We start from the raw sequence: 115343 nt of genomic DNA on the forward strand, positions 1-115343 counted from the left end.
GGCATCGGCCTGTTCGACGAGGGCGAACGGCTCGTGGACGCCAACGACGCGTTGTGCGACCTGCTCGGCATGGAGCTGGAACAGCTGCGCGGCATGACCGCGGAGCAGCTCACGCACCCCGAGGACACCTCGCCCGGCCTGCAGTGGGCCGCCGAGCGCACGCAGAAGATCCCGCAGCGCATCCTCGTCCGCCCCGACGGCGAGAAGGTGTACTGCGAGCTGCACATCGCGTTGTCCGTGCAGGACGACGGCCGCCGCTTCTGGCTGATCGTGTTCCTCGACATCACCGAACGCCGCCGCGCCGCCGAGGCCCTGCGCCACCAGGCCACCCACGACGAGCTGACCGGCCTGCCGAACCGCGCGCTGGTGAAGGAGATCCTCGGCCGGCTCCTGGACGGCCCCGGCCGGTCGAAGGTCGCCGTCTTCTTCTGCGACATCGACAACTTCAAGCGCGTCAACGACTCCCTCGGCCACGACGCCGGCGACGAGCTGCTGGTCGCCTTGGCGCGCAGGCTGGAGGGCGGCCTTCCGGACGGGTGCACGGCCGCGCGGTTGTCCGGCGACGAGTACGTGATCATCTGTGAGGACATCGACGCCGTGGGCGGTGTCGACGCACTGGCGACCCGCGTGGCGTCCCTGTTGCGGACCGCGGTCCCCGTGCACGGCCAGCTCGTCCGCGTGTCCGCCTCCATCGGCGCCGCGGTGCCGAACGGTTCCCGCGCGAACGGCGCGGACCTGCTGCGTTTCGCGGACGCGGCGATGTTCGAGGCCAAGCGCAACGGCGCCGGTCGCGTGTCCCTCGCCTCCGCCGCGCTGATCGCCTCCGCCGACCGCCAGGTGCACCTGGAGGGCCAGCTGCGCGAGGCGCTGCAGCACGACGGCCTCGCACTGCACTACCAGCCGGTCGTCGGCGTCGACGGCTCGGTCCTGACCGCCGAGGCCCTCGTCCGCTGGCCGCACCCCGACCGCGGCCTGCTGCCACCCGACGTGTTCCTGCCGGTCGCCGAACAGGGCGACCTGATGCGCGAGCTCGACCGCTGGGTGCTCCGCACCGCGCTGAAGGAGGCCGCGACCTGGCCCGCACCCGACGGCCGCCCGGTGTCGGTGGCCGTGAACCTCGCCGGCCTGGTGCCCGGTGACCCCGAGTTCGTCGACATCGTGTCGACCGCGATCCTCGAGTCCGGCGTGCCGTGGGACCGGGTCGTGCTGGAACTGGTCGAGACCGCACTGGTCGACCTGCCCTCGCGGGTCCGCCAGTCGATGGACGAGCTGGTGCAGCGCGGCGTCCAGTTCGCGGTGGACGACTTCGGCACCGGCTACTCGTCGCTGGCACGCCTGAAGGACCTGCCGGCCCAGATCATCAAGGTGGACCGCCGCTTCGTCTCCGGCGTGGGCAACGACTCCTCCGACTTCGCCGTCGCACGCGCGGTCGTCGACATGGCGCGGGCGATGGGGCGCAAGTGCGTGGCCGAGGGCGTGGAGACGGCGACGCAGTTCCACGTGCTGCGCGGGGTCGGGGTGGACGCGTACCAGGGGTGGCTGTTCTCCCGGCCGGTGCCGCCGAAGGAGTTCAGGGCGATACTGGCCCTCGGGCCCCTGCACATCCCCCGTGCGGGGTGAGCAGTTCCCTCACCTGCGTTTTTACAGTAACCCCCACCTAACGCGGGGTATACTGTAAATCGGAGGACAGCGGATGAGCTTGGTCGGATGGCTTTCGGTCGCCGAAGCGGCCCAACGGCTCGGGGTGTCCGCTGCGCAGGTCCGGGACCTGGTGGCAGCAGGACGGCTGAACGCCGTCAAACCCGGGCGCGACCTGCTGGTCGACGCTGACGCGGTCCACCGGCGGCTGCACGTCGAGAAGCCGCAGCGCGGACAACCGTGGTCGCCGCGGATCGCTTGGGCCGTGCTCGCTCACGCGTCAGGTGCGCACGTGGACTGGCTCTCCCCTTCGGAACTGGTTCGCGTGAAGCGCTATGCGCAACGACCCCTGAGCGACTGGCCCCGATTGCTGGCCAGGCGTGCGGACGTCCGCTGTGCGCGCATGCTGGCGAACGTTCTTCGTCGTGCCGAGGAGTTGCCGGGCGTCGCGATCGGCGGCGTCCGAGCCGCGAACCACCACGGGGCCGCGCTGGTCTCGGCGGACGAGCCGCACGCGGAGCTGCTGACCTCTGTCGAGGCGTTCGACGCGCTTGCGCGCATGAGGGGCAGCAGTTGGGATTCACCGAAGCCGAATGTGACTGTGCGTGTCCTTCCCGGAGGGCTGCCCCGGTCTGTTGAGGAGATGGTGTTCGGCGCGCCGTACGTGCCGAAATCCGTTGCCGCGGCGGATTTGCTGGACTTGGGCGACGAACGGTCACGTGGAGCTGCTCAGGAGCTGCTCACCCACATTCGGTAACGTTGCGCGATGATCTTCGCGCGTTGGCCTGATCTGCACGTCGCGGGAACGGCCGTGCTGCCCGAACTCGGCGACTCGACGCTGTGGCCGAGCCTGCTCGATCTGAGCGAGGCGCTGCCGGCGGACCACGTGATCATCGGCGGGGTGATGGTCTACCTGCACGGTGCAGTCCTGGGGCGTCAACCTGTCAGGGTCACCCGGGACGTGGACGTGCTCTTCGACGTGCAGTTGGTCCCGTCATGCCTGCGCGATGCCGTCGAGGTGTTGCAAGGCCTGGGATACCGGGTCGATCCGGCGAGCCCGGACGACTCGACGCACAGGTACATCGGTGCGAACGACGAACGCGTCGACGTTCTCGCGCCGGCCGGGGTCCGGCCACCACCCGACCTGACCACGACGCCGCCGGGGCGGACGATCGAGGTGTACGGCGGCCTTGCCGCGCTGCGCAACCGTGTCGCCGTGCGTGCCGAGTACCGAGGGCGGACGGGCGCCGTTGTGCTTCCGGACCTGGCCCGAGCCCTCTGTCTCAAGGTCGCCGCCTACGCGGGCGAGGCGCACCGGTCGCCCGCTGCGGCCTTCGGCTCCCGGCATCTGGAGGACCTGGCGTTCCTCACCTCGCTGGTGGACGACGCCGACGTGCTGCTGGAGCAGTTGGGTCCGCCTCCGGCGAACGGCCGTTTCGCACAGACCTCCGTGTTGGACGAACCGGAGCACCACGCATGGCGTGCCGTGGGCGACGACGCCGAGGACGCTCGGCTGACCTGGGACCTCCTGCGCCACGGTGACTAGCCCTCCGGCCGCTCCACGTACCGCGCGCTGGCCGACACCTCCGGCAGCAACGCCGCGATCCGGTGCTTCGGCAGGTCGATCAACCGCAGCTCCAGGTCCTCCGAGTCCGCCGCGGCGTTGTCGACGACCTCGGCCGCCTGCCGCTTGGTCAGCAGGCCCTGCGAGGCCGTGATCAGCGCCTCGCGCCAGACGTTGCGCAACTTGCCGTGCGCCTTCATCAGCACCTCGCGCACGACCCGGTCGCCGAGGGACAGCGAGCCGTGCAGGACCTGGTCGGCGACCACGATCGTGGTCTTGCCGTCCGGCTTGTTGCGCAGGAACTTGAGCGTGAAGCGGGTGCGCACGAGCGACTGCAGCTCCTGCTGGCCCGCCGCCGACGACACGGCCGGGTGGTTGTTCGGCACCAGGCAGGCCAGGCGGGCGGGGGAGGACGCCAGCAGCGTCCGCAGCAGCCACGGGCCGGGGTCCGCGGACAGGTCGACGGCCAGGGACGCCGCGCCCTTGCCGACCGGTTCGGCCCACCCGGCCGCGCGCGGCTTCGGGGGTGGGGAGGACTCGGGGCGGGGGGCCAGTTCGGACAGGGCGGCGAGGGCCTCGCGGGACGGGCCGGTGGACTCCACGGACTGCGCGCCGTGGGTGTAGATGCGGGTGCCGCCGGTCACCGCGCGGCGGCCAGTCGGGCGGCAGACGTACAGGTCGGCGGCCGAGCCGATGGCCTGGGCGCCGTCGAAGCGGTGGAACGCGGGCAGGATCGCCTCGAAGACGAGGCCGAGCTTCTGCAGTTCCTGCTGCACCTTCAGGCCCAGTGCCGGGGTGCGGTCGGAGAAGCCGTAGGCGAGCAGCACGCGGCCCGAAGCGATGTCGGACAAGGCCTCCACCGCGCGGCCGGCGAACAGGGCCATGCCCTCCGGCGTGTACGGCGGGTCGGAGAACACGAGGTCCGCCGACTCCAGCACGGACGCGGGCAGGCCGAAACGCATGTCGCAGTGCAAGGTTCTGATGGTGAGGCCGCGGTCGCGGGCGCGCGAGTCGATGAACTCCAGCAGGCGCTCGTCGAGGTCCACGACGGTGATGGACACCGCGGGGTTCACCGCGGCGACCGCCAGCGAGGTCAGGTCGTGGTCGCCCAGGCACAGCAGGTGCTTGCCCGCGAGGTCGTAGACCGAGTTCAGGTGCACGGCGCGGTGGAGTGCGGTCTCCGCGGTGGCCTGCACGTGGTCCAACGAGGACAACGGCGGTGGCACGTCGGCGATGTCGACGAGGATCTGGCGCAGCACGTCGGTGTGGTCGCGCACGCCGGCGACGGCGAACGCCTCGCGGTAGGCGGGGACCAGCTTCGGCGCGATGCGGTAACGATCACCTGAAGATTCGGCGTCGTCGCCGAGGGCTTTCAGCAGGTCCTGGACCGTGCGGCGGGGGACAGCGGGCAGGCGCACCAGCTCCGCCAGCGGGTGCCAGTCCTGGCTGAGCAGGGACAACACCTCGCGGAGCTTGCGCGCGTGCACGCCGCGGTCGGACAGCAGCGTGCGCACCTGGTCGATCGTCACAAGCGGTAAACCATACGGGCTGTCACATTCTGGAACGCTGTGCCGGGGTACGCCGAACGAGTTAAGGTCTCAGGGATCTGCATCCAGGGCGGTCCGAACCGGGGAGACCGTCACGACCGGAGGGATCCGAAGGGTGATCGAGTTCCGGGCCGTCACCAAGCGGTTCGAGGACGGGACCATCGCTGTCGATCAGCTCGACCTCGTGGTCGAGGCGGGCACCATCACGGTGTTCGTCGGTCCTTCCGGATGTGGCAAGACGACGTCGCTGCGCATGGTCAACCGCATGATCGACCCCACCTCGGGCACGATCCTGGTCGACGGCGAGGACGTGCTCGAGGTCGACCCGCCCACGTTGCGGCGCGGCATCGGCTACGTCATCCAGCAGGCCGGGCTGTTCCCGCACCGCACCGTCCTCGACAACGTCGCCACGGTGCCGCTGCTGTCCGGTTGGGACAGACGCAAGGCCCGCACGCGCGCCGCGGAGCTGCTGGAGATCGTCGGGCTGGACCCGAGCTTCGGCAAGCGGTACCCGGCGCAGCTCTCCGGCGGCCAGCAGCAGCGCGTCGGCGTCGCCCGCGCGCTCGCCGCCGACCCGCCGGTGCTGCTGATGGACGAGCCGTTCAGCGCCGTCGACCCGGTCGTGCGCGAGGACCTGCAGAACGAGCTGCTGCGGTTGCAGGCCGAGCTCGACAAGACCATCGTGTTCGTCACCCACGACATCGACGAGGCGCTCAAGCTCGGCGAACGGGTCGCCGTGTTCCAGACCGGCGGCCACCTGGCGCAGTACGCGCGGCCGGCCGAGCTGCTGAGCGCGCCCGCCAACGACTTCGTGGCGTCGTTCGTCGGCAGGGACCGCGGCTACCGCACCCTGACGTTCCTGCACGCGGACGTGCCCGTGCACCCCGTCGCCACCGCCAGGATCGGCGAACGCGTCACCGTCACCGACTGGACGCTCGCCGTCGACGAACAGAACAGGCCGAAGGGCTGGCTGTCCGGAGTGGACGGTGAGGTGCTGGTCAGCGAGGACCACCTCGTCTCCGGCGGGTCCCTCTACGACGGCGGCTCGTTGCGCGGCGCGCTCGACGCGGCGCTCAGCTCGCCGTCCGCGCTCGGCGTCACCGTCGACGGCTCCGGCGCGGTGATCGGCGTCGTGCGGGCCGACGACGTGATCAAGGCCCTCGCGAAGGCCCGCGCGGCGGGTGAGGTCCCCAAGTGAACTGGATTTTCGAGAACTGGGAGAAGTTCTGGGAAGTCACGGAGGTTCACGTCCGGCTCGCCCTCCTGCCGGTGGTGATCGGGTTCGTGCTCTCGATCCCGCTCGGGTGGTGGGCCAGCCGGTCGCAGCCGGCGCGCGCGGTGCTGTTCCCGCTCTCCAACATCCTGTTCACGATCCCGTCCATCGCGCTGATCGTGATCACGCCGGTGCTGCTCGGCGTGCAGATCCTCGACGAGATCAACGTCATCGTGCCGCTGGTGGTCTACACGGTGGCGCTGATGGTGCGCTCGGTCGCCGACGCGCTCGCCGCGGTGCCCGGCAACGTGGTGGCGGCGGCGAACGCGATGGGCTACCGGCCGTTGCGCCGGTTCCTCACCGTCGAGTTCCCGCTGGCGCTGCCGGTCACGGTGGCGGGCCTGCGGGTCGCGACGGTGTCGAACATCAGCATGGTCAGCGTCGGCGCGCTCGTCGGCCTCGGCGGGTACGGCCAGCTCTTCACCGAGGGCTACCAGAACGACCACACCGAGAAGGTCGTCGCGGGCCTCATCGGCACGGTGGTGCTGGCGGTGCTCGCGGACGGGGTGCTGCTGCTGGCCGGACGGCTGCTCACGCCGTGGGCACGGGTGGGGAGGTGAGCTGAGCGATGGGCTGGCTCTTCGACCCCGCGCACTGGAGCGGTGAGACCGGGATTCCGGTGCGGCTGCTGGAACACCTCGGGTTCACGTTCTTCACGCTGCTGATCGCGGCCGTGATCGCCGTGCCGCTCGGTGCGTTCGTCGGCCACACCGGCCGTGGCGGGTTCGTCGTCGTCGGGCTGTCGAACGCGCTGCGGGCGTTGCCGACGACGGCGGTGCTGATCCTCGTCGTGCTGTGGGCGGGGCTGGGCGACTTCCCCGTGTACGTCGCGCTGGTGCTGCTGGCGATCCCGCCGATCATGGCGGGCGCGTACGCGGGCATCCGCGCGGTGGACCCGGCGATCGTCGACGCCGCGCGCGGTGTCGGCATGCGCGAGTCGGGCGTGCTGCTGAAGGTGGAGATCCCGAACGCTCTTCCCCTGATCTACGGCGGTTTCCGGGGCGCCGCGCTCCAGGTCGTCGCCACGGCCACCATCGCCGCCTACACCGGCGCGGGTGGTCTGGGCAGGTTCGTCTTCGACGGCCTCGCCCTCCAGGAATTCGGTCAGATGCTCGCCGGCGCGGTGCTCGTCGCACTGCTCGCCGTCCTCGTCGACCTGGCGTTCGCCGGCCTGCAACGGCTGACGGTCTCGCCAGGGCTGCGTCCAGTGGGAACCGGAGGAAAGAAATGAAGCGCATCGCCACGGCTGTTGCTGCGGTCGTGCTCCTGTCGGCGTGCGGTGGTGACCCGTTGTCCGGCGGAGGTGGCAACAACCCGGCCCCGACGGACACGATCGTCGTGGGCTCCGGCAACTTCCCGGAGTCCCGCCTGCTCGCCGAGATCTACGCGGAAGCCCTGTCCGCCAAGGGCGTCAAGGTCTCCAAGAAGCTCAACATCGGCAACCGGGAGCTGTACTTCAAGGGCGTCCAGGACGGTTCCATCGACCTGATCCCCGAGTACACCGGCGTGTTGCTCAAGCACGTCAACAAGAACGCGACCGAGGTGGCCGCGGAAGAGGTCTACACGGCGCTGAAGAAGTCGCTGCCGCAGGGCCTGACCGTGCTGGACAAGTCCGCGGCCGAGGACAAGGACGCGGTCGTCGTCACCAAGCAGACCGCTGCCCAGTACAGCCTCAAGTCGATCGAGGACCTCGTCCCGTACTGCAAGGAGATGGTCTTCGGCGGCCCGCCGGAGTTCCAGACCCGTCCCGACGGCCTGCCCGGCCTGAAGGAGAAGTACAACTGCGAGTTCAAGTCCTTCAAGGCGCTCGACGTCGGCGGCCCGGTCACCGTCGCGGGCCTGAAGGACGGCACGGTGCAGGCCGCCGACCTCTTCACCACCGACACCGCCATCTCGGCCAACGAGTTCGTGGCGCTGGAGGACCCGAAGAGCGTGTTCGCGGCGCAGAACGTGCTGCCGCTGATCAACGAGAAGAAGGCGTCGGAGCAGGTCCGCGGGATTCTCAACGGCATCTCGAAGAAGCTCGACACGAAGACGCTGCTCGACCTGAACGCCAAGCTGGCGGCACCGGACAAGCCGGAGCCGGACAAGGTCGCGAAGGACTGGCTGGCCTCGGTCGGCCTCTGACGCTCTGCCTCTCGGGCGTCTGCAAGTACTACCAACAGCGTGTTGGTAGTACTTGCAGACGCCCTTGTCACGTGTGCGCCGCGTGACCGCCGATCCGCAGCGTCAGCTCCTCGGCGGCCTTGCGGACCTCCTTCGCCAGGTCCGGCCACGTCTGACCGCACGGCGTGTCGCACAGGTGGCGGAACGTCAGCGTGATCGCCGCGATCGGGCGCTCGCCGTGGTCGAACACCGGGGCCGCCACCGAGGCGAAGCCGGCCGTCACGAACCCGTCCTCGACCGCCCAGCCCTGCCGTCGTTCGACGGTCAGCAGCCGCCGCAGCGCCGGGAGGTTGTGCGGGCCGCGGCCGGTGCGGTCGACGAACGCCGCCACCGACGGGAACACCGCCCTGACCTGCGCCGGGGGCAGGTGGGCGAGCATCGCGCGGCCGGAGGCGGTCAGGTGGGCGGGCAGGCGGACGCCGACGTCGGAGACGATCGACTGGGGTTGCCGGGGCTGCTCGCGGACCAGGTACAGCGCCTCCGAGCCGTGCAGGACGCCCAGGTGGGCGACCTTCTCCATCCGGTCGGCGAGCTTGCGCAGCAACGGGCGCGCGAGCCGTTCCAGCGGGTCGTGGCGCAGGTAGGCGGAGCCGAGCTCGAACGACGCGACGCCCAGGCCGTACCGCTTCTCCTCGGGGAAGTGCGTCGCGAAACCGGCCTCGGTCAGCTCCGAGAGCAGGTGGTAGGTCGTTGACCTGGGCAGGTTGAGCTCACGCGCCACCGACGCCGCGGAGACCGGGCCCGGACGGCCGGCCAGCAGGCGCAGGACCGCGAGCCCTCGCCGCAACGCGGGAACATCACTGCTGCTGCCCACACCGGTGATTTTCCCACGTGATCCAGCCCACGCCGATCCGCCGTCAGTGCACACTCAACAGAACGGGCCGCGGGTGCGTTGGAGTGGTGTGACGGTTTTGAAGGGGGTCGGGATTGACACCGAGTTTCGATGACTTCGTGGCAGAACAGGTGACCCCGTTGCTGCGCTACGCCACCGTGCTCACGTGCGACCCACACCTGGCCCAGGACGTGGTCCAGGAAGTCCTGCTGCGCGCGCAGCAGAAGTGGGACCGCATCGGTTCAGTCGACCTCCCTCACGCCTACGTCAAGCGCATGGTGACCAACGAGTACCTCTCGTGGCGCAGACGCAGGGCCGCCAAGGACGTCGCCCTCTGCACGACCACCCTGGAGTCCGTCACACCGCCGGTCGGGGACACGACGCACCACTACGACGAGCGGGAAGCCATGTTGCAGCGGATCGCCAGGCTGCCCCGCAAGCAGCGGGCGGCCGTGGTGCTCCGCTACTACGAGAACTACGAGGACTCGGAGATCGCACAGATGCTCGGTTGTGCCGAGGGAACCGTGCGCAGCCACATCTCACGTGCGCTGGCCACACTCCGGATGGACCACACGCCGCAGCCCGCTGGTGTCGGGTTGCGGCTCGGGGAGGGCCTGTCGTGAACGACACCGAACAGCTGATCAAGGAGGCGCTCGGCCAGCTCGCCGAACGCACCCCGCACCCCGGACCGACGTTGAACGCGCTGCGCCGCAAGCGCAAAAGGCAGCGCAACGTCTTCCTCATCGCCACCGCCGGAGTCGCCGCCGTCGCGGTCCTGATCTTCACGGGACTCGTCGCGAGCGAGCGGTACACCCCGCCGAACCCGAACGACGCCGCCGCGGCGCTCGCGCAGGACGCCGGCAAGGGCGTTCCGTTCAAGTACGCACCGCACTGGCTGCCGGCCGGGTTCGTCGAGAGCCTCCGCGCCACGAACGCGGGGCCCACCAGGGTGTGGGGTCCCGCGGGCGCCGCGCCCTACGGCAACCCGGGCCTCGTGCTCAGGGTGCACGGCGAGATGCCGGACGTCCGCGGGTGGGACCTGACCCGTGTTCGCGGCCTGGAGGCCAGGGTGCAGGTCAGGGGTGACGCCGCCACCGTCGTCTGGCAGGCGCAGGACGTCCTGGACGTGTCCGTGACCGGGGTGGGCGACGCGCGGGAGATCGCCCTGCGCGTGGCCGAGTCGGTGCGGGCCGACGCCAAGATCACGCACGCGCCGCCGTTCAAGCTCGACGGCAGGTACGCCGAGGTCGTGCGCGGCACCGCACCGGACAGGTGGCACTCGTCGCTGGGCAGGAACTCGGTGTCCGTGCAGGTGGCGACGGACAAGCCGGAGCTGCCCGCGCCGAACGAACCGCTGACCGTGCGCGGCAAGCAGGGCGTGCGCAACGGCAACACCGTGGCGGTCCAGGACGGCGGCCTGTGGATCTCGGCGACGGCCGGCTCCTGGTCCGACGAGCTGGTCGAGCTGGTCAACGAGGTCGAGGTCGTCGAGCAGCCGGACACGGCCTGGATCGGCCGCGGCCTGTAGGCGTCTGGAGTCCCAGACACGATCGAGCGCTCCGGGGTCGCTGAGGCGGTCCCGGAGCGCTGTGATGTCTGCATGACACAACCGGTGGAGCTGGGTCCGAAGCCGCTGACCCTGGAGGACGTCCACGCCGTCGCCCGCGACGGTGCGCCGGTGGCGATCACCGAGGCGGCCCGCGAGGCGGTCAGCACGGCCCGCGGCCACATCGAGCAGCTCGCCACGGCCGAACGCCCCACCTACGGCGTCTCGACCGGGTTCGGCGCGCTCGCCGTCCGGCACATCCCGCCGGACCGCCGCGCCCAGCTGCAGCGTTCGCTGATCCGCTCGCACGCGGCCGGCTCCGGCCCCGAGGTGGAGCGCGAGGTCGTGCGGGCGCTGATGCTGCTGCGGCTGCGCACCCTCGCGACCGGCCACACCGGTGTCCGGCTGTCCACCGTCGACGCGATGGCCGGGATGCTGAACGCCGGCATCACGCCGGTGGTGCACGAGTTCGGCTCGCTGGGCTGTTCCGGCGACCTGGCGCCGCTGTCGGCGAGCGCGCTCGCGCTGATGGGCGAGGGCATGGTCCGCACCGCGGCCGGCGAGCTCGTCCCGGCCGCCGACGCGCTCAGGGCCGCGGGCATCGAGCCGGTGCAGCTGGCCGAGAAGGAAGGCCTCGCGCTCATCAACGGCACCGACGGCATGCTCGGCATGCTGTCGCTCGCGATCGCCGACCTGACCAGGCTGCTCGACGTCGCCGACCTCACCGCCGCGATGAGCGTCGAGGCCCTGCTCGGCACCGACCGCGTCTTCGAGCCGGAGCTGCACGCGCTGCGCCCGCACCCCGGTCAGAACCTCTCGGCGGCCAGGATGCTCGCGTTCCTGCGGGACTCCGAGATCGTCGCCTCGCACCGCGGCCCCGACTGCACCCGCGTGCAGGACGCGTACTCGCTGCGCTGCTCCCCGCAGGTGCACGGCGCCGCCCGCGACACCGTGGCGTACGCGGCGACGGTGGCCGACCGCGAGCTGTCGTCGGTCGTCGACAACCCGGTGGTGCTGGCCGACGGCCGGGTCGAGTCCAACGGCAACTTCCACGGCGCGCCCGTCGCGTACGTGCTGGACTTCCTCGCCATCCCGGTCGCGGACGTGGCCTCGATCGCCGAGCGCCGCACCGACCGCATGCTCGACGTCTCCCGCTCGCACGGCCTGCCGCCGTTCCTCGCAGACGACCCCGGTGTCGACTCGGGCCACATGATCGCCCAGTACACCCAGGCGGCGATCGTGTCCGAGCTCAAGCGCCTGGCCGTGCCCGCCTCCGTCGACTCCATCCCGTCGTCGGCGATGCAGGAGGACCACGTGTCGATGGGCTGGTCCGCCGCGCGCAAGCTGCGCAAGGCCGTGGACGGGCTCACGACCGTGCTGGCCGTCGAACTGCTCACCGCCGCGCGGGCCCTCGACCTGCGCGCGCCCCTCAAGCCCGCCCCCGCGACCGCCGCCGCCGTGGCGAAGCTGCGCGAGACCGTCCAGGGCCCCGGCCCCGACCGCCACCTCGCGCCCGAGATCGCCGCCGCCGAGGCCCTGATTCGAAGTGGAGCTCTGTGATGACCACCGTTCGCGCCGACCGCGGCACCGAACTGACCGCGAAGAGCTGGCCGACCGAGGCCGCACTGCGGATGTTCCACAACAACCTCGACCCCGACGTCGCCGAGCGCCCCGAGGACCTCGTGGTCTACGGCGGCACCGGCAAGGCGGCGCGCGACTGGCCGTCGTTCGAGGCGATCTCGCGTGAGCTGAGGAACCTGGAGGCCGACGAGACGCTGCTCGTGCAGTCCGGCCGCCCGGTCGGCGTCATGCGCACGCACGAGTGGGCGCCGCGGGTGCTCATCGCGAACTCGAACCTCGTGCCGGACTGGGCGAACTGGCCCGAGTTCCGCCGCCTGGAGGCCGAGGGCCTCACGATGTACGGGCAGATGACCGCCGGGTCGTGGATCTACATCGGCACCCAGGGCATCCTGCAGGGCACGTTCGAGACGTTCGCCGCCGTCGCCACCAAGCGCTTCAACGGCACGCTCAAGGGCACGCTGACCGTCACCGCGGGCCTCGGCGGCATGGGTGGCGCGCAGCCGCTCGCCGTGACGATGAACGAGGGCGTCGCGCTGTGCGTCGAGGTCGACCCGCACCGCGCCCAGCGCCGCCTGGAGACCCGCTACCTCGACGAGATCGCGGACGACCTGGACTCGGCGATCGAACGGGTGCTGGCCGCGAAGGCCGCCGGTGAGGCCGTGTCCGTCGGCGTCGTGGGCAACGCGGCGGAGGTCCTGCCCGAGCTGCTGCGCCGCGAGGTCCCCGTCGACATCGTCACGGACCAGACCTCGGCGCACGACCCGCTGGCGTACCTGCCGGTCGGCGTCCCGCTCGACGAGTGGCAGGACTACGCGGCCGCGAAGCCGGACGAGTTCACCGACCGCGCGCGCAAGTCGATGGCCGACCACGTCGAGGCCATGGTCGGGTTCCTCGACCGCGGCGCCGAGGTGTTCGACTACGGCAACTCGATCCGCGGTGAGGCGCAGCTCGGCGGCTACGACCGGGCGTTCGCGTTCCCCGGCTTCGTGCCCGCCTACATCCGGCCGCTGTTCTGCGAGGGCAAGGGCCCGTTCCGCTGGGCCGCGCTGTCCGGCGACCCGGCCGACATCGCGAAGACCGACAGGGCGATCCTGGAGCTGTTCCCGGAGAACGAGCAGCTGCACCGCTGGATCAAGATGGCCGGTGAGCGGGTCGAGTTCCAGGGCCTGCCCGCCCGCATCTGCTGGCTCGGCTACGGCGAACGGCACCTGGCGGGCCTCAAGTTCAACGAGATGGTCGCCTCCGGTGAGCTGTCCGCGCCGATCGTCATCGGCCGCGACCACCTCGACTGCGGCTCGGTCGCCTCGCCGTACCGCGAGACCGAGGCGATGGCCGACGGCTCCGACGCGATCGCCGACTGGCCGCTGCTGAACGCCCTGGTCAACACGGCCTCGGGTGCGACGTGGGTGTCGCTGCACCACGGTGGTGGCGTGGGCATCGGGCGGTCCATCCACGCCGGCCAGGTCACCGTCGCCGACGGCACCGAGCTGGCCGCGCAGAAGATCGAGCGCGTGCTGACCAACGACCCCGGCATGGGCGTCATCCGGCACGTGGACGCCGGGTACGACGAGGCGAAGACCGTGGCCGCGGACAAGGGCGTCCGCATCCCGATGATGCACAGTCCGGTGGAGGGTTGATGCTCGACCAGATCGCGGACGTCGGCAGGGACTCGAAGCGCGGCGGCTACTCGCGGCACGGGTACGACAAGCCCGAGCTGGAGCTGCGGCACTGGTTCGTGGAGCAGGCGGTCCGGCGCGGTCTCGGCGTGGAGACCGACCGGAACGGCAACCTGTGGGCGTGGTGGGGCGAGCCCGGCGACGACGCGCTCGTCACCGGCAGCCACCTCGACTCCGTGCCCGGTGGCGGCGCGTTCGACGGCCCGCTCGGCGTCACGTCGGCGCTGGAGGCCGTTGACCTGTTGCAGGCCAAGGGCTTCCAGCCCGCACGACCGTTCGCGATCGCGGTCTTCGCCGAGGAGGAGGGCGGCCGGTTCGGCGTCGCCTGCCTCGGCAGCAGGCTCCTGACCGGGGCCATCCCGCCCGGGAAGGCGCTGGCGCTCAAGGACCCGGACGGCGTCACGCTGGCCGAGGCCATGAAGGCGGCCGGCCACGACCCGGACCTGGTCGGGCGCGACGAACGGGCGTTGCGGCGCATCGGCCGGTTCGTCGAGCTGCACGTCGAACAGGGTCGCGGCCTCACCGTGCCGGTGGGCGTGGCCAGCAGCATCCTCGCGCACGGCCGGTGGCGCTTCACGTTCTCCGGCGAGGGCAACCACGCCGGGGCGACGTTGATCGAGGACCGACGCGACCCGATGCTCCCCGCGTCCCGGCTCGTCCTCGCCGCCAGGAAGGCGGCCAGGGGTGGCGGCCGTGCCACCGTGGGAAGGCTCGTCCCCAACCCCGGTGGCACCAACGTCATCGCGTCCACCGTGGACGTCTGGCTCGACGCGCGGGACAGCGACGACGCACGCACCCGCGCGATGGTCGCGGAGATCTCCGAGGCAGCCGGCCAGGCCGCTGAGGAGGAGGGCTGCGAGCTGCGGATCACCGAGGAGTCGTACGGCGACACGGTGCACTTCGACAGCGCGCTGCGGGACGACATCGCGGGTGCGCTCGGCGGCGTTCCGGCGTTGCCGACGGGGGCGGGCCACGACGCCGGCATCCTCGCCGCCCACGTGCCGACGGCGATGCTGTTCGTGCGCAACCCGACCGGCGTGAGCCACGCGCCGGAGGAGTTCGCCGAGCAGGCCGACGTCGACGAGGGCGTGCGCGCCCTCGCCGCCACGATCGAACACCTCGGGTCATGAACTTCTGGTGCGAGCGGGCCTGGTTGCCCGACGGCCTCGCGGACCGGGTGCTGATCAGGGTCGAGGACGGGAAGATCGCGAGTGTGTCCACCGTGGACACGATCCCGCTGGGCGTGCGCCGGTTGTACGGCGTCGTCGTGCCGGGCTTCGCGAACGCCCACTCGCACGCGTTCCACCGCGCGCTCCGGGGCCGTACGCACGACGGCGGCGGCACGTTCTGGACGTGGCGCGAGGGCATGTACGCGCTCGCGTCCAAGCTGACGCCGCAGTCCTACTACCGCCTGGCCCGCGCGGTCTACGCGGAGATGGCGCTCGCCGGGGTCTCGGCCGTCGGCGAGTTCCACTACGTGCACGACCGCTCGAACGAGTTCGGGTACGCGCTGCGGGAGGCCGCGGCGGACGCGGGCATCCGGCTCACCCTGCTCGACACCTGCTACCTCGCCGGCGGCATCGACCAGCCGGTCAACGAGGTGCAGCAGCGGTTCTCCGACGGCACCGCCGAGGCGTGGGCGAACCGCGTCGCGGAGCTGAAGGCCGACGACGTGATGCTGGTCGGTGCCGCGATCCACTCCGTGCGGGCCGTCCCGCGCGCGGAGCTTCCCGTGGTGGCGCAAGCGTTTCCGGACGCGCCGCTGCACGTGCACCTCTCCGAGCAGCCCGCGGAGAACGAGGCCTGCCTCGCGGCCTACGGCCTGACGCCGACCGCGTTGCTGGCCGAGGCGGGGGCGCTGGGCCCGCGCACCACCGCCGTGCACGCCACCCACCTCACGGCAGAGGACATCGCCACCCTGGGCGGCACCGGCACCGGCGCGTGCTTCTGCCCGACCACCGAGGCCGACCTGGCGGACGGCATCGGACCGGCCCGCGAGCTCGCCGACGCGGGCAGCCCGCTGTCGCTGGGCAGCGACCAGCACGCCGTCGTCGACCCGCTGCTCGAAACGCGGGCGCTGGAGCACGGCGAACGCCTCCGCACCGGGCAGCGCGGCCGGTTCTCGCCGGTCGAGCTGCGCGCCGCCGCCACCCGGCACTCGGCGCTCGGCCGCGACGGCGGGCGGATCGAACCGGGCGCGCCCTGCGACCTGGTGGCGATCAGCTGCTCGACCCCGCGCACCGCCGGGTCGTTGCCGGAGCAGGTGTTCCTGTCCGCGACGGCGTCCGACGTGGACACCGTGGTGGTCGGCGGCCGGGTGGTGGCCTCCGGTGGCGTGCACGAGACCCTGGGAGACGTCGGCCGGCTGCTGGCGTCCGCGATCGAGGAGCTGTGGGCATGAGCGTGTTGATCACCGGCATCGGTGAGCTCACCACGAACACCGACGACACCGGGGACGCGCTGGTCGTCGACGGCGACCGGATCGCGTGGGTCGGGTCCGCCGCGCACGCCCCCGCCGCCGACGTGAAGGTCGACGTCGAGGGCCGAGCGGTGCTGCCCGGCTGGGTCGACTCGCACACCCACCTGGTCTTCGCGGGCGACCGCACCGCCGAGTTCGGCGCGCGCATGGCCGGTCAGCCCTACACCGCGGGCGGCATCGCGGTCACCGTCGGCGCGACCCGCGGGGCGTCGGACCAGGAGCTGTCCGAGGGGGTGCGCCGGCACGTCGCCGAGGCGTTGCGGCAGGGCACCACGTTCCTGGAGACCAAGACCGGCTACGGCCTGAACGTCCGCGACGAGGTGCGGTCGGCCCGCATCGCCGCCGAGCACGTCGAGGAGGTCACGTTCCTCGGTGCCCACCTCGTCCCGCCCGGCGAGGACGCCGACACCTACGTCGACCTGGTGCGCGGCGAGATGCTCGACGCCGTGGCGCCGCTGGTGCGCTGGGCCGACGTGTTCTGCGAGAAGGGCGCGTTCGACCACGACCAGTCCAGGGCGGTGCTGCTCGCGGCACGGGAGAAGGGCCTCGGCCTGCGCGTGCACGGCAACCAGCTCGGCGAGGGCCCCGGCGTCCGGCTGGCCGTCGAGCTCGGCGCCGCCTCCGTCGACCACTGCACCTACCTGTCGGCCGCCGACGTCGACGCGCTGGCGTCGTCGGACACGGTCGCCACGCTGCTGCCGGCCTGCGACCTGTCCACCCGCCAGCCGCTGCCCCCGGCACGAGCCCTGCTCGACGCGGGCGCGACCGTGGCGCTGGCCAGCAACTGCAACCCCGGCTCGTCCTACACCTCGTCGATGGCGTTCTGCGTGGCGACCGCGGTGCTGCAGATGTTCCTGAGCATCGAGGAGGCCGTCCGCGCCGCCACGCTCGGCGGTGCGCTGGCCCTGCGCCGCGACGACGTAGGCGTGATCCGCGCCGGTGCCCGCGCCGACCTGCACGTGCTGGACGCGCCGTCGATCACCCACCTCGCCTACCGGCCCGGCGTGCCGCTCACGCACGCCGTCTGGAAGAACGGCGAACAGGTGATCTGGCACCGAACGAGATAGCGATCTTGTAACCCTCCGGGTGGGCCTACTGGCGCAGGGCCCGGCGGCCGTATGGTTCCACCCGTGGCGGATTTCGCGGACGCGCTGACCAGGGCCGTCGACGACAGCGGGCTCAGCCTCGAACGGATCCAGCACCACCTGGCCGCCCGCGGCATGCAGGTGAGCGTGTCGACGCTCAGCTACTGGCGCCGCGGCCGCAGCCGCCCGGAACGCCCCGAGTCGCTGAAGGTCGTCACGGCGCTGGAGGAGCTCCTCGGGCTGGCGGAGGGCCACCTCACCGACCGCCTCGGCGACAAGCGCCCCCGCGGCCGCTGGGTCGGGCAGGCGATGTCGCTGGAGGACATGTGGGACTCGCGGGCCACCGACCTCGGTGAGGTCATGGCGCGGATCGACCGCCTGCAACCCACCGCGTCGACCTACCTGACCGTGCGCGACCGGCAGGTGATCGGGCCGGACCGGCGTGAGGTCGAGATGCACTGCACCGGTGTCGTGCAGGCACTGGAGGACGGGGTCGACCGGTTCCTCGCGATCCAGCTGGCCGACGCCACCGACCTCGGTGTCGCGACGGTCGAGGCGGGTCCGCCGTGCCGGCTCGGGCGCGTGCGCAGCGACGACACCACCGGGTTCCTCGTCGCGGAGATCCTGTTCGACCGGATGCTGCGGGCGGGGGAGACCGCCCTGGTCGACTACACGGCCAAGATGCGGCCCGGCGCGGAGAGCGAGGTCTGCGACCGGCGGTTCCTGCGGCCGGTGGGCGACTACGTGCTGCAGATCGACTTCCACCCCGACGCCGTGCCCGCGCGGTGCTTCGAGTTCACCCGGCCCTCGCTGCACGAACCGGAGACCGCGGTGTCCGACCTGTGGATCGGGACCACCGCGTCCACCCACATCCACGTGCGCAACGCGAAGCCGGGCATCTACGGAGTGCGGTGGGAGTGGGACTAGTACCCACTCCCACCGCGAGGCGCCCCCGGTGGATCGACGCTCACGGCCGAGCCGCATTCGGCCGGAGCATCAAGGGCGCAGGATGGCCGTCGCCGGTGCAGGGAGTGACGACGACGGCATGTCTCACACCTTCAGCAGCAGGTTCGGCGAACCGGTCCTGGTGTCGGTGAGCTTGTTCGGCGTCGCCGCGCCGACCAGTGCGTTGCGCACCTGGGCGGGCGTCGCCGACGGGTTGGCGCTCAGGTACAGCGCCGCGGCACCCGCCACGTGCGGGGAGGCCATCGAGGTGCCGCCCATCGAGCGCGTGCCGGTGTCGCTGCTGTGCGACGCGGACACGATCTCGCTGCCCGGCGCCCAGATGTCCAGGCACCGGCCGTAGTTCGACGAGCCCGCCGACCAGATCGACCGCCGGTCGTTGCGGTCCGACGCACCCACGGTGATCGCCTCGGGGGTGCGGGCAGGGGTGAAGCCGCACGCGTCCTGGCCGCTGTTGCCGCCGGCGAGCACGTAGGTGGTGCCGGAGCTGATCGAGCGCCGCACCGCGTTCTCCAACGAGCTGTTCGTGCCGCTGCCACCGAGGCTCATGTTCACCACGGCCGGCTTCTTCGCGTTCTGCGTGACCCAGTCGATCGCGCGGATGATGCCGTCCCACGGGCCGCTGCCCGCGCAGTCGAGCACCCGCACGCCGACGAGCTTCACCTGCTTGGCAACACCGTAGGACTTGCCGCCGACGGTGCCCGCGACATGTGTTCCGTGGCCGTTGCAGTCCTGCGCCACTGAATCGTTGTCGATGAAGTCGTAACCGTCCGAGGCGCGGTTCTCGAAATCGACGTGCGTTTTGCGGATGCCGGTGTCGAGAATGTACGCCGTCACGTTCCCGGCGGTGTTCGGGTAGGTGTAGGAGCGGTTCAGCGGCAGGCTCGCCTGGTCGATCCGGTCGAGTCCCCAGGTCGGGTTGGCCTGGGTGCCCTGGATCGTCGCGAACGTGTTGCGCTCGACGAAGTCGACGGCGGGGTCGGCCGCCAGCCTGCGGGCCTGCTGCTCGGACAGACCGGCCACGGAGAAGCCGTTCAGCGCGGTCGTGAAGGTGTGCCGGACCGTGCCGCGGTAGCGGGAGGCCAGCGTCGCGGCAGGGGTGTGCGCGCCGTCCTTCAGCACCACGATGTAGCTGCCCTCGACGGCCTTCTCGCCGGCACCGGGCAGCACGGCCTGCTCAGCGACCGCGGTGGGCGCCCAGATCGCCGTGGAAGCGATGCCGAGTGCCGCCGCAACCGCCACACGACCTCGTTGTCGTGCCATTGGTTCCTCCTGGCAGGGAATGAACTTGGGGAACGTGACGAACTTAACCGCACCAACGGGTGAAATGGGAGGTTCGAAAATTCAGCCGGCAATACTGTCAAAACTGTGGCCGAGCTGTGGCGGCTGTGAAAGGCCGCGGCGGGCGCACCTGGAGCAGCTCCACGTGGCCAAGCACTGCCGGGAGGGGCAGGGTTGAGCCATGGACTACACGAACCTCGGCCGCAGCGGCCTCTCTGTCTCCCGCCTGTGCCTCGGCACCATGAACTTCGGCCCCGAGACGACCGAGGCCGACAGCCACGCGATCATGGACCGCGCCCACGAGCACGGCTTGAACTTCTTCGACACCGCCAACGTCTACGGCTGGAAGATGGGCGAGGGCGTCACCGAGCAGATCATCGGCCGGTGGTTCGCGCAGGGCGGTGGCCGGCGCGAGAAGACCGTCATCGCCACCAAGCTCTACGGCAGCATGGGCGAGTGGCCGAACGAGACGAAGCTGTCGGCGTTGAACATCCGCCGCGCCGCCGACGCCTCGTTGAAGCGCCTGCAGACCGACTACATCGACCTGTACCAGATGCACCACGTCGACCGGGACACGCCGTGGGACGAGATCTGGGAGGCCTTCTCGGTCCTGCGCCAGCAGGGCAAGGTCATCTACTTCGGCTCGTCGAACTTCGCCGGCTGGCACCTCGCCCAGGCGCAGGAGGCCGCGCGCACCCGCGGGTTCCTCGGCCTGGTGTCCGAGCAGTCGATCTACAACCTGATGACCCGCTGGATCGAGCTGGAGGTGCTGCCGGCCGCGCGCCACTACGGCCTCGGCGTCATCCCGTGGTCACCGCTGCACGGCGGCCTGCTCGGCGGCGTGCTGCGCAAGCAGCGCGAAGGCGGCGCCTCCCGCAGCGCCTCCGGCCGTTCCTCGGACGCGCTGGAGAAGCACCGCGACGCCATTGATGCCTACGAGAAGCTCTGCGCGGAGATCGGTGAGGACCCGGCGAACGTCGGTCTCGCGTGGCTGCTGCACCAGGAGGGCGTGACCGCGCCGATCATCGGCCCGCGCACCGGCGAGCAGCTCGACAGCTCACTGCGGGCGGCGGAGCTGAAGCTCGACGCGGACGTTCTCTCGAAGCTCGACGAACTCTTCCCCGCCCCCGCTCCCAACGGCTCCAAGCCGGCCCCCGAGGCCTACGCCTGGTAGCCACCCCCTGCTTGCTGAACGCACGCGGGGACCTTTCGTACTCTCTGAGGGTACGAAAGGTCCCCGCGTGCGTTCGCGGGAAGCGCGGGGACTAGTCCTCGAAGTCGTCGTCGCGCGCCAGGAACGTGGCGAAGCGCTCGATCGGCGTCTCGAAGTCGGGGTTGGCGTCGACGAACTCCCGCAGCTTGTCGGCGAGCCACGCGAACGTGACCTCCTCCTCGCCGCGCCGCTTCTCGAGCTCCTCGATGCCGCGATCGGTGTGGTACATGGCCTGAACTCCTGTGAGGGCTGGAAAAACGAGCCGCCGGACCCAGTCGGATCCGGCGGCTCGTTCGGGCGTACCCGGGTTTACTCGAACGCGCGGTTGATGATCTCGCGCTGCTCGACCTCGTGCACCTTGCTCGAACCGGCCGACGGCGCGGCCATCGGGCGGCGCGACACCCGCTTCACACCGGACAGGTGCGCGGGCAGCAGCTCCGGCAGGGCGAGACCGTAGAACGGCCACGCACCCTGGTTCGCCGGCTCCTCCTGCACCCAGCGGATGTCCTTCGCGTTCGGGTAGCTCTCCAGGGTCTCGGTCAGCTTGCGGGCCGGGACCGGGTAGAGCTGCTCGACGCGCACGATCGCCACGTCGCTCGCCGCGCGCTTCTCCCGCTCCGAGTGGAGCTCGTAGGAGATCTTGCCGCTGCACAGCAGGACCTTCGTGACCGCGTTGCGGTCCTTGACGGTCGGGTCGTCCATCACCGACTGGAAGCGGTCGTTGATGAACTCGTCCGTGCCGCTGACGGCCGCCTTGAGGCGCAGCATCGACTTCGGCGTGAAGACGATCAGCGGCCGGTCGACGCCGTCGAGGGCGTGGCGGCGCAGCAGGTGGAAGTAGTTCGCCGGCGTCGACGGCACCGCGACGGTCATGGAGCCCTCGGCGCACAGCTGCAGCCAGCGCTCGATGCGGCCCGACGTGTGGTCGGGGCCCTGGCCCTCGTGGCCGTGCGGCAGCAGGATCACGACGTCGGAACGCTGACCCCACTTGGCCTCACCGGACGAGATGAACTCGTCGATGATCGGCTGCGCGCCGTTGACGAAGTCGCCGAACTGCGCCTCCCACAGCACCAGCGCCTGCGGGTTCGCCACCGAGTAGCCGTACTCGAAGCCGACCGCCGCGAACTCCGACAGCACCGAGTCGTAGACCATGAACTTGCCCTGGTCCGGCGACAGGTTCTGCAGCGGCGTGTACTCCTCGCCGGTCTTGCGGTCGATCAGGGTCGCGTGGCGCTGCACGAACGTGCCGCGGCGCGAGTCTTGGCCCGCCAGGCGGACCTTGCGGCCCTCCAGGGCGAGCGAGCCGAACGCGAGCAGCTCCGCGAACGCCCAGTCGATGCCGCCCTCGCGCGCCATCTTGGCGCGGCGGTCGAGCACCGGCTTGACGCGGGCGTGCGGCGTGAAGCCCTCCGGGAGGTTCACGTGCGCGTCGGCGATGTGCTCCAGCACCTCACGGGTGATGCCCGTGGGCAGCTTCGCCGGGACCTGCTGCTCGGACTCGACCGACGGGCTCGCGACGATCGGGTGCTTCTCGAGCTCGCGGACCTCGTTGAAGACGTGCTCCAGCTGGCTGGAGAAGTCCTGCAGCGCCTTCTCGGCCTCCTCGACCGTGATGTCGCCGCGGCCGATCAGGGACTCGGTGTAGGTCTTGCGCACCGAGCGCTTCTGGTCGATCACGTCGTACATCGCCGGCTGGGTCATCGAGGGGTCGTCGCCCTCGTTGTGACCGCGGCGGCGGTAGCAGACCATGTCGATCACGACGTCCTTGCGGAACCGCTGGCGGTAGTCGACAGCGAGCTTCGCGACCCAGTAGCAGGCCTCGGGGTCGTCACCGTTCACGTGGAAGATCGGCGAGCCGATCATCTTCGCGACGTCGGTCGAGTACTTCGACGACCGCGAGTGCTCCGGCGCGGTGGTGAAGCCGACCTGGTTGTTCACGACGATGTGGACCGTGCCGCCGGTGCGGTAACCGCGCACCAGGGCCAGGTTCAGCGTCTCGGCCACGACGCCCTGACCGGCGAACGCCGCGTCACCGTGCATGGCGACCGGCAGCACCGGGAAGGTGTCGCCGCCGATGCCGATGAGGTCCTGCTTGGCGCGCACGATGCCTTCGAGCACCGGGTCGACCGCTTCGAGGTGCGACGGGTTCGCCGTCAGCGACACCTTGGTCTCGCCGTCGCCGAACATCCGGAAGTACTTGCCCTCGGCACCGAGGTGGTACTTCACGTCGCCGGAGCCGTGCGCCTGACCGGGGTCGAGGTTGCCCTCGAACTCGCGGAAGATCTGCGAGATCGGCTTGCCGACGATGTTCGCGAGGACGTTCAGGCGGCCGCGGTGCGGCATCGCGATGACGACCTCGTCGAGCTCGTGCTCGGCTGCCTTGTCCAGCACCGCGTCGAGCAGCGGGATGACGGTCTCGCCGCCCTCCAGCGAGAAGCGCTTCTGCCCGACGTACTTGGTCTGCAGGAACGTCTCGAACGCCTCAGCCGCGTTGAGCTTGCTGAGGATGTACTTCTGCACGGTGGCCGGGGGCTTCTCGTGCGGGACCTCGACGCGCTCCTGGATCCACTGCCGCTCCTCCGGCTCCAGGATGTGCATGTACTCGACGCCGACCGTGCGGCAGTACGAGTTGCGCAGCACACCGAGGATGTCGCGGAGCTTCATCCGCTCCTGACCGGCGAACCCGCCGACCGGGAACTCCCGGTCGAGGTCCCACAGCGTCAGGCCGTGGCTCAGGACGTCGAGGTCCTGGTGGCTGCGCTGGCGGTAGTTCAACGGGTCCGTGTCGGCCATCAGGTGGCCGCGGGTGCGGAACGCGTCGATCAGCTCGATCACGCGGGCGGTCTTGTCGACGGCGCCCTCGGGGATGTCGGCGACCCAGCGGATGGGCTCGTACGGCAGCCGCAGCGACGCGAAGATGTCGTCGTAGAAGCCGTCCTCGCCGAGCAGCAGCTGGTGGATCCGCTTGAGGAACTCACCGGACTCCGCACCCTGGATGATGCGGTGGTCGTAGGTGCTGGTCAGCGTGATGATCTTGCTGACGCCCATGTCGGTGAGCGCCTGCTCGCTGGTGCCCTGGAAGTGCGCGGGGTACTCCATCGCGCCGACGCCGACGATCGTGCCCTGACCCGCGGTCAGCCGCGGCACCGAGTGGTTCGTGCCGATCGTGCCGGGGTTGGTCAGCGAGATCGTGGTGCCGGAGAAGTCCTCCGACGTGAGCGACCCACCGCGGGCCTTGCGGATCAGGTCCTCGTAGGCCTGCCAGAACTGCGTGAACGTCATGTTCTCGCAGCCCTTGACCGAGGCGACGACCAGCGTGCGCTGCCCGTCCTTGCCGGGCAGGTCGATCGCCAGGCCGAAGTTCACGTGCTCCGGCGTGACGACGAACGGCTTGCCGTCCACCTCGGCGTAGTGGCGGTTCATGTTCGGGAACGCCTGCAGCGCCCGCACGACCGCGTAGCCGATGACGTGGGTGAAGGAGACCTTCCCGCCACGCGTCCGCTTCAGGTGGTTGTTGATGACGATGCGGTTGTCGGCCAGCAGCTTGGCGGGCACGGCACGCACGCTGGTCGCGGTCGGAACGGTGAGCGACAGCTCCATGTTCTTCGCGATGGCGGCGGCGGCACCGCGCAGCTGCTTCTGCTCGGGCTGCGCGCTCGGCGTGACCGGGGCGGCCTTCGCGGCCTGCTGCGGCGCCGGCTTGGCAGCCGCGGGCTTGGCGGCGGCGGGCTTCGCGGCGGCGGGCTTGGCGGCCGCCGGCTTCGCGGCCGCGGGCTGCGGCGCGGCCTTGACCTCTGCCTTGGGTGCGGCCTGGGCTTTGCCGGTGTCAGCGGCAGGTGGCGTCACGGTCGTGGTGGTCGTCGTGCCACCCGCGCTCGCCGAGGCGGCGTTCCCGTTCCCGCCCGATCGCTTGTAGTCGGCAAAGAAGTCATGCCATGCCGGGTCTACGGATGACGGGTCCGCGAGGAACTGCTCGTACATCTCCTCGACGAGCCACTCGTTCGGCCCGAACTGTGACGCAGGACTGCTGCTGGACACGGCTGGCGCTCGCCTCTATCCATCTCGCTCTTGGTGGTGACTCATGCGGTAGTCAGGTTAGTCCCCTCAGCGTGGCCCTTCACACGCTGGAGGCACCTGGCAAGGAGTGCTCTGTCACAGGATCGATCAGGACGGCCTTCACGTCACCCGCAGTTGAGCATCCCTTGAGGTGAAACTCGCTGTGAAGCATCCCATCGTGCTTTTCCACCGCGCTCCCGGACCGGGGACGGACACCGAACGCAGTGATCAGATCACGACGGGTACGACGACTTCGCTCAGAGGAATGATCCCGCTCTTCCGGTCAGCCGGCCGAACCGGTGATCGACTTGACCACGGCCTCGACGAACCGGTCCCTCGTCCGCTCAGGTACCCGGTCCAGCGACAGGTACGGGTTGAGGTCCTCCAGCTCGACCAGCAACAGCTCCCCGTCCCGCGTCCGGCACGCGTCGACCCGCTGAATGCCGTGCTCCAGCCCGTTCCACTCGACGAACCTCTCCGCGAACGCGAGGTCCGCACCGGTCGGCCGGTACTCGACCAGCTCCCAGCGCCGCGCGGGATCGGGTGCGTTCAACGCGTACTGGAACTCGCGGTCGACGTAATAGAACGACACCTCGTATTTGAAGTCGACCTTCGGTTGGATCAGCATGTCGCTCTCGTCCCGGATTTTCTCGCGCGGGACGATTTCCAGCCCGTGAGAATCCGCTCCCGCTTTCGGCTTCACGACGTACAGCTCCGCCTCCGGCAACCGCCCGACGTCCGCGACCCGCTCCACCGTGGGAATGACCGGGAACCCCAGCGCGGTCAGGTCGACCAGGTACTGCTTGCCCGCCATGTCGCCCTTGCCGGTGAGCGGGTTGTAGACGGTGATGCCACTCGCCAGTGCCGCCTCCCTGAACTCCCGGTACGCCTCCGGGTAGTCGATCACCGGCCCGCTGTTGCGCACGACCACGACGTCGAACCCGCCACCGCCGCGGATGAACGCGGCGGCGTCCCGGGGGTTGCACAGCGCGATGTCGAAGTGCTCGCGCAGGCGGGACGTCAGGTGGATGTCCTCGTCGCAGAACCGGCGGCCGCGGGCGGGGTAGGAGAGGTCGGTGACGTAGAGGACCTTGAGGCGACCGGGCACGGCGAGCTCCTGGGGGTGGGGGTGTTCGCTTTGTACGTGAGGACGGGGCCGATCACGAGGGTTTCGTGGGGGGCGCCACGGGTGGGGTTGGTGTTGTGGGGCGGGTGGCGGCCGGGGCGGAGATTGCCGCGGAGCGGCGATGGGCCCCGAACGCACGGTCCGTGGCTGTTCGACCTGGGTGCCGATGTGGTGGGCGACGTGCCTGGCCCGCATGCCGACGTGGCGGGTGACGCGTCTGGCCCCCGTGCCGATGTGGCGGGTGACGCGTCTGGCCCGCGTGCCGATGTGGCGGGTGACGTGCCCAGCCCGCGTGCCGGCACAGCGGGCGACGTGGCCGACCGCTGTGCCGACGTGGCAGAGAACGTGCCTGGCGCCAAGACGGCGGGCGACGTGCCCATTCGCGGTGCGAAGGCGCAAGCGAGCGCCTTGCGCGACCACCCCTCCCGAGGTGACCGGCAGCGTGTCCGGCTCAACCCGGTGTCGCCCGCAAACGGCACGCGCCCGCCTACCGCCGTGCGAAGGCGCGGGCGAGTGCCTGCGAGGCCGACCTCGCGGGCGAGCGGCAGCGTGTACGCGTTGGCCGCCCCAAGCGGCGGGCGGCGGGAGCAGGGGCGAGGGTCAGGGGGTTGAGGTGCCGTGGCGCCAGAGGCGGACGTAGGCGCCGTTGGCGGCCAGGAGGGTGTCGTGTGTGCCGACTTCGGCGACACGGCCTGCTTCCAGCACCACGATGCGGTCCGCGCGGGCCGCGGTGGCCAGGCGGTGGGCGACCACGAAGGTCGTGCGGGAGCCGGCCAGGTGGTCGCTGGCCGCGAGGACCGCGGACTCGGTGGCCGGGTCGAGGGCTGCGGTTGCCTCGTCCAGGAGCAGGAGGTCGGGGTGCACGAGCTCGGCGCGGGCGAGGGCGACCAGTTGGCGTTGGCCGGCGGACAGGCGGTTGCCGCGTTCGCCGACGGGCTGGTGGAAGCCCGAGGGGAGGGTGGCGACCATCGGCAGGGCGCCGACCGAGGTCACGGCCTGCTCGATCTCGTCGTGGGTGGCGGTCGGGCGGCCGTAGGCCACGTTCTCCGCCACGTCGCCGCCGAACAGGTGGGCTTCCTGCGGGACGACGCCGAGGCGTTGGCGGTAGGCCTGGAGGTCGTAGGTGCGGATGTCGACGCCATCGACCAGGACGGTGCCCGCGGTGGCGTCGTAGAAGCGGGCCACCAGCTTGACGAGGGTCGACTTGCCGGCGCCGGTCTCGCCGACCAGTGCCACGGTCTCGCCGGGGCGGACGTGCAGGGAGACGTCGGCGAGGGCCGGCTGGTCGGTGCCGGGGTAGGCGAAGGAGACGCCGCGCAGCTCCACCTCGCCGCGCAGGTGTGCCGGGACCGGCACCGGGGTCGCCGGTGGGGAGACGGTGGTCGGGGTGCGCAGCAGGTCGCCGATGCGGCGCAGGCCCACGCGGGCCTGCTGGTAGCCGTCGAAGACACCGGACAGCTGCTGCAACGGGCTGAAGAACATGCCGAGGTACAGCAGGAACGCCAGCAGCACGCCGGGGCTGAGGCTGCCGGTGGCGACGCGGTGGGCGCCGGCGGCGAGGGCGATGGCCTGGGCCACGCCGGACAGCATGGCGACGAACGGGAAGTACGTCGCGATGTACCGCTGCGCGCGCAGGCGGGTGCGGCGGTAGGCGTCGCTGCGTTCGGCGAAGGCCTCCGCGGAACGGCGTTCGCGGGTGTAGGCCTGGGCGACGCGCAGGCCGGAGACGTTCTCCTGCAGGTCGGCGTTGACGGCGCTCACGCGTTCGCGGGCCTCCGCGTAGGCCGCCGAGGACAGGCGCTGGAAGACGATCGTCGCGACCACCAGCAGCGGCAGCACGGCCAGCGCGATCAGGGCCAGCGACGGGTCGGTCACCACCAGGGCGACGGTCACGCCGACGACGGTCAGCAGGCTGATCACGGCGGTGACCAGGCCGGTCTGCAGGAACGTCGACAGGGCGTCCACGTCCGTCGTCATCCTGGTCATGATCCGGCCGGCCATCTCGCGCTCGTAGTAGTCGAGCCCGAGCCGCTGCAGGTGGGCGTAGCTGCGGACGCGCAGCAGGTACAGCAGCCGCTCGCCGAGCCGGGCGGCGAGCACGGTGCTGCCGGCCGTCGTCAGCCAGCCGGCCACCACGAGCCCCACGCCCAGTGCGACCGCGAGCCACAGCGACGACGTCTCGCCGCCCACCACACCGCCGTCCACGCCGAGCCGGACCAGCGCGGGCAGACCCATGCCGACCAGCGCGTCCAGCACCACCAGCGCGCCCACGCCGAACAACGCCCACCGCACCGGCCGCACCAGGCGGGCCAGCCGGAAGCCGGGGTCGGGTGTGGTCGGGTCCTCGGTCAGCACCGGTTCCTCGGTCGCGGGCGGCAACGCGCGCACCTGCGCCAGCAGCTCCGGCGTCGGCGGACCACCGGCCAGCGCGGACGCGGCGCCCCCGCCACCACCGCGGCGACCGGACAGCGCGGCGGCACCGGAGCCACCGGCCGGCCGGGCGTCCTCGACGAGGCGCTGGTCGAGCTCCTCCTGCGACACCTCCGGCCACAGGTCACCGGTGGGTGCCGGGGCCGCCGACTCGATCGCCTCACCGGGACCGGCCAGCAGGTCGCGGTACAGCGCGCACCGCTCGGTCAGCTCCTCGTGCGTGCCCACGTCGACCACCCGGCCCGCGTCCAGCACGGCGATCCGGTCGGCCAGCGAGAGCGTGGAACGGCGGTGCGCCACCAGCAACGTCGTGCGGGAGGCCGTGACCGACGCCAGCGTCGCGTGGATCGCGGCCTCGGTCGCGTTGTCCACCGCCGACGTCGCGTCGTCCAGCACCAGGATCCGCGGGTCCGACAGCAGCGCCCGCGCCAGCGCCACCCGCTGGCGCTGACCGCCGGACAACGTCAGCCCGCGTTCGCCGACCACCGTGTCGTACCCGTCCGGCAGCGCCTGGATGAAGTCGTGCGCCTCCGCGGCCTTCGCCGCCCGCTCGACCTCCTCGCGCGAGGCGTCGGGGCTGCCGTAGGCGATGTTCGAGAACACGCTGGAGGAGAACAGGAAGGCCTCCTCGAACACCACGCCCACCGCGCCGCGCAACGACTCCAGCCGCAACGTCCGCACGTCCGCGCCGCCCACCGCGACCGCACCCGAGTGCACGTCGTAGAACCGGGGCAGCAGCAGGGACACCGTCGACTTGCCCGACCCGGCGGTGCCGACCAGCGCCAGCGTCTCGCCCGGCTCCACCGAGATCGAGAAGTCCGTCAGCACCGGCTCACTGCGCGTGTAGCCGAACGTGACGCCCGAGAACGACACCCCGAGCGGACCCGGCGGCACCTCGTCGGGCCCGTCGGTGACGTCCGGCTGCGAGTCGATCAGCTCGTAGACCCGCTCCACGCCGGCCCGCGCGAGCTGCGCGGACACCACCAGGCTCGACAGCAGCCTGGTCGGTCCGACCAGGTTCGCCACGTACGCCGAGAACGCCAGGAACGTGCCCAGCGTGACCTGCCCGTGCAACGCGAGCCAGCCGCCCAGCCCGAGCACGCCGACCTGCCCCAGCAGCGGCAGCGCCGTGACGGTCGCCAGTGGCCGCGACGACAGCTTCGCGGCCCGCATCCGCTCGGCGAACAGCCACCGCGCGTGCTTCTCCAGCCGGGCGACCTCGCGCGCCTCCTGGCCGAAGCCCTTCACGACGCGCACGCCGGTGACGGTCTCCTCGACGTGCTGCGCGAGGTCGGCTGCGCGCTGCTGGGCCGACCAGGTGGCCGGGAACAGCGTGAGCCGGGTCCGCCCCGCCAGCCACGCCACCAGCGGCAGCACGACCAGCGCGACGATCGTGAGCGGCACCGACAGGTAGAGCATCGCGGCGAGCGCGGCCAGCGCGAACACGACGGTGCCCACCGCCAGCGGCACCATCATCAGCAGCGACTGCACCAGCTGCAGGTCGGTGATCGACCGGGACACGATCTGCCCGGTGCGCAGCTCGTCCTGCTTCGCGCCGTCCAGCCGCTGCACCGAGGAGAACACCGACCGCCGCAGGTCGTGCTGCACGTCGAGCGCCAGCCGTCCGCCGACGTAGCGCCGCACGAAGGCCGACGCGAACGTCAGCACCTCCAGCACGACCAGGGCGACGACCAGCATCACCAACCGGTCCGTGCGCCCCGCCGTCGAGTCGTCGACCGCGACCTTGAGCAGCAACGGCCCGGCCGCCTGCAGACCCACGCCGAGGACGGCGGCGACCACTGACAGCACCACCAGCCGCGGGTGCTGCCAACACGCCGCCACCAGTCGGCGGACCCAGCCCTGTTTCACACGGATGAGGCTACGGACCGGGTCTGACAATCGTGATAACCGCAGGTCAGGTGATGTCCTTGGACTGGGTCGCCGCCCAGCCGCCCGCGAAGACCACGCCGGCCCACGCCACGAACACCAGTCCCGACCACCACCAGTCGAGCGCGCCGGACGCACCCGCGATGGCGCGCAGCACGTCCTCGATCTCCGGCGGCACGACACCGGCCGTGGACAGGAAGAGGTCGACCGCGACCGACCCGGTCAACCCGTTGATCGACCCGTTCGGCAGGAACCCGATCACCGACGGCACCTCGAGGTAGGCGAGCACGAAGTGCAGCACGTTCTCGATCACCAGGAAGTACAGGATCAGGATCACGACCGAGCCCGCGACGTTCGGGATCAACGCCCCGACGCCGACGCCGAACATCGTCATCAGGATCGACGACAGCACGCAGACCAGCGTGAGCATCGCCCAGCCACCCGCGTCCGGCAGCTGTCCGGAGTTCGAGGTGAGCACCACGCCCAGCGCGATGAAGGCCATGATCGCGAGGCCGTAGATCGCGCCCCACAAGATGTAGACCAGCATCTTGGCCAGCATCGCCTGCATCCGCGACGGCGCGGTCAGGAACGTCGTGGTGATCGTCCGCCGCTGGATCTCACCGGACACCGCCAGCGCCCCGAAGATCAACGGGAAGATCGTCGACACGTTGATCGCCCGCGCGATGCCGAAGAGCGAGATCTTCCACTGGTCCGGCGTCACGCCGAGGAAGTCCGACACCTCGTCCACGTCCGACGACGACGCGAGGTCGACGAAGAACTGCCCGAGCAGACCGGTCGCGAGCCCCCAGCCCAGCGCCAGCACGGCGGTCGGGATCAGCAGCCCCCACCACAGCCCGGTCGTGGTCGTCTTGCGGAGCTCCGCCTGTACGAGGTTGCCCATCAGGCCCAACCACCCTGTTGCTGTTGCTGCTGCTGGTACGGCGCCGGCGCGTACCCGGCGTACTGGCCACTGGTGAGCTGGAAGAACAGCTGTTCGAGGTCGACCTGCTCCTCCTGGATGCCGTAGATCGACACGTTCGCCTGCAACGCCGTGTCCGCCACGTACTTGGCGTCCACACCGGACACCGCGAGCCGCCCGTCCGGCAGCTGCTCGACGTGCACGCCGGCCGTGCGCAGGGCGGTCGCCAGCGAGTTGACGTCCGACGGCTGCACGAGGACGCGCTTGCGCTGCGACTGCCGCAGCTGGTCCAGCGGGCCGTAGAACATCGTCTGCCCGCGCGAGATGATCACCACCTGGTCGACGGTCTGCTCGACCTCCGCCAGCAGGTGGCTGGAGATCAGCACCGTGCGCCCCATGCGCGCGTAGGACTGCAGGAACGTCCGCAGCCACGCGATGCCCTCGGGGTCCAGGCCGTTCGCGGGTTCGTCGAGCACGAGCACCTGCGGGTCGCCGAGCAGCGCGGTGGCCAGCGCCAGCCGCTGCTTCATGCCCAGCGAGAACCCGCCGACGTTGCGGTCCGCCGCGGACGCGAGGCCGACGAGTCCGAGGACCTGGTCGGCCTGCGCGTCCGGCACGCCGATCGCCGCCGCGTACACGCGCAGGTGGTTGCGGGCCGTGCGCGCCGGGTGGAAGCCCTGCGCCTCCAGCACCGCGCCCACCACGCGGCCGGGCTGGCCGAGCTGGTGGAACGGCCTGCCGTTGATCGTCGCGATGCCACTGGTCGGCTTCACCAGTCCCAGCAACATGCGCAGGGTCGTCGTCTTCCCCGCGCCGTTCGGGCCGAGGAAGCCCGTCACGCTGCCGGGTGACACGGTGAAGCTCAGGTTCTGCACCGCGGCGACCGAACCGAACTGCTTGGTCAGGTTCTGCACCGCGATGAGGCCGCTGCCGTCATGCATGCGGCCCATCCTGCCTGATGGTCAGTCGGGCAACGCGTGCTTTGGCCGCGACACGACCGGCGCGCGGTGCACCACCTGCGGTGCGTCGGTCAAGATCGGCAGCTCGGGCGTGGGCTCGGCGGGGGTCCGCGGGGGCACTTCGGCGATCGCACCGGATCGGGTGAACGGGTTGCGCAGCGGCCCGCGGCGTTCCCGGTGCGGCAGCCCCTCTCCGATCAGGTGCCGGTGTGCCGTGTTCCAGACCTGGCACGGCCAGCGCCGCCTCCACCGCAGCCGGCTCGGGCACGTCCGGCACCGGCCGTCCTCGTCGGGCTGGTGCAGTGTGAGCAGCAACCGCCAGCCGTCCGCCAGGCGGTGGATCTCGGTGCGGGCCAACGGGACCAGCGCCTCGGCCGCGCCCTGCTCGGCCACCTCCTCCAGCAGCGCCAACCGGTGTAGCACCGCGTCGCGCAGGACCTCGTCCATCACATCTTCGCCGAGGCCTGGTCGAGCAGGGAGCCGAGCCGGCGCGTCTGGGTGGCGGACATCACAGCGGCCTCGCCCGGCGGTGCGACCAGCAGAACCCGGTCGTTCTCCACCAGAACGGTCATCGACCTGTCTCGACCGAACGGGTCGTGGCAGTGGATCCAGCCCTGTGGTTCAGCCATGGAATCTCCCTTCGAGGGACACCCGACTCCTGCTTCATCGGCCGTCGGCCCTGCTCGGCGCACCGGCAGCGGGGGATTTCACTCGTTTGCCGGATGAGCGGGACACGGGCGGTGGTCTGGTCGAGGCAACTTTTGGGTCGCGTTTCGGCGGGGGTGCTGGGCGCCACCGCCGAAGAGCCGCTATATTTGGTCCCGGCGGCCCCGCTCCCAGTGACCCCCAGGCTGGTTGAGCGCGGCCGCCCTTTATTTTTCCCACTTCTTCCCTCTTGTTCAGAAAAACCCCCTTGCGCCCTGCGGTCTCGTACGCTGTAAGTTGCTCGTACACCGTAAGGGGGAGGTTTTCATGAGTGCGACCACGACAGAAACCGTCGGCGTGCAGCCACATCCGCAGCGCTGGGCCGTGCTCGGCGTGCTCTGCCTGTCCGTGATGGTCGTGGTGCTGGACAACACCGTGCTGAACGTGGCGATCCCGTCCATCTCCACCGGTCTGGGCGCGAGCACCGCCGACATCCAGTGGATGATCAACGCCTACTCGCTGGCGCTGGCGGGCCTGCTGCTCACGACCGGCTCGCTGAGCGACCGGTTCGGCCGCAAGCGGGCGTTGCTGGGAGGGCTGGCGCTGTTCGGCGCGGGCAGTGCCGTGGCGGCCTGCGCGGGCTCGTCCGAGGCGCTGATCGCGGCGCGGGGGTTCATGGGCGTCGGGGCGGCGTTGCTGATGCCCGGCACGCTGGCCGTGCTGATGCAGCTGTTCGACGAGGAGGAACGCCCGAAGGCCATCGGCATCTGGGCAGCGGTCACCAGCCTCGGCTTCGCGGCCGGTCCGGTGATCGGCGGCGCGCTGATCAAGCACTTCTGGTGGGGCTCGGTGTTCCTGATCAACGTGCCGGTGGCGCTGCTCGCGATCGCGGCGGTGGCGTTCCTGGTGCCGGAGTCGAAGGACCCGGCCGTGCGCAGGCCGGACGTGCTCGGCTCGGTCCTGTCGATCATCGGCATGGTCTCGCTGGTGTACGCGGTGATCTCGGTGCCGGAGAACGGGTTCGGCTCGCCGCAGTTCGGCGTGCCGCTCGCGCTGGGGCTGGTCGCGATGGCCGTGTTTGCGTGGTGGGAGCGGCGCACCACCGACCCGATGCTCGACCTCGGGTTCTTCGCCGACCGCCGGTTCACCGGTGCCGTGGCGTCGGGCGTGCTGGCGGCGTTCGGCATGGCCGGCTCGCTCTTCCTGCTGACGCAACACCTCCAGGGCGTGCTCGGCTACAGCCCGCTGGAGGCGGGCCTGCGCGTCGCGCCGATGGCGATCGCGTTGCTCGTCACCAGCAACACCCTCGGTCAGCTCGTGCTGAAACTGGGTGCCGCCAAGGCGATGCTGCTCGGCATGACGGTCGTCGCGGGCGGCGTGGTGCTGCTCTCGATCGGCACCACCTACCCGCCGACGCTGGCCGGGCTGGTGCTGATCGGCGTCGGTGTCGGTGTGGCCCAACCGGTTGCCGTCAACGCGCTGATGGGCGCGATCCCGCCGGAACGCGCCGGCATCGCCTCCGGCCTGTCGTCCACGCTGACCGAGCTGGGCTCGTCGTTCGGCATCGCGATCCTCGGCGCGCTGCTGTCCGCGCGGTTCGTCGCCGCGCTGCCCGACGGAGTGCCGGGACGGTCGCTGTCGGAGGCGCTGCACAGCGGCGCGGACCTGACCGTGGTGCGCGAGGCGTTCTCGTCGGGCATGAGCGTCAGCCTGGTGGCCGGCGCCGTGTCCGTGTTCCTGGGAGGTGTTGTGGCGAGCGTGCTGCTGCGGCGTGCCTAGTATCGAGCCGTGGACAGCGTGTGGTTCGGCAAACCCAGGCCGGCGAGCGGCCAGCACCTCGGCCTGAGCCGGGAGGCCATCGTCCGCAAGGCGATGGAGGTGCTGGACGAGCACGGCCTGGCGAAGCTGTCCATGCGCAAGCTCGCCGCCGAGCTGGGCGCGGCCCCGATGTCGCTGTACTGGCACGTGCCCACCAAGGACGCGCTCATCGAGCTGTGCCTCGACGAGATCTACGGCGAGTTCCCGCGCCCGGCCCCCGGCGCCGCGTGGGAACCCGCGCTGCGCGAGATGATGCACGCGTTCCGCCGTCTTGCGCTCGCACACCCGTGGTGGGTGCGCGGCATCGGCGAGTTCACCACCATCGGTCCCAACGCCGTCGCCATGGCCGACGCGATGCTCGAACCCATGCGGGCGGCCGGCCTGACGATGGTCCAGGCGTCGCAGGCGATGTCGGCGGTGTCGAGCTTCGTCGTCGGGTACACGACGGCGGAGGCGAACTTCCGCAGCCGCGGCGGCCACGACGAACCGCCACCGGACCTCGGCCGGATCGCGGACCTGTACCGGGAGAAGCACCCCCGCTACGTCGAGATGCTGGACCAGCAGGAGCTGTGGTCGCTGGAGGGGCAGTTCGAGTTCGGGCTGGACTGCGTGATCGACGGGGTCAAGGCGCGGGTGGCCGCGCTGCGGTGACCGCGAGGAGGCGCGCCCGTGAAAGGCGAAACCCCCGCAGCGTGCTCCGCGTGCGGGGGCTCCTCCATCCGACTGGCTCTCAGACCACGGACTCCAGCGGCGTGTGCACCAGGCCGGTCGCCTCGGCCACCGGGCCGTTGGTCAGCTGACCGGCGTGCGCGTTGAGGCCCAGGGCGAGCGAACGGTCGTCCTTCAGCGCCTTCTCCCAGCCCTTGCCGGCCAGCGCGACCGCGTAGGGCAGCGTCACGTTGGTGAGCGCGTAGGTGGAGGTGCGGGGGACGGCGCCGGGCATGTTGGCGACGCAGTAGAACACCGAGTTGTGGACCTCGTAGGTCGGCTCGGCGTGCGTGGTGGCGCGCGAGTCCTCGAAGCAGCCGCCCTGGTCGATGGCGATGTCGACGAGCACCGAACCCGGCTTCATCTCCGCGACCAGCGCGTTCGAGACGAGCTTCGGGGCCGCGGCACCCGGCACCAGGACGGCGCCGATGACCAGGTCGGCCTCGCGGACGGCCTGCTCGATCGCGAACGAGTTGGACGCGAGCGTGCGCAGGCGGCCCTGGAACTGGGCGTCGATCTGGCGCAGGCGGTCGACGTTGGTGTCGAGGATCTGCACGTCGGCGCCCATGCCGACGGCGATGGTGGCGGCGTTGACACCGGCCACACCGCCGCCGATCACGACAACGCGGGCCGGGGCGACACCGGGGACGCCGCCGGGCAGCACGCCGCGGCCACCGGAGGGCTTCATCAGGCTGAACGCGCCCACCTGCGGGGCGAGGCGGCCCGCGACCTCGGACATCGGGGCGAGCAGCGGCAGCGAGCGGTTCGGCAGCTGCACCGTCTCGTAGGCGATGGCCGTGGTGCCGGAGGCCAGCAGGGCCTCGGTCAGCGGCTTGTCGGCGGCGAGGTGCAGGTAGGTGAAGAGGGTCTGGCCGGAGCGCAGGCGGGGGTACTCCTCCGCGATCGGCTCCTTGACCTTGAGGACCAGGTCGCCCTCGGCCCAGACGTCGTCGGCGGTCGGGAGGACCTTCGCACCCGCGGCGAGGTACTCCTCGTCGGTGATCGCGGAGCCCAGACCGGCGCCCTGCTCGACGTACACGTCGTGGCCCCGGCTGGTCAGCTCGTGGGCCCCGGCCGGCGTGAGGGCGACGCGGTACTCGTGGTTCTTGATCTCGCGAGGAACGGCGATCCGCACGATGACTCCTCCGTTTCGGCTGGCTGCTATCTCACAATGTGGGGCAGCCGGGAGGTCATGTCACTGTGCGGGTTGCACTGTTCGGGACCAGGCCGGTTGTGCTGCTGGGACAAAGCGACCTGCGCCACGCCTGTACCGGTCCCGCGTTGACACCCGGTGGCGGGCCCACATAGCGTTCCCACCGGAACTGAATAACGGCCGCGGTGCCCCTGACGGGCACCAGAACCCGGGTGGGAGAGACCTCGACGAGCTGGTCGGGGCGCCGAAGGGGCAAGCTCCCGCACACTCTCAGGCAGCAAGACCACTCGGGGTAGGCAACTCTGCACGGCGGAGGGGGCGCACGTTTCCTGCCCGTCATCTGCCAGAGGAGTCGCCGTGGAGTTCCCCGAGAACCTGCTCTACACCGCCGAACACGAGTGGGTCGACTGGACGCCGGGCACCCAGGACCCGTTGACCTGCGGGATCACCGAGTACGCCGCGGACGCGCTGGGTGACATCGTCTTCGTCCAGCTCCCCGAGGTCGGGGCCGAGGTCGTCTCCAACCAGGTCTGCGGCGAGCTGGAGTCCACCAAGTCCGTCAGCGACCTGTTCTCCCCGGTCACCGGCGAGGTCCTCGAGGTCAACACCGCCGTCGTCGACGACCCGGCGATCATCAACACCGACCCGTACGGCGCCGGCTGGCTGTTCAAGGTGCGCGTGGACTCCGCGGAGGACCTGCTCACCGCGGCCAAGTACGCCGAGCTCACCTCGGACTGACCCGCTCGCACCCACCACGAAGGACTGATCAGTGGCGATCAGCGTTTTCGACCTGTTCTCCGTCGGCATCGGGCCGTCCAGCTCGCACACCGTCGGCCCGATGCGCGCCGCCGCCATGTTCGTCGAGAAGCTCGGTGCCCGCGCGTCCGAAGTGGACCGCGTGCACGTCGAGCTGTTCGGCTCGCTCGGCGCCACCGGGCACGGCCACGGCAGCCCCAAGGCCGTGTTCCTCGGCCTGGAGGGCAACCTCCCGGAGGAGGTGGACCCCGCGGCCGCCGCCCACCGCGTCGAGGAGATCGTCGCGAGTGGACGGCTGCGGCTCGGCGGCACGCACGAGATCGGCTTCGCGCACGACCGCGACCTCGTCATGCACCGCCGCAAGTCGCTCCCGTTGCACCCCAACGGCATGAGCTTCGAGGCGTTCCGCGGTGACGAGCCGGTCGAGCACGCCGTCTACTACTCGATCGGCGGCGGCTTCGTCGTCGACGAGAACGCGTCCGGCAGCGACCGCATCAAACCCGACTCGACCCCGCTGCCGCACCCGTTCCTGACCGGCGACGAGCTGCTCGCGCGCTGCCGAGAGACCGGCCTGTCGATCAGCGAGATCATGATGGCCAACGAGCTGTCGTGGCGCTCGGAGGAGGAGGTGCGGGCCGGGCTCCTGCACATCTGGCACGTGATGCAGGAGTGCGTCGAACGCGGCTGCACCGAGCAGGGCATCCTGCCCGGCGGTCTCAAGGTCCGCCGCCGCGCCGCCGAGATGCGCAAACGGCTGGAGGGCGAGCACTTCGTCACCGACCCGCTGCGCGTCATGGACTGGGTCACGCTCTTCGCGCTGGCCGTCAACGAGGAGAACGCGGCCGGCGGCCGGGTCGTCACCGCGCCGACGAACGGCGCGGCCGGCATCGTGCCCGCGGTCCTGCACTACTACACCAGGTTCGTGCCCGGTGCGAACGACGACGGCGTGGTGAGGTTCCTGCTCACCGCGGGCGCCATCGGCGTGCTGTTCAAGGAGAACGCCTCGATCTCCGGCGCCGAGGTCGGCTGCCAGGGCGAGGTCGGCTCCGCGTGCTCGATGGCCGCCGGTGGTCTCGCCGAGGTCCTCGGCGGCACCCCGGAGCAGGTCGAGAACGCCGCCGAGATCGCCATGGAGCACAACCTCGGCCTCACCTGCGACCCGATCGGCGGCCTGGTGCAGATCCCGTGCATCGAACGCAACGCCGTCGCGTCCGTCAAGGCGATCACCGCGGTGCGCATGGCGTTGCGCGGCGACGGCTCGCACTTCGTGTCGCTGGACAAGGTCATCAAGACCATGCGGGACACCGGCAAGGACATGTCGGTGAAGTACAAGGAGACGGCGCGCGGCGGTCTCGCCGTCAACGTCATCGAGTGCTGAGGCCGGTCAGGGCCTGGCGTCGTACCGGCGCTGGGCCTCGATCACGTCCGGCATCCGCGACTCCAGCAGCACGATCAACGCCATCAGCTTCTCCGCCGTCTCGCGCCCGAGCGGCGTGAGGCTGTAGTCGACCCGCGGCGGGTTCGTCGGCTGCGCGTCGCGGTGCACGAGCCCGTCGCGCTCCAGCGCGTGCAACGTCTGGGACAGCATCTTCTCGCTGACGCCGTCGACCCGGCGGCGCAGCTCGTTGAACCGCAGCGACCCGTCGACCAGCGCGCTCAGCGTCAGGCTGCCCCACCGGCCGGTGACGTGCTCCAGCGTGGGACGTGACGGGCACGCCTTCGCGAACACGGTGAACTCCATGTCCGCGAGGGTACCCCATTGCACTTACGAAAAGTTAGTGCTCGCTCGGACGGCAGGCCCGCACACAGCGCGTGTGCGGGCCTGCCTGCTCAGAACGGCCAGTCGGCGTCGCGCCCCGCCTCGATCAGCGGAACCGCGCGGAACGTCGCGTCCGTCAGGCCGCCGAACTCGTGCCGGTTCCCCGTGCCCGACGCGAACGCCCCCTGCCGGTACCCGCCCAGGTTGAACCCGTAGACCGGCACGTGCCGCGGCACGACGTCGTCGACCCCGGCACCGCCCGGCCCGGCGACCGTCTGCATGTCCGAGATGATGAACACCCGGTCGTGCCCTCGGTACGAGCTCTTCAGCGCACCGATGACGTCGGTGCCGTGCCCGACCTCACCGACCCTGCCCAGGAACCGGTCGACCTCGCTGATGACCGACGCCCCTCGCCGCAGCTCGTGGCGGAACACGCCGGTCGCGAACCCGTGGACGTCGACCTGCTCGCCCTTGGCCCCGAGCGCCACGCCGAACACGGCCGCGGCCTTGGCCGGCGTGACCTTCGAACGCGCCGAGTAGCCCGTGCAGGTCATCGACCCCGAGGTGTCGATCAGCACGAGCGACCGGCCCGGCAGCGCCGGCAGGTTGCCCAGCGACGCCTGCAGCGCCCGGTCGAGCGCGTGGCCCCAGCGCAGGCTCGGCGCCGCCTCGTACGCCGAGAGGAAGCGGAACGGGAACTGCCGCGACCGCGCCACCTGGCCGGGGTCGGCCAGCCGGGCCGCGACCTGCGCCGCGACCTCGTCCGACACGCCCGCCTCGTCAAAATTCCTGAGGTTGCGGATCGCGGCCATGAAACCCATCGACGGTGCCAGTGCCTCCCACACCTGCGCCGTCATCGGACCCTGCAACCACCCGGCCACCGACTCCCACGTCATCCCGGCCCGCCGCAGCACGTCCGCCGCGTCCGGTCGCCCGAACAACGCCCGGCGCTGCTCGACCGGCCACGCCATCAGCTCCCGCCGTGCCGCGACGGTCCGCAGCGACTCGGGCACGGTGACGTCCGGGTCGCGGCGGCGGTCGAGCACGTACTGGAACAGGTCGCCCTGCCAGGCCGCGCTCGGCGACGGGTGCACGAGGTTCAGCACGTCGGCCACGCGGAAACCGCGCGCCTCGCTGTCCCACTTGAGCACCGACCGCTCGTCGTAGAGCCGCCGCACCGCGTCCGCGATGCCGCGCTTGACGGGCTTCGGCACGGCCCGGCCGTGGACCGCGGTCCAGTAGGCCAGCAGCTCGCCCGGCTCGTCCGCGCGCTGCAGCACCGACGCCACGACCGCGCGGTTCGTCACGCCCGCGTCGGCACCGGCCTCGAGCCGCGCCTTCACGAACTCGGCGGCGCCGACCAGTGCCGCGGTCCGCATGTTCGCCTCGCCGCGCAGCCACGCCAGCATCCGCGCCGTCCACTCGGGATCCTGCAACGCCGCCGTGCGCACCAACTGCGCGTAGCGCTCGTCGCGGGTGCCGCCGCTCTCGTAGAACGTCTGCTCGCCGCCCATGTTCGACACGGCCAGCAGGAACAGCTCGCCCAGCGCGGTGCGCTCGTAGCCGACGCCGCCCTCGTGGGTGCGGCCGGACCGCTTCGACCCGATGGGGCTCTTCCCGAACGGACGCGCCTTCAGGACGTTGAACTTCGACATGGCTCTTCCCCCTCGGGAGGCGAGACGGGGGAGCGCACAGCGGACAGGAATCCGGCTGACGGGATTCGAACCCGCGACCGCCCCATTTGCGGTGAAAGGTTTCGCACCGGGTGCACGTACAGACAACCACGCCACGCCACCGAATTGTTCTCAGGAACTCGGTGGCGTGGCAGAAGGGTGGCCCGAGGTCAAGGCGCAGAAGGTGACTGCCCACCGGGGTGGGCGAAGAGCCGGACTGGCCGGCCTTCAGGAGTCGAACCTGAGATGCCGAAGTAACCCTCTGCTGCGCACCGGGCCTGACTACAGGAAACCACACCGCGCAAGCGGTTTACGGTGTTTTCACGAAACGCCGCAGGAGGTAGAACAACCCGGCGGTGGCCAGGAAACCGAATGCGCTGATCATGACGATCTGCTCGACGGTGTCCGCCCGCGACCCGGCGAAGACGTAGGCCGCGCAGATCGGGACGGTTCCCAGCAGGGTGGACGTCATGAAGGTCCCGAACGACACCCGCGACACCCCGGCCGACACGGACACCGTCTCCGCCATCATCGGGATTCCGCGTGCGACCCCGAAGAACCAGGGCCCGAACTGCCGTCCCCACCGCCGCATCTCCCGCAGCTCCTCGATGGTCACGACGCGCCGCACCAGCCACGGGCGTGCGAAGCGGCCCAGTGCGTAGCCCGCCGCGGAGGAGCCCAGGGAGCCCACGACCGCGAGCACCAGGCCGAACGGCAGGCCCAACGCGGTTCCGGCGAGGACGATGAGCGGAGTGGACGGCACGGGCAGGAGGACGTCGACGACGAGCAGGGCGAAGATCACGGCCGCGGCCCACACGGGGTCGATGCCGCGCACCCAGGTGACGACCCCCTCGAAGTCGATCAGGTTCAGCGCCTCGAACACGATCCAGCTCAGCAGCACGAAGCCGAGCACGACGAACGGTATCCACTTCCACCGCACGCCCGTCTCACAACTCATCGGGTGATGGTCGCCCACCGCGGTGCGCCGGACAATCCGCCAGTGGCGCGGGTTCAGCGACTGGAACCCGAACGTGTGTCGTCTCGACGCACCGGGTGCCGCTCCGGTGCTCAGCGCTCACGCCGTGGCTGGTGCACAAAGGACCTAGGCGCGGCGCGGGCGGAACACGGCCACGACGACGCGCAGGCCCAGCAGCACCGAGATGATCAGCAGGTTGTAGCCGAGCACCTGGTGGAGGCCCAGGTCCGGCACGACCTGCGGGCCGCCGCCGGCGCCGAGCAGCAGCACGGCCATCACGCCCGCGGTCGCGCCGAGGACGGTCAGCATCACCTGGTGCAGCAGGCCGGTCACGTAGGCGCGGTCGCGTTCGTCGGCGAACAGGCGCATCGACATGCTCAGGCGGCCCTGTTCCACGGCGCCGGTGATGCGGTCGACGCGCCGCGGCAGCCTGCGCAGCACGGGCAGGACGGCCTGCAGCTCCTCGGTGAGGGTGCGCTGGACCGACTCGGGGGTGAGGCGTTCGGAGATCTGCTCGGCGGCGAACGCGCGTGACTCCACGACGATGTCGAAACCGGGGGAGAGCACGCCGAGGGTGCCCTCCAGGGTCGCCAGGGCGCGGAACACGGCCGCGACCTCCGGCGGGATGCTCAGGCCGAAGCGGGACACGATCAGGAACAGGTCGCCGAACATCTCCACGTCCGGGCGCATGCCGGCGCCGAGGTGGCGGGCCATGAACTGGCCGAGCGAGCGTTCCAGGCGCTGTTCGTCGATGTCCTCCGGGCGGGAGGTCAGCTCCAGCACCGCGTCGGTGAGGCCGGCCGGGTCACCGCGGTCGATGGCGAGCAGCAGCCGTTGCAACGCCGAGCGCAGCGCCGAGTCGATGCGGCCGACCGAGCCGAAGTCGAGCAGGCCCAGGCGGCCGTCGGCGAGCAGCAGGACGTTGCCGGGGTGCGGGTCCGCGTGGAAGACGCCGTCGAGCACGACCTGGCGCAGCACGAACCGCAGCAACGTGCGCGCGAGGCCCTCGTCCGCCGCGGCACGGCGGACCGGCACGCCGTCGAGGCGGTCCATCACCAGCACGCGCTCGGTCGACAGGTGCACGTGCGGCAGGCCGACGGAGGCGTCCGCGACGGCGGAGACGGCCGCGATGTTGCGCGCCTCCACCCGGAAGTCCAGCTCCTCGCGCAACGCCACCGCGAACCCGTTCGCGAGGTCCCGCACGCCCAGCGCCGCACCCCACCGCGTGCGCTGCAACGTCTCGGCCAGCCGGCCCACGATGTCCAGGTCGCCCTCGGCGACCGCCCGCACGTCCGGGCGCTGCACCTTCACCACGACCTCGGCACCGGTCCTCAGCACCGCCCGGTGCACCTGCGCGATGGACGCCGCCGCCAGCGGTTCGGGATCGACCGAGGTGAACGCGTCCACGCCCACCTCGGCGTCGAGCACCGCGCGCACCGACTCCCAGGACGCGGCGGGCACCTCGTCCTGCAGCAGGCTGAGCTCGGCGACGAAGTCGGCGGGCAGCAGGTCGGAGCGGGTCGACAGCACCTGGCCGAGCTTCACGAACGTCACCCCGGCGTCCTGCAGCGCGAGCCGAAGCGACCGGGCGAGGCCGGTGTCGGTGCGTTCCCGGCCGCGCAGGTAGGGGCCGAGGCCGTGGCGGAACGCGATGGCGGTGATGCGCGAGTACCGGCGGGTGCGGGCGATCCGGCGGCGGAGCAGGCCCCACCACTCGGTGACCGGCGGGATCGAGCCGGTCGGCACCAGCACCTCGGCGAGCGCCAGCAGCCCGATCACGACGAGCAGCGACAGTCCGAGCTGGACGCTCACCAGCGCGGGCGAGGGCTCCGCGGTGGTGGTGCCGAAGAGGCCGGAGGCGATCGACATGGCCAGCAGGCACATGAGCGCGGTGCGGACCAGGCCGACGCGCAGGCCGAGGATGCGGCGCGCGGCCAGCGCCATTCCCAGCACCAGCAGCAGGAAGGTGGCCGGGAAGCCGACCGCGTAGACCAGGAAGTCCCCCATGCCCGCAGCCTAGGCTGAGCGAGCTGAACGCCACCGGTGCTCCAGCACGACGGCGGTGCGCTGGAACACCGGTGGCGCGGTCAGGGGGTCAGAAGTCGAAGACCTTGCCGGTGTGGGCGCGCACGGCGCACGGGTTCGAGTACACCTGCTGGAAGTCGATCCTCTTGCCGCGCCACTTGCCGCGCAGCATCGCCTTCGTCGGGTTCAGCTCCATCGTGCACATCGCGCCGGTGTCCTCCAGCCTGCGGAAGTCGCCGTCGACCGGCGTGAGCTGGTCGCACGCCTGCTGGGCGTGCTTGTGCAGCCCGCCGGCGGGGTCGCACTGCAGCTGCGTGGTGCTGAGGGCGCCCATCTCCGGCTGCACCGTCAGCACCAGGCCGGATGCGGGGAGGAAGGGCGCTGCCTGCGCGGTCGCGGGAACCAGGGGAACGGCGAGCGCGAGGCAGGCGAGCAGAAGTCGGGTCCTTGCCATGCCACCACCATGGCGTGGCGAGGACCCGGAACTCCATTCAACTCAGCGGTAACACCGGATCGTGTAAACCGCCCTCACGGCGTGCAACTAGACGCCCGCGAGCTCCGTCCCGGCGAGCGCGCCGGCGACCTGGTCACCGACCGCCGCCATGCCCTTGGCGTTCGGGTGAACGGGGAACGCGATGCTCGTCGGGATGATGCCCTCGACCCACTTGTCCCACGGAGCGGCGCACGTGTCGCGGCCCGCGCTGATGTCGTAGGGGTTCACGAACGTGGCACCGGCGGCCTGGGCCTGCGCGCCGAGCATGGCGTTGAGCTGCTGCTGCACGCCGTCGAGGTACGGCACGTCGCCGCGCGAGATCGGCACGACCGGCCAGCAGCCGCCGGAGGACGGCAGGATGCGCAGGTAGCCGACCACGACGACCTTCGCGGCGGGCGAGCGCTGCTTGATCCCGGCGAGCACGGCGGCCACCTCGGGGGCGGTCGCGGCGACGCGCTGGGCGAGCTGGTCGCCGTAGGTCGCCTTGCAGGGCGCGCCGTTCGGGTCGAGCACGCTCTTCGCGGCGCACGTGAGGATGATGTCGGAGAAGCCGATGTCGTTGCCGCCGATGGACACCGTGACGAGGTCGGTGGTGGCCTTGAGCGCGGAGAACTGCGGCACGGACTGGCCGGGGACGCCGGACTGCACGCCCAGCATGTCCTTCGTCTGCGCGCCACCGCAGGAGATGTCGGTGAAGCTCTCGACGTTCAGCCGCCGGGCCAGCACCGACGGGTAGTTCTGCGTGGACTTGAAGCAGCTGAGCGGGTCGAGCCGTTGCAGCGGGATGAACGGTCCGGAGACGAACGAGTCGCCCAGCGAGACGTACTCGCGGTACTGCGGCGCGGCGGAGGCCGCGGGCGCCAGGAACGCGGCGACCAGGGCGGTGAGCACGGAGACAACAGTCACTCGGCGCGTCATTGCTACCTCGTTACTGAACAGTAGGAACGTAGGACGAAGGGTGACCGGGCCATTGCGCACTGTCAATCCCTCCACCAGGCTGGAACGATGACGGGGGTACGCAGGGCAGCGTTCGCATCGGCGGTCGGCAACACGATCGAGCTGTACGACTTCCTCTTGTACGGCACGGCTTCCGCGCTCGTGTTCGACAAGGTCTTCTTCCCGCAGTTCGACCCGCGCATCGGCGTGCTGCTCGCCTTCGCCACGTTCGGCGCGGGCTTCCTCGCCCGGCCGCTGGGCGGCGCGGTGATCGGGCACCTCGGTGACCGCGTCGGGCGACGCTCGATGCTCGTGGTCACCCTCTCGGTGACAGGACTGTCGACGGCGTTGATCGGGCTGTTGCCGACCTACGCGCAGGTGGGCATTCTCGCGCCGTTGCTGCTCGTGCTGCTGCGTCTCGTGCAGGGCTTCTTCATGGGCGGTGAACAGGGCGGCGCGTCGCTGATGGCGGTCGAACACGCGCCGCCGGGCCGGTGGGGCTGGTACGGCAGCTGGGTGTTCATCGGGTCGCCGGCGGGTGTGCTGCTGGCGAACCTCGCGATGTACGCGTCGTCGAAGGCGTCCGGGACGGCGTTCCTGGAGTGGGGCTGGCGGTTGCCGTTCCTGTTCTCGGTCGTGCTGGTCGGGATCGGCCTGTACATCCGGCTGCGGGTGGCGGAGAGCCCGCGGTTCGAGCGCGCGGAGAAGTCGCGGCTGCCGATCGCCGAGGTGCTGCGGACGCGGTGGCGGGTCGTGCTGCTGGGCGCGGGCGTCAACCTGGGCTTCACGATCTTCATCTACCTGCTGAGCGTGTTCATGATCGGCTACGGCCGCACGGCGCTGAAGATCACGGCGGACGACCTGCTGGTGGCGACCGTGATCGGGTCGCTCGCGCAGGTGGTCGCGGTGCCGGCGTTCGCGCTGCTGTCGGACCGGATCGGCCGGCTGCCGGTGATGTTCGGCGGCGCGGTCTTCCAGGCCGCGTTCGCGTTCCCGCTGTTCTGGCTCACGGACGCGGGCTGGTTCACCTTCGCGATGGTGCTCGGGTTCATCGGCTCGGCGGCGTTGTTCGGCCCGTCGGCCGCCTACTTCGCCGAGCTGTTCCACACCCGCGTGCGCTACAGCGGTGTGGCGTTGAGCTTCCAGCTCGGTGCCGTGCTGGGCGGTGGTCTCGCGCCGCTGGTCGCGCAGTCGTTGCTGCGCACCGGGACCTGGGCGATCTCGCTCTACCTGGTCGCGGGCGCGGTGCTGTCCGGGGTGTGCCTGCTGGTGATCGGCTCAGCGCACGAGGCGGAGCCGGCGGGCGGCGAGACCGACGGAAAGCCGCTGGCCCCAGCCGAGGCGTAGCGCGTCGCTCTCGATGCCGTCGCCGAACGCCACCAGCCCGTCGGACTCGACGTCGACGTGCAGCGGCCCGTCGGTGATCTCGCCCTCGGTGTGCTCGACACCGGTGCCCGGCGACGGCCACGCCTCGCGCACGAACCACACGAGCCTGCGTTCGGTGGGGGTGGGGAGGGTGAGGGTGCTCCCGCGTTCGCGGTGGGCGGAGGAGCACCAGCCCGTGGCGCCGGTGCCGCTGCCGACGAGGATGCCCGACGAGGCCTGGCGCTCGCCGTGCACGCGGTAGCGGCTGGTCTGGTGGCCCGGGTGGCCGACGTAGACCTCGTTGAGCGCCAACAGGACCTGGCCGTCGTCCGACCGCGCCTCGACCATCGTGCGGTCCTCGGTGTTCCCGGTGCCGCGCAGGAGCTCCGCGGCGTCCTTCGGGGCGTGCGTGGCGAGCACGCCGCGGTCCGGGTTGATGCCGATCACGGGCTGGCCGTCGAGGTACTTCGCGACGTTCGCGACCAGCCCGTCCTGCCCGACGATGACGACTACGTCCTCGGGCGCGAACAGGAACCGCGACAGGTCTTCCCTCTCGACCACGCCGCGGCGCCAGTCCAGCGGGATCGCGGCGCTGACCTCTCCCAGCGCCCGCCGGGTCTGCTGGTCACGATCCACCACCTCGTCCAGGGTTCGGTTGCGGGACTTCAGGAAGAACTCGACCTGGCCCCGTGTGCCGTGTCGTGCCAGCAACTCTGTCAGCTCGGTGCGCCGGTGCACCACCACAATTCGGGGAGCGAGGCTCATCGCGCGAGCCGCTGCAGGATCGGCTGGATCAGGTCGGGGGTGAGGGTGATGCTGCCGATCTCGGGCAGGTTGCCGGCCAACTCCTTGGCGGCCAACGCGAACAGCGTCTCCTGCGGCACGTCGCGGTAGGCCTCCAGTCGCGCCTTCTCGCCGGCGGCCTCCGCCTCGGCGAGCTTGCGGATGCCCTCGGCCTTGACGTCGTCGGCGATCCGGGCGGCCCGCGCGTTGTCCTCCGCCTTCTTCAGCGCGTTGGCACCGCGCTGCACGACGAGCAGCTCCTCCCGCTTCGCGAGCTCGATCTGGTTCTGCAGCTCGTTCTCGCTGATCGCGCGCTCGCGCTCGACGGCCACCGCACGGCGCTGGTAGGTCGCCTTGTCCGCCTCCTGCTGCACCTGCTCGCGGACGGTGGTCTGCAGCGCCTTCTCCATGTCCGCGTCCGGCCGGATCGCCACGACGCGCACGTCGATGACCTCCAGGCCGATGTGGGCGGCGGTCAGGTTGGTGGCCACGGCCTGCTTGACGCGCTCCACGCCGGTGCGGATCGCGGTCTGCAGGTCGAGCGTGCCGAGGATCTTCAGCGCGTGCTGCTGGGTGCTCTCGGTGAGGGTGTTCGCGATCTGGCTCAACGGGTCCTGCCGCCAGGTGCCGGTGTCCGGGTCGATCGAGAAGTCGATGCGCGCGGTCGCCGTCTCCGGGTCGGTGCAGCGGTACGTGACGGTCAGCTGCACGGTCACGTCCTGGTAGTCCTGCGTGCGGGCGTGGAAGAGCATCGGCAGCTCGCGGTCGTCGACCGGGACCTCGCTCAGCACGGCGGTCCTGGGCCGGAACCAGAAGCTCAGCCCGGTGCCGTCGTGGACCAGCTCGCCGTTGCGGACGTGTCTGATGTGGACCGTCGGGGTGCCGCGCAGGTGGCGGAGTCCGGGGTAGCGGCTGATGTCGGCCATGGGTTCGTCTCCTTGTCGTCAATCTGACGATAACCCTATGCTCGCTGTCGTGTACACGCCAAGTGATTTCCCTCCCTTCGCCGTCACGGTCGACCTGGTGGTGCTGACCGTGCGGTCGGACGCGCTGTGCGCCCTGCTGGTGCGGCGGGGAGAGGCGCCGTTCCGGGGGCGGTGGGCGTTGCCGGGCGGGTTCGTGCGCGTGGCGGAGTCGGTGGACGCGGCGGCCGCGCGGGAGCTGCGGGAGGAGACCGGGGTGTCCGGGCTGCACCTGGAGCAGCTCGCGACCTACGGGGAACCCCGGCGAGATCCGCGGATGCGGGTGGTGTCCGTCGCCTACCTGGCACTCGCACCGGACCTGCCGGTGCCCGTCGCGGGAACGGACGCCGCCGCCGCGTCCTGGGTGCCGGTGGCGGAGGTGTCGTCGCTGGCGTTCGACCACGCGCGGATCTTGGGCGACGGGGTGGAACGGGCGCGGGCCAAGCTGGAGTACACGCCGCTGGGGACCGCGTTCTGCCCGGCCGAGTTCACGGTCGCCGAGCTGCGGCGGGTGTACGAGATCGTGTGGGGGGTGACGTTGGACCCGCGGAACTTCCACCGGAAGGTGACCGGGGTCCAGGGGATGCTGGAGGCGACGGGGGAGAGCACCGGGCGGGACGGGGGGAGGCCTGCGGCGTTGTTCCGGCGTGGGGTGGCGGAGGTGTTGTACCCGCCGTTGGTGCGGGGGTGAGCCGCGTCTTCGGCCGGGGGAACGGCTCGGCCTCCGCCCCCGGCTCAGAGGCGGACCGAGGTGCCCGTCGCCGCCGACTGCTTCGCGGCCTCGATGACCTCCAGGCCCGTCACGGCGTCGAGCGGCGACACGGGAGCGGTGCCGGCTGCGACGGCCGCGTAGAAGTCCTGGTACGCGCCGGGTTCCGTGCGGTGCGGGGTGCCGCCGAGCGTGCCCCACGCGGACTCCGGTTCCTCGCCCCAGCCGGGGCCGCCGGGGGTCTCGCCCGCCTTCAGGCGGTCCTCCTGGGGGTCCATGCCGTGCTTCACGTACGCGGCGTCGTGGCCGAGGACGCGGAAGCGCGGGCCGAGGTCCGCGGCGAGTGCGCTCATCCAGAGGTGCGAGTGGACGCCGCCCTCGTGGGTCAGTGCGAGGAACACGTCGTCGTCGGTGCGCGCGCCGGGGCGGACGGTCGCGATCTCCGCGTGGACCGAGGACGGGCGGCCGAACAGGGCCACGGACTGGTCGATCAGGTGGGTGCCCAGGTCGAAGAGGATGGAGCCGAGGTCGGCGGGGTCGCCGGACTCCTTCCAGGACGACTTGACCTCCGGGCGGTAGCGCTCGAAGCGCGACTCGAAGCGGTGCACCTTGCCGAGGGCGTCGGTGGCCAGCAGGGACTGGACGGTGCGGAAGTCGCCGTCCCAGCGGCGGTTGTGGAACGGGACCAGCAGCAGGCCGCGGGCCGCCGCGATGGAGGCCAGGGCGCGGGCCTCTGCCGCCGAGGCGGCGAAGGGCTTGTCGACGACCACGTTCAGGCCGTGGTCGAGGACCTGGCGGGCGTGGGTCGCGTGGAAGCGGTTCGGGGTGGTGATGACGACCAGGTCGAAGCCGCCGGACCACACCTCGTCGAGGGAGGACAGCACGCGGGTGGAGGGGTAGCGGGAGCGCACCTCGGACTGGCGGCGGGGGTTGGCGGTGACCACGGCCGAGAGCTCGAGACCGGGGGTCGTCGAGATGAACGGGGCGTGGAAGGCGGCCCCACCGAGTCCGTAGCCGACCAGAGCTGTGCGCATGTGATCAGAGTAAGCGGTCCCACCTGGTGGACGGGGTGTCCCTGCGGCTGTTCGGCCCCCTACGGTTTGCAACCATGACCGTGCTGCTCGTGAGCCGACGCCACGTGGACTACGTGCGCGTCACCAGCATGGCCTGTCGCAGCTCCCGTTGATCCCGACCCCCGTCAACACTCTTTCGGAGCACAGCCATGTCCTGGTCCTTTGAGACGACGCAGATCCACGCGGGCGCAGCGCCCGACCCGGCGACCGGTGCGCGCGCCACGCCGATCTACCAGACCACCTCCTACGTCTTCCGGGACACGCAGCACGGGGCGGACCTGTTCGCACTCGCTGAGCCCGGCAACATCTACACGCGCATCAACAACCCCACGCAGGACGTGCTGGAGCAGCGCGTCGCCGCGCTCGAAGGCGGGGTCGCGGCCGTCGCGTTCGCCTCGGGGCAGGCCGCGGAGACCGCCGCCATCCTCAACCTCGCCAAGGCCGGCGACCACCTCGTGTCCAGCGCGTCGCTCTACGGCGGCACGTACAACCTGTTCCGCTACACGCTGCCCAAGCTGGGCATCGAGGTGTCGTTCGTGCAGGACCCGGACGACCTCGACGAGTGGCGGGCGAAGGTCCAGCCGAACACCAAGCTGCTGTTCGGCGAGTCGCTGGCCAACCCGCGCAGCCACGTGCTCGACATCGAGGGCGTCGCCGCGGTCGCGCACGAGAACGGCATCCCGCTCGTCGTCGACAACACCGTGCCCACGCCGTACCTGCTCAAGCCGCTGGAGCACGGCGCCGACATCGTCGTCCACTCCGCGACCAAGTACCTCGGCGGGCACGGCACGGCCATCGCCGGCGTCGTGGTCGACGGCGGGAAGTTCGAGTACGGGCCGGAGAAGTTCCCCGACTTCCACGAGCCGGACCCCAGCTACCACGGTCTGCGGTACTGGCCGGCGCTCGGGCACGGCGCGTTCGCGGCGAAGCTGCGGGTGCAGGGGCTGCGCGACACCGGGGCGGCCATCGCCCCGCTGACGAGCTTCCTGGTGATCCAGGGCATCGAGACGCTGTCGCTGCGGGTCGAGCGGCACGTCCAGAACGCGCAAGCGCTTGCCGAGTGGCTGGAGGGGCGCGACGAGGTGGCGAAGGTCCACTACGCGGGCCTGCCGTCGTCGCCGTTCCACGCCAACGCGCAGAAGTACCTGCCCGGGGGTGCCGGCGCGGTGGTGAGCTTCGAGCTGCGCGGCGGCGTCGAGGCGGGCCGGGCGTTCGTGGACGGGACGTCGTTGTTCAGCCAGCTGGTCAACATCGGTGACGTGCGGTCGCTGATCGTGCACCCGGCCTCCACGACGCACAGCCAGCTCACGCCGGAGGAGCAGCTCGTCGCGGGCGTCACGCCGGGGCTGGTGCGGCTGAGCGTCGGACTGGAGGGCCTGGAGGACCTCAAGGCCGACCTGGAGGCGGGCTTCACCGCGGCGAAGTCCGAGTTGTAGTGGGCGGCTGGCGCTTCGGCGACCCGAACGGGCGGCGGAAGTGGTTCAGCCACACCGAACCGTTCGCCGGGTTGCCGGGTTTCCAGCTCGCGTACGAGACGTGGGGGACCTTGAACGCGGAGGCCTCCAACGCGGTGCTCGTGCTCCACGCCCTCACCGGTGACAGCCACGTCGCCGGGGGCGTGGAGCCGGGTCACCCCACGCCGGGCTGGTGGGACGCGCTCGTCGGTCCCGGGCCGCTGGACGGGTGCTTCGTGGTGGCGCCCAACGTGCTCGGCGGGTGCCAGGGCAGCACCGGGCCGTGGCAGCACCCGGTGTTCCCCTCGCTCACCATCCGCGACCAGGTCGCGGCGGAGGTGCTCCTGGCCGACGACCTGGGCATCGAGCGGTGGGCCGCGGTGCTCGGCGGGTCGATGGGCGGCATGCGGGCGGTCGAGTGGGCCGTGAGCGAGCCGGAGCGGGTGGAGTCGCTGCTCCTGCTGGCCACGACGGCGGCCGCGTCCGCGGAGCAGATCGCGCTCGCGTCGGCGCAGCTGCACGCGATCAGGGCCGACCCGCTGGAAGGTCTCGGTGTGGCACGGCGGATCGCGCACATCAGCTACCGCAGCGAGCAGGAGCTGCAGGCGCGGTTCGGCCGGCAGGTGCAGGAGGACGGCCGGTTCGAGGTCGAGTCCTATTTGGACCACCACGCGGCCAAGCTCGCCCGGCGGTTCGACGCCGCCAGCTACGTCACGCTCACCGAGGCGATGAACTCGCACGACGTGGGCCGCGACCGCGGTGGTGTGCGGGCCGCGCTGCGCAGGGTGACGGCGCGGACGCTGGTGGCCGGAGTGGACTCCGACCGGCTGTACCCGTTGGGGCAGCAGCAGGAGCTGGCGGCGGGCATCCCCGGCGCCGACGACCTGCGGGTGATCACCTCGCCGTACGGGCACGACGCGTTCCTGATCGAGAGCGAGCAGGTCGGGGCGCTGGTCAGCGAGCTGCTGCCCGCGCACTCAGGTAGTCGTTGAGCCGCGCGGAGGCGGCGAGCACCGCCAGCCCCCGCGCGGTCAGCCTGCGCCGCCAGTCGGCCAGCGCGGCGGTCAGCGTCTCGGTGCCGCCCGCCGTGCGGACCTGCTGCACCACCACCGCGATCCGCGCCAGCGGGTAGCCGCCGCGGCGCAGCAGGTGCGCCAGCTCGGCGTCGCGGACGTCGGCGGCGGAGAACACCCGGTAGCCGGTCGCCGCGCGTTCGGGCGCGAGGACACCCGCCTCCTCCCACGCCCGCAGCGTCGCCGGGGTGACGCCGAGCCGGCGCGCGAGCTCGCCGATCGAGTGCGGCACCACGACCGGTTCCACCTCGGTCAGGTCGGCGACCGCGCGGCTCACCGAGTCGAGCGTCTCGCGGTCGCGCAGCAGCCGGTGGTGGCCGCGGTCGATGGTCACCAGCATGTCTTCGACGGACCCGGCGTGCACCGCGTTCATGATCTGCCCCGCCACCGCGTGCCCGAACGCGGGTATCAGCGCGATGAACGCCCTCAACGCCGACGCGTGCACCTCGGTGTAGACGCGGTAACCGGACTCGGTGCGGTCGGCGGCCGGGATGAACCCGTCCCGCTCGTAGTTGCGCACCGCCTGCGTCGACAGGCCGTGTTCACGTGCTAGGTCGGCTGGACGCACGGTTGAGACTTTAACGCCTGCCTACAGCGACTATGGCGGAAAAGTCTCAACGGAGGTTTCAAAGATACGATTGAGCCACATGAGCCAGGACATCCGCGAGTTCCTCCACCCCTTCACCGAGCTCCTCGCCTTCGGCGAACCGACCCACCTCGAACACGCCCACACGTGGATCCGCAACGAGCTGTTCGAGCAGCTGGCCGCCGCGGGCTTCCGCTCGATCGCGCTGGAGACCTGCCGGGTCAGGGGCCTGCTGGTCGACGACTACGTCAAGGGCGGCCCCGGTGACCTCGACGCGGTGCTGGAGGAGGGCTTCAGCCACCGCTTCGGCCAGTGGCCCGCCAACCGCGAGCTGGTCGCCTGGATGCGCGAGTACAACCGGGACCGGCCGGCCGCCGAGCAGCTCGCGTTCCACGGCGCCGACTTCCAGACCGAGACCACCAGCGCGCCCAGCCCGCGCCCGTACCTCGAACACGCCCGCGACTACCTCGGCCTCGACGTCGACCTGAGCACCGACGACGAGAAGTGGAGCCGCGACGAGGCCGTCCTGGACGTGACGAAGTCACCCGGACAGTCCGAAGAGGCCGTCCGGTTCCGCGCGATCGGGCAGGAGATGCTTGCGCGGTTGCACGCCCGGCCGCGCGACGAGGGCTGGGAGCGGGCGGAGACCCACCTGAGCGCCGCGCTGAGCCTCCTGCGCTACCACCGGGAGTGCGCGGAGCCGAACCCGCTCGGCGTGCGCCTGAACCGCCTCTGCCAGCTGCGCGACGGCGTGATGGCCCGCAACCTGCTGGAGATCCGCCGGATCGAGGCGAGCCGCGGGCCGACGTTCGTGTTCATGCACAACGCCCACCTGCAACGCACGAACAGCTCGATGGAGATGGGCGGCGAGCGCATCGAGTGGTCCTCCGCCGGCGCGCTCGTCGCCCCGATCCTCGGCGACCAGTACACGGTCATCGCGGGCACCCTCGGCCGCAACGACAGCTTCGGGCTCGGTGAACCGGACGAAGGCACCTTCGAAGGGTCTCTGCAGGACCGTTTCACCACCTGGGGGCTCGCTGAGAAGCCGACCGGGACCGTGCGCACCGACACGAAGCTGGAGATGGGCTACTTCCCCGTCGACCAGCACCTGCTCGACGGGGTGGACGCCGTGCTGCACGTCAGGGCTGGTCGTCCAGTGACGCGGTGATCCAGGTCGCGACGGGCAGGTCGCGCGTCTCGCACTCGATCGCCAGCTTCAACGTCCACCGCAGGGCTTGCAGCACCACGGTCGCGAGCTCCTGCGGCTGGCCGTTGGCCAGGGCGATCTCGATCTGCTCGGAGGCCGCGTCCTGGTCGCCGTGCACCTCGGCCAGCAACGCGCGGATGGCCGTGCGGACCGGCGGGTCGGCGTCGTCGATCTGGACCTCACGGCCCTCCTCGTCGAAGACCTGCATCTTCACCGGTGTCGCGCCGCCGGAGCCGAGCGAACCGACCATCGAGCTGCACTCGGCGAACAGCAGCAGCACGAGCTCGCGGATCTCCTCGTTGCCCTCGGGCGACCCGCTGAGATAGCCGGTCACGAGGTCCACCGCCACAGCGTCCTCACCGGCCCTGGCAGCCGCCAGCGCCTCGCCGGCCACGGCGGTCAGCCGCGCCCAGCGATCCGGGTCCTGTGGTGGTCTCACAGGTACTGCCTACCGGCGGCCCAACACAATCGCAATGCCCCATCTTGATCAGAGTGCTACCGGGGTATGTCACTCCGCAGGTCAATGTGCGGATGAGGGCGTGCACCTAGTCTCGGGTGGTGTTCCGCACGTTGTACTGGACCCTGCTGGGCGTCGACCGCACCCGCGTGCTCGAACGGGCGCTGGGGCGGTTCCGCAAGCCGTTCCACGCCGCGCTGCTGGTCTACGCGCTGGTGTTCGCCATCGTCGGCTCCGCCCGGTTCGTCTCGCTGCAAGATCCGGACGGCTGGTGGCCGGCCCTGTTCGCGTCGGTGTTCCTGCCGTACGTGCTGCTGATCTGGTCGCCGCTCTACGCCTGGCGGGTGGCCGCCCTCGCGCTGTACCCGGTCGCCTCGCTGATCAGCTGGACCGGTGTCGCGGACTTCCAGTACTGGACCCTGCTGCCGCTGGTGGCGGGCGTGGCCGCGTTCTACTCGGGCGGGGTCACCCTGACCGCCACCGTGCTCACCATGGCGGTGGTCGGCTTCTCCGAGTCGCAGCACCACGACGCGATCATGGCCGTGCCGGTCATCACCGGCGTGATCTACCTGTTCGGCGCGCGCGGCCGGGTCGAGCGCGAGCTGGAGGAACAACGCGGCGAGAAGGCGGCGCTGGAGGAACGCGCGCGCATCGCGAGGGAGATGCACGACGTCGTGGCGCACCACATGTCGATGGTGGTCGTCCGGTGCGAGACCGCGCCCTACCGCCTGCCGGGGCTGAACGAGGCCGCGCAGAAGGAGTTCGAGGAGGTCGGGCAGGCCGCGCGGGAGGCCATCACCGACATGCAACGGCTGCTGGGCGTGCTCAGGGCGAACGGCGAGACGCCGGCGAAGGAGCCGCAGCCGGGCATCAGCCGCATCCCCGAGCTGGCACGGCCCGGTGACGAGGCCGAGGTCGACGTGGACGACGTGCCGGAGGCGGTCGGGCTGACCGCGTACCGGATCGTGCAGGAGGCGCTCACGAACGCGACCAGGCACGCGCCCGGTTCGAAGGCGTCCGTGCACGTCCACAAGAGAGATGGCCAGCTGGACGTGCTGGTGCGCAACACCGCGGGTGGACCGTCCAGGGGCGGTGGCAGCGGTCAGGGCCTGATAGGCATGCACGAGCGTGTGGCGGTGCATGGCGGCACGTTGACCGTGAAGTCGACCGAGGACGGCGGCTTCCTGGTGCGGGCGCGGATTCCGTTGGGGGACAAGTGATCAGGGTGGTCGTGGTGGACGACCAGGAGATGGTGCGCGAGGGGTTCTCGGCGCTGCTCGACGCTCAGGAGGACATCGAGGTGATCGGCTCGGCGGGCAACGGCGTGGAGGGCGTCGCGCTGGCCCGCCGCACGGAACCGGACGTCGTGCTGATGGACATCCGCATGCCCGAGATGGACGGTCTGCACGCCACCCGGCTCCTGATCGACGGCGGCAGCGAGTCCAAAGTGCTCGTGCTGACCACGTTCGACCTCGACGACTACGTGTACGAGGCGTTGCAGTCCGGTGCGAGCGGGTTCCTGCTCAAGCACGCGCCCGCCCGTGAGCTGCTGAACGCCGTGCGCGTCGTGGCCGCCGGTGAGGCGCTGCTGGCGCCCTCGATCACGAAACGCCTGATCGAGGACTTCGTGAAGGCCCGCCGCAGCGAACGCGTCCGGCCTGCGCAGCTCGCGGCGCTCACCGAGCGCGAGACCGAGATCCTCGTGCTGGTCGCGCAGGGCCTGTCCAACGCCGAGATCGCCGCGAACCTCGTGCTGGCCGAGCAGACGGTCAAGACGCACGTGAGCCGGGTGCTCACGAAACTCGGTCTGCGCGACCGGGCGCAGGCGGTCATCGCGGCCTACGAGAGCGGGCTCGTGGTACCGGGGTAGCACCGGAGAACAGCACGTCAGCGTGATGATCACGGGCGGGTCGCCTCCCTAGCTTTCCGGTCATGCGCCGAACCCTGCTGGTCCTCGTGCTGATCGTGCTGCCGTCCGTCGCGCCGTCGATGGGCGAGTGGCGCTCCGACGCCGCGCGCCGGGTCGCCGTCGTCGGCGACCTGAGCACCGCCCGCGACGTCGTGGTCATCGTTCCGGGGTCCGACGTGGACGTCGACCGGTTCGACCGGACCGTCGGCAAGAACGCCACCGACCTGTACGAGGCCGTGGGCCGCGACGACCTCGCGGTGATCGCCTGGCTCGGCTACGCGACGCCGCAGGGCCTCGGCGTGGACGCGGCGACCGGCCGGCTCGCCAGAGCGGGTGCGGCGGCACTCGTCGACTTCGTGCGCGCGTTGCAGACCAACGCGCGCATCCGCATCTTCGGCCACAGCTACGGCTCGGTGGTCGTCGCACTCGCGGCACCCGAGCTCGACGTCGCCGACATCGTGTTCAACGGCAGCCCCGGCGTGCGGGCGGCGTCGGTCGCCGACCTGCGGACGAAGGCCAAGGTGTGGGCGCTGCGCAACGCCGGTGACTGGGCGCGGTTCATCCCCGGCCTGCGGCTGTTCGACCTCGGGCACGGCACCGACCCGGTGTCGGCCCGCTTCGGCGCCACCGTGCTGCGGTTCCCCGGCGGCACCCACGCGAGCTACTACGAACCGGGCACCGACACGCTGGCCGCGCTGGCCCGCATCGCCGTGGGGGAGCAGCCGTGACCAGGAACGTCCTCGTGGGCACCGCGTTGTGCGCGGTCGTGGCGGGCCATTGGCTCACGACCACCCTGGTCGACACGCCGGCCGGGATGGTGCCGGGCCCGCAGCGGCCGTTCTGGTTCGGCCTGGTGCTGAACGCCTTGGTGCTGCCGGTGGTCGTGGCCGGTGCGGCCGTGCCGGTGCGGCGGCTGGTGGGGCAGGTGCTGGTGCTGCTCGGCTGCTGGGCGGCCGTCCTCTTCGGACTCGTGCTGCGCGGGGTCGACCAGGGCACCGCCTGCAACGTCGCCGTCCTGGTGGTGGAGCCGCTGTGGTTCGTCGGCGCCTACCTGGTCGTGAAACCGTTGCTGCGCAAGCAGGTTCCGCGTGATGACTGGCTGGGCCGCACCGCGCTCGGCGTCCTGCTGGTGCACCAGAGCGCGCTCGTCACGGTGTCGCTGGTGTTCAGCGCGTGGGGACCGCTGCCGGGACTGCAGCAGGAACCAGGTCCGGGCTGGGTGTGGCAGCGGCTGCTGTGGCTGCCGGTGTGCGCGGCCGTGACCTGGGGATGGCTGCGAGCACTGCGCACCCGATCGCCACGGCGTGCAGCACCACGACCTGCGGCGCCGGCTGCAACGCCAGCAGTGGTGGCACACACGCCAGTGCCGTGAGCAGCCACGGCAACCGGGTGTCGCAGCTGCCGGTGCGGGCGGTGTGGATCAGGTACCAGCCGAGCAGCAGGTGCAGGACGTTCTGCAGCGGGTCGACCGGCAGCAGCACCAGCACCCCGGCGCCGAGGAACCCGGCCACGACGAACCCGAGCACCCCGAGTGTCCCGAAGCTCACGCCCAGCGCCGTGGCGAGCCGGGTCCGGTGCGACTCGTGCGCGAGCCGCGGGAACCGGACCCCCTTGCGCTCGAACCGGTGGAACAGCAACGTCAGCGGCAGCAACAGCCCCGCGAACCAGCTCGGCGCCGCCGTGAGGCCGAGCAGTCCCACGACCGCGCCGACCCCGGCCAGGTACGCCAGGTAGACGGTCATCGGCGCCCGCCGCGCGAAGCTCACGACGTGCCAGGCCCGGCCCTCGAGCCACGCCGACACGTGCCCGCGGGCCAGCAGCGCGAGGCAGACCTGCGCGACCCCGAGCACCAGCGTCGACCGCGGGTAGTCGCTGAAGAACACCAGCGCCGGCAGGGTGACCGCGCCCAGCGCCGCGAGCACCTTGCGCGGGATGCGCTGCACCGTGCCGTCGGCGTAGAAGAACCCGGCCTGCTGCATCAGCAGCGCGCCGACGACCAGGTTCGCGTACCCGCCGGTCCGCCAGTCCGTGGACGTGCGCGCGACCTCGACCGCCAGCGTGAGCAGCGCGAGGACGACCGGCGTGGCGCGGCGGTGGTGGCGGTGCAGCCAGGCCGCGGCCGGTGTCGCCGCCACCGCGAGCAGGTAGACCCCGAGGAACCACAACGGGTGCGTGATCAGCCGGCTGTACGCGTCGACCCGGACGTCCAGCAGGTTCAGCGCGGTGAACAGCACCACCCACAGCAGCACGAACCCGAGCACCGGCCGCAGCAGCCACGACGTCCGGCTCGACACCCAGCACCCGAACCCGCCCTGGTGGGCCTGCCAGCTGCGCAGGTTCGCGTGCCCGCCCGCGAAGAAGAACAACGGCACCGCCTGCAACGCCCACAGCCACGACGTGCCGGAACCGCGCAGATGTGCCACCGTGGCAACGGTTTCGCCGAGCACCAGCAACGCGAGGCTGAACAACCGCAGGAACGTCGCGTACCGGTCCTGCTCGACGCGGGTGGTGACCGCGACCTCCTCGCGGCGTGGCCGGTGCAGCCGGGCCAGCAGCAGGAACACCACGACCGCGCTGCCGAACGCCCACGCCACGACCGGTTCGTGCCCCGGTGGTCCCCAGCGCTGCCGCCACGAGTTGAACTGCAGCCCCAGCGCGTAGGTCTCGGCGACCGCGTGGCAGGTGTGCCGGGCCCCGCGCGGGTTCAGCTCGCACTGCAGGTGCAGGTCCGCCGCGAGCCGGTCGTCGAGCCCCCTGCGGGCCTGCGGTCCCAGCGCGTGGCCCTTGCGTTCGGCGTACCGCAGCAGGTCGTAGCCCATGTCGTGCGCACGGCAGGCGACGCTGAAGTCCCACTCCGTGTCACCGGCCGGCCCGGAGCACCCGCCGGCGACGTCGACCACGCGCAACGTCCCGTCCGGCGCCCGCACGGTCTTGGGGTCGCGCACGATCTCCGCCGCGAAGTCGGCGGGCAGGTCGAGCTGCGGGTCGTGGGTCGCCGACGGCGTGGTGAACGCCTGCACCGCCTTGGCCGCCGCCAGCACGTCACCGCTGGGTGTGCCGTTGTCGCCGGTCGCGGGGCGTGACGCGACCACCCCCACGACGAACACGGCGAGGGTGATCACCGTGAACCGGAACCAGACCGGAAGGCGGAGGAGGAGCTGACGGGCACCCATGGTCGCGCCAGGTTACGGAACGGTCTCGGCTGATCGCCAGTCCGCCACCCACCGACAACTAGCCGTCTTCACCCACACGTGCCCCACCAGCCTCACTTTTGCGCACGCGGGGAGCTTTCGTACTCCAGGAAAGGACGAAAGGCCCCCGCGTGCGGAAAGCAAGGGGGTGGGGGTGACTCTCGGTAAGGGGTCAGGAGGAGACCGCGGCTGGGGTGAGCGAGGCGAGGGCCATGCGCGTCAGCAGGGCCGCCATCTGGTCGCGGTCGAGGTGAGCGCTGTGCGGCGTCGAGTTGATCAGCCCGAACACCGCGTGCGCCGCGGCTCGCGCGGTCGGTTCGTCGAACTCCGGCACGGTTCGGCGGATCGTCTCCACCCACACCTCGACGTAGCGGCGCTGCAGGGCGCGCACCCGCCGGCGGTCCGGGTCGGTGAGGTTGGCGAGGTTGCGCATCTGCACGGTGATGAGCGCCGGGTCGTCGAGCGCGAAGTCGACGTGCCAGCCGACCAGCTCGCGCAACGCCTCGTCGGCGTCCGACGCCGCGTCGACCCGCGACTGACCGCCGTCGAGCAGGCGTTCCGAGATCGACGTCAGCATCTCGCCGAGCATCGCGTCCTTGCTGCGGAAGTGCCGGTACAGCGCGGGCCCGGAGATGCCGACCGCCGCGCCGATGTCGTCGATGCCCACGCCGTGGAAGCCGTGCCGCGCGAACAGTTCCGCGGCGGCGGTGAGGATCTGGTCCCGACGTGAGGGTTTCTCGGCCACGCCGGAAGGTTAGCAGTCGTTCACTTTCAGTCTGATGGGTGAAATTTTCGCAGCCGCAAGCCCCAGTCGTTGACTATTGACCAATGCTTCACACGGGTCTTACTCGTAAGTGACCATGGCCGTGCACTGCATCACACCCCTGCGGCCCCTTCGGGAGTCTTCGATGCGTCCTGCTCACCTCATCGCCTCGGTGGTCACCGCCGCCGCGGCAGTCATCGCGCTCGCGAACCCCGCGAGCGCCGCCGCCGTCAACTACGTGGCGCTCGGCGACTCCTACGCCTCCGGCCTCGGCACCGGCAGCTACGACGGCACGAGCGGCAGCTGCAAGCGCGGCCCGCTCGCCTACCCGGCACTGTGGGCCGCGGCGACAGCACCGGCGTCGTTCCGCTCGGTGGCCTGCTCCGGCGCCCGGACGGGCGACGTCATCACCCAGGCGGCGGCCGTCACCTCGGCCACCAACCTGGTCACCGTGCAGGTCGGCGGCAACGACGCCGGCTTCACCGACGTCATCACCACCTGCACGTTCGGCTCCGACAACGACTGCATCAACCGGGTGAACACGGCCAAGGCCTACGCCGCGAACACGCTTCCCGGCCTGCTCACCAACGTCTACGGCACCATCCGCTCGAAGTCCCCGTCCGCGCGCGTCGTCGTCCTCGGCTACCCGCGCATGTACAAGGTGCCCGGCACCTGCAACGTCGGCCTGAGCGACACCAAGCGCGCCGCCATCAACTCCGGTTCCGACGCGCTGCACGCGACGATCAGCGCACGGGCCGCCGCGGCCGGGTTCAGCTACGTCGACGTGCGCGGGGCGTTCACCGGGCACGAGATCTGCTCGTCGAGCTGGTGGCTCAACAGCCTGAGCTGGCCGGTCGAGGAGTCCTACCACCCGAACCGGGCCGGTCACGCGAGCGGCTACCTGCCCGCTCTGCGGTCGGTCATCGGCTGACGGAGTTCCGGTGCGTGGGAGTGTCGTAAGAGCACCTTGACCTGCGACCTGGGTGCTCTCGAGCGGCACTGGTGGACCGCCAGGTGAGCGGGCGTTAACATGGCCTTGTTAACGCCCGCTAACCTGAGGTCTGGGGAGCATGGACGCACCGGTCCTGCGCAGCGCAGCCGAGCCATCGGACCGCTACGCCAAGGAGCACACCGCGCTCGTCGAGGAGCTGCGGAGCAAGCTGGCCACCGCCGCGCGAGGCGGGCCCGAGAAGGCGCGGCAGCGCCACGTCGACCGCGGCAAGCTGTTGCCGCGCGAGCGCGTGGACACGCTGGTCGACCCCGGCTCGCCGTTCCTGGAGCTGTCGCCGCTGGCCGCGAACGGCATGTACGGCGACGAGGCCCCGGCCGCGGGCATCATCACCGGCGTCGGGCGGGTGTCCGGGCGCGAGTGCGTGATCGTCGCCAACGACGCCACGGTCAAGGGCGGCACCTACTACCCGGTCACGGTCAAGAAGCACCTGCGCGCGCAGGAAGTCGCGCTGCAGAACAACCTGCCGTGCATCTACCTGGTCGACTCCGGCGGCGCGTTCCTGCCGAAGCAGGACGACGTGTTCCCCGACCGCGAGCACTTCGGCCGCATCTTCTACAACCAGGCCACGATGTCCGCGAAGGGCATCCCGCAGATCGCCGCGGTCCTGGGCTCGTGCACCGCCGGCGGCGCGTACGTGCCGGCGATGTCCGACGAGGCGGTCATCGTCCGCAACCAGGGCACGATCTTCCTCGGTGGCCCGCCGCTGGTGAAGGCCGCGACCGGTGAGGTCGTGAGCGCCGAGGACCTCGGCGGCGGCGACCTGCACTCGCGCACGTCCGGCGTCACCGACCACCTGGCCGAGAACGACGCGCACGCGCTGCGGATGGTCCGCTCGATCATCTCCACGCTCGGCCCGCGCGCCCGACGGCCCTGGGACGTCGCCCAGGTCGAAGCGCCGAAGGTCAACCCGGACGACCTGTACGGCGTCGTGCCGACCGACTCCCGGACGCCCTACGACGTGCGCGAGGTGATCGCGCGGATCGTCGACGGGTCGAAGTTCCAGGAGTTCAAGAAGGAGTACGGCGCCACGCTCGTCACCGGGTTCGCGCGCATCCACGGCCACCCGGTCGGCATCGTCGCGAACAACGGCATCCTGTTCGGCGAGTCCGCCGTCAAGGGCGCGCACTTCATCCAGCTGTGCGACAAGCGGTCCATCCCGCTGGTGTTCCTGCAGAACATCACCGGGTTCATGGTCGGCCGCGAGTACGAGGCCGGCGGCATCGCCAAGCACGGCGCCAAGATGGTGACCGCGGTGGCGTGCGCGCGGGTCCCGAAGTTCACCGTGATCATCGGTGGCTCGTTCGGCGCCGGCAACTACTCGATGTGCGGCCGGGCGTACTCGCCGCGGTTCCTGTGGATGTGGCCGAACGCGCGGATCTCCGTGATGGGCGGTGAACAGGCGGCCTCGGTGCTCGCGACCGTCCGGCGCGACCAGCTCGGTGACGAGTGGTCCGCCGAGGACGAGGAGGCGTTCAAGGCGCCGATCCGCCAGCAGTACGAGGACCAGGGCAACCCGTACTACTCGACCGCGCGGCTGTGGGACGACGGCGTGATCGACCCGCGGGACACCCGCACGGTGCTCGGCCTCGCGTTGTCCAGCGCGGCCAACGCCCCCATCGACGATGTTTCCTACGGCGTCTTCCGGATGTGATCATGTTCGACAGCGTTCTGGTGGCGAACCGCGGGGAGATCGCGGTCAGGGTGATCCGTGCGCTCAAGGCGCTCGGAATCCGTTCCGTCGCCGTGTACTCCGACGCGGACGCCGACGCGTTGCACGTCCGCCTGGCCGACGAGGCCGTGCGGATCGGGCCCGCGGCGGCCCGCGAGAGCTACCTGTCCATCGAGAAGATCGTCCAGGCCGCCGGGTCCACCGGCGCGCAGGCGATCCACCCCGGCTACGGCTTCCTCGCCGAGAACACGGCGTTCGCGAAAGCCTGCGACGACGCCGGAATCGTGTTCGTCGGTCCGCCCGCGGCGGCCATCGACGCGATGGGCGACAAGATCCGCGCGAAGCTCACGGTGTCGGCGGCGGGGGTTCCCGTCGTGCCGGGCCGCACCCGTGAGGGCATGTCGGACGACGAGATCGTCGACGCGGCGGTGGAGATCGGTTTCCCGGTGCTGCTCAAGCCCTCCGCGGGCGGTGGCGGCAAGGGCATGCGGCTCGTGCACGAGGAGTCCGCGCTGCGCGAGGCGATCGAGTCGGCCCGGCGGGAGGCGCGCGGGTCGTTCGGCGACGACACGCTGCTGATCGAGCGGTTCGTCACGAACCCGCGGCACATCGAGATCCAGGTCCTCGCCGACACGCACGGCAACGTGATCCACCTCGGTGAGCGCGAGTGCAGCCTCCAGCGGCGGCACCAGAAGATCATCGAGGAGGCGCCGTCACCGTTCCTCACACCCGAGGTGCGCGAGGCGATGGGGGCCGCGGCGGTCGACGCGGCGAAGTCCTGCGGTTACGTCGGCGCGGGCACCGTCGAGTTCATCGTGGACGGTGCGACCGGCGACTACTTCTTCATGGAGATGAACACCCGGCTGCAGGTCGAGCACCCGGTGACCGAGGAGGTCACGGGCGTCGACCTGGTCGAGTGGCAGCTCCGGGTCGCCTCCGGTGAGGTGCTGGACCTCGACGTCACGATGCGCGGCCACTCGGTCGAAGCGCGCGTCTACGCGGAGGACCCGGCGCGCGGCTTCCTGCCGACCGGTGGCCGGGTGCTGGCGTTGCGCGAACCCACGTCCGTGCGCGTGGACTCCGGGCTGTACGAGGGACTTGTCGTCGGCTCGGACTACGACCCGATGCTCGCCAAGGTGATCGCGCACGGCCGCACGCGCGAAGAGGCGTTGCGGCGCCTGGACCACGCGCTGGGGCAGGTGGTGCTGCTCGGCGTCACGACGAACATCCCGTTCCTGCGGGCACTGCTGCGTGATCCCGACGTCCGTTCCGGCGCGCTGGACACCGGCCTGGTCGAACGCAAGCTGGACGCGTTGACGTCGCAGGACGTCCCGGACGACGTGTACGTGGCGGCCGGCCTGGAGCGCTCGCTCGACCCGCGTGGCGACGACCCGTGGGACCAGCTGTCCGGCTGGCGCGTCGGTGAGCACGCGTGGACGACGTGGCGGATCAACGACGTCGACGTGCGGGTGCGCGGTGACGAGGTCGTCGTGGGCGCCGGAGAACCGGTCAGGGCCCGTGCTCGCCGGGAGGGCGGCGACCTGCTCGTCGGGTCGCGCCGGTACGCGGTCGCCCGTGACGGCGACGTGCTGTGGCTGGGCCACGACGGCGCGTCCTGGGCGTTGACCGAGGCCGAGTTCCTGGTCGGCGCGTCCGGTGGCGCCGCGGCCTCCGGTGGTCCGGTGAAGTCGCCGATGCCCGGCACCGTGCTGGTGGTCCGCGCGCAGCAGGGCGAGGACGTGACCGCCGGTCAAGCGTTGTTCGTGGTCGAGGCCATGAAGATGGAGCACACCGTCACCGCACCGGTCGACGGCGTGCTCGCCGAGGTGAACGTGCAAGCAGGTCAGCAGGTCGCACTCGACCAGGTGCTGGCCACCGTCGTCTCTCACGAGGAGTGACAGCAATGTTGGACTTCAGGCTCCCGAGCGAGTACGAGGACCTGCGCAAGACCGTCGAGGAGTTCGCCCGCGACGAGGTCGCCCCGGTCATCGGCGACTACTACGAGCGCGGCGAGTTCCCGTACCCGGTCGTCGCGAAGATGGGGCAGATGGGCCTGCTCGGCCTGCCGTTCCCCGAGGAGCACGGCGGCATGGGCGGCGACTACTTCGCCCTGTGCCTGACGCTGGAGGAGCTCGCCCGCGTCGACTCGTCCGTCGCGATCACGGTCGAGGCGGCCACGTCGCTGGGCGCCATGCCGATCTACCGGTTCGGCACCGACGAGCAGAAGGCGGAGTGGCTGCCGTCGCTGACCTCCGGCCGGAAGCTGGGCGCGTTCGGTCTCACCGAGCCCGGTTCCGGGTCTGACGCGGGGGCGCTGGCGACCACCGCGCGCCTCGACGGTGACGAGTGGGTCATCAACGGCACCAAGGCGTTCATCACGAACTCCGGCACGGACATCACCGGCCTGGTGACGGTCGCCGCCGTGACGGGCACGCTGCCCGACGGCCGCAAGGAGATCTCGTCGATCATCGTCCCGTCCGGCACGCCGGGCTTCACGGTGTCGAAGAAGTACTCGAAGGTCGGCTGGTGCGCCTCGGACACCCGCGAGCTGTCGTTCGCCGACTGCCGGGTGCCCGCCGCGAACCTGCTGGGTGAACGTGGCCGCGGCTTCGCCCAGTTCCTGCGGACGCTCGACGAGGGCCGTGTGGCCATCGCCGCGCTGTCGGTGGGCTTGGCGCAGGGCTGTGTCGACGAGTCGGTGCGCTACGCCCACGAGCGTGAGACGTTCGGTGCGAAGATCGGCACCTACCAGGCGATCCAGTTCAAGATCGCCGAGATGGAGGCGCGCGTGCACACGGCGCGGCTGGCCTACTACGAGGCGGCGTCGCGGATGTTGCGCGGTGAGCCGTTCAAGAAGCAGGCGGCCATCGCGAAGCTCGTGTCGTCGGAGGCGGCGATGGACAACGCCCGTGACGCCACGCAGATCTTCGGCGGCTACGGGTTCATGAACGAGTACCCGGTGGGCCGGTTCTACCGCGACGCCAAGATCCTGGAGATCGGCGAGGGCACCTCCGAGGTGCAGAAGATGCTGATCGCCCGCGAACTGGGCCTCTGACCCCTCGCTCTTCCGGCATCTGCGAGTACTGCCAACCGGGTGGTCGGCAGTACTCGCAGATGCGCCGACAGTCAGGGCTTGGGGACGGCGCGGGCGATGATGGTCGCGAAGTCGGTGGACCTGGGGAGCGTGCCGAAAGCGAAGCCCCAGTCCCCGCCGAGTCGTGAGGCCACGAACGCGTCAGCGATCGCGGGGTGTCCGTGCTTGACCAGCAGGGCACCCTGCAGCACCAGGGCCATCCGCTCGACGACCCGGCGCGCCTGCGACTGGTCCACATCGGACAACGTGCCGCCCAGCTCGTTCAGCGCCTTGTCGATGCGCGGGTCCACCCCGCTCACGACGCCCAGGAACTCCTGCACCGACTCGGGTTCCTTCGCCATCGCGCGCAGCACGTCGAGCGCGGCGACGTTGCCGGAACCCTCCCAGATCGACATCAGCGGCGACTCCCTGAACAGCCGCGGCATCCCGCTGTCCTCGATGTAACCGTTGCCGCCCAGGCACTCCAGTGCTTCCGCCGCGTGCACCGGCCCGCGCTTGCACACCCAGTACTTGGTCACCGCGAGCCCGAGCCGCGACCGGTGCTCCGCGAGCCACATGGCCGCCGTGGTCGCCGCCTCCGACTCGACCGCGAGGTCCGCCAGCACGTTGCGCATCGCCGGCTGGTCGACGAGGTACTGCCCGAACGCCTTGCGGTGCGCCGCGTGGTGCGCCGCCTGCCGCAACCCGGCCCGCATCCCGGCCGCCGACCCGAGCACGCAGTCCAGGCGGGTCGTGTTGACCATCTCGATGATCGTCCGCACGCCCCGGCCCTCGTCGCCGACGCGCACCGCGAACGCCTCGTCGTACTCGACCTCCGCCGACGCGTTGGACCTGTTGCCCAGCTTGTCCTTGAGCCGCTGGAGGAAGAACCGGTTGCGCGTGCCGTCCGGCAGCACCCGCGGCACCAGGAAGCACGTCAGCCCGCCCGGTGCCTGCGCGAGCGTCAGGAACACGTCCGACATCGGCGCCGACGTGAACCACTTGTGCCCGGTGAGCACGTACCCGTCGTCCACCGGCCGCGCGACCGTGGTGTTGGCGCGGACGTCCGAGCCGCCCTGCTTCTCGGTCATCGACATGCCGGCGATCAGGCCGCGCTTGGTGAGCGGTGCCCGCAGCCCGAAGTCGTACTCACGGGCGGTGAGCAGCGGTTCGTACTCGGGCACCAATTCGGGTGACACACGCAAAGCGGGCACAGCGGAGTACGTCATCGAGATCGGGCAGCCGTGGCCGGCCTCGACCTGCGACCAGACGTAGAACTTGGCCGCACGCTCCAAGTGCTCACCGTCGACATAAGCGTGCAATCCGTGCGAAACAGCCACATTCATCAGTTCGTGCCACGCCGGGTGGAACTCGACCTCGTCGATCCGGTGGCCGAACCGGTCGTGGGTGTGCAGCACGGGCGGGTGGGCGTTCGCCAGGCGACCGCGCTCCTGCCACTCGTGGCTGCCGGCGAGGCGGCCGAGCTCGTGCAGCTCCGCGGTGTCTGCCCAGCTGAGCAGTGCCGGGTCGGCGGCCAAGTCGTGACCGGCAAGTGGCGGAACCTGGTTGGTCACCTCGTGCGTAGCCATGCCCAGCACGCTACTACTCGGTAGTAACTTTCGGCAGGGTTCGTTGCGGACATCCGGCCCATTGGTGAAATTGGGCGTGCCAACGGCGCTGACGAGGAATAACGTCGCTCTCGTGAGTGACCATGGGCACAGCTCGGCCGTGGCTGCGCTGACCGCGCAGTACGCCGCGATGCGCGAAGGTGCGCCGGTGCGGCTCGCGAAGAAGACGTCGAACCTGTTCCGGTTCCGCGCGGAGCAGTCCGGTGGGCTGGACGTCGGCAGGTTCGACCGGGTGCTGTCGGTGGACCCGGTCGGACGCACCGCACAGGTGCAGGGCATGACCACCTACGAGAACCTCGTCGCCGCGACCCTGCGGCACGGCCTGATGCCGCTGGTCGTGCCGCAGCTCAAGACCATCACGATCGGCGGGGCCGTGGCGGGCCTCGGCATCGAGTCCACGTCCTTCCGCAACGGGCTGCCGCACGAGTCCGTGCGGGAGCTGGAGATCCTCACCGGTGACGGCGAGGTCGTGGTCGCGAAACCGGACGACGACCTGTTCCGGGCGTTCCCGAACTCCTACGGCACGCTCGGGTACGCGTTGCGGCTGGAGGTCGAGCTCGAACCGGTGCGGCAGTACGTGCGGCTGCGGCACGTGCCGTTCGGGTCGTTCGAGGAGTGCGCGGCGGTCATCGAGGAGGTCTGCGCGGACGGCTCGGCGGACTTCGTCGACGGCACCGTGTTCTCGCGCGGCGAGATGTACCTGACGCTGGGGCACTTCGCCGACATCGCGCCCTACACCTCGGACTACACCGGCAACCGGATCTACTACCGCTCCATCCAGCAGCGGCGCACCGACCACCTGACGATCCACGACTACCTGTGGCGCTGGGACACCGACTGGTTCTGGTGCTCGCGGGCGTTCGGCGCGCAGAACCCGGTGGTGCGGCGGTTGTGGCCGAAGCGGTACCTGCGGTCGGACGTGTACCGCAGGCTGGTGGCCAAGCACCGGCAGCTGCGGCCGCGCACGGACGTGGAACCGGTGATCCAGGACGTGGAGATCCCGGTGTCCACGCTGCCGCAGTTCCTCGACTTCTTCGACCGGGAGATCGGCATCTCGCCGGTCTGGCTGTGCCCGGTGCGCCTGCGCGACACCACGGGCTGGCCGCTGTACCCGATGGACCCGGACGTGCTGTACGTCAACGTCGGGTTCTGGTCGGAGGTCCCGGTCCGGCCGGGAGAACGGATGGGTGACCGCAACCGGCTCATCGAGCGCGAGGTGGCGCGGCTGGGCGGCCACAAGTCGCTGTACTCCGACTCCTACTACGAGGAGGACGAGTTCTGGCGGCACTACAACGGTTCGCACTACCGGTCCGTTAAGGCACGGTACGACCAGACGAACCGCCTGCCTGATCTGTACGCCAAGTGTGTCAGGGGACGATGAATGCGGTTGGCCTCTCTCTTTCAGCGCATCACCGGTGGCAACGACGTCCGCTTCCAGGCCTACGACGGCAGCACCGCCGGCCCGGCGTCCGCCCCGGTGTCCATCGACGTGAAAACCCCGGAAGCCCTGTCCTACCTGGCTTCCGCGCCGGGTGAGCTCGGTCTGGCCCGCGCCTACGTGACCGGTCACCTGGAGATACTCGGCGACGTGCACGCGGGTCTGTCGCAGCTCTCGGAGCTCTCGCTGCGGGAGGTCCCCTGGTTGCAGCGCGTCGAGCTGCTGAGGCTGCTCGGCCGCGTCCGGCTGAACCACCGGGTGGTTCCGCCGCCGCAGGAGACCCGGCTGCACGGGCTGCGCCACTCCAAGGCCCGCGACCAGCAGGCCATCGCCCACCACTACGACGTCTCGAACCAGTTCTACGAGTGGATCCTCGGCCCGTCGATGGCCTACACCTGTGCCGTCTACCCGACGGTCGAGTCCACTGTGGAGGAAGCGCAGTTCGCCAAGCACGACCTGGTGGCCCGCAAGCTGGGCCTGAAGCCGGGCATGCGGCTGCTCGACGTCGGCTGCGGCTGGGGCGGCATGGTCATGCACGCCGCCCGCGAGTACGGCGTGCGCGCCATCGGTGTGACGCTGTCGCGCAACCAGGCCGAGTGGGCGCAGAAGGCCATCGTCGAGGCCGGTCTGTCCGACCTGGCCGAGGTGCGCCACCTCGACTACCGCGACGTGCGCGAGTCCGGTTTCGACGCGGTGTCGTCGATCGGCCTGACCGAGCACATCGGCAAGGCCAAGCTGCCCGCCTACTTCGAGTCGCTGTACCGCAAGCTCCGGCCGGGCGGCCGGCTGCTGAACCACTGCATCACCCGGCCGGACAACAAGCAGCGCGCCCTGTCCGGGCCGTTCATCAACCGGTACGTGTTCCCCGACGGCGAGCTGGTCGGGCCGGGTCACCTCGTGTCGCTCATGCACGACACCGGCTTCGAGGTGCGCCACGAGGAGAACCTGCGCGAGCACTACGCGCTGACGCTCGCCGCCTGGAGCCGCAACCTCGACGAGCACTGGGCCGAGGCCGTGGACGAGGTGGGCGAGGCCCGCGCACGGGTGTGGCGGCTGTACCTGGCGGCGTCACGGCTGGGGTTCGACCGGAACAACATCCAGCTGCACCAGGTGCTCGGGGTGAAGCTGGACGGGACGACCTCGCACATGCCGTTGCGCCCCGACTGGCTGTCCTGACCGTCAGGAGGCCGCGGGAGCACTGTTCCCGCGGCCCTGGGGGTTTTGTTCGTCAGCTCAGCTTGTCCACGATCGTCTTGGCCGTGTTCGACGGGATCGCGAATCCGATGCCGACGCTGCCCGCCTCACCGCTGCTCGACGCCGGTGAGTAGATCGCCGAGTTGATGCCGACCAGCTCACCGGCGGCGTTCACCAGCGCACCACCGGAGTTGCCGGGGTTGATCGACGCGTCGGTCTGGATCGCCTGGTACGACACGGAAGCCGAACGCCGGGTCTCGCCGGGGACGGTCACCTTGCGGTCCAGCGCGGACACGATGCCGGTGGTCACGGTGCCCTGCAGGCCCGAGGGCGAGCCGATGGCCATCACGCCGTCACCGATCTTCACGTCGTCCGAGTTCGCCCACGTGATCGGCTTCAGGCCGGACACCCCGGAGGCCTGCAGCACGGCGAGGTCGGAGGACGGGTCGGTCGACACCACGGTGGCGGGCACCTCGCGGCCGTCGTTCAGCGTCACAGTGACCGAGCCGCCGGCGGAGGCGACGACGTGGTTGTTGGTGAGGATCCGGCCGTCGGCGGAGAGGACCACGCCGGAGCCGAGGCCGTTGCCGACGTTGACCTGCACGACGGACGGCAGGACCTTCGCGGCCACGGAGCTCCAGTCCGTCGTGGACTGGGTGGAGACCGTCTGCGCCACGACGGAGGACGGTGCCCGCGCGCCGTCCGGGGAGGCGATCACCGCTCCGGTGACACCTCCGAACAACCCGGCGACGAGTGCCGCCGCGGTCAGCACCGGAGCCGTGCGGCGCCAGAACTTCGGCGCGGGCGCAACGGCTGGCTGCGGTGGAACCAGTGTCCCGCTCATCGCGGGGAAGCTCTGCTCGGTCATGAACCAAGGATGGGCCGCGTTCATGTGAGCAACCTGTGCGGGAAGCCGTGCAATCCCTGATAAGAATCACGTGAGGAGGAGCCGGTCCACCTCGTCCGCGGTCAGCACGGCACCGAAGTGCGGTCCCTGCCCGCCGATCACGCCCAGTGCCGCCAGCCGCTCCGCCTGCACCGCCGTGCGCACCCCGTCGGCGTGCAGCGGCACCCGCAGGATCGACGCCCAGCGCAGCAGCGTCACGGCAGCGCTCTCCTCGACCCGGTTCGCGCCCTCTGCCAGGCCCTGCACCACCGAGCCGGTGAACTTCACGCCGCTCAACGGGAGCAGCCGCAGCCGGTCGACGCCGACGTTGCCGCCGTTCACCTGGTCGAGCACCAGCCCGATGCCGCGTTCGGCGAGGATGGTCAGCTCCTCCAGCTGCACATCGGTCAGCGACGCGTACATGCGCTCGTTCAGCTCGAACCGCAGCCGCGTCGCGGGCAGGCCGGTGCGCTCCAGCACCCGTGCGACCTCGGCCACGAGCTCCGGTTCCTGGCACAGCCGCAGCGGCAGGTCGATCGACAGCACCGGCGCCGCGTCGCCCAGCTCGGCGTACCACCGGCCGGCCTGACCGCAGGCCTCCTCCAGCGCCCAGCGCACGAGCCGCACGACCATGCCGTTCGCGGAGCTCTGGTCGAGGAACGCGTCCGGGCACAGCACGCCGTGCACCGGGTGGTCCCAGACGATCTTCGCCTCCAGCGCGGGCACGGAGGAGTCGGTGAGCGAGTGGACCGGCAGGTAGCCGACCCGGAACTGCCCCTCCTCCAGCGCGCCGGGGATGGACGCGGCCAGCGCGTAGCTCTCCCGGTCGCGCAGGTCGCGCTCCCGGTCGTACAGCGCCCACTGCGCCTTGCCGTCGCGCTTGGCCCAGCCGACCGTCACGTCCGCCGCGCGCAGCAGGTCCCCCGCGTCACCGCCGCGGGCCGCCCGCGCCACCACGCCGGCGCTGCACGTGACGCCGATGCCGTTGCCGCCGATCCAGGTCGGTTCCTCCAGCCGCCGGGAGAACTCCTCGACCAGCGCGACCACGCCCGCCACGTCCCGCGGGTCCTTGATCAGCACGCCGAACTCGTCCTCGCCGATCCTGGCGACCTTGCCGACCCCGTCGAACACCGCCCGCAGGTGACCGGCGACGCCCATCAGCACCCGGTTGCCCACCTCGTGGCCGAACGCGTCGTTCACACCGCGGAACCCGTCGACGTCGACCTGCACGAGCGCCAGCGCCTCCGGGCCCTTCGTGCCGACCGCGCCCTCCAGCCAGCCGAGGAACTGCGCCCGGTTGGGCAGGCCGGTCTGCATGTCGTTGAGGCTCTGCCGCACGAGCTGCGTCTGCAGCGCGCGCATCTCGTTCATGTTCTCGATCATGGTGACGAAGTACGGCGGCGACTCGTCGTCCTCGAGCACCAGCGAGATGGCCATGTGCGTCTGGATGGTCTCGCCGTCGCTGCGGACCATCCGCTTCTCGACCACCACGTGGTCGAGGTCGGAGTGGATCAGCCGCTCGCCGATCTCGCGCAGCGCGGCGCGGTCGTCGGGGTGCGCGAGGTCGCGGCCGGCCATCCCGACCAGCTCGTCGCGCCGGTAGCCGAGCATCGTCTGCGCGGCCTCGTTCACGTCCGCGACGAGGCCGTCGAGACCCACCACCACGATCGGGAACGCGGAGCCCTGGAAGATCGCGCGGAACTTCGCCTCGCTCGCCCGCACCGCGTTCTCCGCGCGGCGCATCGCGTTGATCGCGGCCGTGCGGCTGAGCTCCTGCTGGTCGAGGGTGCGGTCGCGCAGGCCCTCCGCGAAGCCGGCCGCGAGCGCGCCGAGCTGGGCCGCGCTGACCGGCGCGTGCTCGCCGAGGTGGGTGAGGGTCAGCTCCAGCGTGGCCGAGGAGATGAGGTCGTGCGCGACCATGGACCGGCCGACCCGGCGGGCCTCGTCGACGTCACCGGTGAGCAACCGCTCGACGTAGCCGCCGAGCAGCTGTTCGAGCTTCTCGCGGGTGAGGTTGGCGAGGAGGGTGGTGGAGATCGCCGCCGCCCAGCGGACGGCGGGCTCTCTGCTGTCGACCGTGTTCATTCGGCTCAGGTGGCCATTCGTGGGGACCGGTGTGATCTGGTGATCGATCGTCGGGCGCCAATCGATACGCCCCGCAACCCACTTCCGCCAGATTCGGTCGAACGGGTGACAGTTCCGTTCCGCACCACCACCGGGCGTGGGTCCAACGCTCAAGCTTACTGATCACTTGGAACCTGTCCAACCGAACCGGGAGATTCGGTCCGAGCGCCACAATTTCACTCTTCCGGGCTGTTGAAAATCGGCTGCTGTGCATTTCGGACCGCACGCGGGGCCCTTTCGTGCGCTCTTGGTGCACGAAAGCTCCCCGCGTGCACTTCAAGCGCGTCCGGGTCTCACCGGCGCGCCGCCGCTGTCCGTGTCCACCGCCGATCCGCCATCACCCGATCAGGTGTGTTCGGCGGGATTGAGCTCTGACCGCGGGATCGCCGACGGCTCGACGCCCCACCGCCGCAGGATGCGCTGGTAGGTGCCGTCGGAGATCAGCCGGTCGACCGCCTGCCGCAACGCGGGCGCCAGGTCGGAGCCCTTGGGCAGCGCGAAACCGACGTCGAGCCTGCGGAACTCGCCGAGGAACCGGAAGTCCGGCTGGTTCGCGGTGAGGTGGCGCAGCCCGTTGATGGTGCTCATGATCACGTCCACGTGGCCCTGCTTGAGCGCGAGCTGCGTGGCGCCGGTGTCGGAGAACACCTGCACCTCGTAGGCGGGCTTGCCGGCGTCCGCGCAGACCTCCTTGTTGCGCTCCAGAGTGGTCTGGAACGTCGTGCCGGTGCCGGTGCCGATCTTCAGCCCGCACAGCTGGTCGAGCTTCTTCACGTCCTGCAGCGCACTGTCCTTGCGCGCCGCGAAGCCCTGCCCGTCGTTGATGTAGGTGACGAAGTCGATCGTCTTCTTGCGCTCCTCGGTCACGCCGAAGTTGCCGGTGCCCGCGTCGTACTTGCCGCTGGTCAGCGCGGGCAGGATCGCCTCGAACGACGCGGCCTGGCGCTCGACCTCCAGGCCGAGCAGCTTCGCGGCGGCGTCGGCGACGTCGATGTCCACGCCCTGCGCGGTCTTGCCGTCGTCCGCGTAGAACGCGCTGGGCGGCGTGCCGCCGATGCTGGAGGCGATCCGCAGCTTGCCGTTGAGGCGTTGCGGCACGAGCTTCGCGAGCTCGGCGTCCTTCGCCACCCCGCTCGCGATGCCGGGCTCCGGTGCCGCCTGCGGTTGCCCGCACGCGGCGGTCAGCGCGAGCAGACCGGTGAGCAGGACGAGTCTTGAGCGGTGCACGGTCACCCCAGGTGTTTCTCGAAAGCCAGGTGGTCGAGGGTCAGCGGGTCGGCGGTCACGTCGAACAGCGGCGTGTACCCCGTCGCCAGGTAGAGGTGCTTGGCCTCGGGCTGCCGCGGCCCGGTGGTCAGGAAGATGCGCCGGTAGCCGAACGCCACCGCCTCGCCCTCCAGCTCCACCAGCACCCGCCGCGCGAGCCCGCGCCTGCGGTGCAGCGCGTGCGTCCAGATGCGCTTGAGCTCGGCGGTCTCGTCGTCGAACCGCATGAACGCACCACCCGCCACCGCCTCACCGGCCTCGACGAGCAGCAGGAACTGCCCGTGCGGCGGCTCGAAGACGTGCGCGGCCCGTTTCATCTCACGCGCACCGGAGGCGCCGTAGCGGGTCGTGTACTCCTCGGTGAGGCCGGCCACCAACGGCGCCGCGTCCGGGTCCCACTGCCGGACGCGGCGCACTTCGAGGGTGGTCATGCGGCGCGGGCCCGGTCCCGCTTGGCGACCTCCTCCCGCACCAGCGGGATCACGTACCGGCCGAAGTCGATGGCGTCGTCGAGCAGGTCGTAGCCGCGGGCGGACAGGATGTCCACGCCCAGGTCGTAGTAGTCCAGCAGCGCCTGCGCCACCGTCTCCGGCGTGCCGACCAGCGCGTTGGAGTTGCCCGCTCCGCCGGTCGCCCGCGCCGTGGGTGTCCACAGTGCACGGTCGAAGCGCTCACCGCGGTCCGCCACCGCCAGGAGCCGTTGCGAGCCGGTGTTCTCCGGGCTGGTGAGCGAGTGCCTGCGGCTGAGCGGGCCGGTGGCCTTGCGCGCCTCGATCCGGTCGACCGTGCGGTGTGCCTTCTCCCAGGCCAGCTCCTCGGTCGGGGCGATGATCGGCCGGAACGCGACCTGGATGCGCGGCACGTCGGTGCGGCCCGCCTCCTTCGCCGCCTGCTTGACCGCCTCGATCTGCTGCGCGGTGTCGGCGAGCGGCTCGCCCCACAGGCAGAAGATGTCCGCCTCCGCGCCACCGGCGGCGTACGCGGCGGGGGAGGAGCCGCCGAACGAGACGTTCGGACGTGGTTGCTGCACCGGGAAGACGTCGCTCACGAAGTCCGCGAACCGGTAGTGCTCCCCCTCGTGGTCGAACGCCTCGCGGGACGTCCAGGCCTTCTTCACGATCTGGATGTACTCCCGGGTGCGGCCGTAGCGCTCGTCCTTGGTCAGGTAGTCGCCCTCGCGCTGCTGCTCGTGGTCGGTGCCGCCGGTGATGAAGTGCACGGTCAGCCGGCCGTCGCTGATCTGGTCGAGCGTCGCGAACGTCTTGGCGGCGAACGTCGGGTACGACACGTTCGGCCGGTGCGCCAGCAGGATCTCCAGCCGGTCGAGCTTGCTCGCCAGGTACGCGGCGGCGGACGCGGGTTCCGGGGCACCGGAGCCGTAGGCGAACAGCACCCGGTCCCAGCCGTGGTCCTCGTGCGCGCGAGCGAGCCTGATCGTGTAGTCCTTGTCGAACGCACCGCCGGACCGCGGCGTCGTCTCCGAGCCGTTGTTGGTCGCGGCGATCCCGAGAAACTCGACTGGCATGGCGGATCCCCAGATCGTGGTGGGTGGGTGGCGGAAGCGCGTTGAGGGGAACGCCTTTCGAGTGCAACACCGGCGGCAGGAGCGGTCAACGACGTCCACAGAGCGGGATCTGCTTGCACACGCGGGGTACCGTGGTGGTGTTCGCGTTGAGGGGCGCGGCTTGCTTCCTGTTGCCCTTCAACGGAAAGACTCCGCCCATGAGCGTCCTGGGGGACGTGCGCACGCGTCCCGTTGCTGAGATCGTCCCCGCGCGCAAGCCGGGCCGGGTGGTCACCGCGGTGCTCGCGCTGGCCGCGGTCGGCTGGCTCGTGCACGCCGCCGCCACCGGCCTCGACTGGGGTGTCGTCGCGCGCTACTTCACCGCGACCGCCGTGGTCGACGGTCTGGTCACCACGCTGTGGCTGACCGCGGTCACGCTGGTGCTCGGCTTCCTGCTCGGTGTCGTGCTGGCGACGTTCCGGCTGTCCGGCAACCCGGTGCTGTCCGCGCTGGGGTGGGGGTACGTCTGGCTCTTCCGGTCCGTGCCGCTGATCGTGCAGCTGCTGTTCTGGTTCAACTTCGGCGCCGGGATCAGCCCGCTGCTCGCCGCGGTGATCGGCCTCACGCTGCACGAGGCGGCCTACGCGGCGGAGATCGTGCGCGGCGGCATCCTGTCGGTCGACGCCGGTCAGGTCGAGGCCGCGCGGGCGCTGGGCTTCGGCCGGGTCCGCGTCCTGCGCAGGATCGTGCTGCCGCAGGCGATGCGCGCCATCGTGCCGGCCGCGGGCAACCTGCTGATCGGCACGCTGAAGGGCACGTCGATCGTGTCCGTGCTGGCCGTGCAGGACCTGCTGCACTCGGTGCAGCTGATCTACGCCCGCACCTACGAGGTCATCCCGCTGCTCGTCGTCGCCACGGTCTGGTACGTGATCGTCACCAGCCTGCTCAGCCTCGCGCAGCACCACGTCGAGCGGTACTTCGCGCGAGGAGTGCGGTCGTGATCGAGATCAGGGACGTGCACAAGTCGTTCGGCACCACCGAGGTGCTGCGCGGGGTCGACCTGTCGGTGCCCGCCGGGTCCGTGACGTGCGTGATCGGGCCGTCCGGGTCGGGCAAGTCCACGTTGCTGCGGGTGCTGAACCACCTGGAGCGGCTCGACGCGGGCGAGGTGGAGATCGACGGCGAGCTGATCGGCTACCGGCGCCACCGCGGCAAGCTGCACGAGCTGCCGGACCGGGTGGTGCAGCGGCAGCGCGCCGCGATCGGGTTCGTGTTCCAGAACTTCAACCTGTTCGGCCATCTGACGGCGCTGGAGAACGTGGCCGAGGCGCCGATCGGGGTGCTCGGCGTGCCGAAGGACGTTGCGGTGCAACGGGGTCGCGCGCTGATCGCCCGCGTCGGCCTGGCCGGGCGCGAGGGCGCGTACCCGTCGGAGCTGTCCGGCGGGCAGCAGCAGCGGATCGCCATCGCCCGCGCCCTCGCGATGGAGCCCAAGGTCCTGCTCTTCGACGAACCGACCTCCGCGCTCGACCCGGAGCTGGTCGGCGAGGTGCTGGACGTGCTGCGCGACCTCGCCGCGGCCGGTCAGACGATGGTCGTGGTGACGCACGAGATCGGCTTCGCCCGCGAGGTCGCCGACACCGTGGTGTTCCTGGACGCGGGGCAGGTCGTCGAGTCGGGCCCGCCGTCGACCGTGCTGGTGGCACCGTCGCACCCGCGCACGAGGGAGTTCCTGGCCCGTGTCCTCTGACCTCGTCGTCATCGGCGGCGGCCCGCGCGCGGCCGGGCTGCTGGAACGCATCGCCGCGCTGGCACCGGCGCTGGACCTGGTCGTGCACGTCGTCGACCCGTTCCCCGCTGGCGCCGGCCGGGTGTGGCGGCACGCGCAGTCACCGTTGCTGCGCATGAACTCCATGGCCGAGGACGTCACGGTGTTCACCGACTCCAGCTTCACCGGTCTCGGCCCGGTGCGCGAAGGCCCGTCGCTGGCGCAGTGGGGTGACGTCGACCCGACGTCGTTCCCGTCGCGGCAGGTGCAGAGCGGGTACCTGGAGTGGTTCTTCGAGCACGTCGTCTCCTCGATGCCGCCGAACGTCACCGTGCGGGTGCACCGGGCGCGCGCGGTGAAGGCCGTCGGCAACTGGGTGCACCTCGACGACGGCACCTCGCTGGTCGCCGACGTGCTGGTGCTGGCCCTCGGTCACCTCGACGCCGAACCGGAGCCGGAACACCGCAAGCTCGCCGACCACGCCGCCGCGCACGGCCTGGTCTACGTGCCGCCGCTCTACTCGGCGGACGCGGACCTCTCGCAGGTGACCGGCGGCGTGGTGCTGCGCGGCTTCGGGCTGGCGTTCATCGACCTGATGGTGCTGCTGACCCAGGGCCGCGGCGGCCGGTTCGAGGGTTCCGGTGCCGACATGCGTTACGTGCCATCGGGTTCCGAGCCGCGGCTGTTCGTCGGTTCGCGGCGCGGGGTGCCGTACCACTCGAAGACCGGCTACCGGTTGCAGGGCGAACGCCCGGTGCTGCCGCGCTTCTTCACCGCGGAGGCCCTGCGGGGCCACCGCTGGGACTTCCGCGCCGACGTGTGGCCGTTGATCGCCAAGGAGGTCGCCTGGGGCCACTACCACGAGCTGTTCACCGGCCATCCCGACCGCGTGCGGGTGCCGTTCGCCGAGTTCACCGCCGCGTTCGCCGCGGTGCCCTGGTACAGCGGGGAGATGCGCGCGCTGGAGGCCCGCGCCGTTCCCGACCCGGCCGACCGCATCGACTTCGAACGCCTGGACCGCCCGCTGGACGGCCGCACGTTCGAGACCGGCGAGGAGTTCCAGGAGCACCTGCGCGAGTACATAGCCGCCGATGTCGCCCGCCGGTCGGACCCGCGGCACAGCGCCGACCTGGGCGCGTTCCTCGCACTGCTGTCGGTCTACGGCCAGCTGCCGGAGGTGCGGCTGCGCGAGACCGACGGCTGGTGGCACGGCTACTTCAGCTACCTCGCGTCCGGCCCGCCACCGGACCGCCTGGAGGAGCTGCTCGCCCTGTCGCGGGCGGGGGTCGTGCGGTTCCTCGGCGCGGACATGTGGGTCGAGGCGGTCGACGGCGCGTTCCTCGCGGGCAGCGCCACCACCCCGGAGGTCGTGCGCGCCAACGGGTTGGTCGAGGCCCGCCTGCCCGCGCACGTCCTGTCGCGCACGGCGGACCCGGTGCTGAAGTCGTTGCGGGCGGTCGGCGACGTCTCCGAGGACACGGCCGGGCAGGTGCGCGTGTCCGCGGAGGGCCGGTTGGTCAACGAGCGCGGCGAGGAGGACCCGGTCCGCTTCGCCGTCGGCCCGTACACGACCGGGAAGGCGTTCGCCGCGTTCTCCCGGCCGCAGACGAACGCCCCGGCCTTCCGCCAGAACGACGCGATGGCCAGGGCGGTCCTGCGGCAGCTGGGCGAGGCGTCAGGCGACTGAGGTGTAGCGCCCCTGGTGCCGCACCAGGGGCGCCGCGAGGTCGGAGTGCGTGATGTCCAGCGGTTCCCCGACCAGCGCGACGTGGTCGCCGACCGCGATCCGCCGCACCGTCCGGCACCGCAGCCGCACCGGCGCGTCCAGCAGGTGCGGCACCCCGTCGGCGTCGGACTCCCAGCGGGTGCCGGCGCCGAACCGGTCGACCCCCTTGGTGGCGAACAGGTCCGCGAGGCCCGTCTGCGCCGTGCCCAGCAGGTGCACGGCGAACAGCGGTGCCGTCCGCAGCACCGGCCACACCGACGCGCCCTCGCCGATCCACACCACCACGAGCGGTGGTTCGAAGGACACCGAGGTGAACGAGCTGACGGTCGTGCCCACCGGGCCGTCCTGGCCGGTGGCGGTGACGATGGTGACGGCCTGGGCGTGGTGGCGCAGGGCGGTGCGCAGCTGGTCCTTCACCGGACCAGCGCCTTCAGGACACCGGCGTGCAGCGCGAAGTCGGTGGCGTGTGCGGGGAGCGCGCTCTCGTTCAGGAACAACGCCTGCGGCACCACGGCCCCGAGCTCGGTCAGCACCGGCCGCAGGTGCACCTCCACGGCCAGCGCGTGCTTGTCCGCGGCCGCGATCTGCAGCGGCACCACGACCTTGCCGCTCAACCACCCCGGTGGTGCCTGGTCCAGCACCGCTTTCAGCAGGCCGGTGTAGGCGGCCTTGTAGGTCGGGGTCGCCACCACGAGCACCTCGGCCGCACCCAGCGCCGCCAGCGCCGCCTTGACGGTCTCCGGCCGGGTGAACACGTCGGCGGCGATCGTCGCCGCGTCCACCACCGGTCCGTCGCCGGGCACGCCCAGTGCCGCCGCGATGGCCTCGCGCAGGGCGAGCGCCGCCTGCAGGGTGCGCGAGGCGGGCCGCGGGTTGCCGACCAGAACACCGATCTGCGTCATGCCTCCAGCACAGCCGCAAGCCGGGGGACCGTCAACCCGCGTCCACCACGCGGGAGCCCCTTGCCCTTCCTAGGAAACCGCGTCAGCGGCGGCGCGTCCGGCGACCCGCCCGGAGAACAGGCAGCCGCCGAGGAACGTGCCCTCCAGCGCCCGGTACCCGTGCACGCCACCACCGCCGAACCCGGCCGCCTCGCCCGCCGCGTACAGGCCGGGCAACGGCCGGCCGTCGTTGTCGAGCACCCGCGACGACAGGTCGGTGTGCAGGCCGCCCAGCGTCTTGCGGGTGATCACCGACAGCCGCACGGCGATCAGCGGGCCCGCCTTCGGGTCCAGCAGCCGGTGCGGTTCGACGACGCGGATCAGCTTGTCGGTCAGGAAGTGCCGGGACTCGCGGATCGCGTTGACCTGCATGTCCTTGCCCAGGCCCGAGGTGACCTGCCGGTCGCGCTCAACGATGATCTTCTCCAGCGCCGCCGCGTCGATGCGCGTGTCGCCGGTGAGCGCGTTCATGCCGCGGGCGAGGTCCGCGACCGTGCGGGCCTGGATGAACTCCTTGGAGCGCTTGGCGAACTCCTCGACCGGCGCCACCGCACCCGGCAGCGCGCGCTTGAGCACGGCACGGGTGTCCTTGCCGGTGAGGTCGGGGTTCTGCTCGGAGCCCGAGAGAGCGAACTCCTTGCCGATGATCCTCTTGTTCAGCACGAACCACGAGTGCCCGTGGCCGTTCGAGGTGATGTGCTGCAACGCACCCAGCGCGTCGAAACCGGGGAACAGCGGGATCGGCAACCGGTTGCCGTCCGCGTCGAGCCACAGCGGCGACGGGCCGGGCAGGATGCGGATGCCGTGGTTCGACCACACCGGGGCGTAGTTCGCGATGCCCTCGGGGTAGTGCCACATGCGGTCGGCGTTGATGATCGCGCCGCCGGCCTTCTGGGTGATCTCCAGCATGTGCCCGTCCACGAAGTCCGGCACACCCGCGAGCATGAACTCCGGCGGCGTGCCCATCCGCTCGGGCCAGTTGCGGCGCACCAGGTCGTGGTTGCCGCCGATGCCGCCGGACGTGACGACGACGGCCTGGGCGCTCAGCGAGAAGTCTCCGGCGACCGTCCGCGACGACGGCTGCGAGCGCTCCACCGACGACGGCTCCAGCACCTCGCCGGACACGCCATCGCACACGCCGTTCGTGACGTTGAGCGCGGTGACCCGGTGCCGGAACCGGAGCGTCACGAGCCCCTTGGCGACACCCTCGCGCACCCGGCGCTCGAACGGCTCCACCACGCCCGGCCCGGTGCCCCACGTCACGTGGAAGCGCGGCACCGAGTTGCCGTGCCCGTTCGCCAGGTAGCCGCCGCGTTCGGCCCACTGCACGAACGGGAACCAGCGCACCCCCATGTTGTGCAGCCACGGGCGCTTCTCGCCGGCGGCGAAGTCCACATAGGCCTGGGCCCACAGCCGCGGCCAGTGGTCGCTGTCCCGGTCGAACGCCGCAGAGCCCATCCAGTCCTGCAGTGCGAGGTCGTGCGAGTCCTTGACCCGCAACCGGCGCTGCTCGGGCGTGTCCACCAGGAACAACCCGCCGAACGACCACCACGCCTGACCGCCGATCGACGCCTCCGGCTCCTGGTCGAGCAGGATGACCCTGCGCCCCGCGTCGGCGAGCTCCGCTGTCGCGACGAGACCTGCGAGGCCCGCGCCGACGACGATGACATCCGCGTCATGTGCCATCGGGTGAGTCTAGATCCACCGCTGGTGGGCCACGAGACCTGAATCAAGTTCACTTTCTGCGGAGGGGCTGCGACCGCACCGGCGAGTTTGTGAAGTGCGGTGCCCTGGGGGGAATGGGCACCGCACTTTCCGGTGCCGCCGACCGCCACCACCGGTGAGGGGGGTTTCCGGTGTGCCGGTCGACGGCGGGTTGACCGCGGCGCGAGTGCACAACGCCTGCGGAAGGGCTTTTCCGGCCTGGGGGTGCCGGATCGCCCTGGCGCGGACTCGAGCGTCCGCGGCCAACCACATTGTTGAACGTACAACCGGCGGCCCGTGTTCCGGTCGGCTTTCGATGTGACCGGGCTCAAATCCTTCAGGTTCTCTTCAGGAACGCACGCCTAGGTCGGCTTTTCCCGGGTACGTGAGCAGGTGTGACCGATGAGCTTCCGACGATCACGGAACTCGCCGAGCTGGTCGCCCTGCTCGGCGACGACGTCTACGTGCGCTGGTCGAAGGGGCCGGCCGCCGACTCCGCCGCCACGTCCCGCGACTCGCTGACCGGCGTGGAGCTGCCCGGCCTGTCCGCGAGCCCGCTGCACGTCGAACCCTGGTGGGACGACCGCTCGCGCGAGCTGTGGGTGGCCCGCCGCCTGTACGACTACCGCCACCTGCGCGACCTGCGCGGGCCCGACGTGCGCGCCTGGGTGCTGCGCGGCGAGGAGGTGGGCCGGGGTCCCGACAACGAGCCGCTGGTCCGCTGCGTGACACCGCTGGCGTGGGTCGACGACGACCTGCTGAACACCTGCGAGGACCTCGTCGCGGCCCAGCGCTCCCCGGAGTGGGGCCCGCTGGACCGCTCTACGACAGGTCACCCAGGCGCTTCTCCGCCGCCTTCCGCGCCTTCTCCGCCGCCGCCGTGACCCGTTTGGCGTCCTCCAGCCGCTCGGCGGCCCGGTCGAACGCCCGCTGGGCCGCCAACTGGTCTGCCTGCGCCTCCCCGAGCGCCTGCTCCGCCTCGTCCAACGCCTGCTGCGCCTCGGCCCGCTTGCGCTCCTGCCGTTCCCGCCGCTTGCGGGCCAGCGCGTCCTCACCGTCGTCCCCGGCGGGTTCGGGCACCGGCGGGGCGAACCCGAACCCCGAGTACTCCAGGCCCCTGGTCAGGTGCCCCGCGCGCACCAGCTCCGCCGACTCGGGGTCCGACATCGCCGCGGTCAGCGTGTTGCGCACCTGCGTGACCGCGTCGTCGGTGATCGGCCCGGTCAGCTCCAGCGTGCGGTAGACCAGCGCCTCCAGCAGCTCCTTGCGCTTGTGCCCCAGCTCCCGCATGGTCAGCCGGGCCGTGGACAGCCCCAGCGCCTCCTGAAGGCCCGGTGGCGCGTCCCGCACGAGCCGGTTGACCGCCCACGCGCCCACCGTCGGCTTGCGCAGCTCGGAGATGGCCTTGGCCAGGTCCTGGTCGTCCGCCTGCTTGGCCGCGGCGTTCCTCGCCGCGGTGAACTCCTTCGGGGTCAGCCCGTAGAGCTCGTCGGCGACCGGCGTGAGGTCCATGGGCGCAAGGTAGCGCCTGATCAGCCGTCAGTCGTGTCGAACGACCCGGTCGCGTTCGTCGGAACGGGACGAATCCGGTACACCTGGAGGGGAGATGCACACCAGGTGGAGATGGGTTCTCTTCGGGCTCGGCGCCGCGGTCGCCGCTGCCGGACCGGTCGCGGCCGCGGGTGGACCCTGGTACGGCTACCTCTTCGGCGGCCTGTGGTTCCTGATGGGCGCGACCGTCGCGTGGCGCAGCTTCCGGCTGGGCACGAAGCTCACCCCCGACGCCATCGAGTCGACCAGCCTCGACCACACCAGCGCCATCCAGTGGTGCGACGTGCGGGCCATCGAGCCCGACCGCAGGCGCAGCCTGATCGTGTTCCACGCCATCGCGCCGGCCGTGCACGCGGCGGGCAGGAAGCGGCCGCTGACCGAGCTCTCGCTGCTCTCGGTCAAGAAGGACGTCGTGCCCGCGCGGACCCTGAAGCAGGTCGCCGAGCTCCAGCAGGCGTTGGCGCAGCACCGGGAAACCTGCACCGCGTGCGGCGCGCAGCCGAAAGCGCAAAAACAGGCGCGGCTGTGGACCCGGCTGCGCCGCGCGATTTCTCGGAAATAGCATCGCTTTGGACGGGGATGCCGTTACGCCGCAAGCACGTTCACCGTTGACACACCTCTTGACATTCCCCTCCATCAGCCCTTGACTGGAAGGCACCTGCTCGTTCCACTGCGAAGAAGAAACGCGCAGCACTTCAAGCGCGCCTTTTCAAGCGGCTGAACAGTCCAATGTGGAACTCGGCAATGCTCCGTTGAACCTATTGCCACTCGTCGTGGGAAGAGATGTGCTTCCACACACTCTTTACCCCACGAAGGGCACACGCGCCGTGAAGAACTGGAGACGCCGCACCGGAACGGTCTTGTTGACCGCGGTGCTGGGCACTGCCGGGCTCGGCTTCGCCGCCACCCCCGCTGCCACCGCGCAGCAGCAGAACCCCGCGAACGAGGCTCCCAAGCAGCTCGACAAGGTCGACCGCGAGCTGGTCGACAAGGCAGCCGCCGAAGGCAAGGCCACCGTCGACCTGCTGGTCGCGGCCGAGAAGGGCAAGACCGACGCCGCGGTCAACGACCTGAAGGCGCTCGGCGCCACGGTCCAGAAGACCGAGAAGGACGTCGACTACGTCAAGGTCACCATCCCGCGTGACAACGCGGCGAAGGCCGCCAAGCTCGCCTCCGTCAGCACGGTGGACGTCGACGGGCTGATCCAGCTCGACGACCCGCGTCCGCAGGGCATGGAGCAGCCGGCCCCGCAGAAGGCGCCGGACGCGAAGACCCCGCGCACCAACCCGTACATGCCGACGCAGGACACGCAGGCGGCGCAGTTCGCCACCGCGCACCCGAAGTGGGACGGCCGCGGCACCACGATCGCCGTGATCGACTCCGGCATCGACCTGGAGAACCCGGCGCTGCAGACCACCAGCACCGGTGAGCGCAAGATCATCGACTGGTACAACGCGAACGCCACCAACTCCGGTGACGGCACCTGGGTCGCCATGACCAAGACCGGCCGCGTCGGCAAGTTCACCGAGGGCGGTCGCGAGTGGACCGCTCCGGCGACCGGTGGCCCCTACTCGTTCGGCCTCTTCAGCGAGACCGCGGGCGACCTCTCCCTGAGCAACAGCGAGACCGGCGGTGACATCAACCGCGACGGCGACCGCGTCGACTCGTTCGGTGTCATCCAGGACATCACCACGAAGGAAGTCTTCGTCGACACCGACGGCGACGGCAACTTCACCAACAACGCCCGCATGATCGACTACAAGGTCAAGAAGGACGTCGGCTTCTTCGGCACCGACAACCCCGCGACCGACGTCGTCGACCGCGTCGCGTTCGTCGTGCAGACCGACCGCTCGGTCTACGACAACCAGGGCACGCCGTACGTGAACCTGGGCATCGCGGGCGCCGCGCACGGCACCCACGTCGCCGGCATCACCGCGGCGCACAAGATGTTCGACGGCAAGATGGCCGGTGCCGCACCCGGTGCGAAGCTGATGGCCATCAAGGCCTGCCTGTCCACGCCGTCCTGCACCAGCTCCGGCCTGATCGACGGTGTCCTCTACGCCGCGCGCAACGGCGCCGACGTCGTGAACATCTCCATTGGTGGCCTCCCGGCGCTCAACGACGGCAACAACGCCCGCGCCGAGCTCTACAACCGCACCATCAACGAGTACAACGTCCAGCTGTTCATCTCGGCGGGCAACTCGGGTGCGGGTGCGAACACGGTCGGCGACCCGTCGGTCGCGACGGACGCGGTCAGCGTCGGTTCGTACATCACCAAGGAGACCTGGCTCTCCAACTACGGCTCGAAGACCGAGCAGAAGCAGAGCCTGCACGGCTTCTCGTCGCGCGGTCCCGCCGAGGACGGCGGCTTCAAGCCGAACATCATCGCGCCCGGCTCGGCGATCTCCACCACGCCGCGCTGGCAGGCCCCCGGTCCCGTGGCGGGCACCTACGCCCTCCCGCCCGGCTACGCCATGTTCAACGGCACCTCGATGGCCGCCCCGCAGGCGACCGGTGCCGCCGCGCTGCTCGTGAGCGCGTACAAGGCCGAGCACAACGGTGAGCGTCCGACCAGCGCCGAGCTGCGGTACGCGATCCAGCGCAGCGCGAACTACGTGAAGACCCTCGGTGCCTACGAGCAGGGCGCCGGTCTGTTCAACACGAACGCCGCGTGGTCGCTGCTGGACAAGCACTCCAAGCCGAACAAGCTGAACGTCTCGGTCCCGGTCAACACGGTCCTGAGCGGCCTGCTGGCCACCCCGAACGTCGGTGTCGGCATCCACGACCGCGAGGGCGTGACCGTGGGCCAGGAGTACACCCGCGTGTACACCCTGACCCGCACCACCGGTGAGGACCACGTCGAGGGCTGGCGGGTCACCTGGAAGGGCGACGACGGCACGTTCCGCGCCGACGGCTGGGTCTTCCTGCCGCTGAACACCCCGGTCCAGTTCCCGGTCACGGTCAAGGCGAAGACGCCCGGCGTGCACAGCGCCGTGCTGCAGCTCGACGACGTCGAGACCCCCGGTGTCGACGTGCAGACCCTGAACACCGTGTTCGCGGCGCAGAAGTTCACCGCCGCCAACAAGTTCTCGGTCACCAAGTCGGGCACCATCGCGCGCAACCAGTCGACCAGCCTCTTCGTGGACGTCCCCAAGGGCACGACCGCGCTGAAGGTCGACATGGCCGCCGGTGGCGCCGAGGCCGGCAAGGGCCAGGTCCGCTTCCTGCGCTACACCCCGCAGGGCGTCGGTGCCGACTCGAACACCTCGACCAACTGCTACAACCCGGACGCGGGCGCCGGCTGTGCCGGTGGCACCCCGACCAGCCGCACGGTCACCAACCCGATGGCCGGTGTCTGGGAGATCGTCGTCGAGGCGCGCCGCACCTCCGACGCCGACGTGGCGCCGTACTCGGTGACCGCCTCGGTGCTCGGCACCTCGATCAGCCCGAACCCGGACGTCATCGCCTCGGCGGCGGCGGGCACCCCGGTCGAGCGCAGCTACACCGTCACGAACACGCAGGCCGCGTTCACCGGCCGGCTCGCGGCGGGTGCGGTCGGCAGCGCCAAGACGGCCCGCCCGACGATCGAGAACCTCGCGTCGCAGCAGTACCAGGTCGTCGTCGGTGCCGGCGCGTCGAAGCTGACCGCCACGATCGGCAACACCGCCGACCAGGCTGCCGACCTCGACCTGTCCGTCTACAACTGCACGACGGGCAGCTGCGTCCTCGCCGGTCAGTCGGCCGACGCGGACTCCGAGGAGTCGGTGACGATCGCCAACCCGGCCGCCGGTACGTGGATCGTCCTGGTCGACGGCTACGCGGTGCCCGCGGGCACCACCGCCTACGACTACTTCGACGTCTACACCTCGGCCGCGCTGGGCACGCTCAGCGTGACCGACGCCAACGCCGACCGCGCCGCCGGTGCGTCGTGGAACGCCACGGGCGTCATCACCCCGCTGGGCCAGCCGGGTGCCGGCCGCGTCCTGCGCGGTGAGCTCGAGGTGCGCACGGCGGACGAGAACGTCGTCGGCCGCGGCGCGGTGATCGTCCAGGCAGTCAGCTAGTCAGGACAGCACCAGCCAGAAACCGCAGAAGCCCCGGGGTCCACGTGATCCCGGGGCTTCTCACGGTTCCGGGAGCCGGTTGTGCAGCGGCTCGTCCACATCCACTTTGGACACACCGGTGACCCGGTAGGCGTCCTCCACCTTGTCGACCGGCATCTCGGCCCGCAGGTAACCGATCCTGGGATCGCGCGCCTCGACGGCCGCGCCCAGCGCCACCAGCGCCCGCTCGACCTCCTCGTCGCGTCCCGGCTGCACGGAGATCATCAGTGGCACGGTGGGGTGGCCGTCGCGCTTCGCCTGCTCGATCCGGTTCTGGTCCGGCTTCGCTGAGGACACGGTCGGCACCTCCGCCATCGGAACGGCTGGAGCCCCGTTCGCACCACAGCTGCTGAGCGCCAGCGCGCAAAACGCGACGGCGAGCGGTCTTCTCCCAAGCCGCGGTCGTCTCATGATCCTAGGACGGAACGGCCTCCGCGAGCGGTTGCATCCGCGTTTCGGGCACCACGAACATCATCACGACCACGGCTGCCACCACCAGTGCGCCGATGACCGCGAAAGTCCAGGCCAGGCCCAGCACCGGCCACAGCAGCGCTCCGAACAGGACGGGCACGAAACCCGCCCCGACCCGGCTGACCGTGGACGCCCAGCCGAACCCGCTGGCCCGCAGGTGCGTCGGGTAGAGCTCCGGCGCGAACGCGTACAGCGCGGGGATCGTGACCTGGATCAGCACCCCGTACACGGTGATCCACGTCTTCGCGGCACCGCCGACGTCGAGCTGCACCGCGAACAGCACCAGCGCCACCGCCGCGAGGGGCGCGCTGATCGCGATGACCCACTTGCGCCCGAACACGTCCACGAGCCATGCGCTGACCAGCGCGCTCACGATGCCCACCGCCACCGTGAGCGTCGTGACCATGAACGCCGCGTACGTGCCGTACCCCTGCGCCTTCAGGATGCTCGGCAGCCACGTGACGGCGCCGTAGTACAGCAGGAACACCGCGAGGAACAGCACCCACAGCGCCGCCGTGCGCCGCGGGTCGTACCGCCAGATGTCCTTGAGCTGCGCGAACATCACCCTGGGGGAGAGGCGTTGCAGCTGCTGCGGCGCGGGCAGCCGCCAGTCCTCGTGCGGTGCGCCGGTCTTGGCGACCAGGTCGTCGATGACCTTCTTGGCCTCGTGCGTGCGTCCCTTCGCGACCAGGAACATCGGTGACTCGGGCACCGAGCGCCGGATCCAGAACAGCAGCAGCGCCGGCAGCACCATCGTGAGCATCAGCAGCCGCCAGCTGCCCAGGCCGGCCAGGTGGGCGGCGGTCAGCCCGCACAGCGTCGCCCCGAGCGGCCAGAACGCGTCCATCGCCGCCAGCACCCGCCCGCGCACCTTCGCCGGCGTGAACTCGCCGACCAGCGCGTAGTCGACCGGGATGCACCCGCCGAGCCCCACGCCGGCCAGGAACCGGAACACGCAGAACGTGACGAAGTCCGGTGACGCCGCGCCCGCGACCGTGAACACCGAGAACATCAGGATCGTGAGGCTGAACGCCTTCTTGCGCCCGATGGTGTCCGCGATCGCGCCCCACGCGAACGCCCCGACCGCCATGCCGATCAGGTTCGCCGTGCCGACCCAGCCGCGCTGGCCGAGGCTCAGCCCCCACTCGGCGCCGACCAGCGGGATCAGGAACGCGTTGAGCGTGACGTCCCACGCGTCGAACAGGAACCCGAGGCCGCCGATGACGAAGATCGTGCCCTGCGCACGCCACCGCCACGGCAGGCCCTGCACGACCTGGTCACCGGTTCTCATGGGTCCAGTGTGGTGGATCAACCCTCCCGCGGTCGCGGTGAGCAGCACGTGGTTCGCGACATGCGCTCTACTTGGGCCCCGCAAACGCTTGCTCGCGCTGCGCCCCGTCCGCGCTCTCGCCGAACACCCGCGCGTCGGTGTGCTGGTCGGTCTGCGGCTGCACCCGCCTGACGGTGCTGACCGCGCGCGTCCTGATCTGCGGCAACGCGCCGTCGTGCTGGCGCTGCACCCAGTCGACCAGGTGCTCGCGCACGAGACACCGCAGGTCCCACAGCTTGCCGGCGTCCGCCGCGCTGACCAGTGCCCTGACCCGCACGAACCCCTGCGTCGCCTGCGTCACCTGCAGCACGGACACCCGCCCGTCCCACAGGTCGCTGCCCTCCAGCATGGACCGCAGCTCGTGCCGCATCGCCTCGACCGGCACCGTCCAGTCCAGGTCCAGCTCCACCGTGCCGAGCAGCGCCGACTGCGTGCGCGTCCAGTTCTCGAACGGCGTCTTCAGGAAGTACGAGGTCGGCAGCACCAGCCGCCGGTCGTCCCACAGGTGCAGCACCACGTACGTCAGCGTGATGTCCTCGACCCGGCCCCACTCGCCCTCGACGACCACGACGTCGTCGAGCCGCACCGCGTCGCTGAACGCGATCTGCAGCCCCGAGATCAGGTTGCCCAGCAACGACTGCGCCGAGAACGCCGCGACCGCGCCGATCACCGCCGCCGAGGCGAGCACCGTCGACCCGACCGCCCGCGCACCGGGGAACGTCATCAGGATCGCGCCGACCGCCAGCACGCCGATGACCACCAGCACCAGCCGCCGCACCAGCGTGACCTGCGTGTGCACCCGCCGCGCGTGCCGGTTGTCCGTGACGTCCGTGCGGATGCGCGCCAGTGACACGTCCACGAGCGTGCTGATGAGCGCGGCCAGCAACCACGCTCCGGCGAGGATCAGCGCTATGCCGAGGACGTGCTGCGTGACCGGCGCGTCGACCGGGTACACGCTGAGGCTTATCTGAGTGGCCAGCACCGCCGCGAACGCCTGCCCGGGACGGTACATCCGCCCGCTGTGGGTGAAGCGCCGCACCAGCCGGTGCACCACCTCCACCACCAGCAACGAGAAGACCACCGAACACCCGAGCACCACGAACAGCACCTGTTTCCTCCTTCCGTTCCGGACCGGTTACCCGTGGTCCCGACGGCGGGACACCATGAGCCGCCTCACTCGTACAGGGGAAGGTCGTCCGGATCACACCGGTCACCCGGCCGTTGCAATCCGAGTTTGAGTTTCTTAGACTCAAACCATGCTCACGACGACCGAGGCCCTGGACCAGGTGGAAGGTGCCGCGACCCCCGAAGCCCTCTTCGGTCCGCGGACCACCGACCCGGCCGGCCGCAGGCAGGCCAAGCGCCGGTACCACGCCCTGGCCTCGGTCCTGCACCCCGACGTGGTGGGCCCGCACCACCCGCGGGCCCACGCCGCGGCGGCGAAGCTGACCGGCCTGCACCACGACTGGGCGCACGGCACCCGCGTCGAGCTCAGGACCAGGACGGGCCTCTACCGCATCGGGGAGCCGTTCGCGCGGGGCAGCATCGCCAACCTGTACGAGTCGGACGGCCCGCACGTGGTGAAGGTCGTGCGCAACCCGGCGCTCAACCCGCTGCTGCACGGCGAGTGGCAGGCGCTGCGGCGGCTGGAGCGGTTCACCGACCGCAACCAGTGGCTGCGGCCGTTCTACCCGCGGCTGCTCGACACCTCCGGCGACGTCGCCAAGGGGTCGCGCGCCTTCACCGTGCTCGACCCGCTGCGGGACGGGTTCGTGACGCTCGCCGAGGTCAGGAAGGCCTTCCCGGCGGGCCTCGACGGCCGCGACTACGCGTGGATGCACCGCAGGCTGCTCAAAGCGCTGGCCGGCGCGCACCAGGCCGGTCTCGTGCACGGCGCCGTCACCGCGGACAACGTCCTGGTCCACCCGCGGCAGCACGGCATCGTGCTGGCCGGCTGGTCGTTCGCCGTCGAGGAGGGCCAGCGGCTCCTCGCCACCAGCCGCACGACCACCTACCCGCCGGAGATCGGCCTGGGCCACCCGGCCACGGCGGCCACCGACGTCCACATGGCGCACCTGCTGATGCGGGAGGTGCTGCGGCCGGACGAGAAACGCCAGCTCGCGTTCGCCGGCGGGTGCCTGCAGGACCAGCCGCGGCGCCGCCCGGACGCCGTCGACCTGCTCGGCGAGTACGACGACCTGCTCGAAGACCTCTACGGGCCACGGGTGTTCCGCCCGTTCGCCCTCCCCGAGACTGGAGAATGACCATGGGACACGGCAAGTGGGACGACAACGCCTACGCGGCGGCCAAGACCTTCCGCGCCGCCAAGGGGATCGCAGACTTTGGCTACACCGCGTCGGTCCGGTCGCGGCCGCGGGACGACTGGAAGGCCGCACCCGCGCTCGACCCGTTCAAGGTCGCGTTCCGCGAGTGCCGCGACTCGCCCGACCACGCCGACTCGACACCCATCGCGGTGCTGTTCGACGTGACCGGGTCGATGGGCAGCGTGCCGCGGATCATGCAGGGCAAGCTCGGCAAGCTGCACGGGTTGTTGCAGCGCAAGGGGTACCTCACCGACCCGCAGCTGATGTTCGGCGGCATCGGCGACGCCGACAGCGACCGGGTCCCGCTGCAGGTCGGGCAGTTCGAGTCGGACAACCGCATGGACGAGCAGCTGCGTGACATCTTCCTCGAAGGCAACGGCGGCGGGCAGAAGAGCGAGTCGTACGAGCTGGCCGCGTACTTCATCGCGCGGCACGTGGTCACCGACGCCTGGCAGAAGCGCGGCCGCAAGGGCTACCTGTTCATCATCGGCGACGAGCTGAACAAGCGGCGGCTGAAGGCCGAGCACATCCGCCGGGTCATCGGCGACGACGTCCATCAGGACATCGACCCCGTGTCGGTGTACCGGGAGCTCGCCCGCAGGTGGAACGTCTACTTCATCCTGCCCAACCAGTCGTCGTACTTCAACGACGACAGCATCGCCGAGCACTGGCGGTCGATCCTCGGGCAGAACTTCCTCAAGCTCGACGACCCCGGCGCGGTGTGCGAGCTGATCGCCGCCACGATCGGCGTGGAGGAGCAGGTCGTCGACCTCGACCAAGCGCTCGTCGACCTCGCCGAGATCGGGTCGGTCGCCGAGAGCAGGTCGGTCGGCAAGGCGCTGGTCGCCGTCGGTGCCACCGCCCGCCCGGTCACCGCCGCGCCGCTCGCCATCGACGGCCCCGACGACGTGATGCTGACGTGACCGGCCACGTGGTCGTCGTCGGGCTCGGGTTCGGCGACGAGGGCAAGGGCGCCGTGGTCGACGCCCTGTGCGCGGACGGGTCGGTGTCGAAGGTCGTGCGGTTCAACGGGGGAGCGCAGGCCGCGCACAACGTCGTCGTCGGCGACCGGCACCACACGTTCAGCCAGTTCGGGTCGGGCACGCTCGCGGGCGTGCCGACCTGGCTGTCGCGCCACGTGCTCGTCGAACCGATCGCGCTCGCCACCGAGTCGCGCGAGCTGGAAGCCATCGGTGTCGCGGACCCGCTGTCGCTGATGTCGGTCGACGCGCGGGCACTGCTCACCACGCCGGTCCACGTCGCCGCGAACCGGGCCAGGGAGAGGGCCAGGGGCGCCGACCGGCACGGCTCGTGCGGCAAGGGCATCGGCGAGACCGCCTGGTACGGGCTGCTAGCCGGGAGGAACGCGGGGGAGGTGGTCGAGGGGCAGCGGGTGCTCGGCGAACCGGGCCCCGCCCCCACCGTCGGCGACTGCCTGGACCCGAGGGCGTTGCGGCACAAGCTGGACGCGCTCGCCCGGTTCTACGAGCCGCTGACCGGCGCCACCGCCGACGTCGACGGGCTCGTCGCGCTCTACCGGTCCTTCGCCGACGCCGTGCGCATCACGACCGGTGACGAGCTCGACGGTGCCGGCCGGGTCGTCTTCGAAGGCGCCCAAGGCGTTCTGCTCGACGAGACCCACGGGTTCCACCCGCACACGACGTGGTCGACCGTGACGCCGCGCAACGCCAGGGAGCTGCTGAACGGCCGCCCGGCCCGGGTGATCGGCGTGACCAGGACCTACCAGACCAGGCACGGCGCCGGCCCGCTGCCGACGGAGGACCCGGCCGTGCTCGACCGGTTCCCGGAGCGGCACAACGGCACGGGGGAGTTCCAGGGCGCCTGGCGGGCCGGTCACCTCGACGCCCGGCTGCTCCAGTACTCGGTGCGGTGCTGCGGTGGCGTCGACGGGCTGGCCGTGACGCACCTGGACGCCGACGGCCTCCAGGTCGCCACCCACGAGGGCCTGGAGGAGATGCCGGACCCGGTGGCGTACCTGGAACACCTGCTCGGCGTCGAGGTGCTGGTCACCGGGGCGGGCCCGGCCAGGGCGGACTACGCGGTGCGGGAGAATCGACGCCATGATCGAGTCGACGCTGGTGTCGGTGGACGTGATCGCACTCCGGTTCGACCCGGACGCGCGCGCGGTGCTCCTGGGGGTGGCACCGCGGGCGCACGACCCGTTCGCCGGTGAGCTCGCCCTGCCCGGTGTGCTGCTGGGCAAGGGCGAACGCCTGCGGGACGCGACCACCAGGGCCGTCACCGGGAAGCTGGGCCTGGCCGAGGAGTCCGTGACCGCCACCGGCCAGCTCGCGATGTTCGACGAGCCGTCCCGCGACCCGCGCGGCCCGACGCTGTCGATCGCGCTCTGGGCCACGCTCACCCGCCCCGGCCGGAACGACCTGACCTGGACCACGCTGGACGCCGTGCCCGCGCTGGCCTTCGACCACAACCGGATCGTCGCCGACTGCCGCCCGCTGCTCGCCGACAAGCTCTGGCGCGACGTGGCGTTCACCGCGGGCCTGCTCGGACCGGAGTTCACGACGGCACAGGCGCTCGACGTGACCGAGTCGCTGACCGGCGACCGCCCCTACCCGGCCAACCTGGGCCGCACGATGGACCGCGTACCCGGCCTGGAACGCACCACCCAGCACGCGTCGGCACTGCCCAAGGGCGGCCGTCCACCGCTGGTGTGGCGGTTCACCGCGGGGGCAGCTCCGGCTTGAACAACCACCGGGTCAGCAGGTCCCGGTGCCCGGCCAGCGCCAGGAAGTCCTCCGTCGTCACCACGCCGTGCCGGTGACGCGCGCACCACTCGCGCAGCAACGCGAAGAACGAGTCGTCGCCCATCTCCCGGCGCAGCGCGTGCAACGTCAACGCCCCGCGCTTGTAGACCCGGTCGTCAAACCAGTCGGCCCGGTCCGGCCGGCCGATCACGACGTCCTGCGGCAGCCGTCGCAGCAGGTCACGAGCCCCGGTCGCGCACGCGTCCGCCGACCGGCCGCCCGAGGCCTCCGACCACAGCCACTCCGAGTAGCAGGCGAAGCCCTCGTTCAGCCAGATGTGCTCCCACTCCGCGACACCCACGGAGTTGCCGAACCACTGGTGCGCCAGCTCGTGCGCCACCAGCCGTTCCGAGCCGCGACGGCCGTCCACGTGGTTCGCACCGAACGTCGACAACCCCTGCGCCTCAACGGGAACGTCCAGCGCGTCATCGGTCACCACGACCGCGTACCTGGCGAACGGGTACGGCCCGAACAACGACGAGAACAGCTCGACCATCTGGTTCTGCCGCCCGAAGTCGTGTGCCACCAGGCGCTTCAGCCGCGCCGGCGCCCACACGCCGGGCAGCGCCTCCACGTACTGTCCGATCTGGACGGTCGCGAGGTAGGTGGCCATCGGCGCGGCCATCGAGTAGGTCCACTTCGTCGTGCTGCCGGAGACCTTGCCGTCCACCAGCACCCCGTTGCACACCACGGTGTACGGCGAGGGCGTGGTGACCTCCAGGTGGTAGGAGGCCTTGGACGAGGGGTGGTCGAGGCACGGGAACCACGACGGCGCCCCGATCGGCTGCGAGGCCACGATCGAGCCGTCGGTGAGCTCGTCCCAGCCGAGGTCGCCCCACTCCGGTGTCGAGATCGGCGTCGGCGTGCCCGAGTAGCGGACCTCGACCGAGAACGACCCGCGCACGGCGGCACGCACGTTCAGCACCCCGCCGGCGTGCCCGTAGCGCGCCGGCCTGCCGTTCACCAGGACCTTCGAGATCCGCAGCGAGCCGAAGGACAGCGAGAACGACGACAGCGGCGAGGCGCAGGAAGCCTGCAGCACCGCGCGCCCGGACAGGCGCGCGGAGTGCGGCTTGTAGTCAAGCTCCAGTGCGTAATGGTGTACGGAGAAGGTCATGTCCACGCGGAGATCGGGTTGCCCAGCCAACGGGTTCCCGACGGTACATCTTCTCCGCGCATGACCAGCGAGGCGGGTCCGATCGTCGTGTGGTCGCCCACGGACGCGCCGGGCAGCACGATCCCGTGCGGGCCCAGGGTGGACCCGGCGCCCAGCTCCACGCGGTCCATCCGCAGGATGCGGTCGTGGAACAGGTGCGTCTGCACGACGCAGCCGCGGTTCACGGTGGCACCGGCGCCCAGCGACACCAGGTCCGCCTCGGGCAGCCAGTACGACTCGCACCACACGCCCCTGCCCACCGACGCGCCCAGCGAGCGCAGCCAGAGGTTCATGACCGGCGTACCACCGGAGAACCCGATGAGCCACGGCACCGCGAGCACCTCGACGAACGTGTCCGCCAGCTCGTTGCGCCACACGAACGCCGACCACAGCGGGTACTCGCGGACCTTGAACCGCCCGACCAGCACCCACTTCGCGACCGCGGCCACCACGCACGCGGCGACACCGGCGGCGAGCAGCACCACACCGGCCCACCACAGGCCGAACGCCTTCAGCGCGAAGAACACCAGCACGACCAGTGCGACGTTCAGCATCACCGGCACGAACCGGAACAGCTCCACGACGGCCCGCGCCCACAGCAGGTGCGCCGGCGGGTCGTAGGTGCGCGAGTCGTCCGACGCGGCCGCGGTGCGCGGCAGCTTCATCGGCGGCATGCCCAGGTACGACGAACCGGCCTTGGCCCGCTTCGGCGCCGCGGACAGCACGCCGACGAGCCCGCCCTTGGGCACCGCGCGGCCGGGTGCGGTCATGCCCGAGTTGCCCAGGAACGCCCGCTTGCCCACACGGGCCGTGGCGATCCGCAGCCAGCCGCCGCCGAGCTCGTAGGAGGCGACCATCGTGTCGTCGGCCAGGAACGCGCCGTCACCGACCCGCGTCATCTTCGGCAGCGCCACGACCGTGGACGCCTCGACCCGGCGCCCGACCTTCATGCCGAGCAGCCGCAGCCACACCGGCGTGAACAGCGACGCGTACAGCGGGAACAGCGCCGAACGGGCGATGTTCATCAGCCGCTCGGTCGTCCACGCCTGCCAGGCCACGCGGCTGTGCACGGGGTAGTGGCCCTCGCGCATGCCGATGCCCAGCAACCGCACGGCCACGAGCACCAGCAGGGCGTAGGAGCCGAACCAGATCGCCGAGGCCACCGGCACGTCCCACAGCGCCGACGTGAGCGTCACCGGGCGGCGCAGCACGTACAGCACCGCCGGGGCCGCCGCGAGCAGCGGCAGCGCGCCCAGCAGACCGGACGAGACGCCGTACATGAGGTTCCAGAACCGCGACCGCTCCGGCCGGCGCGACGGGAACGAGCGCGCCGCCTTGCCCTCGCGGATCGCGGGCACACCGGCCCAGCGCTGACCGGTCGGCACCGAGCCGCGCACGCCCGAACCGGGCGCCACCTCGGCCTTCTTGCCGATCCGCGCACCGGGGAACAGCGTGCTGCGGGCACCGACGGTCGCGCCAGCGCCGATCCGGATGCGGCCGATGCGCAGCCGGTCGCCGTCGAGCCACCAGCCGGACAGGTCCACCTCGGGTTCGACGGCGGCACCGCGCCCGACCTTCAGCATGCCCGTGACCGGCGGCAACGAGTGCAGGTCGACACCGGGGCCGATCTTCGCGCCGAGCGCCCGCGCGTAGTGCGTGACCCAGGAGCCGGACAGCTCGGTGGCACGTGACTGCTGAGCCAGCATCTCGGCGGTCCACAGCCGCAGGTGGACGGACCCGCCGCGCGGGTACTCGCCGGGCTTCACGCCGCGCAGCAGCAGCCGGGCGCCGCCCGCGGAGATCGCGAGCCGTCCGGCGGGGCTCAGGAACACCACGAACCCCGCGGCGACCCACCACCACGACACGAAGGTCCAGCCCAGGACGTTCGACAGCGCCGTCAGGGCCACGACCCAGCGCGCGCCGGCGACGGTGAGCAGCGGAATCATCAGCAGCGTCTGCACGACACCGGTCCAGCGCGGCGTCGGCACGACCTCGCGCACCTCGGCCGTCTGACCGTAGGACTCCAGGCGCCGCGCGAGCTTGTAGAGCGTCGGGTGCTGGTAGACGTCCTGCACGGACGTGCTCGGGTAGCGCGTGCGGATCAGGGAGACCAGCTGTGCGGCGCCCAGCGAGCTGCCGCCGGAGGCGAAGAAGTTCGCGCCCTCGGAGGCGGGACCGGAACCGAGGACGGCGGCCCACTGCTCCGCGAGCCAGCCTTCGAGACCGGAGAACACGACACCCGCGGTGTCCATCGACTCCAGCGGCCACGGCAGCGCGGCCCGGTCGACCTTGCCGGACGTGCGCGTCGGCAGCGTGTCGACCACCGCGACCAGCGGCACCAGCGCCGCGGGCAGCTCGGTGCGCAGCTGCTCGACCGAGGCCTCCTGGTCGAACCCGTCGTCGACGACGACGTAGCCGACGAGGACCTGGTTGCCACCGCGCGTGGTGCGCACGGCGGCGGCGGCACCGGCGACACCGGGCAGCGCCGCGAGCGCCGCGTCGACCTCGCCGAGCTCGATCCGTCGGCCGCCGAGCTTGATCTGCTCGTCCGCGCGGCCGAGGAAGACGAGGCCCTCCGGCTCGGCGCGGACCACGTCACCGCTGCGGTAGGCGCGGTCCCAGCCCATCGACGGCAGCGGCGCGTACTTCTGCGCGTCCTTCTCGACGTCGAGGTAGCGGGCCAGGCCGACGCCGCCGATGACCAGCTCGCCGGACTCGCCCATCGGCACGACCTCGCCCCGCTGGTCGACGACGACGAGCTCCCAGCCGTCCAGCGGCAGGCCGATGCGGACGGGGCCCTGGCCGGTCAGCTGGGCGGCGCAGGCGACGACGGTCGCCTCCGTCGGCCCGTAGGTGTTCCACACCTCGCGGCCGGGCACGGCGAGCCGCTCGGCCAGCTCCGGCGGGCACGCCTCGCCGCCGAAGATCAGCAGCCGCACGTCGTCCAGCGCCTCGACCGGCCACAGCGCGGCCAGCGTCGGCACCGTGGACACGACGGTGATCTCCTGCTCGACCAGCCACGGGCCGAGGTCCATCCCGGTGCGCACCAACGACCGCGGTGCCGGCACCAGGCAGGCGCCGTAGCGCCACGCGAGCCACATCTCCTCGCAGGAGGCGTCGAACGCGACCGACAGCCCCGCGAGCACGCGGTCGTCCGGCCCGATCGGCTCGTCCCGCAGGAACAGCCGCGCCTCGGCGTCCACGAACGCGGCGGCGCTGCGGTGGGTGACCGCGACGCCCTTGGGCTTGCCGGTGGAACCGGACGTGAAGATGATCCACGCGTCATTGTCGAGACCGGGCTCGCCGGGCACGCCCAGCGGAGTTCCGCGCAGTGCAACGGATCGGCCTTCACCGAGCACCGCACTTACTTGCGCCTCACCGAAAACGAGCTCGGCGCGCTCGTCCGGGTCCTCGAAGTCGACCGGCACGTAGGCGGCGCCGGCCGCGAGGGTGGCGAGGATCGACACGTAGAGGTCGACGGTGCCGGACGGCACGCGGATGCCGACCCGGTCGCCGACCCCGATGCCCTCGGCGGCCAGCTTCTCCTTCAGCTCGAAGACTTCCGCGAGCAGCGCGCGGTACGTGAGCGCGGTGGTGCCGTCGTCGACGGCCGGCGCGTCCGGGTGCTGTTCGGCACTCGCGCGCAGGATGTCCAGCAGTGTGCGCGGTGCGGGCGCATCCCCTGCCGTGAACATCGATCGAAGGACAACGGGTTCGGCCGCAAGCGTCACGACAGCGTCACTTCTCACCCTCTCGGCAACTGGTGGACCCGCAACTTTACCTCCGCCCAACAACTACCGTTCGGTGTAGTAAGGCGACTCACAGATGCGTTCGCTCACCTTCACGCCTTCGAGTGACTCACGAGCGTTGTGGCGCGCCAGGTTCCACTCCCGCCAATCGGCCTCGGCACCCGGCATCCGCAGGCGCAGCAGGGCGCAGTCCCGTTTGTCCGCGGGAAGTCGCAGCAACGCGGGCACCGCGTCCTCCGACAGCGTCGACAGGTAGTACGTGTCGATCTTCTGCGTGGCCTCGAACCTCGTCACGTTGTACTCGGCCACCACGCGTTCCGGGTCCGCCACCGCGACGGCGAGCAGGAACGCCGCGCCCGTCCCGGCCACGGCCCGCGGCAACCAGTTGGCGCGCAACGTGATCCCGCTCGCGATCACCATCAGGTACACCACGCCGAGCCAGATCTCGCACGACGCGACGAGCAGCCGCAGCACCGTCCACCCGTACGCCTGCTGGTAGAACCACATGCGGCTCAACGCACTCGACACGATCACCAGCGTCAGCACCGCCAGCGCCCCGAGCAGGACGCGCAGCCACAGCTGGTCCCGCGCGGTCTGCTTCGCCGCGAACCGCGCCACCCCGGCGATGACCGCGAGCGTCAGGATCGTCACCCACAGCAGCTGCCAGAACCCGGACCGCGCGTACTCGGCGAACGTGACCCCCGCCGTCCGCATCACGTAGGCCTCACCCCCGAACAGCACCGCGACCTGCGTCGCCACGAACCCCGCGAACAGCACCACGAGCGCCCCGACCGGCAGCCCGTAGTCCTTGAGCCGCAACGTCCCCGGCTTGGCCTCCGCGTCCTCGTCGATCTGCGCGGGCGCCGCGACCAGGTAGCACGCACCGACCGCGCCGAACGCCGCCACGGCCCCGTAGAACCCCATGCGCACGTACTCGCCGACCTCCCAGTCCGGCACCAGGCCCTCGAGGAAGTCGTTGAACGCCTTGTCCGCACCCGCGAGCAGTGACCCGAAGACCAGCAACAGCACCAACGCCACACCGGCCGAGATGAACGGCCGCAGGCTCTTCGGCCCGCGCCGGCTCAGGCTCCGCGCCACCCACGGGATCGACCGGAACCCGGCCAGCCCGACCCCGAGCACGCCGAACACCAGTCCCCGCACCGTCTTCCCGCCCGCCATGGCGATCGAACCGCACACCATCGACGCGAGAACGGCCATCGGGAACAACCACTCGGCGGCCCGCAGGAACCCCATGGCGAGGAACGCGAGCGCCGCGGCGAGCCACAACGCCCGTTCGACGGTCGGCTTGCCCGCGTGGAACACCACGGCGCCGACGCCGAACACCCCGGCGAGGAACCAGCCGACGCCGTTGTTCGGCGGGGCGAGCAGGGCGGCGGCGAGACCAGCGACCGCCATGACGCCGAGCACCTTCGCCGGTGCCGCGTCGGTGGGCGGGCGCCACCACGGGAGGACCGGGTTGGGGGAGGGGACGATGACCGGGCCCGCGAGGCGTGGCGCGGGTGGTCCGCCCCAGGGGGACGGTGGCGGCAGGGTGGCGGCCGGAGGCCTCTCGACCTGCGGCTTCTCGTTCGGCTCCGGATCTTGTCGGACCTCGTGAGTACGTTGAAACGCAGGGGTTCCCGGTTCGGGGGTACCCCTGCGCGAGCCTGCGTCGGGGCTCTCCGCGGCGGGATTCGGAGCCGGTTCCTCCGCAGCCCGTTCCTCCGCTGGGGGTTTCGAAGCCGGTTCCGCCGCAGTGGGTTCCGCAGCCCGTTCCTCTGCAGCGGGTTTCGAAGTCGATTCCTCCGCAGCCCGTTCCTCCGCTGCAGGTTCCGGGGCCGGTTCCGCCGCAGCCGGTTCCTCCGCCGCGCGAACCCGCGGCCGGTAGGCCGCCTTGCGCAGGTGCCGGTACCGCGGCCCGGCACCCCCCGGCTTCTCCGAAGGCTCCAACGGCTCAGAAGAACCGGGCGAACGCGTCGAGTCAGTCATATCCCTCTCCAAGCCCAGAAAAAGGGCGCACTCCACCGGCACACCGGCCAGCGGTGCGCACGAAAGCCAGAAAAGTGGTTCAGCTGGGCAACGTCACCCGGATGCACGACCCGGGGTCGACCACGGCGATGGTGCCGCCGTGCAGGTCCACCACCCACCGGGCGATGGCGAGACCGAGCCCGGTCCCACCGCCGCCCGCGCGTTCCCCGCGGGTGAACCGCTCGAAGATCCGCGACCGGTCGGCCAGGGCGATCCCCGGCCCCTCGTCGCGCACCTCCAGCACCACCGACCCGCCGGACGCGTACCCGGACACGGTCACCAACCCCCCGGTGGGACCGTGCCGGGCCGCGTTGTCCACCAGGTTCACCAGCACCTGGTGCAGCCGTTCCCCGTCGGCCAGGACCGTCAGCCCGTCGGCGACCGACACCTCGAAGGACGCCGTGGGGGCAGCGACCGACGCCTCCGCCACCACGTCCGCCACCAGCGCCGCCACCGACAGCGGTTCCCGGTTCAGCGACAGCACCCCGGCGTCGATCTTCGACAGGTCCAGCAGCTCCGTGACCAGCCGGCCCAGCCGTTCGGTCTGGGCCAGCGCGGTCCGCATCGTCGCCGCGTCGGGCTGGGCGACGCCGTCGACGACGTTCTCCAGCACGGCCTGCAACGCCGAGATCGGCGTCCGCAGCTCGTGCGACACGTTGGCGATGAGCTCGCGCCGCTGCTGGTCGGCGGCGGCCAGGTCCGAGGCCATCACCGAGAACGCCTCCGCGAGCTGCCCGACCTCGTCGACCGAGGTCGCGCGCACCCGCAGCGAGTAGTCGCCGGAGGCCATCGACCGGGCCGCCGAGGTCATCTCCCGCAACGGCGAGGTCATGCCGTGCGCCAGCAGCTGCGAGGTGATGAGCCCCAGCACCAGCGCCATCAGCGTGGTGCGCGGCGGCAGCCACCCGGTCGCGTACCGGAAGTAGGCGAACGACACGCACCCGGACACCACGATCACGATCCCGAGCTTCAGCTTGATGGACCGCACCGAGTCCAGCGGACGCGGCAGCAGGTCCAGCAGAGCCAGGACCCTCCTCACCGGGGCACCTCCAGCGCGTACCCGATGCCGTGCACGGTGCGGATGAGGTCGGCCCCGAGCTTGCGCCGCAACGCCTTCACGTGGCTGTCCACCGTCCGCGACGACGCGCCGTCGTGCCACCCGCACGCCTCGGACAGCAACCGGTCGCGGCCCTGCACCGCGGACGGCCGTTCGGCCAGGAACACCAGCAGGTCGTACTCGGTCGGCGTCAGGTGCGCCTCGGTGCCGCCCCGGTGCACGCGCCGTGCCGCGAGGTCGATCGACAGGTCCCCCAGCTCCAGCGTGCGCGACACCGCCGCCCGCGAGACCCGCCGCAGCAGCACGTGCACCCGAGCGGCCAGCTCGCGCATCGAGAACGGCTTGGTCAGGTAGTCGTCCGCCCCCACGGCGAGCCCGACCAGCAGGTCCGTCTCGTCCCCGCGAGCAGTCAGCATCAGCACCGGCACCGTGCGCGCCGCCTGGATGCGGCGGCACACCTCCAGCCCGTCGAACCCCGGCAGCATCACGTCGAGGACCACCAGGTCCGGGACGAACGACGCCGCGGCGGCCACCCCCGACGGACCGTCGTGGGCCACGGACACCTCGAAGCCCTCCGCCCGCAGCCGCGCGGCCACGGACTCGGCGATCGTGATGTCGTCCTCGACCACGAGCACCCGGCGCTGACCTGTCATGACGGCGACTTTAAGACCCGCTCGTGGAGGACGCCGGGACAAGTTGTGAAGATCGTGTGCAGAGCGCTGTAGGTTCACGTCATGAACGTCCTCGAAGCGGTCCTGGAGAGGATCACCTACGCCAACGAGGACAACGGCTACACCGTCGCGAAGGTCGACACCGGCCGCGGTGACCTGGTCACGGTCGTCGGCGCGCTGCTCGGCGCCCAGCCCGGCGAGTCGATCAGGATGCGCGGCCGCTGGGGTTCGCACCCGCAGTACGGCAAGCAGTTCCACGTCGACGACTACACGACCGTCCTGCCCGCCACGATCCAGGGCATCCGCCGCTACCTGGGCTCCGGGCTGATCAAGGGCATCGGCCCGGTCCTCGCCGACAAGATCGTCACGCACTTCGGCGTCGACGCGCTCGACGTCATCGAGCACACGCCCGAGCGCCTCATCGAGGTGCCGAAGCTCGGCCCCAAGCGCACGAAGGCCATCGCGGACGCCTGGGAGGAGCAGAAGGCCATCAAGGAGGTCATGGTCTTCCTCCAAGGGGTCGGCGTCTCCACGTCGCTGGCCGTCCGCATCTACAAGCAGTACACCGACAAGGCCGTCGACGTCGTGCGCGAGGAGCCGTACCGGCTGGCGAGCGACGTGTGGGGCATCGGCTTCAAGACCGCCGACGTGATCGCCAAGGCCGTCGGCATCCCGCACGACAGCCCGCAGCGGGTCAAGGCCGGCCTGCAGTTCACGCTCTCCGAGGCCACCACCGACGGCAACTGCTACCTGCCGGAGCAGGCGCTCATCGCGGAGGCCATCAAGATCCTCCAGGTCGACACCGGGCTCGTCATCGACTGCCTCGCCGAGCTCGTCGAGGAGGAGGGCGTGGTCCGCGAGGAGCTGCCCGACGACGAGATCGCGATCTACCTGGTGCCGTTCCACCGCGCGGAGATCTCACTGGCGGCCCAGCTCAGGCGCCTGCTGCACAGCGACACCGACCGCATGCCGAGCTTCCAGGGCGTGAACTGGGACAGGGCGCTCGCCTGGCTCGGCACCGAGCTGGAGCAGCACCAGCGGGAGGCCGTGCAGCTCGCCCTCACCCGCAAGGTCGCGGTGCTCACCGGCGGACCGGGCTGTGGCAAGAGCTTCACCGTGCGCTCGATCGTCCGGCTGGCGCTGGCCAAGCGCGCGAAGGTCGTCCTGGCCGCCCCGACCGGCCGCGCCGCGAAGCGCCTCACCGAGCTGACCGGCCACGAGGCCCGCACCGTGCACCGGTTGCTGGAGCTCAAGCCCGGCGGTGACGCCGCCTACGACCGCGACCACCCGCTCGACGCCGACCTGGTCGTGGTGGACGAGGCGTCGATGCTGGACCTGCTGCTCGCCAACAAGCTCGTGAAGGCCGTGCCGCCGGGCGCGCACCTGCTGCTGGTGGGTGACGTCGACCAGCTGCCGTCCGTCGGGGCGGGCGAGGTGCTCAGGGACGTGCTGGCCCACGGCAGTCCGGTCCCGAACGTCCGGCTCACGCACATCTTCCGGCAGGCGCAGGAGTCGGGCGTCGTCACGAACGCCCACCGCATCAACAGCGGCGAGTACCCGGTGGTGCAGGGCCTGCCGGACTTCTTCCTCTTCGCCGCCGACGAGGCCGAGGACGCCGCGACCCTCACGGTCGACGTCGTGGCGAACCGCATCCCGCGCAGGTTCCGGCTCGACCCGCGCAAGGACATCCAGGTGCTCGCTCCCATGCACCGCGGCCCTGCCGGTGCCGGCTCGCTGAACGCGGTGCTGCAGGAGGCGCTGACGCCGTCGCGGGAGAACCTGCCGGAGAAGCGCTTCGGCGGCCGGGTGTTCAAGGTGGGGGACAAGGTCACCCAGGTCCGCAACAACTACGACAAGGGCCGCAACGGCGTCTTCAACGGCACCCTGGGCGTCGTCACCGCGCTGGACCCGGTCGAGCAGAAGCTCACCATCCGCACCGACGAGGACGAGGACGTCGACTACGAGTTCTCCGAGCTGGACGAGCTCAGCCACGCCTACGCCATGACCATCCACCGGTCGCAGGGCAGCGAGTACCCGTGCGTGGTCATCCCGATCACGACCAGCGCGTGGATGATGTTGCAGCGCAACCTGCTCTACACCGCCGTCACGCGCGCGAAGAAGCTCGTCGTCCTCGTGGGCTCGAAACGCGCCATCGGCCAGGCCGTGCGCACCGTGGGGGCCGGCCGCCGCCACACCGCGCTGGCCCACCGCCTGCGCACCGGCTGACCCGCCCGATCCCGGCGAGCTCAGTCCAGGCTGCGGACGATCGTGGGCTCCAGCCCCTCGTCGTCGTCGGTGAGGGAGCCGCGCCAGGGGAAGTACAGGTGGTCCGGCAAGCCGAGGTAGGAGATCTCAGCGACGTTGGTGTCGAGGTGGAGATGATCCATGGCTGACGCTCCCGTTGGGTTCCCGTGGGCTGTGTGCGGACCTCGCTGTCGTCGAGTCGGTTTCGGCGTGGAGCACAATAACCGCTGCGATGCTGGGACCGATCTTATTGATTTTCGTCACAGCTCGCCAAGCGGCAGTTTGCGGGTCCCACTGACCGGACGGTAGTCATCCGTCCGGTCGAACGGACTGGCGCGGCTCACCCGGACGGCCGATCATCGGTGGTCATGCGGACCGCCCTCGCCCTGCTCGCCGGCCTGACCCTGCTGCTCAGCCCGGCACCGGCGCCGGCGGACGGTCCACAGGCGACGTACGTGCTGCGGGTCCCGGCCCCGCTGGGGGAATCGGCCGAACGGCTGCTCGGCCTCGGCTATGACGTCGCGGAACACCGCGACGGCGCGGACCTCTTCGTCATCGGGAACGCGCACACCGCCGACGACCTCCGCGCCGACGGTTTCCAGTCCACTGTCGAGTCGGCGCTGCCCGCGTCTCAACAGGTGCCGCGGTCGCCCGACGCCACGACCTACTACGGCGGCTACCGCACGGTCACCGCGCACCTCGCCCACCTCGACGAGGTCGCCGCACAGCACCCGGACCTCGCGACCGTCGTCGACTACGGCGACTCCTGGCGCAAGACCCAGGGCGACGGCGGCCACGACCTGAAAGCCGTCTGCATCACCAGGATGGCGCCCGGCGACTGCGCGCTGACGCCGGCCGCGCCGAAGCCGCGGCTGTTCGTGATGGGGCAGCTGCACGCCCGCGAGATCACCACCGGTGACCTGGCGTGGCGGTTCGTCGACGACCTGGTCGGCTCCGACCTGACCGCGCTGCTCGACGACCTGGAGGTCTGGGTCGTGCCGATCGCGAACCCCGACGGCGTGGACATCGTCGAGTCCGGCGGCGACACCCCCGTGCCGCACCGCAAGAACGCGCAGGGCACCTGCTCCAGCGGTCCGCGCGGCGTCGACCTCAACCGCAACGCCGGCTCGCACTGGGGTGAGGTCGGCAGCTCCGCGAACAGGTGCAGCGAGGTCTACCGCGGCCCGCGCGCCGACTCCGAGGTGGAGACCCAGGCGCTGCAAGCGTTGTGGCGCAGCCTCTACCGCGACACCCGCGCGCCCGGTGACACCGCGGCGGCCACACCGGACACGACCGGTGCCGTGATCTCCATGCACAGCTACGGCAACTACGTGCTCTTCCCGTGGGGCTGGAGCACGCAGAAGTCCGGCAACGACGAGGCGCTGCGCAGGATCGCGAACGAGATGGCCGCGCTGTCCGGGTTCCGCGCGGGCCAGCCGGGCGAGCTGCTCTACAACGCCTCCGGTGCCACCGACGACTGGGTGTACGACGACCTGGGCGTGCCGAGTTTCGTCTGGGAGATCGGTGCCTCGTCGGGCACCTGCGGCGGGTTCCTGCCGCCTTTCTCCTGTCAGCAGGACGTGCATTGGCCGAAAGTGCGCGCAATGCTCGTCTCGGCCATGAAAGCGGCGCACAAGCCCTATTGATCCGGCCCGATCAGCCGTCGTTCGCCCCTGAGGGCAGATCACGCCACCTGGAACCGCCGATCTCCGCCCGGTCGGTGACGGCCGATCTCGTTGCCGTGCAAGCGATTCCACACCAGGGCGCCCTCCGGGTCAGGGTCACCCCTAGGGAGGCCCGTCCGCCTTGAGGTGGATGCGGCGGTCCCCGCGCCTCGACAAGGTGGTGGACATGGGGATTCGACTGAGAGTTCGACTCGTGGCCGGCATCACGACGGCCGGACTGCTCGCCGCCACCACCGGCACCGCGCTCGCGGCCGACACCACGGCCGGCGCCACCGGCGGCGCGATCGACCGCGGGGTCGTGCAGGGGGCGCTCGACCAGATCACGGCGAGCGGGGGAGCGCTCGGCGTCCAGGTCAGGGTGACCGACGGGCGCCACCGCCTCACCGCACGGTCCGGCAAGGCCGAGCTCGACCGCAACCGCCCGGTGCCGGAGAACGGCCGGTTCCGCATCGGCAGCATCACCAAGACGTTCGTGTCGACGGTGCTGCTGCAGCTCGCCGGCGAGGGCAAGCTCGACCTGGACGCGCCCGTCGTGCGCTACCTGCCCGGTTCGATCGACACCCGCATCACCGTGCGGCAGGTGTTGCAGCACACCAGCGGGCTCTACGACTACACCAGCGCGCTGCCGCTCGACCCGGACGGCTTCGAGCAGATCCGCTACAAGCACTGGTCACCGCAGGAGATGCTCAAGATCTCCACGGACCGGCCGCTCGACTTCGAGCCCGGCACGCAGTGGAGCTACTCCAACACCAACTACGTCGTCGCCGGCCTGCTGGTCGAGAAGATCACCGGCCGCCCGTACGAGAAGGCCGTCGAGCAGCGCATCCTCAAGCCGCTGCGGCTGGCCGACACCGAGGTGCCCGGCGACGACCTCGACATCAGGGGCCCGCACGCGCACGGCTACTCGACCGTGAAGGGCAAGCCGACCGACGTCACCCGCCTCAACCCGTCGGTCGCGTGGGCCGCCGGTGAGATGATCTCCACGACGAAGGACCTCGACACGTTCGTCGTCGCGCTGGCGAGCGGCAAGCTGCTCAAGCCCGCGCAGCAGCAGGAGATCAGCAGGACGACCGCGGTCAGTCCCGACTACGGCCTGGGCCTGCAGGTGCAGACCCTGCCGTGCGGCACGAAGGTGTGGGGCCACGGCGGCGGCATCCCCGGCTACTCCTCGGAGCTGCTGACCACGCCGGACACCCGGAAGCGCCTGGAGCTGTCGGCGACCAGCGCGCCGACCAGCGGCAACCCCACCGACGCCTACCTGAAGCTGCTCACCGAAGCGTTCTGCTGACCCGCCTGTTTCCGGGCAAACGAAAGGGGAGCTGGGCTGACCAGCTCCCCTCCCGGCGTTGTCGAAGGACTACCCGAGGGCGTTCTTCATCGCGGTGATCAACTCTCCGTTCGCGGTGTCACCCGTGAGCTCCCAGAAGAACGCGCCGCCCAGACCCTGGCCGCGTGCCCACTGGATCTTGCTGGTGATCGTCTGCGGGGTGTCGTAGCTCCACCACTGGCCGTTGCAGAACGCGTAGGCCGTGCCGGCGATCGTGCCGGTGGTGGGGCACTTGGTCTTCAGGACCTTGTAGTCCTCGATGCCCGCCTCGAACGTGCCGGGAGCCGGGCCGGTCGCCGTGCCACCGGGGGTGGCCTGCGTGACGCCCGTCCAGCCGCGGCCGTAGAAGCCGATGCCGAGCAGGAGCTTGCTGGCCGGAACGCCCTTCGAGCGCAGCTTCGAGATCGCGGCCTCGGAGTTGAACCCGGCGGTCGGGATGCCGTTGTACGACGTGAGCGGGGAGTGCGGAGCCGTCGGGCCCTGGGCCGCCCACGCACCGAAGTAGTCGTACGTCATGACGTTGTACCAGTTCAGGTACTGCGCCGCGCCGCCGTAGTCGGCCGCGTCGATCTTGCCGCCGGCGGAGCCGTCAGCCGTGATCGCAGCGGTCACCAGGAAGTTCTGGCCGAACTTGGTGCGCAGCGCCTGCGACATGTTCTTGAACGCCGCCGCACCGCTCGTGTCGCACGACAGGCCACACGCGTTCGGGTACTCCCAGTCGATGTCGATGCCGTCGAACAGACCGGCCCAGCGCGGGTCCTTCAGCAGGTTGTAGCAGGAGTCGACGAACGCGGGCAGGTTCCGCGACGCCTCACCGAAGCCGCCGGACCAGGTCCAGCCGCCGAACGAGTACAGCACCTTGAGGTGCGGGTACTTCTTCTTCAGCTTCATCAGCTGGTTGAAGTTGCCGCGCACCGGCTGGTCCCACGTGTCGGCCACGCCGTCGACGGCTTCCGCCGCGGTCATCGCCTTCTCGATCGCGGGGAAGGCCTCACCGATGGTGCACTTGCCGCCGACCACGTTGCCGAACGAGTAGTTGATGTGCGTGAGCTTCGACGCCGAACCCGAGGTGTCGATGTTCTTCACCTGGTAGTTGCGGGCCGGGTACACACCCCACTCCGTGAAGTAGCCCAGGTTGATCTTCCCGGGAGGCGGCGGCGGACCGGTGGTCGTCGTCGTGGTGGTCGTGGTGGTGGTCGTCGTGCTCGTGGTGGTGCTGGTCGTGGTCGTGGTGGTCGGGTTCGTCCCGCCCGCCTCGCACGAGCCGCCGTTGAGCTTGCAGTTCGTCGGCGCACCGAACGTGCCGGTGTACGAGCCGTTGAAGCCGAAGCTCACCGACCCGCCGGCACCGATGTTGCCGTTCCAGGTGTTCTTGACCGTGACGTTCTGACCGCTCGTCGTGTACGAGCCGTCCCACAGCGAGGTCACGCGGTGGTTGGCCGGGAGCGTGAACTCCACGGTCCACGACGTCAGGGCCGCCGCGCTGTTGTTCGTGATCGTGTACTTGCCCTCGAAGCCCGTTCCCCAGTCCGAACCCTTGGAGAACGTGGCGGAAACGCCACCGGCACCGCTCGCGGCGGGCACGACGACGATTCCGAGGACCATCGCGGCTACTGCCGCGAAGAGAGCAGCTAGATGCCATCGGAACTTGGACATCGGTCTCCTCAGTCGCAGGGGGTGCCTGAACGATGTGGTTTAGACCACTTGAAGGTCAAGGTCTAGACCTCTGCCGTCACTCGAACGGACTAGTGCTGATGCGGTTCAGAAGCCTTTTCCGCCGCCACGCCCTACTGTCGGTCGATGCGCGCAAACCTTTGCGCAGCCCGGTGGCCGGTCAGCCGATGGCGCGTTCCGCGCCCCACGCCGCGATGTCCTCGCGGCTGCTCAGCCCGAGCTTGTCCCGCAGGCGCTGCAACCGGGCCGCCACGGTGCGGACGGACACGTTGAGCCGGTTCGCGATCTGCTGGTTCGTCAGTCCGGCCGACAGCAGCGCGACGACACGCCGTTCGTGGTCGTCCAGCTCGCCGTGCGCGGCCTCCGTGCGGTCGAGCCACACCTCGTCCTGGATGAACGCCTCGATCTCGGTCGGGGTCAAAGGGGTTGCGGCCTCATCGGCCCGCTGGGTGGGCAGCATCAGCCGCGCGGTGTTCATCGCACCGGCGACCTTCTCGGCCCAGAACGGGTCCGGCACAACGCCGACCGACCGGCGCATCGCCCGCCCGGTCGCTTCCAGCCGCAGCGCGCGCTCAGCCTGACCGCGCAGCATCGCCGCTATGGCGAGGCCTTCCAACGCGTCCGGGGCGCTCAGCGGGTTCACGCCGTCCATCCGCAGCGCCTCCCGGAAGGCGTGCGCCGCCTCGTCCAGATCGCCCTGCACCAACGCCACGGCGCCCCGCGTGGTGAGGGCACCGGCGATGCGCGCGGGCACACCCGACGTGCGCGAGATCGGCAACGCCTTCATGACCGCCTTCTCGGCGCGTTCGTGCTTGCCCAGCGACAACGCCGTCCGCGCCAGGTCGACCAGGCACGTCGCGCGCGCAAGGGGTTCACCGAGCAGCTCCGCGACGCGCAGGCACTCGGTGTTGTTCTCGTCCGACGCCTCCCAGTCGCCGCTCGACTGCTGCACCGCCGCGAGCGTGCTGCGGCAGCTCATCACCAGCGCCGGGTGACCGATGCCGCGCACCAGCCGCGACGCCTCACCGGACAGCTCGACGGCCTCGTCGCGGTCACCCTGCTCGGCGGCGAACCTGGCCGCGTGGTTGAGCGCCACGCACCGGTAGTCGTCCCTTGTGGACGGTCGCCGCAGTGCGTCCCGCAGCAGCGCCCTGGCCTGGCCGAGCCGCCCCCGCCGGGCAGCGCAGTCGGCGAGCGCCGCGGTGAGCAGCAACAACCGCTCGTCAGCGCGGTCCGCAGCCCACTCGACGGTGCCGAGCAGGCTGTCGACGTGGTTGTCGAGCCGGTCCTGCACCTCCGCCGGCATCGACAGCGGCGCGGTGATCAGCACGTCCGACAGGTCGGTGAACCACCGCGCCAGCGCCTCGAACGCGACGTCCAGCTCACCCGCCACGGCCAGCTTCTCCCTGGCGTGCAGGCGAACCGGCTCCAGCTGCCGGAACCGCGTCGTGCCCGGCACCGCGGTCAGCAACGACTTGGCCTGCAACCGGGACAGCACGTCCAGCACCGGTTCCGCCGACCGTTCCGTCGAACACACCTCGGTGGCCGCCGCCAGGTCGAACCCGCCGTCGAACACGCTCAGCCTGCGCAGCACGAACTGCTCGTCCGGCTGCAGCAACCGGTAGCTCCAGTCGATCGCCTCCCGCAACGACCGCTGCCGCGCGGGCGACTTGCGGCAGCCCAGCGTCAGCAGCTCCAGCGGCTCGTCCACGCGGTCGCAGATGTCCGCCACCGGCAGCAGCTGCACCCAGCGCGCGGCCAGCTCGATCGCCAGCGGCATGCCCTCCAGCCGCGCGCACAGCAGCGCGACCGCCGCCGTGTTCTCCGGCGTGAGGCGGAAGTCCGGCTTGCGCTCGCGTGCGCGTTCGACGAACAGCTTCACCGCCTCCGACCGCGGCGCCGCCGTCGTGACCAGGTCGCGGTCCGTCGACGGCACCGGCAGGCCCTCCACGTGGAAGCTCACCTCACCGCTGATCCACAGCGCCTCCCGGCTCGTCGCGAGCACCCGCACACCGGGACAGCGGTTCAGCAGCAGGTCGGCCAGCTCCGCGCACGTGTCGAGCAGGTGCTCGCAGTTGTCGAGGACGACGACCACCCTCATGTTCACGAGCGTTTCCAGCACCGTGTCCCGCAACGGCTCGTCCGACTGCTCGACCCCCAGGGCGTGCGCGACGGCCGGCAGCACGGCACCACCGTCGGTCACCTGGCCCAGCTCGACCAGCAGCACCCGGTCCGTGCGCCCGCGCCGCAACCGCCCCGCCACCTCCAGCGCGAGCCGCGTCTTGCCCGCACCCGCACTGCCCACGAGCGTAACGAGACGGTGCCGGCGCAGGAGCTGGTCGAGCTTCGTCAGCTCCTGCTGCCGCCCGACGAACGCGTCCCTCGCCGCGGGCAGGTTCGCCAGCACCCGAGGCTTCTGCCTGGTGGCGGGCGCCCGCACGGCCGAGCTCACCCGCCGCCGGTAAGCCCGTTGGCGGCAGGCGTTGGAGCAGTAGGACCTGCGCTGCTCCGAGGTCGAGGGAGGCAGCGCGCCGGCGCACAGGGCACACCGTCCGGTGCTGGTCATGAGCGCCTCTCCTCCAGCCGTAACGGCAGCCCGGTGCCGTCTCGCGGCGGTGTTCCCGCAGGTGGCGGTGGTTGTTCGAGTGCATGCACCCCGTTACGTCCCGGCCTGCGCGAGACGGTGCGCACCGCGCTCGTTATGCCTGCCTTCCCCCGACCCTCGTTCGGCAACAAACTGGTGGCTGGTCCGGTCTGACGGGGAGAACGCATGACGGTGACGACGAGTGCTTCGCGGACGAACGGTGGGCTGCAACTGGTGAACAAGCCGCGCACGACCACCGTCGGCATCGCCGACGACGAGGTGCTGATCCGCACCGGCGTCCGCGGCGTGCTGGAACGCTCCGGCACCATCGCCGTGGTCGGCGAGGCGAGCGACGGCACCGGCGCACTCGAACTGGCCCGCCGCCACCGCCCGCAGGTCCTGCTGCTGGACGCCGCCCTGCCCGGCATGGAGGGCCTGACCGCCGTCCGCATGATCCGCAGGCACGCCCCCGGCACCCAGGTGATCATGCTCTGCACCCCGCCCACCGAGGAGCTGCTGTTCCCCGCACTGCGCGCCGGAGCAGCGGGCTTCCTGCCCAGGAACGGCGACCCCGACACCCTCGTGACCGCCGTCCGCGCCGTGGCGGCGGGCGAAGCCGTCCTCTCCCCGTCCGCCACCCGCGCCCTCGTGGACCACTTCACCGGCGCCGACTCGGACCGCCGCGACGCCGCCCGCAGCCGCATCGGCCTGCTCACCCGCCGCGAACAGGAGGTGCTGGTGTACCTGGCCCAGGGCATGGCCAACGCCCGCATCGCCCGGCTGATGTACCTGTCGGAAGGGGCGATCAAGGCCCACGTCAGCCGACTGCTGACGAAACTCCGCTGCGACAACCGCGTCCAAGCCGCCCTCATCGCACGCGACGCCGCCCTTCCCTGCTGAAGTCCACCCCTGTCGCAACGGCGCGACAACCAGCCTATCCAGGCCTGATCGCATCGCGAAGCAGGTCACCCGGTTGGCCCCGTCGCGGTGATGTCCCCTTCCCGCCAGCATTCGACGGCGCACACGGGCACTATTGAGGACATGCACCACTCCGCGCCCTCGGCCCGCGCGTCCATCGTCGAGCGCGCAACACTTCTGCTCGCCGACGGTTTCGTCGAACGCTCCGGCGTCCGCGCACTGGCGTCCCACCTGGGTTGCACCACAAGCCATCTGCGCACCCAACTGGTCGACTCCCTGGGCGCCGACGCCCGAACCCTCTCCGCCGCGTTCGCCGCCGGCCGCGCCCTGCCCGCCATCACCGCACTCCCGCACCAGATCCCGCTCCGCCTGCCGTTCCACACCCCGCTGTTCCCCGACAACCTCTTCGGACACCTCATCGCCACCGCCGTCCCCGGCGTGGAGGAGTGGCGCGACAACACCTACCGCCGCACCCTCCGCCTCCCGCACGGCCCGGGAATCGCCGCACTCAGCCCCCGCCCCGACCACGTGGCAGCGGTGTTCGCCTTGACCGACGTCCGCGACCTGCCCGCAGCGGTGGCCCTGTGCCGCTTCCTGCTGGACCTCGACGCCGACCCGTCCGCCATCGACACCGCACTGGCCGCGGACCCGGTCCTCGAACCGTTGGTGCACAAGGCCCCCGGCCGCCGCGTCCCCCGCACCGTCGACGGCGCCGAGTTCGCCGTCCGAGCCGTCCTCGGCCAACAGGTCTCCACCGCCGCGGCCCGCACCCACGCCGCCCGCCTGGTCCAGCGCTTCGGCACCCCGGTCGCCGACCTCCACCTGTTCCCCCTGTCGTTCGACCCGGCGACCCTGGCCGTGCCGACCTCCCGCCGCACGACCATGGCCGCGCTGCTCGGTGCCCTGGAGTCCGGTTTGGACCTGTCGATGTCCGCGGACCCCACCGTCGTCCGGGAGGCTCTGCACGCTTTGCCCGGCTTCGGGCCGTGGACCGTGGAGTCCATCGCGATGCGCGCCCTGGGAGACCCGGACGCCTTCTTGCCGACCGATCTCGGGA

Annotated in this window: 95 protein-coding genes and 1 riboswitch (2 of these 96 cut by a window edge); of the genes, 49 read left to right on the forward strand and 46 right to left on the reverse strand. The window is 71.0% G+C overall.

Going from position 1 to position 115343, the window contains the following annotated elements:
* The 3 genes from AB0A63_RS23680 to AB0A63_RS23690 form a co-directional block, all read left to right on the forward strand.
* Window positions 1-1620 carry the 3' portion of an EAL domain-containing protein gene (locus AB0A63_RS23680; RefSeq protein WP_360395158.1) on the forward strand. Its footprint begins 1557 nt before the window's first position, so the window shows 1620 of its 3177 coding nt (coding positions 1558-3177); its start codon lies off the left edge, out of view; it ends in the stop codon at window positions 1618-1620.
* A gap of 73 nt (window positions 1621-1693) precedes the next feature.
* Window positions 1694-2395: a helix-turn-helix domain-containing protein gene (locus tag AB0A63_RS23685; RefSeq protein ID WP_360395161.1), complete on the forward strand. Its 702-nt coding sequence runs from the start codon at window positions 1694-1696 to the stop codon at window positions 2393-2395.
* 9 nt (window positions 2396-2404) lie between these two features.
* The gene (locus AB0A63_RS23690; protein WP_360395164.1) at window positions 2405-3184 is read left to right on the forward strand and encodes a hypothetical protein; all 780 of its coding nucleotides are present in this window, start codon (window positions 2405-2407) and stop codon (window positions 3182-3184) included.
* Here AB0A63_RS23690 and AB0A63_RS23695 read toward each other — a convergent pair.
* Window positions 3181-4731, reverse strand: coding sequence for a bis-aminopropyl spermidine synthase family protein (locus AB0A63_RS23695; protein ID WP_360395166.1), 1551 nt, complete (start codon window positions 4729-4731; stop codon window positions 3181-3183). The genes AB0A63_RS23690 and AB0A63_RS23695 overlap by 4 nt on opposite strands.
* A gap of 133 nt (window positions 4732-4864) precedes the next feature.
* Between AB0A63_RS23695 and AB0A63_RS23700 the strand changes: the two genes are divergently transcribed.
* From AB0A63_RS23700 to AB0A63_RS23715, 4 genes are read left to right on the forward strand one after another with little or no spacing between them, the layout of a single operon-like run.
* On the forward strand, window positions 4865-5947 hold the full coding sequence (locus AB0A63_RS23700; RefSeq protein WP_360395169.1) for an ABC transporter ATP-binding protein: 1083 nt from the start codon (window positions 4865-4867) through the stop codon (window positions 5945-5947).
* Window positions 5944-6582 carry an ABC transporter permease gene (locus tag AB0A63_RS23705; protein ID WP_360395171.1) on the forward strand — a complete coding sequence of 213 codons (639 nt, stop codon included), beginning with the start codon at window positions 5944-5946 and terminating at the stop codon, window positions 6580-6582. Before AB0A63_RS23700 ends, AB0A63_RS23705 begins: the two co-directional genes overlap by 4 nt.
* Before the next feature lie 8 nt (window positions 6583-6590).
* Window positions 6591-7253: an ABC transporter permease gene (locus AB0A63_RS23710; protein ID WP_360395174.1), complete on the forward strand. Its 663-nt coding sequence runs from the start codon at window positions 6591-6593 to the stop codon at window positions 7251-7253.
* A complete protein-coding gene (locus AB0A63_RS23715; protein ID WP_360395177.1) occupies window positions 7250-8149 on the forward strand; it encodes an ABC transporter substrate-binding protein in 900 nt (299 codons plus the stop codon). Before AB0A63_RS23710 ends, AB0A63_RS23715 begins: the two co-directional genes overlap by 4 nt.
* 67 nt (window positions 8150-8216) lie before the next feature.
* On the opposite strand, the gene AB0A63_RS23720 is transcribed toward AB0A63_RS23715, so the two are convergent.
* Window positions 8217-9002: an IclR family transcriptional regulator gene (locus AB0A63_RS23720; protein ID WP_360395180.1), complete on the reverse strand. Its 786-nt coding sequence runs from the start codon at window positions 9000-9002 to the stop codon at window positions 8217-8219.
* Between the two features lie 113 nt (window positions 9003-9115).
* Between AB0A63_RS23720 and AB0A63_RS23725 the strand changes: the two genes are divergently transcribed.
* The 8 genes from AB0A63_RS23725 to AB0A63_RS23760 all read left to right on the forward strand — a co-directional run bounded on the left by AB0A63_RS23725 (window position 9116) and on the right by AB0A63_RS23760 (window position 18314).
* The gene (locus AB0A63_RS23725) at window positions 9116-9643 is read left to right on the forward strand and encodes a SigE family RNA polymerase sigma factor (protein WP_360395183.1); all 528 of its coding nucleotides are present in this window, start codon (window positions 9116-9118) and stop codon (window positions 9641-9643) included.
* Window positions 9640-10548 carry a hypothetical protein gene (locus tag AB0A63_RS23730; protein ID WP_360395186.1) on the forward strand — a complete coding sequence of 303 codons (909 nt, stop codon included), beginning with the start codon at window positions 9640-9642 and terminating at the stop codon, window positions 10546-10548. The genes AB0A63_RS23725 and AB0A63_RS23730 overlap by 4 nt, the downstream gene beginning before the upstream one ends.
* A 72-nt stretch (window positions 10549-10620) precedes the next feature.
* Window positions 10621-12126: a histidine ammonia-lyase gene (gene hutH, locus AB0A63_RS23735; protein WP_360395189.1), complete on the forward strand. Its 1506-nt coding sequence runs from the start codon at window positions 10621-10623 to the stop codon at window positions 12124-12126.
* Complete coding sequence (gene hutU / locus AB0A63_RS23740; protein ID WP_360395191.1) at window positions 12123-13784, forward strand: urocanate hydratase; 1662 nt, start codon at window positions 12123-12125, stop codon at window positions 13782-13784. Before hutH ends, hutU begins: the two co-directional genes overlap by 4 nt.
* Entirely contained in the window at window positions 13784-14953 is a 1170-nt protein-coding gene (locus AB0A63_RS23745; protein ID WP_360395194.1) for an allantoate amidohydrolase, read from the forward strand. Before hutU ends, AB0A63_RS23745 begins: the two co-directional genes overlap by 1 nt.
* Window positions 14950-16224 carry a formimidoylglutamate deiminase gene (locus AB0A63_RS23750; protein WP_360395197.1) on the forward strand — a complete coding sequence of 425 codons (1275 nt, stop codon included), beginning with the start codon at window positions 14950-14952 and terminating at the stop codon, window positions 16222-16224. Before AB0A63_RS23745 ends, AB0A63_RS23750 begins: the two co-directional genes overlap by 4 nt.
* Entirely contained in the window at window positions 16221-17369 is a 1149-nt protein-coding gene (gene hutI / locus AB0A63_RS23755; protein ID WP_360395200.1) for an imidazolonepropionase, read from the forward strand. The genes AB0A63_RS23750 and hutI overlap by 4 nt, the downstream gene beginning before the upstream one ends.
* Window positions 17370-17432: 63 nt before the next feature.
* A complete protein-coding gene (locus tag AB0A63_RS23760) occupies window positions 17433-18314 on the forward strand; it encodes a hypothetical protein (protein WP_360395203.1) in 882 nt (293 codons plus the stop codon).
* 123 nt (window positions 18315-18437) lie between these two features.
* Here the strand turns inward: AB0A63_RS23760 and AB0A63_RS23765 are convergent, their stop codons facing one another.
* Window positions 18438-19613: a S8 family peptidase gene (locus tag AB0A63_RS23765; RefSeq protein ID WP_360395206.1), complete on the reverse strand. Its 1176-nt coding sequence runs from the start codon at window positions 19611-19613 to the stop codon at window positions 18438-18440.
* 199 nt (window positions 19614-19812) lie between these two features.
* Here AB0A63_RS23765 and AB0A63_RS23770 point away from each other — a divergent pair, with 199 nt between their 5' ends.
* The gene (locus AB0A63_RS23770; RefSeq protein WP_360395209.1) at window positions 19813-20805 is read left to right on the forward strand and encodes an aldo/keto reductase; all 993 of its coding nucleotides are present in this window, start codon (window positions 19813-19815) and stop codon (window positions 20803-20805) included.
* A 91-nt stretch (window positions 20806-20896) separates the two neighbouring features.
* Here the strand turns inward: AB0A63_RS23770 and AB0A63_RS23775 are convergent, their stop codons facing one another.
* The 8 genes from AB0A63_RS23775 to AB0A63_RS23810 form a co-directional block, all read right to left on the reverse strand.
* The gene (locus AB0A63_RS23775) at window positions 20897-21073 is read right to left on the reverse strand and encodes a DUF6104 family protein (RefSeq protein ID WP_189154218.1); all 177 of its coding nucleotides are present in this window, start codon (window positions 21071-21073) and stop codon (window positions 20897-20899) included.
* A gap of 80 nt (window positions 21074-21153) precedes the next feature.
* Window positions 21154-24882 (reverse strand): multifunctional oxoglutarate decarboxylase/oxoglutarate dehydrogenase thiamine pyrophosphate-binding subunit/dihydrolipoyllysine-residue succinyltransferase subunit, encoded by a 3729-nt coding sequence (locus AB0A63_RS23780; protein ID WP_360395212.1) that lies wholly within the window; start codon window positions 24880-24882, stop codon window positions 21154-21156.
* 301 nt (window positions 24883-25183) lie between these two features.
* Complete coding sequence (locus tag AB0A63_RS23785) at window positions 25184-26008, reverse strand: hypothetical protein (RefSeq protein ID WP_360395215.1); 825 nt, start codon at window positions 26006-26008, stop codon at window positions 25184-25186.
* Window positions 26009-26626: 618 nt separating this feature from the next.
* On the reverse strand, window positions 26627-30325 hold the full coding sequence (locus AB0A63_RS23790) for an ABC transporter ATP-binding protein (protein WP_360395218.1): 3699 nt from the start codon (window positions 30323-30325) through the stop codon (window positions 26627-26629).
* 46 nt (window positions 30326-30371) lie between these two features.
* Entirely contained in the window at window positions 30372-31244 is an 873-nt protein-coding gene (locus tag AB0A63_RS23795; protein WP_360395221.1) for a hypothetical protein, read from the reverse strand.
* A complete protein-coding gene (locus AB0A63_RS23800) occupies window positions 31244-32203 on the reverse strand; it encodes an ABC transporter ATP-binding protein (RefSeq protein ID WP_360395224.1) in 960 nt (319 codons plus the stop codon). Before AB0A63_RS23800 ends, AB0A63_RS23795 begins: the two co-directional genes overlap by 1 nt.
* A 21-nt stretch (window positions 32204-32224) precedes the next feature.
* Window positions 32225-32668, reverse strand: coding sequence for a hypothetical protein (locus AB0A63_RS23805; protein ID WP_360395227.1), 444 nt, complete (start codon window positions 32666-32668; stop codon window positions 32225-32227).
* Complete coding sequence (locus AB0A63_RS23810; RefSeq protein WP_360395230.1) at window positions 32668-32850, reverse strand: hypothetical protein; 183 nt, start codon at window positions 32848-32850, stop codon at window positions 32668-32670. Before AB0A63_RS23810 ends, AB0A63_RS23805 begins: the two co-directional genes overlap by 1 nt.
* Before the next feature lie 343 nt (window positions 32851-33193).
* Between AB0A63_RS23810 and AB0A63_RS23815 the strand changes: the two genes are divergently transcribed.
* Window positions 33194-34645, forward strand: coding sequence for an MFS transporter (locus AB0A63_RS23815; RefSeq protein ID WP_360395233.1), 1452 nt, complete (start codon window positions 33194-33196; stop codon window positions 34643-34645).
* 9 nt (window positions 34646-34654) lie between these two features.
* Window positions 34655-35335 carry a TetR/AcrR family transcriptional regulator C-terminal domain-containing protein gene (locus AB0A63_RS23820; protein WP_360395235.1) on the forward strand — a complete coding sequence of 227 codons (681 nt, stop codon included), beginning with the start codon at window positions 34655-34657 and terminating at the stop codon, window positions 35333-35335.
* A 79-nt stretch (window positions 35336-35414) separates the two neighbouring features.
* Here AB0A63_RS23820 and ald read toward each other — a convergent pair whose 3' ends face one another.
* On the reverse strand, window positions 35415-36527 hold the full coding sequence (ald, locus tag AB0A63_RS23825) for an alanine dehydrogenase (protein ID WP_360395237.1): 1113 nt from the start codon (window positions 36525-36527) through the stop codon (window positions 35415-35417).
* A gap of 221 nt (window positions 36528-36748) precedes the next feature.
* Window positions 36749-36841: riboswitch (glycine riboswitch) on the forward strand.
* A gap of 61 nt (window positions 36842-36902) precedes the next feature.
* Between ald and gcvH the strand changes: the two genes are divergently transcribed.
* Window positions 36903-37283, forward strand: coding sequence for a glycine cleavage system protein GcvH (gene gcvH / locus AB0A63_RS23830; RefSeq protein WP_360395239.1), 381 nt, complete (start codon window positions 36903-36905; stop codon window positions 37281-37283).
* 31 nt (window positions 37284-37314) lie between these two features.
* Entirely contained in the window at window positions 37315-38679 is a 1365-nt protein-coding gene (locus AB0A63_RS23835) for an L-serine ammonia-lyase (protein WP_360395241.1), read from the forward strand.
* A 6-nt stretch (window positions 38680-38685) separates the two neighbouring features.
* Here the strand turns inward: AB0A63_RS23835 and AB0A63_RS23840 are convergent, their stop codons facing one another.
* From AB0A63_RS23840 to AB0A63_RS23865, 6 genes are all read right to left on the reverse strand, one after another.
* The gene (locus tag AB0A63_RS23840; RefSeq protein WP_360395243.1) at window positions 38686-39042 is read right to left on the reverse strand and encodes a helix-turn-helix domain-containing protein; all 357 of its coding nucleotides are present in this window, start codon (window positions 39040-39042) and stop codon (window positions 38686-38688) included.
* A gap of 89 nt (window positions 39043-39131) precedes the next feature.
* Window positions 39132-40715: a TROVE domain-containing protein gene (locus tag AB0A63_RS23845; protein WP_360395245.1), complete on the reverse strand. Its 1584-nt coding sequence runs from the start codon at window positions 40713-40715 to the stop codon at window positions 39132-39134.
* Between the two features lie 328 nt (window positions 40716-41043).
* Window positions 41044-41691 (reverse strand): VTT domain-containing protein, encoded by a 648-nt coding sequence (locus tag AB0A63_RS23850; RefSeq protein WP_360395247.1) that lies wholly within the window; start codon window positions 41689-41691, stop codon window positions 41044-41046.
* Between the two features lie 144 nt (window positions 41692-41835).
* Window positions 41836-43716, reverse strand: a complete 1881-nt coding sequence (locus AB0A63_RS23855; protein ID WP_360395249.1) for an AarF/UbiB family protein — start codon at window positions 43714-43716, stop codon at window positions 41836-41838.
* 88 nt (window positions 43717-43804) lie between these two features.
* Entirely contained in the window at window positions 43805-44188 is a 384-nt protein-coding gene (locus tag AB0A63_RS23860) for an SSI family serine proteinase inhibitor (RefSeq protein ID WP_360395251.1), read from the reverse strand.
* A gap of 87 nt (window positions 44189-44275) precedes the next feature.
* Window positions 44276-45145 (reverse strand): SGNH/GDSL hydrolase family protein, encoded by an 870-nt coding sequence (locus AB0A63_RS23865; protein ID WP_360395253.1) that lies wholly within the window; start codon window positions 45143-45145, stop codon window positions 44276-44278.
* An 87-nt stretch (window positions 45146-45232) separates the two neighbouring features.
* Here AB0A63_RS23865 and AB0A63_RS23870 point away from each other — a divergent pair, with 87 nt between their 5' ends.
* On the forward strand, window positions 45233-46510 hold the full coding sequence (locus tag AB0A63_RS23870; protein WP_360395254.1) for an MFS transporter: 1278 nt from the start codon (window positions 45233-45235) through the stop codon (window positions 46508-46510).
* On the opposite strand, the gene AB0A63_RS23875 is transcribed toward AB0A63_RS23870, so the two are convergent.
* Both AB0A63_RS23875 and AB0A63_RS23880 read right to left on the reverse strand, forming a co-directional pair.
* Window positions 46442-47293, reverse strand: a complete 852-nt coding sequence (locus tag AB0A63_RS23875; protein ID WP_360395256.1) for a hypothetical protein — start codon at window positions 47291-47293, stop codon at window positions 46442-46444. The genes AB0A63_RS23870 and AB0A63_RS23875 overlap by 69 nt on opposite strands.
* Window positions 47290-48237 (reverse strand): SPFH domain-containing protein, encoded by a 948-nt coding sequence (locus AB0A63_RS23880; RefSeq protein ID WP_360395258.1) that lies wholly within the window; start codon window positions 48235-48237, stop codon window positions 47290-47292. The genes AB0A63_RS23875 and AB0A63_RS23880 overlap by 4 nt, the downstream gene beginning before the upstream one ends.
* Window positions 48238-48274: 37 nt before the next feature.
* Here AB0A63_RS23880 and AB0A63_RS23885 point away from each other — a divergent pair, with 37 nt between their 5' ends.
* The gene (locus AB0A63_RS23885) at window positions 48275-48964 is read left to right on the forward strand and encodes an NUDIX domain-containing protein (RefSeq protein ID WP_360395260.1); all 690 of its coding nucleotides are present in this window, start codon (window positions 48275-48277) and stop codon (window positions 48962-48964) included.
* A gap of 44 nt (window positions 48965-49008) precedes the next feature.
* Here the strand turns inward: AB0A63_RS23885 and AB0A63_RS23890 are convergent, their stop codons facing one another.
* Window positions 49009-50016: a Gfo/Idh/MocA family oxidoreductase gene (locus AB0A63_RS23890; RefSeq protein ID WP_360395261.1), complete on the reverse strand. Its 1008-nt coding sequence runs from the start codon at window positions 50014-50016 to the stop codon at window positions 49009-49011.
* A gap of 188 nt (window positions 50017-50204) precedes the next feature.
* On the opposite strand from AB0A63_RS23890, the gene AB0A63_RS23895 reads away from it, so the two are divergent.
* A complete protein-coding gene (locus tag AB0A63_RS23895; RefSeq protein WP_360395262.1) occupies window positions 50205-51491 on the forward strand; it encodes a bifunctional o-acetylhomoserine/o-acetylserine sulfhydrylase in 1287 nt (428 codons plus the stop codon).
* Window positions 51491-52501, forward strand: coding sequence for a homoserine O-acetyltransferase (locus AB0A63_RS23900; protein WP_360395264.1), 1011 nt, complete (start codon window positions 51491-51493; stop codon window positions 52499-52501). The genes AB0A63_RS23895 and AB0A63_RS23900 overlap by 1 nt, the downstream gene beginning before the upstream one ends.
* Here the strand turns inward: AB0A63_RS23900 and AB0A63_RS23905 are convergent.
* Entirely contained in the window at window positions 52464-53150 is a 687-nt protein-coding gene (locus tag AB0A63_RS23905) for a TioE family transcriptional regulator (protein ID WP_360395265.1), read from the reverse strand. The genes AB0A63_RS23900 and AB0A63_RS23905 overlap by 38 nt on opposite strands.
* Before the next feature lie 79 nt (window positions 53151-53229).
* On the opposite strand from AB0A63_RS23905, the gene AB0A63_RS23910 reads away from it, so the two are divergent.
* The gene (locus tag AB0A63_RS23910; RefSeq protein ID WP_360395267.1) at window positions 53230-54336 is read left to right on the forward strand and encodes an erythromycin esterase family protein; all 1107 of its coding nucleotides are present in this window, start codon (window positions 53230-53232) and stop codon (window positions 54334-54336) included.
* On the opposite strand, the gene AB0A63_RS23915 is transcribed toward AB0A63_RS23910, so the two are convergent.
* On the reverse strand, window positions 54308-54814 hold the full coding sequence (locus AB0A63_RS23915; protein ID WP_360395269.1) for a hypothetical protein: 507 nt from the start codon (window positions 54812-54814) through the stop codon (window positions 54308-54310). The two genes, AB0A63_RS23910 and AB0A63_RS23915, sit on opposite strands and share 29 nt — an antisense overlap.
* A gap of 119 nt (window positions 54815-54933) precedes the next feature.
* Here AB0A63_RS23915 and AB0A63_RS23920 point away from each other — a divergent pair, with 119 nt between their 5' ends.
* From AB0A63_RS23920 to AB0A63_RS23930, 3 genes are all read left to right on the forward strand, one after another.
* The gene (locus AB0A63_RS23920; protein ID WP_360395270.1) at window positions 54934-56052 is read left to right on the forward strand and encodes a histidine kinase; all 1119 of its coding nucleotides are present in this window, start codon (window positions 54934-54936) and stop codon (window positions 56050-56052) included.
* Window positions 56049-56702, forward strand: coding sequence for a response regulator transcription factor (locus tag AB0A63_RS23925; RefSeq protein WP_360395272.1), 654 nt, complete (start codon window positions 56049-56051; stop codon window positions 56700-56702). Before AB0A63_RS23920 ends, AB0A63_RS23925 begins: the two co-directional genes overlap by 4 nt.
* A gap of 62 nt (window positions 56703-56764) precedes the next feature.
* On the forward strand, window positions 56765-57469 hold the full coding sequence (locus AB0A63_RS23930; protein ID WP_360395274.1) for an alpha/beta hydrolase: 705 nt from the start codon (window positions 56765-56767) through the stop codon (window positions 57467-57469).
* A 438-nt stretch (window positions 57470-57907) separates the two neighbouring features.
* Here AB0A63_RS23930 and AB0A63_RS23935 read toward each other — a convergent pair whose 3' ends face one another.
* Window positions 57908-59914 (reverse strand): phospholipase A2, encoded by a 2007-nt coding sequence (locus AB0A63_RS23935; RefSeq protein ID WP_360395276.1) that lies wholly within the window; start codon window positions 59912-59914, stop codon window positions 57908-57910.
* A 190-nt stretch (window positions 59915-60104) separates the two neighbouring features.
* The gene (locus tag AB0A63_RS23940; protein ID WP_360395277.1) at window positions 60105-60677 is read right to left on the reverse strand and encodes a TetR/AcrR family transcriptional regulator; all 573 of its coding nucleotides are present in this window, start codon (window positions 60675-60677) and stop codon (window positions 60105-60107) included.
* Between the two features lie 163 nt (window positions 60678-60840).
* On the opposite strand from AB0A63_RS23940, the gene AB0A63_RS23945 reads away from it, so the two are divergent.
* The 4 genes from AB0A63_RS23945 (at window position 60841) to AB0A63_RS23960 (ending at window position 66431) form a co-directional block, all read left to right on the forward strand.
* Window positions 60841-61626 carry an SGNH/GDSL hydrolase family protein gene (locus tag AB0A63_RS23945; RefSeq protein WP_360395279.1) on the forward strand — a complete coding sequence of 262 codons (786 nt, stop codon included), beginning with the start codon at window positions 60841-60843 and terminating at the stop codon, window positions 61624-61626.
* Between the two features lie 139 nt (window positions 61627-61765).
* Window positions 61766-63358, forward strand: coding sequence for a carboxyl transferase domain-containing protein (locus AB0A63_RS23950; protein WP_360395280.1), 1593 nt, complete (start codon window positions 61766-61768; stop codon window positions 63356-63358).
* Window positions 63359-63360: 2 nt separating this feature from the next.
* Window positions 63361-65274, forward strand: a complete 1914-nt coding sequence (locus tag AB0A63_RS23955; protein ID WP_360395282.1) for an acetyl/propionyl/methylcrotonyl-CoA carboxylase subunit alpha — start codon at window positions 63361-63363, stop codon at window positions 65272-65274.
* A 5-nt stretch (window positions 65275-65279) separates the two neighbouring features.
* The gene (locus tag AB0A63_RS23960) at window positions 65280-66431 is read left to right on the forward strand and encodes an acyl-CoA dehydrogenase family protein (RefSeq protein WP_360395284.1); all 1152 of its coding nucleotides are present in this window, start codon (window positions 65280-65282) and stop codon (window positions 66429-66431) included.
* A 71-nt stretch (window positions 66432-66502) separates the two neighbouring features.
* Here the strand turns inward: AB0A63_RS23960 and AB0A63_RS23965 are convergent, their stop codons facing one another.
* The gene (locus AB0A63_RS23965) at window positions 66503-68038 is read right to left on the reverse strand and encodes an acyl-CoA dehydrogenase family protein (RefSeq protein ID WP_360395286.1); all 1536 of its coding nucleotides are present in this window, start codon (window positions 68036-68038) and stop codon (window positions 66503-66505) included.
* A 169-nt stretch (window positions 68039-68207) separates the two neighbouring features.
* On the opposite strand from AB0A63_RS23965, the gene AB0A63_RS23970 reads away from it, so the two are divergent.
* Both AB0A63_RS23970 and AB0A63_RS23975 read left to right on the forward strand, forming a co-directional pair.
* Complete coding sequence (locus tag AB0A63_RS23970) at window positions 68208-69458, forward strand: FAD-binding oxidoreductase (protein WP_360395667.1); 1251 nt, start codon at window positions 68208-68210, stop codon at window positions 69456-69458.
* On the forward strand, window positions 69459-70691 hold the full coding sequence (locus AB0A63_RS23975; protein ID WP_360395287.1) for a cyclopropane-fatty-acyl-phospholipid synthase family protein: 1233 nt from the start codon (window positions 69459-69461) through the stop codon (window positions 70689-70691). It abuts the gene before it with no gap.
* Window positions 70692-70743: 52 nt separating this feature from the next.
* Here AB0A63_RS23975 and AB0A63_RS23980 read toward each other — a convergent pair whose 3' ends face one another.
* The 5 genes from AB0A63_RS23980 to AB0A63_RS24000 form a co-directional block, all read right to left on the reverse strand.
* Entirely contained in the window at window positions 70744-71577 is an 834-nt protein-coding gene (locus AB0A63_RS23980; protein WP_360395289.1) for a trypsin-like peptidase domain-containing protein, read from the reverse strand.
* A 66-nt stretch (window positions 71578-71643) separates the two neighbouring features.
* A complete protein-coding gene (locus AB0A63_RS23985; protein ID WP_360395291.1) occupies window positions 71644-73680 on the reverse strand; it encodes an EAL domain-containing protein in 2037 nt (678 codons plus the stop codon).
* Between the two features lie 384 nt (window positions 73681-74064).
* The gene (locus AB0A63_RS23990) at window positions 74065-74946 is read right to left on the reverse strand and encodes an ABC transporter substrate-binding protein (RefSeq protein WP_360395293.1); all 882 of its coding nucleotides are present in this window, start codon (window positions 74944-74946) and stop codon (window positions 74065-74067) included.
* Window positions 74947-74948: 2 nt separating this feature from the next.
* Window positions 74949-75416, reverse strand: coding sequence for a GNAT family N-acetyltransferase (locus AB0A63_RS23995; RefSeq protein WP_360395295.1), 468 nt, complete (start codon window positions 75414-75416; stop codon window positions 74949-74951).
* Window positions 75413-76510 carry an LLM class flavin-dependent oxidoreductase gene (locus AB0A63_RS24000; protein ID WP_360395296.1) on the reverse strand — a complete coding sequence of 366 codons (1098 nt, stop codon included), beginning with the start codon at window positions 76508-76510 and terminating at the stop codon, window positions 75413-75415. Before AB0A63_RS24000 ends, AB0A63_RS23995 begins: the two co-directional genes overlap by 4 nt.
* A 197-nt stretch (window positions 76511-76707) precedes the next feature.
* On the opposite strand from AB0A63_RS24000, the gene AB0A63_RS24005 reads away from it, so the two are divergent.
* Genes AB0A63_RS24005 through AB0A63_RS24015 form a run of 3 tightly spaced genes read left to right on the forward strand, consistent with a single transcriptional unit; the run spans window position 76708 to window position 79944 of the window.
* Complete coding sequence (locus tag AB0A63_RS24005) at window positions 76708-77490, forward strand: amino acid ABC transporter permease (RefSeq protein WP_360395298.1); 783 nt, start codon at window positions 76708-76710, stop codon at window positions 77488-77490.
* Complete coding sequence (locus tag AB0A63_RS24010) at window positions 77487-78239, forward strand: amino acid ABC transporter ATP-binding protein (RefSeq protein WP_360395300.1); 753 nt, start codon at window positions 77487-77489, stop codon at window positions 78237-78239. The genes AB0A63_RS24005 and AB0A63_RS24010 overlap by 4 nt, the downstream gene beginning before the upstream one ends.
* Window positions 78229-79944, forward strand: coding sequence for an FAD/NAD(P)-binding protein (locus tag AB0A63_RS24015; protein ID WP_360395302.1), 1716 nt, complete (start codon window positions 78229-78231; stop codon window positions 79942-79944). The genes AB0A63_RS24010 and AB0A63_RS24015 overlap by 11 nt, the downstream gene beginning before the upstream one ends.
* Here the strand turns inward: AB0A63_RS24015 and AB0A63_RS24020 are convergent.
* The 3 genes from AB0A63_RS24020 to AB0A63_RS24030 all read right to left on the reverse strand — a co-directional run bounded on the left by AB0A63_RS24020 (window position 79933) and on the right by AB0A63_RS24030 (window position 82610).
* Window positions 79933-80400, reverse strand: coding sequence for a flavin reductase family protein (locus AB0A63_RS24020; protein WP_360395304.1), 468 nt, complete (start codon window positions 80398-80400; stop codon window positions 79933-79935). The two genes, AB0A63_RS24015 and AB0A63_RS24020, sit on opposite strands and share 12 nt — an antisense overlap.
* A complete protein-coding gene (locus AB0A63_RS24025) occupies window positions 80397-80885 on the reverse strand; it encodes an NADPH-dependent FMN reductase (protein WP_360395306.1) in 489 nt (162 codons plus the stop codon). The genes AB0A63_RS24020 and AB0A63_RS24025 overlap by 4 nt, the downstream gene beginning before the upstream one ends.
* Window positions 80886-80954: 69 nt before the next feature.
* Window positions 80955-82610 (reverse strand): FAD-binding dehydrogenase, encoded by a 1656-nt coding sequence (locus AB0A63_RS24030; RefSeq protein ID WP_360395308.1) that lies wholly within the window; start codon window positions 82608-82610, stop codon window positions 80955-80957.
* A 413-nt stretch (window positions 82611-83023) separates the two neighbouring features.
* Here AB0A63_RS24030 and AB0A63_RS24035 point away from each other — a divergent pair, with 413 nt between their 5' ends.
* Entirely contained in the window at window positions 83024-83512 is a 489-nt protein-coding gene (locus AB0A63_RS24035; protein WP_360395310.1) for a DUF6098 family protein, read from the forward strand.
* Here AB0A63_RS24035 and AB0A63_RS24040 read toward each other — a convergent pair.
* Complete coding sequence (locus AB0A63_RS24040) at window positions 83451-84140, reverse strand: hypothetical protein (protein WP_360395312.1); 690 nt, start codon at window positions 84138-84140, stop codon at window positions 83451-83453. The genes AB0A63_RS24035 and AB0A63_RS24040 overlap by 62 nt on opposite strands.
* Window positions 84141-84234: 94 nt before the next feature.
* On the opposite strand from AB0A63_RS24040, the gene AB0A63_RS24045 reads away from it, so the two are divergent.
* Both AB0A63_RS24045 and AB0A63_RS24050 read left to right on the forward strand, forming a co-directional pair.
* Window positions 84235-84741, forward strand: a complete 507-nt coding sequence (locus AB0A63_RS24045) for a hypothetical protein (RefSeq protein WP_360395314.1) — start codon at window positions 84235-84237, stop codon at window positions 84739-84741.
* A 265-nt stretch (window positions 84742-85006) separates the two neighbouring features.
* Window positions 85007-88243 carry a S8 family serine peptidase gene (locus tag AB0A63_RS24050; protein WP_360395316.1) on the forward strand — a complete coding sequence of 1079 codons (3237 nt, stop codon included), beginning with the start codon at window positions 85007-85009 and terminating at the stop codon, window positions 88241-88243.
* Window positions 88244-88303: 60 nt separating this feature from the next.
* Here AB0A63_RS24050 and AB0A63_RS24055 read toward each other — a convergent pair whose 3' ends face one another.
* From AB0A63_RS24055 to AB0A63_RS24065, 3 genes are all read right to left on the reverse strand, one after another.
* Window positions 88304-88579 carry a hypothetical protein gene (locus tag AB0A63_RS24055; protein WP_360395318.1) on the reverse strand — a complete coding sequence of 92 codons (276 nt, stop codon included), beginning with the start codon at window positions 88577-88579 and terminating at the stop codon, window positions 88304-88306.
* 118 nt (window positions 88580-88697) lie between these two features.
* Entirely contained in the window at window positions 88698-90044 is a 1347-nt protein-coding gene (locus AB0A63_RS24060) for an MFS transporter (RefSeq protein ID WP_360395320.1), read from the reverse strand.
* A gap of 67 nt (window positions 90045-90111) precedes the next feature.
* Entirely contained in the window at window positions 90112-91191 is a 1080-nt protein-coding gene (locus AB0A63_RS24065) for a mechanosensitive ion channel domain-containing protein (RefSeq protein WP_360395322.1), read from the reverse strand.
* Between the two features lie 148 nt (window positions 91192-91339).
* Between AB0A63_RS24065 and AB0A63_RS24070 the strand changes: the two genes are divergently transcribed.
* Genes AB0A63_RS24070 through AB0A63_RS24085 form a run of 4 tightly spaced genes read left to right on the forward strand, consistent with a single transcriptional unit; the run spans window position 91340 to window position 95133 of the window.
* Entirely contained in the window at window positions 91340-92347 is a 1008-nt protein-coding gene (locus AB0A63_RS24070; protein ID WP_360395324.1) for an adenylate cyclase, read from the forward strand.
* Window positions 92348-92349: 2 nt separating this feature from the next.
* Window positions 92350-93330: a hypothetical protein gene (locus AB0A63_RS24075; RefSeq protein WP_360395326.1), complete on the forward strand. Its 981-nt coding sequence runs from the start codon at window positions 92350-92352 to the stop codon at window positions 93328-93330.
* A complete protein-coding gene (locus AB0A63_RS24080; RefSeq protein ID WP_360395328.1) occupies window positions 93327-94601 on the forward strand; it encodes an adenylosuccinate synthetase in 1275 nt (424 codons plus the stop codon). Before AB0A63_RS24075 ends, AB0A63_RS24080 begins: the two co-directional genes overlap by 4 nt.
* Entirely contained in the window at window positions 94489-95133 is a 645-nt protein-coding gene (locus AB0A63_RS24085) for an NUDIX hydrolase (protein WP_360395330.1), read from the forward strand. The genes AB0A63_RS24080 and AB0A63_RS24085 overlap by 113 nt, the downstream gene beginning before the upstream one ends.
* Here AB0A63_RS24085 and AB0A63_RS24090 read toward each other — a convergent pair.
* From AB0A63_RS24090 to AB0A63_RS24110, 5 genes are all read right to left on the reverse strand, one after another.
* Complete coding sequence (locus AB0A63_RS24090; protein WP_360395332.1) at window positions 95108-96310, reverse strand: M1 family metallopeptidase; 1203 nt, start codon at window positions 96308-96310, stop codon at window positions 95108-95110. The two genes, AB0A63_RS24085 and AB0A63_RS24090, sit on opposite strands and share 26 nt — an antisense overlap.
* The gene (locus tag AB0A63_RS24095; RefSeq protein WP_360395334.1) at window positions 96307-100044 is read right to left on the reverse strand and encodes a Pls/PosA family non-ribosomal peptide synthetase; all 3738 of its coding nucleotides are present in this window, start codon (window positions 100042-100044) and stop codon (window positions 96307-96309) included. The genes AB0A63_RS24090 and AB0A63_RS24095 overlap by 4 nt, the downstream gene beginning before the upstream one ends.
* A gap of 99 nt (window positions 100045-100143) precedes the next feature.
* Entirely contained in the window at window positions 100144-101514 is a 1371-nt protein-coding gene (locus AB0A63_RS24100; protein ID WP_360395336.1) for a DUF4173 domain-containing protein, read from the reverse strand.
* Between the two features lie 652 nt (window positions 101515-102166).
* Entirely contained in the window at window positions 102167-103165 is a 999-nt protein-coding gene (locus AB0A63_RS24105) for a HAMP domain-containing sensor histidine kinase (protein WP_360395338.1), read from the reverse strand.
* A complete protein-coding gene (locus tag AB0A63_RS24110) occupies window positions 103162-103836 on the reverse strand; it encodes a response regulator transcription factor (protein WP_360395340.1) in 675 nt (224 codons plus the stop codon). The genes AB0A63_RS24105 and AB0A63_RS24110 overlap by 4 nt, the downstream gene beginning before the upstream one ends.
* Window positions 103837-103917: 81 nt before the next feature.
* Here AB0A63_RS24110 and AB0A63_RS24115 point away from each other — a divergent pair, with 81 nt between their 5' ends.
* A complete protein-coding gene (locus tag AB0A63_RS24115; protein WP_360395342.1) occupies window positions 103918-106080 on the forward strand; it encodes an ATP-dependent RecD-like DNA helicase in 2163 nt (720 codons plus the stop codon).
* Between the two features lie 20 nt (window positions 106081-106100).
* Here AB0A63_RS24115 and AB0A63_RS24120 read toward each other — a convergent pair whose 3' ends face one another.
* Window positions 106101-106241 carry a hypothetical protein gene (locus AB0A63_RS24120; RefSeq protein WP_360395344.1) on the reverse strand — a complete coding sequence of 47 codons (141 nt, stop codon included), beginning with the start codon at window positions 106239-106241 and terminating at the stop codon, window positions 106101-106103.
* A 225-nt stretch (window positions 106242-106466) separates the two neighbouring features.
* Between AB0A63_RS24120 and AB0A63_RS24125 the strand changes: the two genes are divergently transcribed.
* On the forward strand, window positions 106467-107744 hold the full coding sequence (locus AB0A63_RS24125; RefSeq protein WP_360395346.1) for a M14 family zinc carboxypeptidase: 1278 nt from the start codon (window positions 106467-106469) through the stop codon (window positions 107742-107744).
* Window positions 107745-107949: 205 nt separating this feature from the next.
* Complete coding sequence (locus AB0A63_RS24130; RefSeq protein WP_360395348.1) at window positions 107950-109071, forward strand: serine hydrolase domain-containing protein; 1122 nt, start codon at window positions 107950-107952, stop codon at window positions 109069-109071.
* A 69-nt stretch (window positions 109072-109140) separates the two neighbouring features.
* Here AB0A63_RS24130 and AB0A63_RS24135 read toward each other — a convergent pair whose 3' ends face one another.
* Both AB0A63_RS24135 and AB0A63_RS24140 read right to left on the reverse strand, forming a co-directional pair.
* The gene (locus tag AB0A63_RS24135; protein WP_360395350.1) at window positions 109141-110766 is read right to left on the reverse strand and encodes a glycosyl hydrolase family 18 protein; all 1626 of its coding nucleotides are present in this window, start codon (window positions 110764-110766) and stop codon (window positions 109141-109143) included.
* Window positions 110767-110944: 178 nt separating this feature from the next.
* On the reverse strand, window positions 110945-113350 hold the full coding sequence (locus tag AB0A63_RS24140) for a tetratricopeptide repeat protein (RefSeq protein ID WP_360395352.1): 2406 nt from the start codon (window positions 113348-113350) through the stop codon (window positions 110945-110947).
* A gap of 204 nt (window positions 113351-113554) precedes the next feature.
* On the opposite strand from AB0A63_RS24140, the gene AB0A63_RS24145 reads away from it, so the two are divergent.
* Window positions 113555-114268 carry a response regulator transcription factor gene (locus tag AB0A63_RS24145; protein WP_360395354.1) on the forward strand — a complete coding sequence of 238 codons (714 nt, stop codon included), beginning with the start codon at window positions 113555-113557 and terminating at the stop codon, window positions 114266-114268.
* A 141-nt stretch (window positions 114269-114409) separates the two neighbouring features.
* On the forward strand, window positions 114410-115343 hold the 5' portion of the coding sequence (locus tag AB0A63_RS24150; RefSeq protein ID WP_360395356.1) for an AlkA N-terminal domain-containing protein. 146 nt of this gene lie beyond the right edge of the window; 934 of the gene's 1080 nt are visible here — the first part of the coding sequence; the start codon lies at window positions 114410-114412; the stop codon falls past the right edge of the window.

Source organism: Lentzea sp. NPDC042327, from assembly GCF_040647275.1.
Lineage (GTDB): Bacteria > Actinomycetota > Actinomycetes > Mycobacteriales > Pseudonocardiaceae > Lentzea.

Bases quoted from the DNA above. Each gene is read 5' to 3' on its own strand.
- AB0A63_RS23685 (WP_360395161.1), top strand. From the start codon at position 1,694: ATGAGCTTGGTCGGATGGCTTTCGGTCGCCGAAGCGGCCCAACGGCTC.
- AB0A63_RS23690 (WP_360395164.1), top strand. From the start codon at position 2,405: ATGATCTTCGCGCGTTGGCCTGATCTGCACGTCGCGGGAACGGCCGTG.
- AB0A63_RS23710 (WP_360395174.1), top strand. From the start codon at position 6,591: ATGGGCTGGCTCTTCGACCCCGCGCACTGGAGCGGTGAGACCGGGATT.
- AB0A63_RS23715 (WP_360395177.1), top strand. From the start codon at position 7,250: ATGAAGCGCATCGCCACGGCTGTTGCTGCGGTCGTGCTCCTGTCGGCG.
- hutH (WP_360395189.1), top strand. From the start codon at position 10,621: ATGACACAACCGGTGGAGCTGGGTCCGAAGCCGCTGACCCTGGAGGAC.
- AB0A63_RS23745 (WP_360395194.1), top strand. From the start codon at position 13,784: ATGCTCGACCAGATCGCGGACGTCGGCAGGGACTCGAAGCGCGGCGGC.
- AB0A63_RS23750 (WP_360395197.1), top strand. From the start codon at position 14,950: ATGAACTTCTGGTGCGAGCGGGCCTGGTTGCCCGACGGCCTCGCGGAC.
- hutI (WP_360395200.1), top strand. From the start codon at position 16,221: ATGAGCGTGTTGATCACCGGCATCGGTGAGCTCACCACGAACACCGAC.
- AB0A63_RS23765 (WP_360395206.1), bottom strand. From the start codon at position 19,613: ATGGCACGACAACGAGGTCGTGTGGCGGTTGCGGCGGCACTCGGCATC.
- AB0A63_RS23770 (WP_360395209.1), top strand. From the start codon at position 19,813: ATGGACTACACGAACCTCGGCCGCAGCGGCCTCTCTGTCTCCCGCCTG.
- AB0A63_RS23775 (WP_189154218.1), bottom strand. From the start codon at position 21,073: ATGTACCACACCGATCGCGGCATCGAGGAGCTCGAGAAGCGGCGCGGC.
- AB0A63_RS23795 (WP_360395221.1), bottom strand. From the start codon at position 31,244: ATGGGCAACCTCGTACAGGCGGAGCTCCGCAAGACGACCACGACCGGG.
- AB0A63_RS23800 (WP_360395224.1), bottom strand. From the start codon at position 32,203: ATGCATGACGGCAGCGGCCTCATCGCGGTGCAGAACCTGACCAAGCAG.
- AB0A63_RS23805 (WP_360395227.1), bottom strand. From the start codon at position 32,668: ATGGACGAGGTCCTGCGCGACGCGGTGCTACACCGGTTGGCGCTGCTG.
- AB0A63_RS23810 (WP_360395230.1), bottom strand. From the start codon at position 32,850: ATGGCTGAACCACAGGGCTGGATCCACTGCCACGACCCGTTCGGTCGA.
- AB0A63_RS23815 (WP_360395233.1), top strand. From the start codon at position 33,194: ATGAGTGCGACCACGACAGAAACCGTCGGCGTGCAGCCACATCCGCAG.
- AB0A63_RS23840 (WP_360395243.1), bottom strand. From the start codon at position 39,042: ATGGAGTTCACCGTGTTCGCGAAGGCGTGCCCGTCACGTCCCACGCTG.
- AB0A63_RS23845 (WP_360395245.1), bottom strand. From the start codon at position 40,715: ATGTCGAAGTTCAACGTCCTGAAGGCGCGTCCGTTCGGGAAGAGCCCC.
- AB0A63_RS23850 (WP_360395247.1), bottom strand. From the start codon at position 41,691: ATGAGTTGTGAGACGGGCGTGCGGTGGAAGTGGATACCGTTCGTCGTG.
- AB0A63_RS23855 (WP_360395249.1), bottom strand. From the start codon at position 43,716: ATGGGGGACTTCCTGGTCTACGCGGTCGGCTTCCCGGCCACCTTCCTG.
- AB0A63_RS23860 (WP_360395251.1), bottom strand. From the start codon at position 44,188: ATGGCAAGGACCCGACTTCTGCTCGCCTGCCTCGCGCTCGCCGTTCCC.
- AB0A63_RS23865 (WP_360395253.1), bottom strand. From the start codon at position 45,145: ATGACGCGCCGAGTGACTGTTGTCTCCGTGCTCACCGCCCTGGTCGCC.
- AB0A63_RS23870 (WP_360395254.1), top strand. From the start codon at position 45,233: ATGACGGGGGTACGCAGGGCAGCGTTCGCATCGGCGGTCGGCAACACG.
- AB0A63_RS23875 (WP_360395256.1), bottom strand. From the start codon at position 47,293: ATGAGCCTCGCTCCCCGAATTGTGGTGGTGCACCGGCGCACCGAGCTG.
- AB0A63_RS23880 (WP_360395258.1), bottom strand. From the start codon at position 48,237: ATGGCCGACATCAGCCGCTACCCCGGACTCCGCCACCTGCGCGGCACC.
- AB0A63_RS23885 (WP_360395260.1), top strand. From the start codon at position 48,275: ATGCTCGCTGTCGTGTACACGCCAAGTGATTTCCCTCCCTTCGCCGTC.
- AB0A63_RS23890 (WP_360395261.1), bottom strand. From the start codon at position 50,016: ATGCGCACAGCTCTGGTCGGCTACGGACTCGGTGGGGCCGCCTTCCAC.
- AB0A63_RS23895 (WP_360395262.1), top strand. From the start codon at position 50,205: ATGTCCTGGTCCTTTGAGACGACGCAGATCCACGCGGGCGCAGCGCCC.
- AB0A63_RS23910 (WP_360395267.1), top strand. From the start codon at position 53,230: ATGAGCCAGGACATCCGCGAGTTCCTCCACCCCTTCACCGAGCTCCTC.
- AB0A63_RS23930 (WP_360395274.1), top strand. From the start codon at position 56,765: ATGCGCCGAACCCTGCTGGTCCTCGTGCTGATCGTGCTGCCGTCCGTC.
- AB0A63_RS23935 (WP_360395276.1), bottom strand. From the start codon at position 59,914: ATGGGTGCCCGTCAGCTCCTCCTCCGCCTTCCGGTCTGGTTCCGGTTC.
- AB0A63_RS23945 (WP_360395279.1), top strand. From the start codon at position 60,841: ATGCGTCCTGCTCACCTCATCGCCTCGGTGGTCACCGCCGCCGCGGCA.
- AB0A63_RS23950 (WP_360395280.1), top strand. From the start codon at position 61,766: ATGGACGCACCGGTCCTGCGCAGCGCAGCCGAGCCATCGGACCGCTAC.
- AB0A63_RS23955 (WP_360395282.1), top strand. From the start codon at position 63,361: ATGTTCGACAGCGTTCTGGTGGCGAACCGCGGGGAGATCGCGGTCAGG.
- AB0A63_RS23960 (WP_360395284.1), top strand. From the start codon at position 65,280: ATGTTGGACTTCAGGCTCCCGAGCGAGTACGAGGACCTGCGCAAGACC.
- AB0A63_RS23965 (WP_360395286.1), bottom strand. From the start codon at position 68,038: ATGGCTACGCACGAGGTGACCAACCAGGTTCCGCCACTTGCCGGTCAC.
- AB0A63_RS23970 (WP_360395667.1), top strand. From the start codon at position 68,208: ATGCGCGAAGGTGCGCCGGTGCGGCTCGCGAAGAAGACGTCGAACCTG.
- AB0A63_RS23975 (WP_360395287.1), top strand. From the start codon at position 69,459: ATGCGGTTGGCCTCTCTCTTTCAGCGCATCACCGGTGGCAACGACGTC.
- AB0A63_RS23980 (WP_360395289.1), bottom strand. From the start codon at position 71,577: ATGACCGAGCAGAGCTTCCCCGCGATGAGCGGGACACTGGTTCCACCG.
- AB0A63_RS23985 (WP_360395291.1), bottom strand. From the start codon at position 73,680: ATGAACACGGTCGACAGCAGAGAGCCCGCCGTCCGCTGGGCGGCGGCG.
- AB0A63_RS23995 (WP_360395295.1), bottom strand. From the start codon at position 75,416: ATGACCACCCTCGAAGTGCGCCGCGTCCGGCAGTGGGACCCGGACGCG.
- AB0A63_RS24000 (WP_360395296.1), bottom strand. From the start codon at position 76,510: ATGCCAGTCGAGTTTCTCGGGATCGCCGCGACCAACAACGGCTCGGAG.
- AB0A63_RS24005 (WP_360395298.1), top strand. From the start codon at position 76,708: ATGAGCGTCCTGGGGGACGTGCGCACGCGTCCCGTTGCTGAGATCGTC.
- AB0A63_RS24025 (WP_360395306.1), bottom strand. From the start codon at position 80,885: ATGACGCAGATCGGTGTTCTGGTCGGCAACCCGCGGCCCGCCTCGCGC.
- AB0A63_RS24030 (WP_360395308.1), bottom strand. From the start codon at position 82,610: ATGGCACATGACGCGGATGTCATCGTCGTCGGCGCGGGCCTCGCAGGT.
- AB0A63_RS24040 (WP_360395312.1), bottom strand. From the start codon at position 84,140: ATGGACCTCACGCCGGTCGCCGACGAGCTCTACGGGCTGACCCCGAAG.
- AB0A63_RS24045 (WP_360395314.1), top strand. From the start codon at position 84,235: ATGCACACCAGGTGGAGATGGGTTCTCTTCGGGCTCGGCGCCGCGGTC.
- AB0A63_RS24060 (WP_360395320.1), bottom strand. From the start codon at position 90,044: ATGAGAACCGGTGACCAGGTCGTGCAGGGCCTGCCGTGGCGGTGGCGT.
- AB0A63_RS24070 (WP_360395324.1), top strand. From the start codon at position 91,340: ATGCTCACGACGACCGAGGCCCTGGACCAGGTGGAAGGTGCCGCGACC.
- AB0A63_RS24075 (WP_360395326.1), top strand. From the start codon at position 92,350: ATGGGACACGGCAAGTGGGACGACAACGCCTACGCGGCGGCCAAGACC.
- AB0A63_RS24085 (WP_360395330.1), top strand. From the start codon at position 94,489: ATGATCGAGTCGACGCTGGTGTCGGTGGACGTGATCGCACTCCGGTTC.
- AB0A63_RS24090 (WP_360395332.1), bottom strand. From the start codon at position 96,310: ATGACCTTCTCCGTACACCATTACGCACTGGAGCTTGACTACAAGCCG.
- AB0A63_RS24095 (WP_360395334.1), bottom strand. From the start codon at position 100,044: ATGTTCACGGCAGGGGATGCGCCCGCACCGCGCACACTGCTGGACATC.
- AB0A63_RS24100 (WP_360395336.1), bottom strand. From the start codon at position 101,514: ATGGCGGTCGCTGGTCTCGCCGCCGCCCTGCTCGCCCCGCCGAACAAC.
- AB0A63_RS24110 (WP_360395340.1), bottom strand. From the start codon at position 103,836: ATGACAGGTCAGCGCCGGGTGCTCGTGGTCGAGGACGACATCACGATC.
- AB0A63_RS24115 (WP_360395342.1), top strand. From the start codon at position 103,918: ATGAACGTCCTCGAAGCGGTCCTGGAGAGGATCACCTACGCCAACGAG.
- AB0A63_RS24120 (WP_360395344.1), bottom strand. From the start codon at position 106,241: ATGGATCATCTCCACCTCGACACCAACGTCGCTGAGATCTCCTACCTC.
- AB0A63_RS24125 (WP_360395346.1), top strand. From the start codon at position 106,467: ATGCGGACCGCCCTCGCCCTGCTCGCCGGCCTGACCCTGCTGCTCAGC.
- AB0A63_RS24130 (WP_360395348.1), top strand. From the start codon at position 107,950: ATGGGGATTCGACTGAGAGTTCGACTCGTGGCCGGCATCACGACGGCC.
- AB0A63_RS24135 (WP_360395350.1), bottom strand. From the start codon at position 110,766: ATGTCCAAGTTCCGATGGCATCTAGCTGCTCTCTTCGCGGCAGTAGCC.
- AB0A63_RS24140 (WP_360395352.1), bottom strand. From the start codon at position 113,350: ATGACCAGCACCGGACGGTGTGCCCTGTGCGCCGGCGCGCTGCCTCCC.
- AB0A63_RS24145 (WP_360395354.1), top strand. From the start codon at position 113,555: ATGACGGTGACGACGAGTGCTTCGCGGACGAACGGTGGGCTGCAACTG.